The organism is Streptomyces sp. NPDC001204 (genome assembly GCF_053598035.1).
Map to the genome: position 1 here is coordinate 1 of NZ_JBSFJL010000006.1, position 111,663 is coordinate 111,663.

108 protein-coding genes, 1 tRNA gene, 1 other RNA gene, 2 pseudogenes and 1 riboswitch (1 of these 113 only partly in view) are annotated in these 111,663 nt (G+C 72.2%); of the genes and pseudogenes, 47 read left to right on the forward strand and 65 right to left on the reverse strand.

The genetic code is table 11. The annotated features are described in order from the left end of the window. Positions 1–134: 134 nt before the first annotated feature. The 5 genes from fabF to fasR all read right to left on the reverse strand — a co-directional run bounded on the left by fabF (position 135) and on the right by fasR (position 5,107). Positions 135–1,406, reverse strand: coding sequence for a beta-ketoacyl-ACP synthase II (gene fabF / locus ACWC91_RS10340; RefSeq protein ID WP_450644561.1), 1,272 nt, complete (start codon positions 1,404–1,406; stop codon positions 135–137). 86 nt (positions 1,407–1,492) lie between these two features. Next, positions 1,493–1,741, reverse strand: coding sequence for an acyl carrier protein (locus ACWC91_RS10345; protein WP_003989952.1), 249 nt, complete (start codon positions 1,739–1,741; stop codon positions 1,493–1,495). 100 nt (positions 1,742–1,841) lie between these two features. Next, the gene (locus ACWC91_RS10350; protein ID WP_225075013.1) at positions 1,842–2,873 is read right to left on the reverse strand and encodes a ketoacyl-ACP synthase III; all 1,032 of its coding nucleotides are present in this window, start codon (positions 2,871–2,873) and stop codon (positions 1,842–1,844) included. A 21-nt stretch (positions 2,874–2,894) separates the two neighbouring features. Further along, the gene (locus tag ACWC91_RS10355; RefSeq protein WP_450644563.1) at positions 2,895–3,812 is read right to left on the reverse strand and encodes an ACP S-malonyltransferase; all 918 of its coding nucleotides are present in this window, start codon (positions 3,810–3,812) and stop codon (positions 2,895–2,897) included. An 89-nt stretch (positions 3,813–3,901) separates the two neighbouring features. Next, positions 3,902–5,107, reverse strand: coding sequence for a fatty acid biosynthesis transcriptional regulator FasR (fasR, locus tag ACWC91_RS10360; protein WP_281155785.1), 1,206 nt, complete (start codon positions 5,105–5,107; stop codon positions 3,902–3,904). Between the two features lie 95 nt (positions 5,108–5,202). Here fasR and ACWC91_RS10365 point away from each other — a divergent pair, with 95 nt between their 5' ends. Beyond that, a complete protein-coding gene (locus ACWC91_RS10365; RefSeq protein WP_225075011.1) occupies positions 5,203–5,865 on the forward strand; it encodes a pirin family protein in 663 nt (220 codons plus the stop codon). A gap of 30 nt (positions 5,866–5,895) precedes the next feature. Here ACWC91_RS10365 and ACWC91_RS10370 read toward each other — a convergent pair whose 3' ends face one another. The 3 genes from ACWC91_RS10370 to ACWC91_RS10380 are packed head-to-tail and all read right to left on the reverse strand — an operon-like array spanning position 5,896 to position 7,781. After that, the gene (locus tag ACWC91_RS10370) at positions 5,896–6,453 is read right to left on the reverse strand and encodes a GNAT family N-acetyltransferase (protein ID WP_225075010.1); all 558 of its coding nucleotides are present in this window, start codon (positions 6,451–6,453) and stop codon (positions 5,896–5,898) included. Between the two features lie 14 nt (positions 6,454–6,467). After that, positions 6,468–7,292, reverse strand: coding sequence for a serine hydrolase domain-containing protein (locus tag ACWC91_RS10375; RefSeq protein WP_225075009.1), 825 nt, complete (start codon positions 7,290–7,292; stop codon positions 6,468–6,470). Between the two features lie 18 nt (positions 7,293–7,310). Further along, positions 7,311–7,781, reverse strand: coding sequence for a GNAT family N-acetyltransferase (locus tag ACWC91_RS10380; protein WP_225075008.1), 471 nt, complete (start codon positions 7,779–7,781; stop codon positions 7,311–7,313). Positions 7,782–7,886: 105 nt separating this feature from the next. On the opposite strand from ACWC91_RS10380, the gene ACWC91_RS10385 reads away from it, so the two are divergent. Together ACWC91_RS10385 and ACWC91_RS10390 are read left to right on the forward strand one after the other, a co-directional pair. Then, positions 7,887–8,360: a MerR family transcriptional regulator gene (locus ACWC91_RS10385; protein WP_225075007.1), complete on the forward strand. Its 474-nt coding sequence runs from the start codon at positions 7,887–7,889 to the stop codon at positions 8,358–8,360. A 118-nt stretch (positions 8,361–8,478) separates the two neighbouring features. Then, positions 8,479–9,501 carry an aldo/keto reductase gene (locus ACWC91_RS10390; protein WP_450725871.1) on the forward strand — a complete coding sequence of 341 codons (1,023 nt, stop codon included), beginning with the start codon at positions 8,479–8,481 and terminating at the stop codon, positions 9,499–9,501. A 76-nt stretch (positions 9,502–9,577) separates the two neighbouring features. On the opposite strand, the gene ACWC91_RS10395 is transcribed toward ACWC91_RS10390, so the two are convergent. The 3 genes from ACWC91_RS10395 to ACWC91_RS10405 all read right to left on the reverse strand — a co-directional run bounded on the left by ACWC91_RS10395 (position 9,578) and on the right by ACWC91_RS10405 (position 12,559). Further along, positions 9,578–10,432: a DUF4429 domain-containing protein gene (locus ACWC91_RS10395; protein ID WP_225075005.1), complete on the reverse strand. Its 855-nt coding sequence runs from the start codon at positions 10,430–10,432 to the stop codon at positions 9,578–9,580. Between the two features lie 67 nt (positions 10,433–10,499). Further along, positions 10,500–11,717, reverse strand: a complete 1,218-nt coding sequence (locus ACWC91_RS10400) for an alpha/beta hydrolase (RefSeq protein ID WP_450644515.1) — start codon at positions 11,715–11,717, stop codon at positions 10,500–10,502. 149 nt (positions 11,718–11,866) lie between these two features. Then, a complete protein-coding gene (locus ACWC91_RS10405) occupies positions 11,867–12,559 on the reverse strand; it encodes a TetR family transcriptional regulator (RefSeq protein WP_225075003.1) in 693 nt (230 codons plus the stop codon). 142 nt (positions 12,560–12,701) lie between these two features. Here ACWC91_RS10405 and ACWC91_RS10410 point away from each other — a divergent pair, with 142 nt between their 5' ends. Continuing rightward, positions 12,702–14,321, forward strand: coding sequence for an MFS transporter (locus ACWC91_RS10410; RefSeq protein ID WP_225075002.1), 1,620 nt, complete (start codon positions 12,702–12,704; stop codon positions 14,319–14,321). Positions 14,322–14,554: 233 nt separating this feature from the next. After that, on the forward strand, positions 14,555–14,863 hold the full coding sequence (locus tag ACWC91_RS10415) for a small hydrophobic protein (RefSeq protein WP_225075302.1): 309 nt from the start codon (positions 14,555–14,557) through the stop codon (positions 14,861–14,863). 73 nt (positions 14,864–14,936) lie between these two features. On the opposite strand, the gene aceE is transcribed toward ACWC91_RS10415, so the two are convergent. Next, positions 14,937–17,684 (reverse strand): pyruvate dehydrogenase (acetyl-transferring), homodimeric type, encoded by a 2,748-nt coding sequence (aceE, locus tag ACWC91_RS10420; RefSeq protein WP_225075001.1) that lies wholly within the window; start codon positions 17,682–17,684, stop codon positions 14,937–14,939. Between the two features lie 414 nt (positions 17,685–18,098). Between aceE and ACWC91_RS10425 the strand changes: the two genes are divergently transcribed. From ACWC91_RS10425 to ACWC91_RS10450, 6 genes are all read left to right on the forward strand, one after another. Further along, positions 18,099–18,536: a DUF3052 domain-containing protein gene (locus ACWC91_RS10425; RefSeq protein WP_225075000.1), complete on the forward strand. Its 438-nt coding sequence runs from the start codon at positions 18,099–18,101 to the stop codon at positions 18,534–18,536. A gap of 118 nt (positions 18,537–18,654) precedes the next feature. Continuing rightward, the gene (locus tag ACWC91_RS10430) at positions 18,655–19,113 is read left to right on the forward strand and encodes a peroxiredoxin (protein WP_450644512.1); all 459 of its coding nucleotides are present in this window, start codon (positions 18,655–18,657) and stop codon (positions 19,111–19,113) included. Positions 19,114–19,248: 135 nt separating this feature from the next. Continuing rightward, positions 19,249–19,824 (forward strand): TerD family protein, encoded by a 576-nt coding sequence (locus ACWC91_RS10435; protein WP_100567001.1) that lies wholly within the window; start codon positions 19,249–19,251, stop codon positions 19,822–19,824. Positions 19,825–19,939: 115 nt separating this feature from the next. Next, entirely contained in the window at positions 19,940–20,518 is a 579-nt protein-coding gene (locus tag ACWC91_RS10440; RefSeq protein ID WP_141361260.1) for a TerD family protein, read from the forward strand. A gap of 51 nt (positions 20,519–20,569) precedes the next feature. Next, positions 20,570–21,718: a DUF475 domain-containing protein gene (locus ACWC91_RS10445; protein ID WP_225074998.1), complete on the forward strand. Its 1,149-nt coding sequence runs from the start codon at positions 20,570–20,572 to the stop codon at positions 21,716–21,718. Between the two features lie 123 nt (positions 21,719–21,841). Then, positions 21,842–22,579, forward strand: coding sequence for a TerD family protein (locus ACWC91_RS10450; RefSeq protein ID WP_225074997.1), 738 nt, complete (start codon positions 21,842–21,844; stop codon positions 22,577–22,579). A gap of 30 nt (positions 22,580–22,609) precedes the next feature. On the opposite strand, the gene ACWC91_RS10455 is transcribed toward ACWC91_RS10450, so the two are convergent. Next, the gene (locus ACWC91_RS10455) at positions 22,610–23,392 is read right to left on the reverse strand and encodes a TerD family protein (RefSeq protein WP_281155778.1); all 783 of its coding nucleotides are present in this window, start codon (positions 23,390–23,392) and stop codon (positions 22,610–22,612) included. A 171-nt stretch (positions 23,393–23,563) separates the two neighbouring features. On the opposite strand from ACWC91_RS10455, the gene ACWC91_RS10460 reads away from it, so the two are divergent. From ACWC91_RS10460 to ACWC91_RS10470, 3 genes are read left to right on the forward strand one after another with little or no spacing between them, the layout of a single operon-like run. After that, positions 23,564–24,742: an HpcH/HpaI aldolase/citrate lyase family protein gene (locus ACWC91_RS10460; protein ID WP_281155777.1), complete on the forward strand. Its 1,179-nt coding sequence runs from the start codon at positions 23,564–23,566 to the stop codon at positions 24,740–24,742. A gap of 37 nt (positions 24,743–24,779) precedes the next feature. Next, positions 24,780–27,356, forward strand: coding sequence for a phosphoribosyltransferase (locus ACWC91_RS10465; RefSeq protein WP_376500488.1), 2,577 nt, complete (start codon positions 24,780–24,782; stop codon positions 27,354–27,356). Then, positions 27,356–28,168 (forward strand): HAD family hydrolase, encoded by an 813-nt coding sequence (locus ACWC91_RS10470; protein ID WP_376500490.1) that lies wholly within the window; start codon positions 27,356–27,358, stop codon positions 28,166–28,168. The genes ACWC91_RS10465 and ACWC91_RS10470 overlap by 1 nt, the downstream gene beginning before the upstream one ends. Positions 28,169–28,198: 30 nt before the next feature. On the opposite strand, the gene ACWC91_RS10475 is transcribed toward ACWC91_RS10470, so the two are convergent. Beyond that, positions 28,199–28,420, reverse strand: a complete 222-nt coding sequence (locus ACWC91_RS10475) for an FmdB family zinc ribbon protein (RefSeq protein WP_100567009.1) — start codon at positions 28,418–28,420, stop codon at positions 28,199–28,201. A 385-nt stretch (positions 28,421–28,805) separates the two neighbouring features. Between ACWC91_RS10475 and ACWC91_RS10480 the strand changes: the two genes are divergently transcribed. The 3 genes from ACWC91_RS10480 (at position 28,806) to ACWC91_RS10490 (ending at position 33,769) form a co-directional block, all read left to right on the forward strand. Continuing rightward, positions 28,806–30,977 carry a transglycosylase domain-containing protein gene (locus ACWC91_RS10480; RefSeq protein WP_450640686.1) on the forward strand — a complete coding sequence of 724 codons (2,172 nt, stop codon included), beginning with the start codon at positions 28,806–28,808 and terminating at the stop codon, positions 30,975–30,977. A 47-nt stretch (positions 30,978–31,024) separates the two neighbouring features. Then, positions 31,025–32,341, forward strand: coding sequence for a polysaccharide deacetylase family protein (locus ACWC91_RS10485; protein WP_376500492.1), 1,317 nt, complete (start codon positions 31,025–31,027; stop codon positions 32,339–32,341). Between the two features lie 186 nt (positions 32,342–32,527). Then, positions 32,528–33,769, forward strand: a complete 1,242-nt coding sequence (locus ACWC91_RS10490) for an amidase domain-containing protein (protein ID WP_450640681.1) — start codon at positions 32,528–32,530, stop codon at positions 33,767–33,769. Between the two features lie 31 nt (positions 33,770–33,800). Here the strand turns inward: ACWC91_RS10490 and ACWC91_RS10495 are convergent, their stop codons facing one another. The 4 genes from ACWC91_RS10495 to ACWC91_RS10510 all read right to left on the reverse strand — a co-directional run bounded on the left by ACWC91_RS10495 (position 33,801) and on the right by ACWC91_RS10510 (position 36,802). After that, positions 33,801–35,219 (reverse strand): coiled-coil domain-containing protein, encoded by a 1,419-nt coding sequence (locus ACWC91_RS10495; RefSeq protein ID WP_225074989.1) that lies wholly within the window; start codon positions 35,217–35,219, stop codon positions 33,801–33,803. A gap of 74 nt (positions 35,220–35,293) precedes the next feature. Beyond that, complete coding sequence (locus ACWC91_RS10500; protein WP_225074988.1) at positions 35,294–36,064, reverse strand: DUF4097 family beta strand repeat-containing protein; 771 nt, start codon at positions 36,062–36,064, stop codon at positions 35,294–35,296. A gap of 206 nt (positions 36,065–36,270) precedes the next feature. Beyond that, positions 36,271–36,342, reverse strand: a tRNA-Val gene (locus ACWC91_RS10505). 97 nt (positions 36,343–36,439) lie between these two features. Then, a complete protein-coding gene (locus tag ACWC91_RS10510) occupies positions 36,440–36,802 on the reverse strand; it encodes a hypothetical protein (RefSeq protein ID WP_450640679.1) in 363 nt (120 codons plus the stop codon). 308 nt (positions 36,803–37,110) lie between these two features. On the opposite strand from ACWC91_RS10510, the gene ACWC91_RS10515 reads away from it, so the two are divergent. Then, a complete protein-coding gene (locus tag ACWC91_RS10515) occupies positions 37,111–37,341 on the forward strand; it encodes a DUF2277 domain-containing protein (protein WP_450640678.1) in 231 nt (76 codons plus the stop codon). A 117-nt stretch (positions 37,342–37,458) separates the two neighbouring features. Here the strand turns inward: ACWC91_RS10515 and ACWC91_RS10520 are convergent, their stop codons facing one another. Next, positions 37,459–38,040, reverse strand: coding sequence for a DedA family protein (locus ACWC91_RS10520; RefSeq protein ID WP_263637592.1), 582 nt, complete (start codon positions 38,038–38,040; stop codon positions 37,459–37,461). Positions 38,041–38,326: 286 nt separating this feature from the next. Continuing rightward, complete coding sequence (locus tag ACWC91_RS10525) at positions 38,327–38,980, reverse strand: HNH endonuclease family protein (RefSeq protein WP_225074984.1); 654 nt, start codon at positions 38,978–38,980, stop codon at positions 38,327–38,329. Positions 38,981–39,412: 432 nt separating this feature from the next. Here ACWC91_RS10525 and ACWC91_RS10530 point away from each other — a divergent pair, with 432 nt between their 5' ends. Together ACWC91_RS10530 and ACWC91_RS10535 are read left to right on the forward strand one after the other, a co-directional pair. After that, positions 39,413–39,991: a TMEM165/GDT1 family protein gene (locus ACWC91_RS10530; RefSeq protein ID WP_225074983.1), complete on the forward strand. Its 579-nt coding sequence runs from the start codon at positions 39,413–39,415 to the stop codon at positions 39,989–39,991. A gap of 573 nt (positions 39,992–40,564) precedes the next feature. Continuing rightward, the gene (locus ACWC91_RS10535) at positions 40,565–41,224 is read left to right on the forward strand and encodes an HAD-IA family hydrolase (protein ID WP_225074982.1); all 660 of its coding nucleotides are present in this window, start codon (positions 40,565–40,567) and stop codon (positions 41,222–41,224) included. 91 nt (positions 41,225–41,315) lie between these two features. On the opposite strand, the gene ACWC91_RS10540 is transcribed toward ACWC91_RS10535, so the two are convergent. The 4 genes from ACWC91_RS10540 to ACWC91_RS10555 form a co-directional block, all read right to left on the reverse strand. After that, positions 41,316–41,897 carry a TlpA family protein disulfide reductase gene (locus ACWC91_RS10540; RefSeq protein ID WP_281154886.1) on the reverse strand — a complete coding sequence of 194 codons (582 nt, stop codon included), beginning with the start codon at positions 41,895–41,897 and terminating at the stop codon, positions 41,316–41,318. Further along, positions 41,894–42,400: a hypothetical protein gene (locus ACWC91_RS10545; RefSeq protein WP_450640676.1), complete on the reverse strand. Its 507-nt coding sequence runs from the start codon at positions 42,398–42,400 to the stop codon at positions 41,894–41,896. The genes ACWC91_RS10540 and ACWC91_RS10545 overlap by 4 nt, the downstream gene beginning before the upstream one ends. 125 nt (positions 42,401–42,525) lie before the next feature. After that, entirely contained in the window at positions 42,526–43,752 is a 1,227-nt protein-coding gene (locus ACWC91_RS10550) for a hypothetical protein (protein ID WP_450640675.1), read from the reverse strand. 17 nt (positions 43,753–43,769) lie between these two features. Further along, on the reverse strand, positions 43,770–44,282 hold the full coding sequence (locus ACWC91_RS10555) for an RICIN domain-containing protein (RefSeq protein ID WP_225074978.1): 513 nt from the start codon (positions 44,280–44,282) through the stop codon (positions 43,770–43,772). 200 nt (positions 44,283–44,482) lie between these two features. On the opposite strand from ACWC91_RS10555, the gene ACWC91_RS10560 reads away from it, so the two are divergent. After that, complete coding sequence (locus tag ACWC91_RS10560; protein WP_450640673.1) at positions 44,483–44,971, forward strand: DUF3515 family protein; 489 nt, start codon at positions 44,483–44,485, stop codon at positions 44,969–44,971. A gap of 84 nt (positions 44,972–45,055) precedes the next feature. Here the strand turns inward: ACWC91_RS10560 and ACWC91_RS10565 are convergent, their stop codons facing one another. Together ACWC91_RS10565 and ACWC91_RS10570 are read right to left on the reverse strand one after the other, a co-directional pair. Continuing rightward, positions 45,056–45,409 (reverse strand): helix-turn-helix domain-containing protein, encoded by a 354-nt coding sequence (locus tag ACWC91_RS10565; RefSeq protein ID WP_225074976.1) that lies wholly within the window; start codon positions 45,407–45,409, stop codon positions 45,056–45,058. 334 nt (positions 45,410–45,743) lie between these two features. Continuing rightward, the gene (locus tag ACWC91_RS10570) at positions 45,744–46,769 is read right to left on the reverse strand and encodes a peptidoglycan-binding protein (protein WP_450640671.1); all 1,026 of its coding nucleotides are present in this window, start codon (positions 46,767–46,769) and stop codon (positions 45,744–45,746) included. A gap of 1,089 nt (positions 46,770–47,858) precedes the next feature. Between ACWC91_RS10570 and ACWC91_RS10575 the strand changes: the two genes are divergently transcribed. Next, a complete protein-coding gene (locus ACWC91_RS10575) occupies positions 47,859–49,838 on the forward strand; it encodes an MDR family MFS transporter (RefSeq protein WP_263637589.1) in 1,980 nt (659 codons plus the stop codon). 171 nt (positions 49,839–50,009) lie between these two features. Here ACWC91_RS10575 and ACWC91_RS10580 read toward each other — a convergent pair whose 3' ends face one another. Beyond that, on the reverse strand, positions 50,010–50,510 hold the full coding sequence (locus ACWC91_RS10580; RefSeq protein WP_450640669.1) for a GNAT family N-acetyltransferase: 501 nt from the start codon (positions 50,508–50,510) through the stop codon (positions 50,010–50,012). 97 nt (positions 50,511–50,607) lie between these two features. Continuing rightward, positions 50,608–51,012, reverse strand: coding sequence for a DnaJ family domain-containing protein (locus tag ACWC91_RS10585; RefSeq protein ID WP_450640668.1), 405 nt, complete (start codon positions 51,010–51,012; stop codon positions 50,608–50,610). A 100-nt stretch (positions 51,013–51,112) separates the two neighbouring features. Between ACWC91_RS10585 and ACWC91_RS10590 the strand changes: the two genes are divergently transcribed. After that, on the forward strand, positions 51,113–51,505 hold the full coding sequence (locus ACWC91_RS10590) for an FHA domain-containing protein (RefSeq protein ID WP_388472334.1): 393 nt from the start codon (positions 51,113–51,115) through the stop codon (positions 51,503–51,505). A gap of 56 nt (positions 51,506–51,561) precedes the next feature. Here ACWC91_RS10590 and ACWC91_RS10595 read toward each other — a convergent pair whose 3' ends face one another. Beyond that, entirely contained in the window at positions 51,562–52,233 is a 672-nt protein-coding gene (locus ACWC91_RS10595; RefSeq protein WP_225074970.1) for an O-methyltransferase, read from the reverse strand. 277 nt (positions 52,234–52,510) lie between these two features. Next, positions 52,511–53,875: an MFS transporter gene (locus ACWC91_RS10600; RefSeq protein ID WP_225074969.1), complete on the reverse strand. Its 1,365-nt coding sequence runs from the start codon at positions 53,873–53,875 to the stop codon at positions 52,511–52,513. 413 nt (positions 53,876–54,288) lie between these two features. Between ACWC91_RS10600 and ACWC91_RS10605 the strand changes: the two genes are divergently transcribed. After that, the gene (locus tag ACWC91_RS10605; protein WP_450640666.1) at positions 54,289–56,328 is read left to right on the forward strand and encodes a bifunctional glycosyltransferase 87/phosphatase PAP2 family protein; all 2,040 of its coding nucleotides are present in this window, start codon (positions 54,289–54,291) and stop codon (positions 56,326–56,328) included. 144 nt (positions 56,329–56,472) lie between these two features. Then, positions 56,473–57,033: a cysteine hydrolase family protein gene (locus ACWC91_RS10610; protein ID WP_225074967.1), complete on the forward strand. Its 561-nt coding sequence runs from the start codon at positions 56,473–56,475 to the stop codon at positions 57,031–57,033. Between the two features lie 391 nt (positions 57,034–57,424). On the opposite strand, the pseudogene ACWC91_RS10615 reads toward ACWC91_RS10610, so the two are convergent. Further along, positions 57,425–57,789: pseudogene (locus ACWC91_RS10615) on the reverse strand (ATP-binding protein). A gap of 143 nt (positions 57,790–57,932) precedes the next feature. Between ACWC91_RS10615 and ACWC91_RS10620 the strand changes: the two are divergent. After that, positions 57,933–58,760, forward strand: coding sequence for a helix-turn-helix domain-containing protein (locus ACWC91_RS10620; RefSeq protein WP_450640665.1), 828 nt, complete (start codon positions 57,933–57,935; stop codon positions 58,758–58,760). Continuing rightward, positions 58,741–58,926 carry a DUF397 domain-containing protein gene (locus tag ACWC91_RS10625; RefSeq protein WP_225074964.1) on the forward strand — a complete coding sequence of 62 codons (186 nt, stop codon included), beginning with the start codon at positions 58,741–58,743 and terminating at the stop codon, positions 58,924–58,926. The genes ACWC91_RS10620 and ACWC91_RS10625 overlap by 20 nt, the downstream gene beginning before the upstream one ends. A 3-nt stretch (positions 58,927–58,929) precedes the next feature. Here the strand turns inward: ACWC91_RS10625 and ACWC91_RS10630 are convergent, their stop codons facing one another. From ACWC91_RS10630 to ACWC91_RS10665, 8 genes are all read right to left on the reverse strand, one after another. Further along, positions 58,930–59,463, reverse strand: a complete 534-nt coding sequence (locus ACWC91_RS10630; RefSeq protein WP_225074963.1) for a PH domain-containing protein — start codon at positions 59,461–59,463, stop codon at positions 58,930–58,932. Between the two features lie 61 nt (positions 59,464–59,524). Further along, complete coding sequence (locus tag ACWC91_RS10635) at positions 59,525–60,208, reverse strand: YoaK family protein (RefSeq protein WP_450640664.1); 684 nt, start codon at positions 60,206–60,208, stop codon at positions 59,525–59,527. A gap of 147 nt (positions 60,209–60,355) precedes the next feature. Next, the gene (locus tag ACWC91_RS10640; protein WP_225074961.1) at positions 60,356–61,252 is read right to left on the reverse strand and encodes an ECF transporter S component; all 897 of its coding nucleotides are present in this window, start codon (positions 61,250–61,252) and stop codon (positions 60,356–60,358) included. Continuing rightward, positions 61,249–62,943, reverse strand: coding sequence for an ABC transporter ATP-binding protein (locus tag ACWC91_RS10645; protein ID WP_281154890.1), 1,695 nt, complete (start codon positions 62,941–62,943; stop codon positions 61,249–61,251). Before ACWC91_RS10645 ends, ACWC91_RS10640 begins: the two co-directional genes overlap by 4 nt. Continuing rightward, a complete protein-coding gene (locus ACWC91_RS10650) occupies positions 62,940–64,076 on the reverse strand; it encodes a CbiQ family ECF transporter T component (protein ID WP_376500519.1) in 1,137 nt (378 codons plus the stop codon). The genes ACWC91_RS10645 and ACWC91_RS10650 overlap by 4 nt, the downstream gene beginning before the upstream one ends. Further along, a complete protein-coding gene (locus ACWC91_RS10655) occupies positions 64,069–64,713 on the reverse strand; it encodes an SCO2322 family protein (protein WP_450640663.1) in 645 nt (214 codons plus the stop codon). The genes ACWC91_RS10650 and ACWC91_RS10655 overlap by 8 nt, the downstream gene beginning before the upstream one ends. Beyond that, positions 64,710–65,948 carry a prenyltransferase/squalene oxidase repeat-containing protein gene (locus ACWC91_RS10660; protein WP_450640662.1) on the reverse strand — a complete coding sequence of 413 codons (1,239 nt, stop codon included), beginning with the start codon at positions 65,946–65,948 and terminating at the stop codon, positions 64,710–64,712. Before ACWC91_RS10660 ends, ACWC91_RS10655 begins: the two co-directional genes overlap by 4 nt. Positions 65,949–66,078: 130 nt before the next feature. Then, positions 66,079–66,152, reverse strand: a riboswitch (cobalamin riboswitch). A gap of 334 nt (positions 66,153–66,486) precedes the next feature. Next, positions 66,487–67,110 carry a TetR family transcriptional regulator gene (locus tag ACWC91_RS10665; protein ID WP_450640660.1) on the reverse strand — a complete coding sequence of 208 codons (624 nt, stop codon included), beginning with the start codon at positions 67,108–67,110 and terminating at the stop codon, positions 66,487–66,489. A gap of 217 nt (positions 67,111–67,327) precedes the next feature. On the opposite strand from ACWC91_RS10665, the gene ACWC91_RS10670 reads away from it, so the two are divergent. The 3 genes from ACWC91_RS10670 to ACWC91_RS10680 are packed head-to-tail and all read left to right on the forward strand — an operon-like array spanning position 67,328 to position 70,571. After that, entirely contained in the window at positions 67,328–68,764 is a 1,437-nt protein-coding gene (locus ACWC91_RS10670; RefSeq protein WP_450640659.1) for a glycosyltransferase family 4 protein, read from the forward strand. After that, the gene (locus tag ACWC91_RS10675) at positions 68,758–69,501 is read left to right on the forward strand and encodes a class I SAM-dependent methyltransferase (protein ID WP_225074954.1); all 744 of its coding nucleotides are present in this window, start codon (positions 68,758–68,760) and stop codon (positions 69,499–69,501) included. Before ACWC91_RS10670 ends, ACWC91_RS10675 begins: the two co-directional genes overlap by 7 nt. Further along, a complete protein-coding gene (locus ACWC91_RS10680; protein ID WP_141361329.1) occupies positions 69,498–70,571 on the forward strand; it encodes a prenyltransferase in 1,074 nt (357 codons plus the stop codon). Before ACWC91_RS10675 ends, ACWC91_RS10680 begins: the two co-directional genes overlap by 4 nt. A 47-nt stretch (positions 70,572–70,618) precedes the next feature. On the opposite strand, the gene ACWC91_RS10685 is transcribed toward ACWC91_RS10680, so the two are convergent. Beyond that, positions 70,619–70,912: a hypothetical protein gene (locus ACWC91_RS10685; RefSeq protein WP_225074952.1), complete on the reverse strand. Its 294-nt coding sequence runs from the start codon at positions 70,910–70,912 to the stop codon at positions 70,619–70,621. Between the two features lie 151 nt (positions 70,913–71,063). Between ACWC91_RS10685 and ACWC91_RS10690 the strand changes: the two genes are divergently transcribed. Then, entirely contained in the window at positions 71,064–71,639 is a 576-nt protein-coding gene (locus ACWC91_RS10690; RefSeq protein ID WP_225074951.1) for a hypothetical protein, read from the forward strand. Positions 71,640–71,754: 115 nt separating this feature from the next. On the opposite strand, the gene ACWC91_RS10695 is transcribed toward ACWC91_RS10690, so the two are convergent. From ACWC91_RS10695 to ACWC91_RS10710, 4 genes are all read right to left on the reverse strand, one after another. After that, entirely contained in the window at positions 71,755–72,519 is a 765-nt protein-coding gene (locus tag ACWC91_RS10695) for a DUF5336 domain-containing protein (RefSeq protein ID WP_225074950.1), read from the reverse strand. Between the two features lie 154 nt (positions 72,520–72,673). Next, positions 72,674–73,654 (reverse strand): N-acetylmuramoyl-L-alanine amidase, encoded by a 981-nt coding sequence (locus tag ACWC91_RS10700; protein ID WP_225074949.1) that lies wholly within the window; start codon positions 73,652–73,654, stop codon positions 72,674–72,676. Positions 73,655–73,664: 10 nt separating this feature from the next. Further along, the gene (locus tag ACWC91_RS10705; protein ID WP_225074948.1) at positions 73,665–74,327 is read right to left on the reverse strand and encodes a class I SAM-dependent methyltransferase; all 663 of its coding nucleotides are present in this window, start codon (positions 74,325–74,327) and stop codon (positions 73,665–73,667) included. A 146-nt stretch (positions 74,328–74,473) separates the two neighbouring features. Next, a complete protein-coding gene (locus tag ACWC91_RS10710; protein WP_225074947.1) occupies positions 74,474–76,210 on the reverse strand; it encodes an MFS transporter in 1,737 nt (578 codons plus the stop codon). 439 nt (positions 76,211–76,649) lie between these two features. Here ACWC91_RS10710 and ACWC91_RS10715 point away from each other — a divergent pair, with 439 nt between their 5' ends. Beyond that, positions 76,650–77,384 carry a class I SAM-dependent methyltransferase gene (locus ACWC91_RS10715; protein ID WP_281154896.1) on the forward strand — a complete coding sequence of 245 codons (735 nt, stop codon included), beginning with the start codon at positions 76,650–76,652 and terminating at the stop codon, positions 77,382–77,384. A 30-nt stretch (positions 77,385–77,414) separates the two neighbouring features. Here the strand turns inward: ACWC91_RS10715 and ACWC91_RS10720 are convergent, their stop codons facing one another. From ACWC91_RS10720 to ACWC91_RS10735, 4 genes are read right to left on the reverse strand one after another with little or no spacing between them, the layout of a single operon-like run. Further along, the gene (locus ACWC91_RS10720) at positions 77,415–78,047 is read right to left on the reverse strand and encodes a response regulator transcription factor (protein ID WP_225075300.1); all 633 of its coding nucleotides are present in this window, start codon (positions 78,045–78,047) and stop codon (positions 77,415–77,417) included. Between the two features lie 58 nt (positions 78,048–78,105). Beyond that, on the reverse strand, positions 78,106–79,299 hold the full coding sequence (locus ACWC91_RS10725) for a sensor histidine kinase (RefSeq protein WP_374113902.1): 1,194 nt from the start codon (positions 79,297–79,299) through the stop codon (positions 78,106–78,108). Between the two features lie 45 nt (positions 79,300–79,344). Beyond that, positions 79,345–80,064, reverse strand: a complete 720-nt coding sequence (locus ACWC91_RS10730) for an ABC transporter permease (RefSeq protein WP_225075298.1) — start codon at positions 80,062–80,064, stop codon at positions 79,345–79,347. A gap of 8 nt (positions 80,065–80,072) precedes the next feature. Continuing rightward, positions 80,073–81,011 (reverse strand): ABC transporter ATP-binding protein, encoded by a 939-nt coding sequence (locus tag ACWC91_RS10735; protein ID WP_450640655.1) that lies wholly within the window; start codon positions 81,009–81,011, stop codon positions 80,073–80,075. 184 nt (positions 81,012–81,195) lie between these two features. Between ACWC91_RS10735 and ACWC91_RS10740 the strand changes: the two genes are divergently transcribed. Next, a complete protein-coding gene (locus tag ACWC91_RS10740) occupies positions 81,196–82,053 on the forward strand; it encodes a MaoC/PaaZ C-terminal domain-containing protein (RefSeq protein WP_376500530.1) in 858 nt (285 codons plus the stop codon). A gap of 1,101 nt (positions 82,054–83,154) precedes the next feature. Here the strand turns inward: ACWC91_RS10740 and ACWC91_RS10745 are convergent. Beyond that, a pseudogene (locus ACWC91_RS10745) lies at positions 83,155–84,244 on the reverse strand (hypothetical protein); the annotation flags it as partial. Between the two features lie 198 nt (positions 84,245–84,442). Here ACWC91_RS10745 and ACWC91_RS10750 point away from each other — a divergent pair. Genes ACWC91_RS10750 through ACWC91_RS10760 form a run of 3 tightly spaced genes read left to right on the forward strand, consistent with a single transcriptional unit; the run spans position 84,443 to position 87,421 of the window. Continuing rightward, positions 84,443–85,330, forward strand: a complete 888-nt coding sequence (locus ACWC91_RS10750) for a Nif3-like dinuclear metal center hexameric protein (protein WP_450640654.1) — start codon at positions 84,443–84,445, stop codon at positions 85,328–85,330. Positions 85,331–85,343: 13 nt separating this feature from the next. Beyond that, positions 85,344–86,087: a zinc ribbon domain-containing protein gene (locus tag ACWC91_RS10755; RefSeq protein ID WP_308043008.1), complete on the forward strand. Its 744-nt coding sequence runs from the start codon at positions 85,344–85,346 to the stop codon at positions 86,085–86,087. Between the two features lie 59 nt (positions 86,088–86,146). Further along, on the forward strand, positions 86,147–87,421 hold the full coding sequence (locus tag ACWC91_RS10760) for a bifunctional RNase H/acid phosphatase (protein WP_450640652.1): 1,275 nt from the start codon (positions 86,147–86,149) through the stop codon (positions 87,419–87,421). Positions 87,422–87,667: 246 nt separating this feature from the next. Here ACWC91_RS10760 and yaaA read toward each other — a convergent pair whose 3' ends face one another. After that, complete coding sequence (gene yaaA / locus ACWC91_RS10765) at positions 87,668–88,468, reverse strand: peroxide stress protein YaaA (RefSeq protein WP_450640650.1); 801 nt, start codon at positions 88,466–88,468, stop codon at positions 87,668–87,670. A 77-nt stretch (positions 88,469–88,545) separates the two neighbouring features. Here yaaA and ACWC91_RS10770 point away from each other — a divergent pair, with 77 nt between their 5' ends. Continuing rightward, on the forward strand, positions 88,546–90,027 hold the full coding sequence (locus ACWC91_RS10770; RefSeq protein ID WP_281154904.1) for an RNB domain-containing ribonuclease: 1,482 nt from the start codon (positions 88,546–88,548) through the stop codon (positions 90,025–90,027). Here ACWC91_RS10770 and ACWC91_RS10775 read toward each other — a convergent pair. Next, entirely contained in the window at positions 90,014–90,256 is a 243-nt protein-coding gene (locus ACWC91_RS10775; RefSeq protein WP_225075325.1) for a hypothetical protein, read from the reverse strand. The two genes, ACWC91_RS10770 and ACWC91_RS10775, sit on opposite strands and share 14 nt — an antisense overlap. 174 nt (positions 90,257–90,430) lie before the next feature. Between ACWC91_RS10775 and ACWC91_RS10780 the strand changes: the two genes are divergently transcribed. From ACWC91_RS10780 to ACWC91_RS10810, 7 genes are all read left to right on the forward strand, one after another. Beyond that, positions 90,431–91,003 carry a Uma2 family endonuclease gene (locus tag ACWC91_RS10780; protein ID WP_450640684.1) on the forward strand — a complete coding sequence of 191 codons (573 nt, stop codon included), beginning with the start codon at positions 90,431–90,433 and terminating at the stop codon, positions 91,001–91,003. 54 nt (positions 91,004–91,057) lie between these two features. After that, an RNA gene (gene rnpB / locus ACWC91_RS10785) (RNase P RNA component class A) lies at positions 91,058–91,461 on the forward strand. 514 nt (positions 91,462–91,975) lie between these two features. After that, on the forward strand, positions 91,976–93,766 hold the full coding sequence (locus ACWC91_RS10790) for a sensor histidine kinase (protein WP_225074452.1): 1,791 nt from the start codon (positions 91,976–91,978) through the stop codon (positions 93,764–93,766). A gap of 116 nt (positions 93,767–93,882) precedes the next feature. After that, positions 93,883–94,302 carry a roadblock/LC7 domain-containing protein gene (locus ACWC91_RS10795; protein WP_225074451.1) on the forward strand — a complete coding sequence of 140 codons (420 nt, stop codon included), beginning with the start codon at positions 93,883–93,885 and terminating at the stop codon, positions 94,300–94,302. After that, positions 94,299–94,655 carry a DUF742 domain-containing protein gene (locus tag ACWC91_RS10800; RefSeq protein ID WP_141361373.1) on the forward strand — a complete coding sequence of 119 codons (357 nt, stop codon included), beginning with the start codon at positions 94,299–94,301 and terminating at the stop codon, positions 94,653–94,655. Before ACWC91_RS10795 ends, ACWC91_RS10800 begins: the two co-directional genes overlap by 4 nt. After that, positions 94,636–95,253, forward strand: a complete 618-nt coding sequence (locus ACWC91_RS10805) for a GTP-binding protein (protein WP_450640647.1) — start codon at positions 94,636–94,638, stop codon at positions 95,251–95,253. The genes ACWC91_RS10800 and ACWC91_RS10805 overlap by 20 nt, the downstream gene beginning before the upstream one ends. Further along, the gene (locus ACWC91_RS10810; protein WP_450640645.1) at positions 95,250–96,509 is read left to right on the forward strand and encodes a cytochrome P450; all 1,260 of its coding nucleotides are present in this window, start codon (positions 95,250–95,252) and stop codon (positions 96,507–96,509) included. Before ACWC91_RS10805 ends, ACWC91_RS10810 begins: the two co-directional genes overlap by 4 nt. A 161-nt stretch (positions 96,510–96,670) precedes the next feature. Here ACWC91_RS10810 and ACWC91_RS10815 read toward each other — a convergent pair whose 3' ends face one another. From ACWC91_RS10815 to ACWC91_RS10860, 10 genes are all read right to left on the reverse strand, one after another. Continuing rightward, positions 96,671–97,897, reverse strand: coding sequence for a cytochrome P450 (locus ACWC91_RS10815; RefSeq protein WP_376500536.1), 1,227 nt, complete (start codon positions 97,895–97,897; stop codon positions 96,671–96,673). Positions 97,898–98,050: 153 nt separating this feature from the next. Continuing rightward, positions 98,051–98,683 carry a M15 family metallopeptidase gene (locus tag ACWC91_RS10820; RefSeq protein ID WP_225074446.1) on the reverse strand — a complete coding sequence of 211 codons (633 nt, stop codon included), beginning with the start codon at positions 98,681–98,683 and terminating at the stop codon, positions 98,051–98,053. A 70-nt stretch (positions 98,684–98,753) separates the two neighbouring features. Beyond that, on the reverse strand, positions 98,754–99,644 hold the full coding sequence (locus tag ACWC91_RS10825) for an urease accessory protein UreD (RefSeq protein WP_450642991.1): 891 nt from the start codon (positions 99,642–99,644) through the stop codon (positions 98,754–98,756). After that, entirely contained in the window at positions 99,620–100,318 is a 699-nt protein-coding gene (ureG, locus tag ACWC91_RS10830) for an urease accessory protein UreG (RefSeq protein ID WP_374113883.1), read from the reverse strand. Before ureG ends, ACWC91_RS10825 begins: the two co-directional genes overlap by 25 nt. Beyond that, a complete protein-coding gene (locus ACWC91_RS10835) occupies positions 100,308–101,051 on the reverse strand; it encodes an urease accessory protein UreF (protein WP_450642993.1) in 744 nt (247 codons plus the stop codon). Before ACWC91_RS10835 ends, ureG begins: the two co-directional genes overlap by 11 nt. Positions 101,052–101,073: 22 nt before the next feature. Further along, positions 101,074–102,783: an urease subunit alpha gene (locus tag ACWC91_RS10840; RefSeq protein WP_281156224.1), complete on the reverse strand. Its 1,710-nt coding sequence runs from the start codon at positions 102,781–102,783 to the stop codon at positions 101,074–101,076. After that, complete coding sequence (locus tag ACWC91_RS10845; protein ID WP_376546156.1) at positions 102,776–103,087, reverse strand: urease subunit beta; 312 nt, start codon at positions 103,085–103,087, stop codon at positions 102,776–102,778. The genes ACWC91_RS10840 and ACWC91_RS10845 overlap by 8 nt, the downstream gene beginning before the upstream one ends. A gap of 176 nt (positions 103,088–103,263) precedes the next feature. Then, entirely contained in the window at positions 103,264–103,566 is a 303-nt protein-coding gene (locus ACWC91_RS10850) for an urease subunit gamma (protein WP_225074442.1), read from the reverse strand. A gap of 95 nt (positions 103,567–103,661) precedes the next feature. Beyond that, complete coding sequence (locus ACWC91_RS10855) at positions 103,662–104,153, reverse strand: hypothetical protein (RefSeq protein ID WP_450642996.1); 492 nt, start codon at positions 104,151–104,153, stop codon at positions 103,662–103,664. Between the two features lie 180 nt (positions 104,154–104,333). Beyond that, complete coding sequence (locus tag ACWC91_RS10860) at positions 104,334–106,043, reverse strand: N-acetylmuramoyl-L-alanine amidase (protein WP_450642997.1); 1,710 nt, start codon at positions 106,041–106,043, stop codon at positions 104,334–104,336. A gap of 553 nt (positions 106,044–106,596) precedes the next feature. Here ACWC91_RS10860 and ACWC91_RS10865 point away from each other — a divergent pair. Beyond that, positions 106,597–107,259 carry a ScbR family autoregulator-binding transcription factor gene (locus ACWC91_RS10865; protein WP_450642999.1) on the forward strand — a complete coding sequence of 221 codons (663 nt, stop codon included), beginning with the start codon at positions 106,597–106,599 and terminating at the stop codon, positions 107,257–107,259. A 112-nt stretch (positions 107,260–107,371) separates the two neighbouring features. Here the strand turns inward: ACWC91_RS10865 and ACWC91_RS10870 are convergent, their stop codons facing one another. Both ACWC91_RS10870 and ACWC91_RS10875 read right to left on the reverse strand, forming a co-directional pair. Further along, on the reverse strand, positions 107,372–107,740 hold the full coding sequence (locus tag ACWC91_RS10870) for a MazG-like family protein (protein ID WP_450643001.1): 369 nt from the start codon (positions 107,738–107,740) through the stop codon (positions 107,372–107,374). A 110-nt stretch (positions 107,741–107,850) separates the two neighbouring features. Further along, positions 107,851–108,417, reverse strand: coding sequence for a DoxX family protein (locus ACWC91_RS10875; RefSeq protein ID WP_376500553.1), 567 nt, complete (start codon positions 108,415–108,417; stop codon positions 107,851–107,853). A gap of 142 nt (positions 108,418–108,559) precedes the next feature. Here ACWC91_RS10875 and ACWC91_RS10880 point away from each other — a divergent pair, with 142 nt between their 5' ends. Both ACWC91_RS10880 and ACWC91_RS10885 read left to right on the forward strand, forming a co-directional pair. Continuing rightward, positions 108,560–108,886: a nuclear transport factor 2 family protein gene (locus tag ACWC91_RS10880; protein WP_225074437.1), complete on the forward strand. Its 327-nt coding sequence runs from the start codon at positions 108,560–108,562 to the stop codon at positions 108,884–108,886. Between the two features lie 203 nt (positions 108,887–109,089). Beyond that, positions 109,090–110,316 (forward strand): D-alanyl-D-alanine carboxypeptidase family protein, encoded by a 1,227-nt coding sequence (locus ACWC91_RS10885; RefSeq protein ID WP_225074436.1) that lies wholly within the window; start codon positions 109,090–109,092, stop codon positions 110,314–110,316. A gap of 342 nt (positions 110,317–110,658) precedes the next feature. Here ACWC91_RS10885 and ACWC91_RS10890 read toward each other — a convergent pair whose 3' ends face one another. Together ACWC91_RS10890 and ACWC91_RS10895 are read right to left on the reverse strand one after the other, a co-directional pair. Then, positions 110,659–111,417: an SDR family oxidoreductase gene (locus tag ACWC91_RS10890; RefSeq protein ID WP_450643004.1), complete on the reverse strand. Its 759-nt coding sequence runs from the start codon at positions 111,415–111,417 to the stop codon at positions 110,659–110,661. Between the two features lie 79 nt (positions 111,418–111,496). After that, on the reverse strand, positions 111,497–111,663 hold the 3' end of the coding sequence (locus ACWC91_RS10895; RefSeq protein WP_450643005.1) for a Gfo/Idh/MocA family protein. 892 nt of this gene lie beyond the right edge of the window; 167 of the gene's 1,059 nt are visible here — the last part of the coding sequence; its start codon lies off the right edge, out of view; its stop codon occupies positions 111,497–111,499.

Consider the following 111,663-nt stretch of genomic DNA (forward strand, 5'->3'; position numbering starts at 1 on the left):
CGCCCCGGGGGCGGGGCGCCCCGGGGTTTTATTCGGTTTCGGTTACCCCCCCCCACGTCAACCCGCCGGGGGGGGCCCCCCGGGGCCCCCCCCCCGCGGGGTGGGGGCCCCTCGGGTTCCGCAAGCGGGGGTTATCAGACCGTCCGGAACGCCAGCACCACGTTGTGCCCGCCGAAGCCGAACGAGTCGTTCAGCGCGGCGATACGGCCATCGGCGGGCAGCTTGCGCGCCTCTCCGCGGACCACGTCCGCGTTCGCCTCGGCCTCGGGGTCGATGTTCTCGACGTTGATGGTCGGCGGAGCCACCCGGTGGTACAGCGCCAGCACGGTCGCCACCGACTCCACACCGCCCGCGCCACCGAGCAGGTGACCGATCATCGACTTGGTCGCGGAGACCGCGATGTGGTCGGCGTGGTCGCCGAAGACCTTGCGCAGCGCCTTCAGCTCGGCGATGTCACCCGCCGGCGTCGAGGTGGCGTGCGCGTTCACGTGCACGATCTCCGCCGGGTCCAGGTCGGTGCTGTCGAGCAGGTGCTGCAGGGCGTGCGAGATGCCCCGGCCCTCCGGCTCCGGCTGGACGATGTCGTGGGAGTCCGCGGAGATGCCCTGGCCGACCGCCTCCGCGTAGACGCGGGCACCGCGCTTGGCGGCGTGCTCGGCGGACTCCAGGACGAGCACACCCGCGCCCTCGCCGAGGACGAAGCCGTCCCGGTCGACGTCGTAGGGGCGCGAGGCGCCCTCGGGGTCCTCGTTGTTCTTCGACATCGCCATCATGTTGCCGAACGCGGCGATGGGCAGCGGGTGGATCGCCGCCTCCGTACCGCCGGCGACGACCACGTCGGCACGACCGGTGCGGATCATCTCGATGGCGTAGCCGATGGCCTCGGCACCCGAGGCGCACGCCGAGACCGGCGTGTGCACGCCCGCGCGGGCGCCCACGAGCAGGCCCACGTTGGCCGAGGGGCCGTTCGGCATCAGCATGGGGACGGTGTGCGGGGAGACGCGGCGGACGCCCTTCTCCTTCAGCACGTCGTACTGGTCCAGCAGGGTGGTCACGCCGCCGATGCCGGAGGCTACGACCGTGCCGAGCCGGTCCGGGTCGACGGAGCCGTCCTCACCGGCCTTGCCGGTGAAACCGGCGTCCTTCCAGGCCTCCTGGGCCGCGATCAGCGCGAACTGCGCCGAGCGGTCCAGACGGCGGGCCTGCGGCCGCGGGATGACCTCGGTCGGCTCCACGGCCACCGGAGCGGCGATGCGGACGGCCTGGTCGGCCGCCCACTCCTGGGTCAGGGGCTTCACGCCGGACTTGCCGGCGACCAGGCCCTCCCAGGTAGAGGCTACGTCGCCACCCAGCGGTGTGGTTGCGCCGATACCGGTGACGACCACGGTGCGATTGGTCGAGCTCACGGGAATTCTTTCTCCAACGGAACGAGGATTCGTACGGCGCCACCGCCGGGTGGCGGGGCAGTCAGCCCAAGGCTGTGATCGGTCGATCAGCCCTGGTGCTTGAGGATGTAGTCGGTCGCGTCGCCGACCGTCTTGAGGTTCTTGACGTCCTCGTCGGGGATCTTGACGTCGAAGCGCTCTTCGGCGGCGACGACGACCTCGACCATGGACAGCGAGTCGACGTCCAGGTCGTCGGTGAAGGACTTGTCCAGCTGGACGTCCTCGACCGGGATCCCGGCGATCTCGTTCACGATCTCCGCGAGACCGGCGACGATCTCTTCCTGAGTGGCGGCCATGTCGGCGCTCCTTCGTAGTTTTCCAGAGGGTGTGGCGCCCACCGCGTCAGCGGCAGGGTTGTGCGGTCCCGCACCGGAAGCATGATCCGGCACGGAGTGCCTAGGGGAGGGTAACGACCGTCGCGGCGTACACGAGACCCGCCCCGAAGCCGATGACGAGCGCGGTGTCGCCGCTCTTCGCCTCGCCGGTCGCCAGGAGCCGCTCCATCGCGAGCGGGATCGAGGCGGCCGAGGTGTTGCCGGTGGTGCGGATGTCACGGGCGACCGTGACGTGCTCCGGCAGCTTGAGCGTCTTCACCATCGAGTCGATGATCCGCACGTTGGCCTGGTGCGGGATGAAGACGTCCAGTTCGTCCGGGGTGATCCCGGCCGCGTCCAGCGCCTGCTGGGCGACCTTCGCCATCTCGAACACGGCCCAGCGGAACACCGCCTGGCCTTCCTGCGTGATCGCGGGGAACTTGACGTTGCCCTCGCTGTCGACGGGGAGTTCGGACACGTCGCCGATCCGGAAGCGGTCCCACGGCACGGTCTGCTTGATGGTCTCGGCCTTGTCGCCCTCCGAGCCCCACACGGTCGGGCCGATCGCGGGCTCCTGCGAGGGGCCGACCACGACCGCGCCGGCTCCGTCGCCGAAGAGGAAGGCCGTGGCCCGGTCCTCCAGGTCGGTCAGGTCGGAGAGCCGCTCCACCCCGATGACCAGCACGTACTCCGCCGAACCCTCGACGACCAGGCCCTTGGCCAGGGTGAGGCCGTAGCCGAAGCCGGCGCAGCCCGCCGAGATGTCGAAGGCGGCCGCCTTGTCCGTGCCGAGCTTGTCCGCGATCTCGGTGGCGACGGCCGGGGTCTGGCTGAAGTGCGAGACCGTCGAGACGACCACCGCGCCGATCTGCGCGGCGTCGATCCCGGCGTCCGCGATCGCCTTGCCGGAGGCCTCGATCGACATCGCCGCGACGGTCTCCTCGGGCGACGCCCAGTGCCGGGTCTCGATGCCCGAGCGCGAGCGGATCCACTCGTCGGACGAGTCGATCCGCTCAAGGATCACCTCGTTGGGCACCACGCGTGTGGGCCGGTAGCCACCCACACCGAGGATGCGCGCATACGGGGCACCCTTGCTGGGCTTGATCTTCGACATGCTCGTCGGCTCCTTAAGGCGTCAGGCGCTCGCGTGCTCGGCGATGAGCTCGCGGGCCGCGTCGAGGTCGTCGGGGGTCTTCAGCGCCAGCGTCTTCACGCCGGGCAGCGCGCGCTTGGCCAGGCCGGTCAGGGTGCCGCCGGGGCACACCTCGATCAGGGCGGTGGCGCCGAGCTCCTTGAAGGTCTCCATGCACAGGTCCCAGCGGACCGGGTTGGCGACCTGCCCGACCAGCCGCTCGACGACCTCGTCGCCGCTGTGCACGGCCCGGCCGTCCTTGTTGGAGACGTAGGTGACCTTCGGGTCGGCGGGCGAGAGCGACTTGGCGGCCTCCGCCAGCTTCTCGACCGCGGGGGCCATGTGGTGCGTGTGGAAGGCGCCGGCCACCTTCAGCGGGACGACCTTGCGCACGCCCTCGGGCATGTCCTCGTTCAGCGCGGCGAGCTGCTCCATGGTGCCGGCGGCCACGATCTGGCCCGCGCCGTTGACGTTCGCCGGGGTCAGGCCCAGCTTGGCCAGGTGCGCGGCGGACACGTCCGGGTCGCCGCCCAGCAGCGCGGACATGCCCGTCTCGGTGATCGCGGCGGCCTCGGCCATGGCCTGGCCCCGGCGGCGGACCAGGGTCAGCGCGGCGGTGTCCTCCAGGACGCCCGCGAAGGCGGCGGCGGTGATCTCGCCGACGCTGTGGCCGGCGACCACGTCCGCGCCGGTGTCACCCAGTGCCGCGGCCGACAGGAGCCCGGCGGCGACCAGCAGCGGCTGGGCCACCGCGGTGTCGCGGATCGCGTCCGCGTCGGTCTGCGTGCCGTAGTGCACGAGGTCCAGGCCGATGACGTCGGACCAGGCGGCCACACGGTCGGCGGCGCCGGGCAGTTCGAGCCAGGGAGTCAGGAAGCCGGGCGTCTGGGCGCCTTGGCCGGGAGCGACGAGTACGAGCACTCTCACACTCTCTCTTGGGGACGGCCACGGCCGCCCGTGGGGACAGGGACGAAGAACGGCAAGGGGTTTTGTGGGCCCCCGACAAAAGCCTAGGCCTGGGGATCTCCGTCGGCCAGACGCCCCAGGATCAGTGCGATCCGCAGGGTGAACGCGGATCGTACATCGGAGGGTGACCAACCGGTGACGTCAGTCACACGTCGGAGCCGGTAGCGCACGGTGTTCGGGTGAACGAAGAGCATCCTGGCCGCGCCTTCCAGGCTGCTCGCCTGCTCCAGATAGACGCTGAGAGTTTCGAGCAGCGCGGAGCCGGCCTCCTCCAGCGGTCTGTAGATCTCCTCTACCAACTGCTCCCGCGCGCCCGGGTCACCGGCGATGGCGCGCTCCGGCAGCAGATCGTCCGCCAGCACCGGCCGCGGGGCGTCCTGCCAGGCGGAACACGCCTTGAGCCCGGCCGCGGCGGCCTGCGCGGACCGGGTCGCGGCCAGCAGATCCGGCACCACCGGGCCGGCGACGACCGGCCCTGCGGCGAAGGGCCCGATCAGCGATTTGGCCACCGCCAGCGGGTTGTCGCTCCCGCCCGCGACGACGACCAGCCGGTCCCCGAGCACCCCGGTGAGCACCTGGAGCTTGGCGTGCCGGGCGGCCCGCCGGATGGCCTCCACGGTCAGCTCGGAGTCCCCGTCGGGCGCGGTCCCGAGCACCACGCACACGTGTTCGGGGGAGTTCCAGCCCAGGGCGGCGGCCCGCGACACGGCCCCCTCGTCGGCCTCCCCGCTGAGCACCGCGTTGACGACCAGGGACTCCAGCCGGGCGTCCCAGGCACCGCGTGCCTCGGCGGCCTGCGCGTAGACCTGGGCGGTGGCGAAGGCGATCTCGCGGGCGTAGACGAGCAGCGCCTCCCGGAGCACGGCCTCGTCGCCCGGCGCCGCCACCTCGTCGATGGCCGACTCCATGACCTCGATCGTGGTGCGCACCATCTCCACGGTCTGCCGCAGCGTGATCGCCCGTGTCAGCTCGCGCGGCGCGGTCCCGAACACATCGGTGGAGATCGCCTGGGGCGCGTCCGGGTGCCGGAACCACTCGGTGAAGGCGGCGATGCCCGCCTGGGCGACCAGCCCGATCCACGAACGGTTCTCCGGGGGCATCGCCCGGTACCACGGCAGCGTCTCGTCCATCCGCGCGATCGCCTGCGCGGCCAGCGACCCGGAGGACTTCTCCAGTCTTTTCAGGGTCGCGGAATGCGGATGGACGGAGTGGGCCGCGGCTTCGGCCTGGCGGGATTCGGGTTCGGGCACGGGGACAAGACTGCCTCATCCGGACGTGCGTGCGTGTCGCCGGGTCGGGGCTGGGCTGCTCCGGCCCGTCACGGCCGGGCATTACGGTGGTCCGCGTGACGACGGAAGTACGGCGCGCGGCAGAGCGCTACGAGGGCGGCGAGCCGGCCGCCGGCATCACGTCCCGGCACGCCTTCTCCTTCGGCCCGCACTACGATCCGGACAACCTCCGCTTCGGCGCGATGATCGCCTGCAACGAGGAACACCTGGCCCCCGGCGCCGGTTTCGACGAGCACCGGCACAGCCACACCGAGATCGTCACCTGGGTCGTCGAGGGCGAGCTGACCCACCGCGACTCCACGGGCCACGAGACGGTGGTCCGCCCCGGCGACGTACAGCGGCTGAGCTCGGCGGGCGGTGTCCACCACGTGGAACGCAACGCGGGCCCCACCCCCCTGACCTTCGTCCAGACCTGGCTGGCCCCGTTGGAACCCGGCGGCACCCCCTGCTACGAACTCGTCCACGGCATCGCCGACTCCACCCCCTACGCCGTCCCGGAGGCCGGCGCCATGCTCCACGTACGCCGCCTCGCCCCGACCGAACGAACGGCGATCCCGGACGCGGCATACGTGTACGTCCACGTCGTACGCGGCGAAGTACGCCTGGGCGCCGCCCAGCTCGGCCCGGGAGACGCGGCCCGCATCACGTCCGCCAGGGACATGGAGACGCTGGCACTGACGAACGCGGAACTGCTGATGTGGGAGATGGCGGCCCACTGACGCCGTGAACGGCCTCGACGCCCGGCCCCGTCACCTCGCCGGCCCCCGGTCGACGGGCTCGTCGTTCCACTGCGGAAGCGTGACTCGGCCGGTCAGCCAGTCGCGGCGCAGGATCGCGTAGCCGACCGTGTCGTGGAGCGTTCCGTCCTGGGACGGCCAGGCGTCCCGGTAGTGCGCTTCCTTGGCGTAGCCGCAGCGCAGGAAGACGCGGCGCATCGGGTGGTTGTCCTGGCGTGTGGTTCCCTCGATGCGGTGCACGTGCGGGAACTCCTCGAACAGGTACCGCGTCAGCCAGGTCACGGCTTCACGGCCGATGCCGCGACCCCGGTGCCCGGCCCGCAGGCGAAGGTCGAACAGGGGCGTGTCGTCGGAGAGGTCCATGAGCCGGACCACGCCGACGGGTTCCGCACCGGTCAGGATCCAGAAGCTCCTGTTCTCCCCGCTCTCGAAGCGTCCCTCGGCGATCCACCGGCGCGCCGTGTCGCCGTCCACCTCGCCGACGCTGTGGAACGGCCAGCTCTCGCCCGTCAGGAAGCGGACCAGGGGCTCGGTGTCCGAGGGGAGCAGACGCCGGAAAGTGATGTCCATCGGTCGGCCTGTGCTCAGGCGGCGCGCAGTTCGGCCAGCACCGCGTCCGTGAACGGCGGCCAGGCCTCGATGGCCCAGGGGCCGAAGGCGCGGTCGGTCAGGGCTATGCAGGAGGCGCCGGCGGCCGGGTCGATCCACAGGAACGTGCCGGACTGGCCGAAGTGGCCGAAAGTGCGGGGGGACGAGGAAGTGCCCGTCCAGTGAGGGGACTTGGAGTCGCGGATCTCGAAGCCCAGGCCCCAGTCGTTGGGGTTCTGGTGGCCGTAGCCCGGCAGGACGCCCTTGGTGCCGGGGTACTGCACCGTCATCGCCTCCGCGACCGTGCGCGGGTCCAGCAGGCGCGGGGCCTGGATCTCGGCGGCGAAGCGGAGCAGGTCCTCGACCGTGGACACCCCGTCCTTCGCCGGGGAGCCCTCCAGGGTCGTCCGCGTCATGCCCAGCGGGGCCAGGACCGCCTGGCGCAGGTACTCGCCGAACGGAATGTCCGTGGCCTTGGCCACATGGTCGCCGAGCTGCTCGAAGCCGGCGTTGGAGTAGAGCCGCCGCTCGCCGGGCCGGGAGGTCACCCGGTGTTCGTCGAAGGCCAGGCCCGAGGTGTGGGCGAGCAGATGGCGGACGGTCGCGCCGGGCGGACCGGCCGGCTCGTCCAGCTCGATGGCGCCCTCCTCGTAGGCGACGAGCACCGCGTACGCCGCCAGCGGCTTGGTGACCGAGGCCAGCGGGAAGGGCCGCGCGGCCGGGCCGTGCGTGCCCAGGACCGTGCCGTCCGCGCGGACCACGCCCGCCGCCGCGGTGGGGACCGGCCAGTTCTCGATCGACGCCAGGGAGTTCAACGACATGACGTCGAGCCTAAGCGCTCACAGCCACAGCTCCAGCAACGGGTCGGGCTTGGGCCGGAAGCCGAGGGAGGTGTACAGCGGTGCCCCCTCCGTGGACGTGGTGAGCTGCACCCGGCCGGCACCGCGTTCGCGGAACCAGTCCAGCAGGGTCTCCATGCACGCGCGCGCGTAACCGCGACGGCGGGCGTCCGGATCCGTCGCGACGCTGAAGACGTAGCCGACCGCGCCTCCCGGATGGCCCGCCCGGCCGATCCGGTAGTCGATCGTGCCCGCCACCAGCGCGGCCAGCGCCCCCGGTCGTTCCGGATGGTCCACGACATACGCCGCGAAGTCCCCGGCCGGGTCTGCCAGCTTCGCGCGCAGGGTGGGCAGTGACTCCGCGTGCCAGTCGGTGGAAGGATCGGTGCCGTGGACCGAGTCGATCATCACCTGGCGCAGTCGCAGCACTTCCGCGGCGTCCTCGGGCTCAGCACGTCGTACGAGACTCATGTCCGGCACGCTAGTCACCGGGCCCGCCCCGCGTCGCGCGCATTTCTCGCCGCCCTGCCGGGTTCCGCTTGCTTGGAGTGCACTCCAAGGCCATAGCGTGGGGCCATGACGGTGACGCAGACCACGGCCGTGACCATCGAGGAGACCGAGGAAGCCCCCACCGGCGCCGACCTCTGCTCCGTCCCACCCCGGCGGCACCCGCGCCCCGACGGGCAGGACGGCTACACGATCAGCGAGGTCGTCGCCTTCACCGGGCTGACGGCCCACACCCTGCGCTGGTACGAGCGGATCGGCCTGATGCCCCACGTCGACCGCTCGCACACGGGCCAGCGCCGGTACACCAACCGCGACCTCGACTGGCTCGACCTGGTCGGCAAGCTCCGGCTGACCGGGATGCCGGTCGCCGACATGGTCCGGTACGCGGAGCTGGTGCGCGCGGGCGAGGGCACCTACGGCGACCGGCACGCGCTGCTGGAGGCGACCCGCCGGGACGTCCTGGCCCGGATCGCCGAACTGCGGGACACGCTCGCGGTACTGGACCGCAAGATCAGTTTCTACGCGGACGCCGGACGCCACTGAACCACGGCGCCACTGAACCGTGGCGCCACTGAACCGCGGCGCCACTGAACCGCGGACGCCGCTCAGAAGCCAGACGCCACCGAAGAAGCGAACGTCCCTGAGAAGCGGAGACAACGCGATGACCGAAAGCAGGATCCCGACCGTACGGCTGGGCGAGGACGGACCGGAGGTCGGCGTACAGGGCCTCGGATGCATGGGCATGAGCTTCGCCTACGGCCCCGCGGACGCGGGGGAGTCCCGCGCCACCCTGGAGCGGGCCCTGGAACTGGGAGTGACCCTCTACGACACGGCGGACGCCTACGGGCAGGGCGAGAACGAGCGGTTCCTCGCCCCGTTCCTCAAGGCGCACCGGGACGAGGTCGTGATCGCCACCAAGTTCGCCCTCTCGATCCCGCCGGACGAGCCGACCAAGCGGATCATCCGCAATGACCCGCCCTACATACGGCAGGCCGTCGAGGCGAGCCTGGAGCGCCTGGACGTCGACGTGATCGACCTCTACTACATGCACCGCCGTGACGTGAACGTCCCGATCGAGGAGAGCGTCGGGACCATGGCCGACCTGGTGCGCGAGGGCAAGGTGAAGCACCTGGGCCTGAGCGAGGTCACGGCCGACGAGCTGCGGGCCGCGCGGGACGTGCACCCGATCGCCGCCGTCCAGTCGGAGTGGTCGCTGTTCAGCCGTGACATCGAGACGCACGTGGTGCCCGCGGCGCGCGACCTCGGCGTGGCGCTGGTGCCGTACTCGCCGCTCGGGCGGGGCTTTCTGACCGGCGGGTTCGTCGACGCCGCGAAGGAGCTGACCGGCGACGACTTCCGCCGCACCATGCCCCGCTTCCAGGGGGAGAACGCGGTGGCCAACGCCGCCCTGCTGGAGCCGATCCGCATGGTCGCGAAGGCCCACGGAGCCTCGCTCGCGCAGATCGCCCTGGCCTGGGTGCAGCAGCGGTCGTCCGTGCACGGTCTCCCGGTCGTCCAGATCCCCGGCACCCGCAGGCCGAGCCGGGTGGAGGAGAACGTGGCGGCGACGCGGATCGTGCTGACCGAGGAGGAGCTGGCACTGCTGGAGCCGATCGCCGCGAAGGTGTCGGGCACGCGGTACGCCGACATGTCGTTCACGTCGGGGGGCCGGGAACAGCGGTGACCGCCCGCCGCCGGGTGCGGCCGGACGGAAGCCCGCCCGTGCCGCGCCGGCGGCACGGGCGCCCCCGGCCGGGCCGCTACAGCTCGGCCAGGAGCTCCGCCTTCTTCAGCGAGAACTCCTCGTCGGTCACCAGCCCCGCCTGATGCAGCTCCCCGAGGTGGCGGATCCGCTCCGCGATGTCCGCGGGGTCGCGGCGCGGGGCCGGCACCGGCACCGGCGTCGCCGGGCCCGCCGCCCGCACCGCGGCCAGTACGGCCGCGGCGAACGGCAGTGACTCGTGCACGGGCCCGTACCCGAGCCCGAACACCACCGCGGCCGGATCCTGATCCGGCTGCCGCGACTGCGCGGCGGCGCCCGGATCGCGCGGCAGCAGCCGCAGATGCCCCTCGAACGCCTCGGGCGAGCGCCACTCCACCCCGCCCATGTCGGCGACGGGGAAGCTCTGGTCGCCGGCCTTCCACTTGGCCGAGGAGGCTCCCGTCCACGACCACCGGAACCGCACCGCCGTACCGTCGAAGGACGCCTTCCCGTCGTAGGCCTTGAACTGCTGAGGGGCCCGCGGTGCCGCCACCAGGTGGCGGTCGGCCGGCCCGTTCGCGGAAAGGCGGGCGCGCAGTTCCTCGGCGTAGTACTCGGCCAGCGTCTCCCGTTCGGCGGGCAGCACCAGCCGATACGGGTCGCACCCCTCCTTGAGTTGCCCGTCGGCCGCCTCCATCAGCGGATCGGCGCCCGGTCTGGGCGCGGCACTCAGGACCACGGTGCCGCGTCGGCCCGCGGTGAGCGTCACACCCGCGAGTGCCGCCAGCGGGATCCGGCGGGCACCGAGGGCCTGGAAGAGCTTGGGTGTTCGAATCCCCCGTTCGTAACGGATGAGCACGGAATCGGACTCGAACTCCCAGGCAGCGTGAAATCCGGCCAGTACGTCACCCATGCGGCTCATCGTAGGGGGCGAAAAGCTCCTTCGTCCCTCCCCGGGCAGACCGCAGTTCCTGCTGTCTCTACGCGCGTCCGGCCGGTGTCGCGCCGGACAAATCCGCCCGGCATCCGTCATCGTCATGTGCGCACCGCACCGACCCGTACGAGCCGACCCCGATCTCGGCGAAGTTCGCCAGGCTGTCGGTGCCCGGCTCGAAGTAGCCGGCGTGGCCCTTGGCACCCCGTGCCGACAGCACCCGTGCCCCGAAGTCCGCGGAGACCGGGTCGGCGCCGTGACCGAGGCCGCCGAGTTCGAGGTAGGGCACGTCCTGGATCCAGTCGGTGGCGTCCCGCATCGCCCACACCCGGGCGGAGGTGTGCAGTTGGGAGGCGCTCCGCACCCGCATTCCGGGGCTTGCGGCCACCGCTATGTCGGACACCCGCCGCGGCAGCTCCCGCGCGGCGACGCCGCACACCACCGACCCGTAGCTGTGGCAGAACAGCGAGACGGACGAGTCGCCGGGCAGTCCCCGCAGCAGCTTGTTCAGCCGCACCGCGCCCTCCTCGGCGCGCATCGCCGTGGCCGCGTCCACGCCGAGCCCGCTGGGCGCGGTGTAGTCGGCCCAGGCGATCACGGCCGTACGGGTCGAGGGGTCCGCCCCGCGCTCGGCCGCGTACAGCGACTTCGCCATGCCGTACGGCGCCGAGTACGGGCGGTAGGTCTTCCGGAAGGTGAACAGGTCGGTGTCGACGCCGGGGACGACGACGGAGACCCGCTCGGCTCTCCCCAGGTCGCCGAAGACCTCGGCGACCCGTCCCGTCCCGTCGGGATCGAAGGCCAGGATCTGCCGGTCCTTCGCCATCAGCGAGGTGTAGCGCTGCATGCGGCGGCCCGCGTCCTGCTGCCCGACCGGTGAGAGCCGGCTGTCGTGCATACGGGCCAGCTCGACCTTGCGTGCCTGGTGGAGCGCGATCCGGTTGGCCTGGTAGCGCAGCCGGACCGGGGCGCCGTCCATGTTGCCGACCGCGAGCGGGTAGCGACGGGCGAGCCGGCCGCGGTCCTGCGCGCCGAGCGAGGCGAAGAAGCGCCGCAGCAGGGTGGGGGAGGCGTCCGCGTCCGGCAGCCGGTGCCCGTGCAGGCGGCCGTGGTCCCATGCGGTCAGCGACGCCTGGAGGGCGGTGGTTCCGCGATGGCCGCGCACCGCGGTCCAGCCGGTGGTGGCCAGCATCACGAAGACCACGGCCAGCGCGAGCAGTGCGCGCCAGACGTTGAGTTGTGGGGAGGTGTCGAAGGAAGTCACTGGGAGGACACACTAGGAGAACGAGACGGTCTCGCGTTAACCGAGTGACAGGTATCACGTTTCGAGCGGTGTGACGGTGACCTCAGCCGGTGAGCGTGTTCAAGATCGGTCCTGCGTACGGCAGTTCAAGATCGGTGGAATGTCCGGGCTCAAGGCCGCGGGCTCGTACGCCAGTTCCCGGTGAGCGCGGGGCCCACCTGGTCGAGGTACGCGGCGGTGAGTTCCCGCATGGCCTCCTGACCGGCGTCCTCGCGTGTGCTCCACTGGCGGCTCGTCACCCGCATCACCGCGCCGAACACGGCCACCGCCAGCCGCGGCCGCGGATCGGCGTCCACGTCGAGGCCCTCGCGCTCGGCGAGCAGCCGCGCGATCTGCTCCTCGGTCTCCGCCGAACGGCGCAGATGCTCGGCGAACAGGGCCGGCGTCGACTCAATCACCCGGAACATGCGCAGGTACAGCTCCACGGGCACGACGCTCCCCACGGCGTCGCTGATCGTGTCCCAGCCCTCCAGCAGGCCCCGGCGCAGCACCTCCAGCGGAGCCTCTCCGGGCGGGCGGTCGCGCAGCGAGTCGACGAAGTGCGCCTCCACGATCTCCTGGACGGCGAAGGCGGCTTCCTCCTTGTTGGGGAAGTAGCGGAAGAAGGTCCGCTGGGAGACGTCGACGGCCTCGGCGATCTCGTCGACCGTCGTCCGTTCGTACCCCTGGGTGGTGAACAGTTCCAGCGCCGCCCGCAGCAGTGCGTCGCGGGTGCGCCGCTTCTTGCGTTCCCGCAGCCCCGGCCGTGCCGCCGTCCGCGACACCGTCCGTGGCGCCGTCCCGGCGGTCCCCGCCGTCTCCATGGACCTCTCCGGACTTCTCTTCCGCACCGCTTCCCCGAACGCGAACAGTTTCCCCTGATCAGACTATAGGGGAGTGGCATGTCAGTTACCGACTTGTGAATTGGTTTGTCGTTTGTCAGTGACTGTCATTAGCCTCGAACGCATGACTAGTCAGACCACCATCGACACGACGGGGCCGGGGGACAAAGCCCCAGCGGGCCCATCGGACCCCACGCCGGCCCAGGGGCTGCGAGGGCACCCGTGGGTCACCCTGATCACCGTCGCCGTAGGGGTCATGATGGTGGCCCTCGACGGCACCATCGTGGCCATCGCCAACCCTGTCATCGGCAAGGAACTGCACGCGACCCTCGCCGACGTGCAGTGGATCACCAACGCCTACTTCCTCGCCCTCGCGGTCTCCCTGATCACCGCGGGCAAGCTCGGTGACCGCTTCGGGCACCGGCAGACCTTCCTCATCGGCGTGACCGGCTTCGCCGCCGCCTCGGGCGCCATCGGCCTGTCGAACAGCATCGCCATGGTCATCACCTTCCGGGTCTTCCAGGGCCTGTTCGGGGCGCTGCTGATGCCGGCCGCGCTCGGCCTGCTGCGGGCCACCTTCCCGGCCGAGAAGCTGAACATGGCCATCGGCATCTGGGGCATGGTCATCGGTGCCTCCACCGCCGGCGGCCCGATCCTCGGCGGTGTGCTCGTCGAGCACGTCAACTGGCAGTCGGTGTTCTTCATCAACGTGCCCGTCGGCGCCCTCGCCCTGATCCTGGGCCTGCTGATCCTGCTCGACCACCGTGCCGAGAACGCGCCGCGCTCCTTCGACATCCCGGGCATCGTGCTGCTCTCCGGCGCGATGTTCTGCCTGGTGTGGGCCCTGATCAAGGCTCCGGCCTGGGGCTGGGGCGACGGCACGACATGGACGTACATCGCCGCGTCCGTGCTCGGCTTCGCCGCCTTCGCCTTCTGGGAGACGAAGGTGAAGGAGCCGCTGATCCCGCTGGCGCTGTTCCGCTCGGTCCCGCTGTCCGCCGGCGTGGTGCTCATGGTGCTGATGGCCATCGCGTTCATGGGCGGCCTGTTCTTCGTCACCTTCTACCTCCAGAACGTGCACGGGATGAGCCCGATCGAGGCGGGTACGCACCTCCTCCCGCTCACCGGCATGATGATCGTCGGCTCCCCGCTCGCGGGCTTCATGATCACCAAGGTGGGCCCGCGCGTCCCGCTGGCGGGCGGCATGGCCGCCACCGCGCTCGCCATGTACGGCATGTCGACGCTCGAGACGGGCACCGGCAGCCTCGCCATGTCGCTCTGGTTCGCCCTGCTCGGCCTCGGTCTCGCCCCCGTCATGGTCGGTGCCACCGAGGTCATCGTCGGCAACGCGCCCCTGGAGCTGTCCGGTGTGGCCGGCGGGCTCCAGCAGTCCGCCATGCAGATCGGCGGCAGCCTCGGTACGGCCGTGCTGGGCGCCGTGATGGCCTCCAAGGTCAACAACGACCTGGCCGGCAACTGGAAGGACGCGGGGCTCCCGCCGCTCACCCCCGCCCAGCTGGACCAGGCCTCCGAGGCGGTCCAGTTCGGCGCGGCGCCGGTGCCGCAGGGCACGCCCGAGATGATCGCCACGAAGATCACCACCGTCGCGCACGACACCTTCATCTCCGGCATGAGCCTCGCCTCCCTCGTCGCCGCCGCGATCGCGGCCGTGGCCGTCCTCGTGGCGCTGCTCACCAAGCGCGGGGAGAACGCGGAGGCGGGCGCGGGCGTCGGCCACATCTGAGGACCCCATCGAGCGGCGGAGTTCGCCCGTCAGGGTGACTCCGCCGAAGTTCCCTCGACTCCGGCCCGCACCGCAGGTGACAGTGGGTCAAGTCCTCCGCAGAGGAGGGGAGAAGCGGCCGCGGCGCGCTGCCGGAGGGGGCGGCGCGCGGGCGGCTTCGGCGGCCGGAACCGGGGTACCCGCACATACGAATCCCAATGGAACTCCAACTCGACGGGTGTCAGAAGGAGTTGATGATGGCGGGCTTCGGACGCGGAACGCGCGGGTACCCCCGTTCGCGCAGCCGGACGTGGCAGCGGAACTGGCCGGACCGCGCGACACTCGGGATCATCGGGACCATCTGCGCGATCGCCGGCTTCTTCGCGCTGGGCATCGTCCTCGGCCCGGCCGCGGTCGCCTGCGGCCGGCTCGCGATGGGCCGCACCTGGACGGGCGGCCGCTCGCTCCCGGCCCTGGTCGCCGTGGTCCTGGGCGCCATCGACACACTCCTGGCCGTCGTCTGGCTTGCCGGCGCGGCAACCCCGGGCAACGGCCTGTTCTGACACCGGAGAAGGGAGGGCGGCGGACCGATGGCCCGCCGCCCTCCCCTTTCCGGCTCCAGGCGTCTCTCCGGCTCTAGGCGTCGCCGCCCGCCGTGCCCGGGTCGGCCGCCGACACCTCCAGGATCCGGTAGCGGTCGAGGGCCTGCTTCAGCACCGACCGGTCGACCTTGCCCTCGCGGGCCAGCTCCGTCAGCACCGCCAGCACGATCGACTGGGCGTCGATGTGGAAGAACCGCCGGGCCGCCCCACGGGTGTCGGCGAAGCCGAAGCCGTCGGCGCCCAGGGACTGGTACGTCCCTGGCACCCACCGCGCGATCTGGTCCGGCACCGAGCGCATCCAGTCGGAGACGGCCACGAACGGCCCCTCGGCCGCGCTCAGCCTCCGCGTCAACCACGGCACCCGCTGCTCCTCCTCCGGGTGCAGCAGGTTGTACTCCTCGCACGCCACGGCCTCGCGCCGCAGCTCGTTCCAGGAGGTCGCGGACCAGACGCCGGCCCTGACGTTCCACTCCTCGGCGAGGATCCGCTGGGCCTCGAGGGCCCACGGGACCGCCACGCCCGACGCCATGATCTGCGCCGGGATGTCGCCCGCCGTGCCCTCGCCGAGCCGGTGCAGGCCCTTGAGGATGCCCTCGACGTCCACGTCCGCAGGCTCGGCCGGCTGCTGGATCGGCTCGTTGTAGACGGTGAGGTAGTAGAAGACGTCCTCGCCGTGCGGATGCCGCTCGTCACCGCCGTACATGCGGCGCAGGCCGTCCTGCACGATGTGCGCGATCTCGTACCCGTACGCCGGGTCGTAGGCCACGCACGCCGGGTTGGTGGAGGCCAGCAGCTGGGAGTGGCCGTCGGCGTGCTGGAGACCCTCACCGGTCAGGGTCGTGCGGCCGGCGGTCGCGCCCAGGACGAAACCGCGCGCCAGCTGGTCGGCCATCTGCCAGAACTGGTCGCCGGTGCGCTGGAAACCGAACATCGAGTAGAAGACGTACACCGGGATCAGCGGCTCGCCGTGGGTGGCGTAGGCCGAGCCCGCCGCGATCAGGGAGGCCGTGCAGCCCGCCTCGGAGATGCCGTCGTGCAGCATCTGCCCGGTCGGCGACTCCTTGTAGGCGAGCAGCAGATCGCGGTCGACGGACTCGTACTGCTGGCCGAGCGGGTTGTAGATCTTCGCACTCGGGAAGAAGGAGTCCATGCCGAACGTGCGGTACTCGTCCGGTGCGATCAGCACGAACCGCCTGCCGATCTCCTTGTCCCGCATGAGGTCTTTCAGCAGCCGCACGAAGGCCATCGTGGTCGCGATGGACTGCTGGCCCGAACCCTTCTTCACGGATGCGTACGTCCGGTCGCCCGGCAGTTCGAGCGGCTTGGAGCGCACGATCCGGGTCGGCACGTAGCCGCCGCAGCCCTTGCGGCGGTCGTGCATGTACTGGATCTCCTCGGTGTCCCGGCCCGGGTGGTAGTACGGCGGCGGGCCGGACTCCAGCTCCCGGTCGGAGATCGGCAGGTGCAGCCGGTCGCGGAAGTGCTTGAGGTCGTCGACCGTCAGCTTCTTCATCTGGTGGGTGGCGTTGCGGCCCTCGAAGTTCGGGCCGAGGGTCCAGCCCTTGACCGTCTTGGCCAGGATGACCGTCGGCTGGCCCTTGTGCTCCAGCGCCGCCTTGTACGCCGCGTAGATCTTGCGGTGGTCGTGGCCGCCGCGGCCCAGGTGCAGGATCTGCTGGTCGGTCATGTTCTCGACCATCTTGCGCAGCCGGTGGTCGTCGCCGAAGAAGTGCTCGCGGATGTACGCGCCGGACTCGGTGGCGTAGGTCTGGAACTGGCCGTCCGGCGTGGTGTTCATCCTGTTGACCAGCACGCCGTCGCGGTCCTGCGCCAGCAGCGGGTCCCAGGTGCGGTCCCAGATCAGCTTGATCACGTTCCAGCCGGCGCCCCGGAAGACCGACTCCAGTTCCTGGATGATCTTGCCGTTGCCGCGCACCGGGCCGTCCAGGCGCTGGAGGTTGCAGTTGACCACGAAGGTCAGGTTGTCCAGGCCCTCACGGGCGGCGATGGACAGCTGGCCGAGCGACTCCGGCTCGTCCATCTCGCCGTCGCCGAGGAAGGCCCACACGTGCGAGTCGGAGGTGTCCGCGATCCCGCGCGCGTGCATGTACCGGTTCATCCGGGCCTGGAAGATCGCGCCGATCGGGCCGAGGCCCATGGAGACCGTCGGGAACTCCCAGAAGTCCGGCATCGAGCGCGGGTGCGGATAGCTGGACAGGCCGTACGGCGCCTTGGACTTCTCCTGGCGGAAGCCGTCAAGGTGCTGTTCGGTGAGCCGGTCCAGCAGGTACGCGCGCGCGTAGATGCCCGGTGAGGCGTGCCCCTGGAAGAAGACCTGGTCGCCGCCCCGGCCGTCGTCCTTGCCGCGGAAGAAGTGGTTGAAGCCGACGTCGTAGAGGGAGGCGGAGGAGGCGAAGGTGGCGATGTGGCCGCCGACGCCGATGCCCGGCCGCTGGGCGCGGGAGACCATCACCGCGGCGTTCCAGCGCGTGGCGTTGAGGATCTTGCGCTCGATCTCCTCGTTGCCGGGGAAGAACGGCTCGCTCTTGGTGGGGATGGTGTTGACGTAGTCCGTGCTGCGCATCTCGGGCACGGCCACGCGCTTCTCGCGGGCGCGCTCGATCAGCCGGAGCATGAGGTAGCGGGCCCGCTCCCGGCCCCGCTCGTCGACCGCGGCGTCGAGCGAGTCGAGCCACTCCTGGGTCTCCTCGGGATCGAAGTCAGGAACCTGACTCGGGAGGCCGCCAATGATGATCGGGTTTCGATCGGATCCGGAAGCCACGCTGTTCCTTACCTGTCAGAGGGCTGACATGTCTGGGGCGTATCTGGGTTCGTTCTGTTGGTTTCCTGGGTTCCTGTAGATTTGTCTGCCTGTGCCTGCACCGTTCCCCATCGTGTACCTCGCGCAAGCCGCACGTCATCTCTACCGCGAGGTAACCCTGGGGTTCCATCGGACGTCCCCTGCCCGGACGCGTGCTCCCGAACACGCGAACCGGACAGAACGGTGTGGTGTGTGTCACCGCTGATCGCGATACCGTGTCAGGAGTTGCGGCGACACAGCCGGGATCGTCACCGTTTCGGCGGTCTGAACCGCCGGGTACTTGCGCGATCCGGCCCGCCCGTGTGGACTACGGCCAATGCTTCGCGCACGCGCGTGGCTGAAGACCTAAATCGCAACATCATCAGGAGGCAACCCGTGAGCGCGACCGCGGACCACGCGGAGGAGCGGACTAACCCGGCCGCCAGGCTGGGATTCCAGCCCGGGCAGGTGGTCCAGGAGATCGGCTACGACGACGACGTCGACCAGGACCTCCGCGAGGCCATCGAGGAAGCGAGCGGCAGCGAGCTCGTGGACGAGGACTACGACGACGTGGCCGACGCCGTGGTGCTGTGGTTCCGCGACGACGACGGCGACCTGACGGATGCGCTGGTGGACGCCACCACGTACATCGAAGAGGGTGGCGCGATCCTGCTCCTCACACCGAAGACGGGCCGTTCGGGCTACGTGGAGCCGAGCGACATCTCGGAAGCCGCGACCACGGCGGGTCTGTCGGCGAGCAAGAGCGTCAGCGTCGGCAAGGACTGGAGCGGCAGCCGCCTCGCGACGCCCAAGGCAGCCAAGTCCAAGAAGTAGCTCCACCTCGTCCCAGGACCCCGGACGGGCCGACTCGCGTCGGCCCGTCCGTCGGCTTGCGGTGATCACTGCGTAGGGTGGTATCACCCGAACAGTCCCACCGAAGGGAAGCAGGACGATGGCGATCCAGGTCGGCGACAAGGCACCCGACTTCGAGCTCAAGGACAACCACGGCCGGACCGTGAAGCTGTCCGACTTCCGCGGCGAGAAGAACGTGGTGCTGCTCTTCTACCCGTTCGCCTTCACCGGTGTGTGCACCGGCGAGCTGTGCGCACTGCGCGACAACCTGCCGAAGTTCGTCAACGACGACACCCAGCTGCTCGCCGTCTCCAACGACTCCGTCCACACCCTGCGCGTCTTCGGCGAGCAGGAGGGCCTGGAGTACCCGCTGCTGAGCGATTTCTGGCCGCACGGCAACACTTCGCGCGCCTACGGCGTCTTCGACGAGGGCAAGGGCTGCGCGGTGCGCGGCACCTTCATCATCGACAAGGAGGGCGTCGTGCGCTGGACCGTCGTCAACGGCCTGCCGGACGCGCGCGACCTCAACGACTACGTGAAGGCGCTCGACACCCTGTGACCCGGTGTCCCCGACACCTGTGATTCTTCGGCTCCAGGGCCTGCGTGGCGCGGGAACCCGTCACTAGGATCGAGTCGTTGATCCCATATCCGATGCACGACGGGGCTCCAGCCCCCGGACACCAATGGAGGACTCGTGGGAGTCAGCCTCAGCAAGGGCGGCAACGTATCGCTGACGAAGGAGGCCCCGGGCCTGACCGCGGTCCTCGTCGGCCTGGGCTGGGACGCCCGCACCACGACCGGCAGCGACTTCGACCTCGACGCCAGCGCGCTGCTGCTGAACAACTCCGGCAAGGTGGTCAGCGACCAGCACTTCGTCTTCTTCAACAACCTCAAGAGCCCGGACGGCTCGGTCGAGCACACCGGTGACAACCTCACCGGCGAGGGCGAGGGCGACGACGAGACGATCAAGGTCAACCTGGCCGGCGTCCCGGCCGACGTCGACAAGATCGTCTTCCCGGTCTCGATCTACGACGCCGAGAACCGCCAGCAGTCCTTCGGGCAGGTGCGCAACGCCTACATCCGCGTGGTGAACCAGGCCGGCGGCCAGGAGATCGCGCGGTACGACCTCAGCGAGGACGCCTCCACCGAGACGGCCATGGTCTTCGGCGAGCTGTACCGCCACGGCGCGGAGTGGAAGTTCCGCGCCATCGGCCAGGGCTACGCGTCGGGCCTGCGCGGTATCGCGCAGGACTTCGGCGTGAACGTCTGAGTCCAGGTCTGCACGGCTTCGCACCAATCCCGACCCGTCCGGCGCCGCGCGTTTCAGCGCGGCGCCGGACGCGCAGGACAACCACACAGGCACCACCTCGGGGAGGACCAGCATCATGGGCGTCACGCTCGCCAAGGGAGGCAATGTCTCCCTCTCCAAAGCCGCACCGAACCTGACCAACGTCATGGTCGGACTCGGCTGGGAGGAGCGCTCCACCACCGGAGCCCCCTTCGACCTCGACGCCAGCGCGTTGCTGTGCAGCGGCGCCAACCGGGTGCTGGGCGACGACTGGTTCGTGTTCTACAACCAGCTCACGAGCCCGGACGGCTCGGTGGAGCACACCGGCGACAACCTCACCGGTGAGGGCGAGGGCGACGACGAGACGATCCTGGTGGACCTCACCAGGGTGCCGGCGCAGTGCGAGAAGATCGTCTTCCCGGTCTCCATCCACATGGCCGACGAGCGCGGCCAGACTTTCGGCCAGGTCTCCAACGCCTTCATCCGCGTGGTGAACCAGGCGGACGGCGCGGAGCTCGCCCGCTACGACCTGAGCGAGGACGCCAGCACCGAAACCGCGATGATCTTCGGCGAACTCTACCGCTACCACGGCGAATGGAAGTTCCGCGCCGTGGGCCAGGGGTACGCGTCGGGACTGCGCGGGATCGCTCTAGACTTCGGGGTCAACGTTTCGTAAAGGCATGTGCGGCGCGGGGGAGACCCGTACCGGATACGGATTGGGTAGCCAGTGCTTCTGAAAACATTCGGCTGGTCGTTCGCGGTCACCGCGCTCGGCCTGGCCGCGGCGGTCTTGTACGGGGGGTGGACCGCCTTCGGGATCGTGGCGATCCTGTCCATCCTCGAGATCTCGCTGTCCTTCGACAACGCGGTCGTCAACGCCGGAATCCTGAAGAAGATGAACGCCTTCTGGCAGAAGATCTTCCTCACGGTCGGCGTGCTCATCGCGGTCTTCGGCATGCGGCTGGTCTTCCCCGTCGTGATCGTCGCCATCACCGCCAAGATGGGCCCCGTCGAGGCGGTCGACCTCGCGCTCAACAACAAGGACCGCTACCAGCAGCTGGTCACGGACGCCCACCCGGCGATCGCCGCGTTCGGTGGCATGTTCCTGCTGATGATCTTCCTGGACTTCATCTTCGAGGACCGGGACATCAAGTGGCTGCACTGGATCGAGCGGCCGCTCGCCAAGCTCGGCAAGATCGACATGCTGTCGGTCTGCATCGCCCTGGTCGTGCTGCTCATCACCTCCTTCACCTTCGCCGCCAACGCCCACCAGCACGGCGGCGCGCACATCGACAAGGCGCAGACGGTGCTGATCGCCGGCATCGCCGGTCTGATCACGTACATGGTCGTCGGCGGACTGTCCGGCTACTTCGAGGACAAGCTCGAGGAAGAGGAGGAACGCGAGCACGAGGAGGAGGAAGAGGCCGCGCGCACCGGCAGGAAGCGCTCGGCGGTCGCCCTGGCCGGCAAGGCCGCGTTCTTCATGTTCCTCTACCTCGAGGTGCTCGACGCGTCCTTCTCCTTCGACGGCGTGATCGGCGCCTTCGCCATCACCAACGACATCGTCCTGATGGCCCTCGGCCTCGGCATCGGCGCCATGTACGTCCGTTCGCTCACGGTCTACCTGGTGCGCCAGGGCACCCTCGACGACTACGTCTACCTGGAGCACGGCGCGCACTACGCGATCGGCGCGCTGGCCGTGATCCTCATGGTCACCATCCAGTACGAGATCAACGAGGTGATCACCGGCCTGGTCGGCGTGGTCCTCATCGCCTGGTCCTTCTGGTCCTCGGTGCGCCGCAACCGCGCCCTGGCGGCGGCCGAGACGAGCGCCGCGGGGGCGGACGCGCAGAGCGAGGTCTCCTCAGGGGTGTGACAGCCCTCCGGGTGAGGGAACGCTCTTGTGCGGGGCGGCCGACGAGGACCGGGTCGAACCGGTCCTCCGGGGCCGCCCCGTCGCATGGGTCCGGTGTGCGGTGAACTGGGGGCGGAAAGGGACATGGGCTTCTTCGACGGTCTGCTGGGAGGACGCGCGGCCGACTTCGACTCGGGCAGCGCCTCGTCCAACGCGATCGAGCTGACCAAGCGGCACCACCAGGTGTCGCTGACCAAGCAGGGCGCGGCCACCGGGCATCTGCGCGTCAACCTGACCTGGCGGATGCGCACCTCGGACTTCGACGGTCCGGCCCGGCAGAGCCTGCTGCGGCACCCGTTCAAGGCGCTCAAGCCGCCGGAGGTGCAAGGGCACAGCCAGAGCATGGTCAACGTCGACCTCGACCTCGGCTGCATGTACGAGCTGTCCGACGGCACCAAGGGCGTCGTACAGCCCCTCGGCGGCTTCCTCGGCGACGTGAACGCACCGCCGTACGTCAAGCTCAGCGGCGACGACCGGTTCGGCTCCGCGTCCGGCGAGACCATGTACATCAACCTCGACCACCGGGACGCGATCAAACGGCTGCTGGTCTTCGTCTACATCTACGACCAGACACCCGCCTTCGACCGCACCCACGCGATCGTCACGATGTATCCGAGCAACGGCCCCCGCATCGAGATCGGCCTCGACGAACGTCACCCGCAGGCACGCTCGTGCGCGGTGGTCCTGATCGAGAACGTCAAGGGCGAACTGGTCGTCCGCCGCGAGGTCAAGTTCGTCTACGGCTTCCAGTCGGAACTGGACCGCCTGTACGGCTGGGGCCTCCAGTGGGGGCGGGGCTACAAGTCCAAGGCGGACCGGTAGCGCGAGCCGGGCGTCCCCCGGCCGTACCGCCTACCGCCCGATGAACTGCGGCCCCTGCGGCGGCAGCCGGAACTCCGGGTCGGGCACGGCCGCCACCGGCGGGGGATACCCGTACCCGGACGGGGCCGTGGCCGCCACCGGCTGCTGCGGGTAGCCGTACACCGGCTGCGGATACCCGTACGCCGGCTGAGCCGACGAGGGCACCTGCACGGGCTGCTCCGGCGGCAGCGGCTGCGCGGCCGGAGCGGCGCCCGCGCCCTGCGCCTCCTCCGACTCGTCCACCGAGATGCCGAAGTCCGTGGCGAGGCCCTTCAGACCGTTCGAGTAGCCCTCGCCGAGCGCGCGGAACTTCCAGCCGTCGCCCCGCCGGTACAGCTCCCCGCAGATCAGCGCGGTCTCCTGGCCGGTCTCCGGTTTGATGTCGAAGTAGGCCAGCGGCTCCTCGTCGGCGGCCGTCGCGTCGTACAGCAGGATGCGCAGCCCCTGCACGACGTCGAAGGCGACGCCGTCCGCCGAGGCGACCAGCAGGATCCGGAGCACATCCGGGTCGAGCCCGGCGAGATCCGTCTGGACCGTGTCCGTCAGGCCGTCGGCGACCCGCTTCTTGCCCAGCCGCCAGACCTTCCCGGACGGATGCCGCGGCTGGTTGTAGAAGACGAAGTCCTCGTCGGAGCGCACACGGCCGCCGGGACCCAGGACCAGCGCGGAGGCGTCGACGTCCGGGATGCCCTGCCCGGGCGTCCAGCGCACCACGGCCCGTACCGTGGTGACGTCCAGCGGGACGTTCGACCCTTTCAGCATCGCGTGCGTCATGCGGTCATCCTGCCTTCTCCGTCCTGGTCACGACAACGCGGGGCATGGACACGGCCGGGTTACCTGAAATTCATGCCCCACGGGAACCTCGGACATGGATTCGTACGTACTATTACCGGCCACCTTTTGACAGTCTTCGCAGGCCGCTCGATGCGCCACGGGGGGAGCTTCATGCGTCATTTCGGGCACCTCGCCACCGAGGTGCGGCAGCGCCTGTTCCATCAGGAGCCGTGCGAGTTCACCGCCGACTCCCCGGCGCGGACGCTCTCCGCGGCCCTGGGCGCCACGCTCTACAGCCCGGCCACCCGACCGCGGCTCGCCGACGACATCGTCAAGCAGGCGGGGCGTGGTGTGGTCTCGATGGTGCTGTGCCTGGAGGACTCGATCGACGACGCCGAGGTGGAACACGGCGAGGAGAACCTGGTCCGGCAGTTCGCCGAACTGGCCGCGCTCGAGCGGGCGTCCGGCTCCGTGGAGCTCCCGCTGCTGTTCATCCGGGTCCGCGTCCCCGAGCAGATCCCCGACCTCGTGCGGCGCCTCGGGCCCGCGGTGCGGCTGCTGTCCGGGTTCGTGCTGCCGAAGTTCACCGCGGAGAGGGGCATTCCGTTCCTGGAGGCGGTGCACGCCGCCGAGGCGGAGAGCGGACGGCGGCTGTTCGCCATGCCGGTCCTCGAATCGCCCGAGCTGCTCTACCGGGAGTCGCGGGTGGAGACCCTGGAGGGGATCTTCCGCGCGGTCGACAAGTACCGCGACCGGGTGCTCGCGCTGCGCCTCGGCGTGACGGACTTCTGCTCCTCGTACGGGCTGCGCAGGGCCCCCGACATGACCGCCTACGACCTCCAGGTCGTCGCCTCCGTGATCGCCGACGTGGTGAACATGCTGGGGCGGGCCGACGGCACCGGGTTCACGGTGACCGGGCCGGTGTGGGAGTACTTCCGGGTGCAGGAGCGCATGTTCAAGCCACAGTTGCGGCAGAGCCCCTTCATGGAGGTGCAGGCCGTCGAGCTTCGCGAGAAGCTGATCGAGCACGCGATGGACGGGCTGCTGCGGGAGATCTCCCTGGACCAGGCCAACGGGCTGCTCGGCAAGACCTGCATCCACCCCTCGCACGTCCTGCCCGTGCACGCGTTGTCGGTGGTCAGCCACGAGGAGTTCAGCGACGCGGCGGACATCCTGCGGCCCGAGCGCGGCGGCGGGGGCGTCCTGAGGTCGGCGTACACGAACAAGATGAACGAGGTGAAGCCGCACCGCGCCTGGGCCGAGCGGACCCTGCTGCGCGCCGAGGTCTTCGGCGTCGCGCGGGAGGACGTCGGCTTCGTGGAACTGCTGGCCGCCGCGGTCTCCGACTGACCGCACCGCATCACCGCCGAGGGCACACAAGGAAGGCATGAACAAGCCAGTGAACGACGGGCTCTGGTCCGGCACCTGGGTCGCCGAGCGACTCGGGGTCGAACTCGTGGGCGACGACCGGCTGACGGGCCTGCTGGGTCTCGCGCTGCGCCGCAACCCCAAGCGGGCGCACCTGCTCGTGTCCAACGTGCTCGGCAAGCACGTGCCGCAGTCGCCCTCGGTCGTGTACGGCCACGGATTCGCCCTGGGCCGCCGGGTCCGCGACCTGCTGGGCGCCGAGCAGTGCGGCCGGGCGGTCGTCCTGGGCTACGCGGAGACCGCGACGGGCCTCGGCCACGCGGTCGCGGACGGCCTCGGCACCGCGCCGTACCTGCACTCCACGCGCCGCCCGGTCCCCGGCGTCGCCCCGGCCGGCGGCTTCGAGGAGTCCCACTCGCACGCCACCTCCCACCTCCTGCTGCCCGAGAGCCCCGCGCTGCTGGCCTCCGACGGCCCGCTGGTCCTGGTGGACGACGAGTTCTCCACCGGCAACACGGTCCTGAACACCATCCGCGACCTGCACGCCCGCCATCCGCGCAAGCGGTACGTCGTCGTCGCGCTGGTCGACATGCGGGCCCCGTCCGACGCGGACCGGCTGCGGCAGTTCGCCGACCGGATCGACGCCCAGGTGTCCCTGGTGACCACCGCCTCCGGCACGGTCCGCCTTCCCGCGGACGTCCTGGAGAGGGGCCGGGACCTCGTCGCACACCACGAAGCAGCCCAACAGGCAGGGTTCCGCTCGGAACAGGTACCACTCCCGGCCGGTGCTTCGGCGGGGGCGGAGGGCACTGCCGTGTGTGAGGCGTCCGTCGTTCCGGGGCAGCGGGGGGCCGGGCGTGTCCGGCGGGTCGAGCTGCGCTGGCCCCGGGGGGTGCCGGACGGCGGGCGGCACGGGTTCACGCCGGTGCACCGGGACCGGCTGGAGTGGGCGCTGCCCGCCATGGCCGCCCGGATCGCCGAGGCGTTGCCCCGGGACGCGCGGCAGGTGCTGGTGCTCGGCTGCGAGGAGCTGATGTACGCGCCGCTGCGGCTGGCGCGGGAGGTGGAGCAGGTCGTGGAGGCCGAGGTGCGGTACTCCACCACCACCCGCTCGCCCGTGCTGGCCGTGGACGACCCCGGTTACGCGATCCGCACCCGGCTGGTCTTCCCGGCGCACGACGACCCGGCCGACGGCCCCGGCGAGCGCTACGCCTACAACGTCGCCGGCGGTGGCTTCGACGCCGTGGTCGCCGTCGTCGACTCCGCCGCCGACACCCCCGAACTGCACGCGCCCACCGGCCTGCTGGCCCGGCTCGCCGCGCACACCCCGCATGTCCTGCTCGCGGTCGTGCCCTCGTACCTCCCCGTGCCCCCGCACGCCCCCGAAAGGTCCCCGATGCTGCCCGAGCCCCTCCGCGGCCCCGCCTTCTCCTCGTACGCGCCCGACGAGGTCGGCTGGCTGCTCCAGGACCTCTCGGACGCGACGCTGGAGGCGCCGACGGAGGAGCGCGAGGAGGCGATCCAGAGCGGCGGCGCCCACTACGCCGAGTCGCTGCCGGTGGAGTACCAGCCCAGCGAGCAGTACCAGGAGCTGTTCCACACGGCCCTGACGGCCTCCGCCGCGCGGATCGCCCGGGCCGTGGGCGTGGTCACCGAGACGATCCTCGCCGAACTCCCCCTGCGCCGGAGGAACCCGGCCGGGACGGAGGAGACCCCGGGCGCCGGTCCCGTGCTCGTCTCGCTGGCCCGCGCCGGGACACCCGTCGGCGTACTGATGCGGCGCTGGGCCCGGTTCCGGCACGGCCGGGACCTGCCGCACTACGCCGTGTCGATCGTGCGCGGCCGCGGCATCGACACCAACGCGCTGCGCTGGCTGGCCGCCCACCACGACCCCCGCGACGTCGTCTTCGTCGACGGCTGGACCGGCAAGGGCGCCATCACCCGCGAACTGACGCAGGCGATCAGGGAGTTCGAGGAGCACGAAGGGATCAACGGGTTCGACCCGGAGATCGCGGTGCTGGCCGACCCCGGTTCGTGCGTGCGGACGTACGGCACCCGGGAGGACTTCCTCATACCCTCCGCCTGCCTCAACTCCACCGTGTCCGGCCTGATCTCGCGGACCGTGCTGCGCGCGGACCTGGTCGGCCCGCACGACTTCCACGGCGCGAAGTTCTACCGCGAACTGGCCGGCGCCGACGTGTCGAACGTCTTCCTCGGCGCCGTCTCCCAGTGCTTCCCCGAGGTCGCCGACAGCGTCGACACCGCCGCCAAGGAACTGCTGTCCACCGACCGCACCCCCACCTGGGAGGGCTGGGCGGCGGTCGAGCGCATCAGCGAGGAGTACGGCATCCACGACGTGAACCTGGTCAAGCCCGGCGTCGGCGAGACCACCCGTGTGCTGCTGCGCCGGGTGCCGTGGAAGATCCTGGCGCGGGCCGGAGCCGGCGCCGACCTGGACCACGTACGGCTGCTGGCCGCGCAGCGCGGGGTCCCGGTCGAGGAGGTGGACGAACTGCCTTACAGCTGCGTGGGGTTGATCCACCCCCGGTACACGCGCGGGGCGACCGGCGCCGACGGCAGGACGGTGACCCGCTGATGCCGGTCCTGGTGGCGAGCGATCTCGACCGTACGCTCATCTACTCCTCCGCCGCCCTGGCGCTGACCATGCCGGACGCGCGGGCACCCAGGCTGCTGTGCGTGGAGGTGCACGAGAGCAGGCCGCTGTCGTACCTGACCGAGACGGCGGCCCAGCTGCTCACCGATCTCGCCGACACGGCGGTGTTCGTGCCCGCCACGACCCGCACCCGCAAGCAGTACCTGCGCATCAACCTGCCGGGCCCGGCACCGACGTACGCCATCTGCGCCAACGGCGGCCATCTGCTGGTGGACGGCGTGTCGGACGGCGACTGGCACCGGCGGGTCCTCGCGCGGCTGGCCGACGAGTGCGCGTCACTCGCGGAGGTCCAGGAGCACCTGCTGCGCACCGCCGACCCGGCCTGGGTGCGCAAGCACCGCGTCGCCGAGGATCTGTTCGCCTACCTCGTGGTGGAGCGCGAGCTGCTGCCCGAGGAGTGGGTGAAGGAGCTGGCCGCGTGGGCGGCCGGCCGGGGCTGGACGGTCTCGTTGCAGGGCCGCAAGCTCTACGCCGTCCCCAAGCCGCTGACCAAGAGCGCCGCCGTCCGCGAGGTGGCCCGCCGCACCGGCGCCGACCTGGTCCTCGGCGCCGGCGACTCGCTGCTGGACGCCGACCTGCTGCACGCCGTGGACCGCGGCTGGCGGCCCGGACACGGCGAACTGGCCGACACCGGCTGGACGGCACCCGGCGTCACCGCCCTGCCCGAGCGCGGGGTGCTCGCCGGCGAGCGGATCGTGCGGGAGTTCCTCAGGGTGGCCCGAGCGCCCCGGTAGGAGCGTCAGCCGCGGCAGTCGGCAGGAGCGTCAGCCGCAGCAGCCTCCGCCGCAGCACCCGCCGCCGCCCGAGCCGGACCGCGGCGCGGGTGCCGGGGCGGCCGCCGAGCCGCCCACCGCGACCGTGGACAGCAGCTTGACCGTGTCGTCGTGCCCGGCGGGGCAGCTCGCCGGGGCGGACGACTCCGCCATGGGACGACTCAGTTCGAAGGTGTCGCCGCAGCTCCGGCAGCGGTACTCGTAGCGAGGCATGTGCCCAGATTAACGGGCGTGACCGGACGCACAGCCCTTGGTGTTTCTTATGTCTTGGTTTCTGTCCAGTTCTTGTGCGGAGAAATTGAAAAGACGGCTGATAATTTTGTAGCGCCGCGAGGGCCGCGTGGCGGCTGCGAACAAGGGGGAGGGCAGCCGCAGTTGCGGTGACTGTGTCGACCCGCGCGAGCAATTCGAAAGTGCGGAGGAGGACGCAGTAGTGACGGAGGCAGGGCGGGGGGACGGCCTTCCGGAGGAGGACCGCCGGACCGGAGGGAGCCGCGCCGAGGCCGGAGCACCGGGCCGGTCGCAGACCGACCGGTCGGTGCGTGCGGAGGAAACGATCCAGCTCAAGGTCGACGCGCTGCGCCGAGCGGACGAGACCATGCAGCTGAAGGTCGACGCCCTCCGTGGCCGGCAGACGGGCGCGCAGCCGCACGAGACGATGCAGTTACGCGTCTTACGGACGCAGCCCGAACCGCCCGAACCGCCCGACCTCTCCGACCCGTCCGACGGTCCGTCCCGGCGGCGCGCCGACCGCCGCAAGCCGCGCACCGGCCCCACGCTCCCCCCGGCCCTGACCCGGCGCCTCGCCCCCCTCGTCGCGGTGGCCGCGCCGTACGCACGGAAACTGAAACCGGTCTACCCGCGCCCCGGCCGCACCGGCTGGCGGCGCTGGCTCCCCTCCTGGAAGCAGTGGCTCGGCGCCACCCTCTCGGCCCTGGGCCTGAGCACCCTCCTCCTGACCATCGCCTACGCCGCGACCGACATTCCGCGGAACCTGAACGCCTACGCCACCCAGCAGGACAACGTCTACTTCTGGTCCGACGGCACCCCCATGGCCCGTACCGGCTGGGTGCAGCGCCAGGCGATGCCGCTGAAGGACATACCCGAGGACGTCCGCTGGGCGGTCCTCGCGGCCGAGAACGAGAGCTTCTACAGCGACCCCGGCATCTCCTTCACGGGCATCGGCCGAGCCCTGTGGCGCACCGTCGGCAAGGGCGACACCCAGGGCGGCTCCACCATCACCCAGCAGTACGTCAAGAACGTCTACCTCTCCCAGGACCAGTCCGTCAGCCGCAAGTTCACCGAGGCGATGATCGCGCTCAAGCTGGACAACCGGATGAGCAAGGACAAGATCCTCGAGGGCTACCTCAACACCAGCTGGTTCGGCCGCGGCACCTACGGCATCCAGCGCGCCGCCCAGGCCTACTACGGCAAGGACGTCGGCGACCTCGACGCCAGTGAGGCCGCCTTCCTCGCCTCCCTGCTCAAGGGTGCCGGGCTCTACGACCCCACCCTGAGCCCGGCCAACCACAGCCGGGCCGTGGAGCGCTGGACCTGGACCCTCGACCGCATGGTCAAGATCGGAAAGCTGTCGCAGGCCGAACGCGCCAAGTTCCGCACGTTCCCCGAGCCGCTCAAGCGCAACCCGCTCTACGACACCGGTCAGCAGAGCGACTACCTGGTCGAACTGGCCTCGCAGTACGCCAGGAAGACCGCGCACATCACCGACCAGCAGTTCGACCTGGGCGGCTACCAGATCTACACCACCTTCGACCGCAAGCGGGAGAGCACCCTGACCGACGAGGTCACCAAGGCCCGCAAGAAGGCGCGGAAGACCACCCCCGGCCCGGCCGGGACCGTGCACTACGGCGCCGCCTCCGTGGCCGCCGACGGCCGCATCCTCGCCGTCTACGGCGGCCCCGACCACCGGACCCAGGGCTACAACGAGTCCAACGCCTCGACCGTCCCGGCCGGTTCGGCCTTCCTGCCGTTCGTCTACGCGGCCGGACTCGAGCACGGCGTCACCAAGCGGCGTGACGTCCCCAGGGAGCAGGTCACCCCCCAGACCCTCTACGACGGCGACGACGACGTGCCCGTCACCACCCCCGAGGGCCCCTACTGGGACCGCAGCGGAAAGAAGGTGTCCGCCCACAACGACGACAAGAAGTCCTGGGGGCGGATCAGCCTGCACCAGGCGCTCGCGAACTCCGTGAACACGCCCTTCATGCAACTCGGCATGGACACCGGGCTGGACCGGGTCAAGCAGACCGCCCAGGCCGCCGGACTGCTGCCCTCCAGCATGGGCCCGCAGGTGCCCGCGCTGTCCCTGGGCAGCTCCACCCCGAGCGCGATCCGGATGGCCAGCGGCTACGCCACCTTCGCCGCCAAGGGCACGCACACCGAGCCGTACTCGGTGCGGCGCATCACCCGCAACGGCTCCTCCGTCCGGCTGGACGCCCCGGCCGCACGGCGCGCGTTCGGCCGGGGCGTGGCCGCGGCGGTCACCGAGGCGCTCGGCGACTCCTTCCGCACCGCCCACCCGGGCGCGGCGTCCGGCACGGCCCCGGTCGCGGGCAAGGCCGGCACCACCGAGGACGACACCGCCGCCTGGTACGCGGGCACGGCCGGGTCGGTGTCCACGGCGGTCGTCGTCTACCGCATGGACCTGGCCAGGAGCCTCGAACCGCTGCCGCTGGAAGGAGTCGCCGGCACCCCGGCCGACAGCGTCCCCTACGGGATCTGGGCCGGTGCCATGAACCCACTCGGCTGAACCCGGCGGCCCGGCCGCACCCACCCCCCTCGCAGATTGAGCCCCCCATGAAGTCAACCGGCCGTCGGCGCAAGGCCCGTGCGCCCCGCCGTGCCACCCGCCCCGAGTTCCTGACCCTGGCCGCCCTGCTGGTCGTCGCCTCCGTGGTGGCGGGGTTCCTGACGCTGACCCGTGCCGACTCGACCACGCCGACCGCGTCCGCCGGATCGAAGGGAGCGGACGCCAAGGCCGGCTCCAAGTCCGGCCCCAAGGACGCCGGTTCCCCGTCCGGGGCGGCCGAGGAGCCCGAGTGGGACGGCAAGGTCCGGGTGCTCGGCGACGGCTCCACCTCCTACACCGGCCCGCAGAAGGCCGAGTGGAAGCCGAAGCCGCTCAAACCCGGCGAGAAACCGCCGCAGTTCGTGGTCTTCTCCTGGGACGGCGCCCTGGAGGGCGACGACCGCCTGTTCTCGCACTACCGCGAGCTGGCCAAGGAGTACGACGCCCACATGACCTTCTTCCTCACGGGCATCTACCTGCTGCCCAAGGCCAAGAAGGACCTCTACCACCCGCCGCAGCACCCGGCGGGCGCCGCCGCCATCGACTACGCCACCGTGGACCACATCCGCACCACCCTGGAACAGCTCGGCGAGGCGTACGAGGACGGCAACGAGATCGGTACCCACTTCAACGGCCACTTCTGCGGCGCCAAGGGCGGCGGTGACTGGAGCGTCAAGGAGTGGAAGAGCGAGATCGACCAGTTCTACTCCTTCGCGGAGAAGTGGAAGACCAACAGCGGCCTCACCGACGTCCCGCCGCTGCCCTTCGACTTCAGGAAGGAGATCACCGGCGGACGCGCGCCCTGCCTGGAGGGGCAGCCCAACCTGCTGAAGGCCATCAAGGACTACGGCTGGCGCTACGACGCCAGTTCGCCCGGCGACTTCCAGATCTGGCCGTCGAAGAAGGAGGGCGTCTGGGACTTCCCGCTCCAGATGCTCCCCTACGAGGACGGCAAGTACCAGGGCCTGTCGATGGACTTCAACTTCCTCTACAACCAGTCCAACGGTGAGACCCAGGGCGATCCGGCCAACTTCCCGCAGTGGGAGCAGCAGACCGTCGACTCCTACATGGCCGGATTCAACCGGGTCTACTACGGCAGCCGGGCGCCCCTGTTCGTCGGCAACCACTTCGAGGACTGGAACGGCGGCATCTACATGAAGGCCATCGACCAGGTCGTCAAGAACATCTGCACCAAGAAGGACGTCAAGTGCGTCTCGTTCCGGGAGCTCGCCGACTGGCTGGACGTCCAGAAGCCGGAGACGCTGCAACGGCTGCGCGCCCTGGACCCGGCCCAGTCCCCCGACTGGTCGTCGGTCGTCAACTGACATGCAGGACTGGGGAGTTCCACTTGTGCCCCCCGCTCCACAGCAACTCCACACCGCATGCGAAGATGCCGTCGCCCGGTAGGTCTACCGGCGTAGAGGGGAACACCATTGAAATCAAGGAAATTAAGCCGTAAACGGCGTCGCGCCACCATAGTCTCGGCGGCGGCCGCCTCGGTCGTCGCCGGCGTGGCGCTGGTGCCCAACTGGAGCGCGGGCGCGGCGGTCACCGACGACCCGACGGTGGACGCGGCCACCAGGGCCACCTTCCAGAAGCTGGCCGACGCGGTCTTCACCGACCGCACCCAGGCCCTGGTGGACGACGCCCCGGGGAGCAAGGGACGCCACCACCGGCTGACGTCCGGCTTCTCCGGCAAGGTCCGCCTGTCCGGCACGCAGTCGCGCGAGGAGACCTCCGCCCTGGACCAACTGCGCGGCCGCAAGACGCGGCTCGCGAAGCTGGGTGAGAAGTACAGCGCCGCCAAGACCAGCGTGTCGCTGGACGCCACCCAGGTGAAGGGCCGCGACGCCAAGGTCGCCGTCACCGAGACCACGACCCTGACGTACCGGAAGATCCGCGGCAACGAGCCGAAGACCACCGGCTTCCAGGCCCACCACGAGCTGACGTTCAGGGCCGACCAGCAGGGCAACTGGCAGCTGACGCGCATCCGCGACACGGACGACGGCGTCGCCGTCAACCAGATCGCCGCACCGCCCGTGGTCACGCCGCCCACCGCGAAGCCGTCGACCACGGCACCGACCGCGAAGGCCTCGACCAAGGCGCCCACCCCGGCTCCGACCACCCAGGCTCCGACCACCGCGGCTCCGACCACCGCGGCCCCGGCTGCCTCCAGCACGGCCCCCGGCGTCGCCGCCGACGGCAACCCGCCGTCGGCCCCTCGCGCGGCCATCACCACGAACCCGCCCGCCGCGCCGAAGAACCTCTCCGGCGGCGCCTACGACTACAAGGCCATGGCGGCGTACGCGACGAAGTACTGGAACAACTACAACCCCGCCTACCCCGACTTCAACTGGGCGGGAGCCGGCGGCGACTGCACCAACTTCGTCAGCCAGTCCCTCAAGGCGGGCGGCTGGAAGCACGAACCCGGCTACACGTACGACTTCCACAAGTGGTTCGGGAACTCCGAGATCCAGTCGGACTCGTTCGTCGGCGTCAACGAGTTCTCCTGGTTCGCCCTGTCCTCCAAGCGGGTCACCAGCCTCGCCAACGTCTACCAGATGGACGTCGGCGACGTGCTCCAGGTGGACTTCAACCGGGACGGGTCCAAGGACCACTCCATGATCGTCACGTCCCGCACCGCGCAGGGCGTGCCGTACCTGTCGTACCACTCCACCAACACCTACAACAGGTCGGTGGCGAGCATCATCGCCTCCTACCCGGACGCGTACTACTACGCCTACCGGACCTGAGCGGTGCCTTCCGGGAGCGGGGAGCGGGCCGTCAGTGGCCGGCTCCCCGCTCCTCGCGGATCCGGGACACCACCGCGGCCACCGTCTGCCGGACCGCCTCGGTCTCCGTCAGGAAGTGCCAGTAGTCGGGATGGCGGCCCTCCAGCGTGGCCACCGCCCGCTCCAGCCGGCCCACCGAGTCGTCCAGCGGGCGAGCGTGCCGCGGATCCGGCGTCGTACGGCCCGACATGGCCAACCGCTGCGCGTCCCGGATCGCGAACCGGGTCCGCTCGACCTCCGCCTGCGGGTCCTTCTGCACCGAATTCAGCCGCCGCAGCCGGTCCCCGGCGGCCGACACCGCCTCGTCGGTGGTGTTCAGCAGCGCCCGTACCGTCGACAGCAGCGCCGTCGCGTCCGGCCAGCGCTGGGCGTCCCGCGCGGACTGCGCCTCCCGCAGCTTCGCCTCCGCCTCCCGCACACTCCCGGCGGCCTGCTCCGGCACCTGTTGCAGGTCCTGCCAGCAGGCGACCGTGAACCGCCGCCGCAGCTCGCTGAGCACCGGCTCCACCTGCCCGGCGCGCGTACTCAGCGCCTGCGCCCGGGTGCGCAGCGACACCAGCCGGTGATCGATCTCGGCGGCCTGCTCCGGCAGCCGCACCGCGTCCGCCCGGATCGCCTCCGCCTCCCGCGCCACCCGCTCGGCGCGCTCCAGCGTCGGCTGCACGCCGTGCTGTCCCGCGCCCTGGTTGAGCCTGGTCAGCTCGGGGGAGAGGGCGGCGAGCCGGGCGGCCAGGTCGTCCGCCCTGAGCCCGGAGCCGCGGACGTCGTCGAGCGCGCCGGCGGCGGCGCTCAGGGCCTGCCGGGCGCGCTCCACGGAGGGCGCCACACGCGCCAGTTGGGTCTCCGCCTTGCCGAGCAGTGGACCGAGGCCACTGCCGAAACGGTCCAGCTCCCTTTTGACGCCCAGCAGTTCGTCCTTGGCGGCGGTCAGGTCGACGCGCGCCCGGGAGGCCACGGAGGCCTCCAGGTCGTCACGGTCCAGGTCCTGGGCGTCGACGGCCTGGATGTAACGCTGACTGACCTCGTCGATGCGCCGCCCCAGAGCCTCGAAGTCGGCGACCGCGCGGCGGGCGTCCGGGGAGTCGTCGACGGCCGTGATCGTCTCGATCGAGATCCGCAGGTCGCGCTGGGCGCTGTCCAGCTCGTAGAAGGCGGCCGCGGCGGCGTCCTTGGCGGCCTGCGCCTCGGCCCGCTGGGTCTCGGCCCGCCCGCCGAACCAGCGCCGGGTGCCGCCGCCCGCGAAGGCGGCCGGCAGCGCGAGCAGGGCGAGCACCGGCAGGCCCATCAGTACGAGGACATCACGGACGTCACGGGCGGCCGAGGTGCGGGCCGGGCTCGGACAGGCGCTCCGAGGCCGGGGCCGTGCATACGGCGAGTGCGGCTGTGCGGGGGTCGCCGGTGTCGCCGTCACATCCCTCTCCCGTGCTGTGGTCCGCCATGCGTGTGGTCATTCTCCCATTCGCGGCGGACGAACACACGGGCCGGTCAGTCAGCCGTACGAACTGTGATCCTTCCGTCGCCGGCGGTCGCGGACACCACGTGGGAGCTGGCGTCGTTCCGGGGCACGGAGACGTCCACCGAGCCGTCGCCGGTCTTCGTCGTCACCCGGTACACGGCGTGCGGCAGCACCACGCTGATGGAGCCGTCCCCGGAACTCGTCTCCACCCGGTCCGGCACGGCGGCCAGTTCGAGGCGGACCGAGCCGTCGCCGGTGGTGGCCCGCACCCGGCGGGAGGAGACCTCCGCCCGTACGGTCCCGTCGCCGGAGCGCAGCTCCAGGGGCCCGGTGGAGTCGGTGACGTGCACGGACCCGTCGCCGGTACGGATGCTCAGCGCGTCCTTGAACCCGCGCGCCCGCACGCTGCCGTCGCGGTCCTCGACCTTCACGGCGATCCCGCGCGGGACCTCGATCCGGTGCTTGGCCGAGCAGTCGGCGACCAACCCCGAGCACTTCATCCGCAGCACCAGCCGGTCGTCCCGCATGGACCAGGTCACCCTCGGATCGTCCCCGACCAGCACGGACCCACGGAACCAGCGGGTGACCTCCACGGTCCCCGGCTCCGCCGAACCGGCGGCGACGATCTCCAGCGCCGAGTCGTCCGAGTCCACGGTCAGGGTGTCTCCGCGCAGGGCGAAGGAGTGCCGCTCGGGGCTGGTGTCGTCCTCGGCGGAGCCCCCGCAGGCCGTGGCCGTGGCGACCAGGACCACGACGGCACCGGCGACGGCGGCGACACGAGCGGGCACGGAACGGGACATGACGATCTCCCCCTGACGACGGACGACGAGCCCCCACGGCTCTGTGAAGACCGTAGAAAGAACCTCCGCCACGGAGAATCCGGCGGGCTACCGGACGGGGGGTGGGGTAAACCCCCGCAGCACCGGGTCCGTTGACACGACGAAGGCCCAGGTCTCCGGGTGTCACCCGTGGACCTGGGCCCTGGTCGTACTGCTCTGCAAACCGGTGGGCGCGGACGGTTTCGAACCGCCGACATCCTGCTTGTAAGGCAGGCGCTCTACCCCTGAGCTACGCACCCGGACGAGTGGACAGCCTACCTTGCCGGGGGAGCCGTCCCGCAAACCCGTTGTTCGGCCCCCCGGCGGCCCATGTCACTTCCAGGAGCATGGCGTGGTTCAGGCGGTCGAGGGCGGGGTCTCGTCCTCGTCGGCCGGGGGTTCGGGGGTGTGTTTCAGGTGGCTGCGGGCGGTGACGCCGGCCGGGCCGGGCAGTTCCGACCAGTAGCGGTGGGTGCTGACGAACACCGCGAGTTCGTGCTCGCGGCGGCGGAGCTTTTCGACCGCGGCCTGCTCGTCCGGTGTCCAGCCCGGTGAGGCCGGCCGCTCCACCTTGCGCCAGCCGCCGTCGTCGCTGAACCCGTCCAGCGGCTCGACCGACCAGGGCAGCCGCTTGAGCAGGGCCGACAGCTCGGCCCGTACCTGGTGCAGCTCCTCCTGACCGGCGAGGAGGTCACTCGGGAAGTCATAGCGCGTAGCCACGCCGCAATGCTACGCCTGTTCGAATTTGGCTCGCGACCGCAATGCCAGGGGTTCATGTGTTCGAGTTCGCTCCGGGTGGCGGGAGCGGCTTTCGAGCAGGGGCTCTCAAGTAGCAACGCGGATGTCGCGGCCGGGGCACGGTCCGTACCGTCCCGGCCGTGGAGAACACCGTGAACACCCGCGCGCGGACCGCAGGCGCTGCTGGGCGTGCCGCTCCGGGTGATGCCGGCCCTCGGTCGGGTCGCCGCGCGAGGACGGTGCGGCGGGGTGCTTGCGCGGTGGGCGCGGGGCGTGCTGACACTGGGGGCATGTGCCGGAGCATCAAGACACTGCGCCCGCCCGTGTTGCCCGTGGAGGCGACCGAGGAGGAGATCCGGGCGGCCGCGTTGCAGTACGTGCGGAAGGTCTCGGGGTTTCGGGCGCCTGCCGCGCACAACCAGGAGGTCTTCGACCGGGCGGTCGACGTGATCGCGCAGGCCACGCAGGAGCTGCTGGCGGGGCTGGAAGTGCGGGGGCAGGCGGCGTCCAGGGCCGGGTGACGGCCCGGAGGGGGCCGGGTGACGGCGGGATACGGGTGACGGCCGGGCGGGGTCGGGTGGCGGCCCGGTGGCGAGTGACGGTGAGCGCCGGGTGCGGCATCCGTCGTCGGACTCGTCCTACGACGCCTCCGCCGGCTTCGGCGGGCGCCGCATCAGGTACGCCGCTCCCGCGCCCGCCGCGAAGAGCGCCGCCACCGACACGCAGGTCGCCAGCCAGGCGGCGCCCAGCCAGCGGGTGCCGAAGTAGCCGAGGGCCACGCTGTAGGTGGCCCAGGACAGGCCCGCCAGCGCGGACCAGGGCAGGAACTCCCGGATCCGGCGGTGCGCCGCGCCGGCGCTGAAGGAGACCACCGAGCGGCCGGCCGGGGCGAAGCGGGCGAGGACCACCAGCGCGCCGCCACCGCCGCGGGACAGGGCCGCGCCGAGCCGTTCCTGCGCCCTGCTCAGCCGCCGGGAGCGGGAGATCGCGCGGTCCAGGCGCTCGCCGCCGCGCCGGGCCAGACGGTAGGCGACGAGGTCACCCAGTACGGACGCCGTCGCCGCGCACAGGGTCAGGGCCAGGATGTCGGGCACGTTCTGCGGGACGTGACCGGTCGCCGCGCCGGTGCCCGCGGCCGCCGCCGTGGCGGCCGTCACTATCAGCACGCCGCTGGGCAGGACCGGCAGGAACACATCCAGCAGTACGGACGCGGCCACCATGACGTAGATCCATGGAGTGCCGGTGAGTGCCCCCACCCTCGCCACGCTCTCCAGCACCGAGAACTCCCCCCGTCACCCCCGTGAACCGCGAACCGTGCCGCGTGTCGCGCGGGAGCGGCAGGAGCGGCCTTGAACAGCCATACAGCGTACGCCGGAAGTGTGACAGAAGTTTCACTGGGGGTTGACGTGATTACCGAGGCCCCGGCGTCCGTCCGGCGACGCGCCGTCGCCCCGTACGGCACGGCTGCGGTACGGGGCGACGGAGTCGGGCGGGGAGGGCCGGGGGTCAGCAGCCGGCGAGGTAGTTCTGGAGCGCGCTCTTCTCGGCCGTGTCGACGGAGAGGTCGTAGTAGTACTTCACCTGCACCCAGGCGCGGACGTAGGTGCAGTGGTACGACGTCTGGGTCGGCATCCACTGCGCCGGGTCCTTGTCGCCCTTCGAGCGGTTGGAGCTGGCCGACACCGCGATCAGCTGGGGGCGGGTCAGGTCGTTGGCGAACGCCTGGCGCTGGGCGGTGGTCCACTTGCTCGCGCCGGAGTCCCAGGCCTCGGAGAGCGGAACGACGTGATCGATGTCGAGGCTGGAGGAGACGGTGAAGGTGGCGCCGTCGTACGCCGACTTCCAGCTGCCGCTGACGGCCGCGCAGTTGGCGTCGGTGACGACGTTCGAGCCGTCCCGCTGGAGGACCGTCTCGCGGGTGTCGCACTTGCCGCTGATGGTGATCCAGTGCGGGAAGAGGGCGCGGTCGTAGCCGGTGTGGTTCGGCGTCGCGACGGTGAGCGAGGCGAGGTAGGTGCGCGCGGTGGCCGCGCTGACGGGGGTGGGGAGGGCCGCGGAGGCGGTCGGGCCGTTCAACAGGCCTATGGAGGCTATGAGTCCGGTGATCGCCGCGACTATGCTGAGTCGTTGACGCGCGTAGAGCTTGAACCTGCGGGACATGCGAACTCCCTTGGGGGTGAGGGGCGTTGGGTGCGAGCAGGGGGGCTAGGGAATGCTCGCCGCGCAGTGTTGCGGGCGGGTGAGCGTGCGGTGAGAAGTTAGTGACGTGTGCATGACACAGCAAGGGGTGTGACTGGACTTGCTGTTCGCTGTGATGTGGATCTCGGTGCCGGCCGGGTCGCGCGGGCGGTCGCGTACGATGGGGGCGCGGAAGGGGAGTAGCTCTTCGCCGGACCGTCGACATACTGCTCAGCTCGGCTGAGCCGGCGCCCGGAGGCGGACCTCGTGAGCGAGGTCGGCCAGCGAGACCTTCGGTAAGCAGTGCACGCCCGTGCCGTACGGCAGGGGTGAATCGTGTGCTGCCCTGCCGAGGCGTCTTGTCGCACCAGTCGCAGCACTCTCGGCGGGGTGGCCCCGACCGATTGAGGAACAGTGATCACCTTCAGCGTCCTGGCGCTCGTCTTCGGCGTCGTCTTCCTCGCGGAGCTGCCGGACAAGACGGCACTCGCGGGGCTCGTCCTCGGTACGCGTTACCGGGCCTCGTACGTCTTCGCCGGCGTCGCCGCCGCGTTTCTGCTGCACGTGGTGCTGGCCGTGGCGGCCGGCAGCGTGCTGACTCTTCTGCCGCAGCGGATCGTGCACGCGGTGACGGGCGTGCTGTTCCTCGGTGGCGCGGCCATGCTGCTGCTGAAGAAGGACGACGGCGAGGAGGAGGTCCGGCGGCCCGAGGACCAGTCCTTCTGGAAGGTCGCGGGGACGGGGTTCATGCTCATCCTGGTCGCGGAGTTCGGTGACCTCACGCAGATCATGACGGCGAACCTCGCCGCTCGTTACGACGATCCGCTGTCGGTGGGGCTGGGGGCGGTGCTGGCGCTGTGGGCGGTGGCGGGGCTGGGCATCGTGGGCGGCAAGGCGTTGATGCGGCGGGTGCCGCTGGCGTTGATCACGAAGATCGCGGCGTTGTTGATGGCGGGGCTGGGGGTGTGGAGTCTGTGGGAGGCGGTGGCGTGACGGGGGTTTCGGTCACGTGCCGGGTTTTCCCGCGGTGGGGTGAGGGCGGCCTGTCCTGGGGATCCGCCCCGGAGTTCGGTGGGGGTGTTGCTTGCTGCGGCCGCGCTTCGCGCACCCGCCCGCCCGTCTCGGTGGGGTGAGGGGTCCCCGCCACCATGGGTCCCCGCCCCAGACCCCGGCGGGGGCTCTGCCCCCTGCACCCCCCGGTTTCCCACCCGCTCGCCCGTCTCGGTGGGACGGGAGGGTGCCGGCCTGGGGGTCCGTCCCGGGTCCCGGCGGGGGGCTCTGCCCCCTGCATCCCTGGTTTCTCGCCCGCTCGCCCGTCTCGGTGGGATGGGAGGGTGCCGGCCTGGGGGTCCGTCCCGGGTCCCGGCGGGGCTCTGCCCCCGCACCCCGCTTTGCTCGGCCGATTCGTCCCCGGCTCCGGGGGTGCGGTGGCCAGATGCCCGGATGTTTTGTACCGTGGGGAAACAAAGTGGCTCCCGTCCGCTTTCCCTGACCGGTGGACGGGGCCGCCTTGTTTCTTCGGGGGTGTGCTCCCACGCCCCCCTTCGCTGTGTCTTGGAGTTGCCGATGACGGCCACCGCCGTGTTCACCGCCCGCGCCCTCCTGCTGGACATGGACGGCACCCTCGTCAATTCCGACGCCGTCGTCGAGCGGATCTGGCGCCGTTGGGCCGACAGCCACGGGCTGGACGGTGACGAGGTGATGAAGGTCGTCCACGGTCGTCAGGGGCACGCCTCGATGGCCCTGCTGCTGCCGGACCGGCCCGTGGAGCGGAACCTCGCCGAGAACGCGCGCATGCTCGCCGAGGAGACTTCGGACATGGACGGCGTGATCCCGATCCCGGGGGCGGCGGAGTTCCTCGCGGGGCTGCGCGAGGTGCCGCACGCCCTCGTGACCTCGGCCGACGTGGCCCTGTCCACGGCCCGGATGGCCGCCGCCGGCCTGCCCCTGCCCGACGTGCGCGTCACCGCCGAGTCCGTCGGGGCCAGCAAGCCCGACCCCGAGGGCTTCCTCAAGGGCGCCGCCGAACTGGGTGTCGCGCCCGCCGACTGCGTCGTCTTCGAGGACTCCGGGGCGGGCATCGCGGCGGGCCGCGCCGCGGGCATGCGCGTGATCGGTGTCGGTCCGCGTGCCGGGTTCCACCGGCCGGACGCGGTCGTTCGGGACCTGACCCAGGTACGGGTCGAGGCCGTGGGCGACGGGAGCGTCCGGCTGCACGTGGCCTAGCTGGTGCCGCGGCACCGGGGTCTTTCGTTCGGGATCACCCCGGCATGGTCCGAACGAGGGGCCCCAGGCGTGCTGTTCCGGCCGCGTGCCCTCAGGAGGGGCGCCCCGCGGCGGCCAGCAGCGGGTCGATGACCTTCGCGATCTGCGGCTCCGTCAGCGGTCCCATGCGAGTCGCCGCCACCTTTCCCGCCGGGTCGATGACGACCGTGAACGGGAGCGTCTGCGTGTTCACCAGGCCGTGTGGCAGCCTCCGGGCCTGCTTGCCCGCCGGATCGTGCAGGGACGGGTAGCCCGGACGGAACTCCTTCTGGAAGGCGAGTCCGTCGGCTCGGCTGCCGTCGTTGTCGAGCCCCAGCACCTGGACGCCGCGGCCGCCCCACTTCTCCTGGATCCTCTTCAACTCGGGCGCCTCCGCCCGGCAGGGACCGCACCAGGAGGCCCAGGCGTTGACCAGCACGACCTTGCCCCGGTAGTCGGACAGGCGGATCTCGTCGCCCTCCAGCGAGGTGCCGGAGAAGTCGGGAGCGGCGGGGCGCTCGCCCTCCTTCAGAGTCCTGGTGAGTCGCTCCCCTGGTGTGGTGTCGCCGATCGGGTCCGGGGTCGAGCAGCCGGCGAGGATCGCACAGGCGGCGACCACCGCCACGGCCGCGTACGGGCGTCGGGTCGTCGTCATCGCCCGGTCGTGTCCCGCTGGTCGTCCCCGTGGCCCGTGTGGTCCTTGTGGCCGCTGTGTGTCCCGTTCCGTCCGGCCCGGCTGAGAACGACCTCCAGGTGCCCCGTCCGCCACACGCACAGCAGCCACGCCGCGGGGAGTTGCAGCGTGAACAGCGCGTAGACCGCCATCATGGACGCGGTGTCCGCCGGGGCGTCGTCGCCACCGGCCCACGCCGACAGCCCCGAGCAGGCCAGCAGCATCACCAGGTAGACGAATCCGTCGACGAGGACCACGCGCCAGCGCGGCAGCGCGGCCAGCAGCCCTCTGGCCAGCGTCAGGGACGCGGTGGCAGCCACGACGAAGACCGCGTTCCACGGGTCCTTCACCCAGAGGGAGACCCACCCCCCGAGGCCGCTGCCGGAAGCGGCCGTCCACGCCAGGTCCACGGCCGCCCCGGTCAGCCAGGACAGGACTACGACGGTGAGCGCGTAGGACACGGCGCTGCGCCAGGTGACAGTCACGTCATTCCCCCTTTGGTCACGGGCCGCCCGCGCGGCGGCGGCCCGCTTCACCGATCATTGTCCTCCCCGTGCCCCGACGACCGTGACCGGGGCCGGGGCGCGGGCCCCGGGGCCGGAGGCGGGGGTCAGTAGCCGCCGTTGTTGCCGATCGTGCCGAGCTCGCACATCGGCTGGGACAGGCACAGCAGACTGCTCATCCTCGACTGGTGCACGACCTTCGTGGAGTGCTTGTCGCCGCTGGTGTACCCGTACAGGTACATCTCGTGGTCCGGGGCCTTGCGGTACTTGCCGGACACGTAGAAGTCGCCGTTGCGAGCCAGCCGCGTGTCGTAGAACGCGCCGATGCCCGCCCGCTTCGGCCCGGACGTCGGGCAGAACGGGTCCGTGGCCTCGATCTGCGCGTGCACGGCACGGGTCTTGCCGTCGTAGCGCGTCTTCGTCCGGAAGTCGATGCCCTTCGTGGACGCCTTCCGCTTGTCCACCAGTTTGCCCGTCTTGGCGTTGTACACCTTCGTCCAGCCGGTCTCCGGGAAGAGTTCGTACGGCGACTTCTTCCAGTACACGATCCCGCGCAGGCCGGCCCGGAACGACGGGCCGGTCACCTTGCTGGAGAAGCCGCGGTTGTCGCCGGCGTACTTGTAGCCCTTGGTGTACTTGCAGCCCGACACCGAGCCCAGCTTGCTGGGGACGGTCGCCCACTGCTGCCGGATGAAGGACCGCCACACCACCGTCGTCTTGACGTAGCTCTTCGCCTTGGCCTCGATCTGCTGCGCCGTCCTGGCGAGCGTCGCGGTGTCGTCGGACCGCGGCACCGTCGCCGTCAGGCCCCAGGTGTGCCCGAGTCCACCGGCCTCACCGGTGATCCTGTAGTCGACCTGGCTGCCCGCCGCCACTCCCGTGTCGCGCAGGCTGTGACCAGGCGTGTCGGCGATCCTCACGCCATTGCGGTACACCGTGTACCCAGCCGCGCCCAGGTCGGGCCAGGACAGGTCGACGAACCGTGACGAGGCCGCCCACGCCGCCCGCTCCGCCTTCACCGGAGAGGAGGCGAGCGTGATGTCGGCGATCACCTTCTGGCCGCCGGCCGCGAGGATCTGCGTGTCGGCCGCCTTGCCGATGTACGTCCCGACCGGCGCCACCCGGGCCGCCGACGCGGCCATGCCCGGCTTCGCCCCGCCGAACCGGCCGCTGTCCGCGTCGAGTACGAACACGGCGGCCTTGCCCGTGGACGACGCCGCCGTGGACGCCCCGGACGCCTCCCGCGCGGAGGCGGACGTCAGTGACGACGCCAGCAGTACGGCGGGAATCGCCGTCATCGCCAGCACGCGCGGCACGGAGCGCTTCCCCTGCATGAAAACCCCGCTCCCGATCAAGACAGGCCCCACTCCTGCCGGCCTCGCTCCTTGCTCGACGGGCTGGAGTGCCACGCCTCCGGATACGGCTTCGAGCCCGACTTGGTGGAGTTGGAGGCGATCGCCTTGTTCTTCGACCGGCTGATGATGCGCGAACCGGACAGCACCCACTGGTGGTTCTTCGACGAGGGCTTGCAGGTGTACTGGACGATGCGGCTCTTGGAGTCCACCGTCAGGCACTTGCCGGACTTGTCGTTCTTGATGGTGAACACCGACTGGTTGCTGTACAGGCGCTTCAGCGTCCACCGCTGCGTCTTGTCGGTCTTGGCGCACTTGGCCACGATCAGCCGTGCGTTGTTCTTCGTGCTGCCGCCCATCGACAGGCACGTGTTGGGCGCCCACACCCGTTCGAGCCGGGTGTGCGCGTACGGGTCCTTCGCCTGCGGTGCGGCCTGGGCCGGAGCCGACATCGCGGCCACCGTCCCGGTCACCACCGCGGCCAGCGCGAACGAACTGACTGCCTTGCGCATCGCTTCCCCCTGAACAGTCGATCTGCTTGCGCGACCGAACTTAGGCACGAACAACCGTCGCCACCACGTCTGTTGGGGAGGTGTACAAAGAGGCAATGCCCGAAAGGACATGAACCCGGGCCGCGTCAACCGCGTCCGTACCGATGCCCTAACGTTGCGCCCGACCCAGCCGCCCCCGCCCCGGGAAGACGACCCCGAGCATGCCCTCCACCCGCCGATCGCTGCCCGCACTGATCGCGGGAGTGTGCGTCGTCGCCGCCGGCGCCGCCCTCACCGTCTACGCCTTCGCCGACACCGGTGCCGACGCCGGGTTACGCCCCGCGAAGGCCTCCGGCGCCCCGCACTGCCACCGCATCGCCGGCGCCGCCCCCGCGTCCCTCGGCGGCCTTCCCCGCCGCGACAGCGACCTTTCCGGCATCGCCGTCTGGGGGGACCGCGACATCGTGCTGCGCTGCGGAGTCACTCCTCCCGGGCCGACCGGCGACCCGTGTTTCGCGGTCGACGGCGTGGACTGGGTCATCGACCTGGCCCAGTCCACCAGCGGCAGGAAAGTCGTCGTCACCTACGGCCGTACGCCCGCCACCCAGGTGGTCTTCGACGGCGCGGCGAAGACCGACGCCGCCTTGGTGAACCTCTCCAGGCTCGTCGCCCCCATCCGGCCGACGTCCCACTGCCTCGCGGCGGAGTGACCGGCTCCGTGCCCGCCCTGTGGCGGACGGGCACCGAGCCTCCTCTGCGCGGCCGTGCAGTTGTGCAGTTGTGCCGCTATGCGGCTATGCGGCGGAGGACTGACGTCTCTGCCCCGGAACCGGAACCCTCGCCAGGTGCCGCGTGCACGTCGGATCCGGGCACAGCGCGTCGTGGGCCAGAGCGGCGACGATCGCGGCCTGCGTCCGCGTCTGCTGACCGGTCTTGTCCACGATGTTCGCGATGTGCGCCTTCACCGTGCGCTCCGCGATCCCCAGCTCCCGGGCCAACTCCCGGTTGCCCAAGCCCGTCCCGAGCAGCAGAAGCACTTCCCGCTCCCGCCCGGTCAGGCTCTCCAGCCTCCACACCCCGCACCCCGGATTGTGTCCCGTGCGCCGGTACGAACAGGCTGGATTCACCACATCGGACCGTTTGGTCATGTCGGCCCTTCCTGTCCCGGCTTCTCCCAGCAGACCCCCGTGGCCTGGTTGCGGCCGGGACCGATCCCAACCTACCCATCGGTCACCCCGTGAGCACGCCATTACGGATGCCCCAACTCTCCATTGTCCAACGGGCGTTGCTCCGAGAAGGGGCCCTTGTGGCGGTGCCTGAACAGCGGCATTGACGGGCGGAGTGTCCAGTGTCACCGGGGCAGGGGTGCCGCAGATCACACGCCGTCACCTCGGCAGGCGGGTGTGACGTGTCAGCCCGACAGCGGCCCGACCCAGCCGGATCGCCGGGTCAGGAACCACAGTCCGTCGAGGCACCCCAGGCTCAGGGGGCCGCCGTCTCCGACTCCAGGCGCGCCCTCGTCGCCGGTCCGTAGACCCCGAGTTCGTCGGCGGTGATACCGCGGGACCACTGGTACGCGCGCACGGACTTCTCCAGCCGGCGGCCGAAGACGCCGTCCGCCTTCCCCGGGAAGAGGAACAACTGGCCGAGCCGTGACTGGAGTTCCGTCACCTCCGGGCCCTGGTCGCCGCGGCGCAGTACCGGGGCGGGGGCCGCCGGGGCGCTGGCGCGCATCGTCGTCGCGGTCTGCGTCGGCCCGTCCGGCTCCGGCCCCGTGCCGGGAACGTTCCCCTCCTGCGATCCGGACGGCGACGGCTCCGCCGTCCCCGACTCCGAGGCCGACGCGGACGGCGAGGCGTCCGCGCCGGGCGACGGCGACTCGCTCACCGTCGTCGGCGCCGACGACGCGTACGACGGCGCGGCGGCCGTCGGCGCGGATGCCGTGGGTGTCTCCACCCATGCGTCCGGCACGCTCTCCCGCACCTGACGGGAGGCATGGTCCCGCTCCGGCGACTCGTAGGAGAACAGCCCGCTCGCGAACCCGGCCCCCGCCACGATCGTGGCCACGACCGCGCAGGCGGCGAGTACGACGGTGGGGCGGCGGTTCCGCCGGCCGCCGCGGTGGCTGCCCGCCCGGCCCATGGGGCCCTCGGTGCCGGCGGTCGGTTCCGAGACCGTCGCCGGGTCCGCCTCCGTCGCCGGGTCGAACAGGCTCACGTCGGCCGCGCTCGGTTCGCCCGGTGGCGGTGCGAACAGGCCGGGTGGGGTGGTGCGGGTCGGCGGCTGCGCGGGGATGGCCCGCAGAGCCATCGTGGCCTCGGCGGGGGCGCCCTCTTCTGTCGTCGAAGGCTGGGCGGGGGTGCCCTGTTGCGCCGTCGAAGGCTGGGCGGGGGTGCCCTGCTGTGTCGGTGAGGACTCGGTGGGGATGCCCTGCTGCCCTGTCGGCGCATCAGCGGGGGCGGCCCGCCGGGCCGACGCGGCCTCCGCGGGGAGGGCCCGCAGCGCCATCGTGGCCTCCGCGGGGGAGGGGGGCCGTGGCTCCTCTCCGGTGGCTCCGGTGGCTCCAGGGGCGGCCCCAGCGGCTCCGATGACTCCGGAAGTCCCGGCGGCTTGGGCGGCCCTGGCATCTCCGACGGATCCGGCGCCCCCGGTGGTCCCGGCGTCTCCAGTGACTCCGGCGGTTCCGGTGACTCTGCCGGCCTCGGCGGGTCCCGTGGCCACAGCGGCTCCGGCGGCACCGATCGCCCCGGAAGCCTCGGCGGCTCCGGTGGCTCCAGAGCTCTGAGCGTCTCCGACGGCTCCAGCGACCGCGGTGGCTCCTGGGACCCCAACGACCGCAGCGGCACCCGTCGCCCCAGCGACCCCGCCGGCCCCTGCGGCCCCGCCGGCCCCTGCAGCCCCGCCGGCCCCAGCCAGGGTGCCCGGCATGGCGGTGCCCCCTGCCGGGGTGCTCCCTGCCGGGGTGTTCCCTGCCGGGACGCTCCCCGTCGGAACGCCCCCAGTCAGCACGCCGCTCTCCGTCGGCGTCTCCCCGATGTCCACGTACGGCCGAATCCGCAGCGGATTGAAGTCCTCCGCTGCCGCGGCTTCGGCCGTTCGGGCGTCGCGGAGAGCGTCGGACGCCCGGCTTCCGCAGGCGCAGGACGGGGTGTTGTCCGTGCCCCGGGGCACCCCGCATTCGGGGCAGGCATGCCCCTTCCGCTCTTCCACGCGTCGGTCCCCTCCCGTGCGAACTCCAAGGATTATGCAGATCGTCCACACACCTTCTCCCCGAAGGGCCCCCGGAATGGCGGCTTCCGGCAGGACTCAACAGGCCATAACGGGACACTCCGATGACGATGGAAGATGTCACGAGAGCGTCGGGAGGACTCCATGGCCGGCGATGGGCACGGCAGGACCGGCATGACGGGGACGACGGGCGACGTCGCCGACGGCGACCGGCCGTCGTCGGCCGTGCCCGCGTCGCCGCAGTCGCCACAGCCCCCGCAGTCGCCGCGGCCCCCACAAGCCCCCCAGCCCCCGCCCGGCGACCCCGCGGCCCCGCCCGAGCAGGTGTCGGGCAACGTCCTCGTCTCCATCGGCGCGCTGCTCCTCGGCATGCTGCTGGCCGCGCTCGACCAGACCATCGTGTCCACCGCGCTGCCCACCATCGTCAGCGACCTCGGCGGCCTGGAGCATCTGTCCTGGGTGGTCACGGCGTATCTGCTGGCGTCGACCGCGGCGACTCCGCTGTGGGGCAAGCTCGGTGACCAGTACGGGCGCAAGAAGCTCTTCCAGACCGCGATCGTGATCTTCCTGATCGGTTCCGCGCTGTGCGGCATGGCGCGGAACATGCCCGAGCTGATCGGGTTCCGGGCGTTGCAGGGCTTGGGTGGCGGCGGGCTGATCGTGCTGTCGATGGCGATCGTCGGCGATGTCGTCGCACCCCGCGAACGCGGCCGCTACCAGGGCCTGTTCGGTGCGGTGTTCGGCACGACCAGTGTGCTCGGGCCGCTGCTCGGCGGGCTGTTCACCCAGCACCTGAGCTGGCGCTGGGTGTTCTACGTCAACCTGCCCGTCGGCATGGTCGCCCTCGCCGTGATCGCGGCGGCCCTGCGCATCCCGCACCGGTCGCAGCGGCACGTCATCGACTACCTCGGCACCTTCCTCATCGCCTCGGTCGCCACCTGCCTGGTGCTGGTCGCCTCGCTCGGCGGCACCACCTGGGGCTGGGGTTCGCCGCAGATCATCGGCCTGGCGGTGGTGGGCGTCGTGCTCGTCCTCGCGTTCCTGGCCGTGGAGGAGAGGGCGGCCGAGCCGGTGCTGCCGCTCAAGCTGTTCCGCATCCGCACGTTCTCCCTCTCCGGGGTCATCAGCTTCATCGTCGGCTTCGCCATGTTCGGCGCGATGACCTACCTGCCGACGTTCCTCCAGGTCGTGCGGGGCATCTCGCCGACGCTGTCCGGTGTGCACATGCTCCCGATGGTGGTGGGCATGCTGTCGGCCTCCACCGGTTCCGGGCAGATCGTCAGCCGCACCGGCCGCTGGAAGGTGTTCCCCGTCGTGGGCACCGCCGTCACCGCGATCGGCCTGCTCCTGCTGCACCAGCTCGACGAGCACAGCTCGACGGCCGTGATGAGCGCCTGCTTCTTCGTCTTCGGCGTGGGCCTCGGTCTGGTCATGCAGGTGCTCGTCCTCATCGTGCAGAACGCCGTCAGCTACGAGGACCTCGGCGTCGCCACCTCCGGCGCCACCTTCTTCCGTTCCATCGGCGCCTCCTTCGGCGTGGCCATCTTCGGCACGGTCTTCGCCAGTCGGCTCGGCGAGAAACTGACCACCGCCTTCACCGGCGTGCCGCTGCCGCCGGGGGTGTCGGCGAACGCCCTGGAGTCCGACCCGCGCGGCATCGCCGCCCTGCCGGCCACACTGCGCCCGGCGGCCCTGCACGCGTACGCGTCCGCGATCACCGACGTCTTCCTCTACGCCGCCCCGGTCGCCCTCCTCGGCTTCGTGCTGGCCTGGTTCCTGAAGGAGGACCGGCTGCGCGGCTCGGTCACGGCCCCCGACGTCACGGAGACATACGCGACCAACCCGGTCGAGCGGTCCTCGTACGACGAGGTGTGCCGGGCGCTGTCCGTGCTGGGCACCCGCGAGGGGCGGCGCGAGGTCTACCGGGAGATCACCGTGCGGGCGGGCTACGACCTCGACCCCGCGGCGAGCTGGCTGCTGCTGCGGATGAAGAAGTACGGCTGGGTGGAGCCCGCCCTGCTGGCCGAGCGCACCACCATCCCGCTCGGCGTGATCATCGGGGCCACCCGCCAGGTCGAGGAGCGGCATCTGGGCGAGCGTCGCGGCGTGGACCTCGTCCTGACCGACGGCGGCCTGGAGGCCGCCGAGCGTCTGGCCCACGCCCGGGAGGAGTCGCTCGCCGGGCTGCTCGGCGACTGGTGGGGGCCGGAACGGCCCACCGACCTGGTGCAGCTGGTGAAGGAGCTGACGGGGGAGTTGTGCGGGTCGGACCGGGAGCGGCCGGACAGGGAACGGCCGGACCGGGAGTGGCCGCACGACGGCCGGACGCCGGCTCCCCGCCCGATGTGAGCCGGCGGCCGGTGACCGCCGACCCCGGCCGGGGCCGGCAGCCACCGGCCCGGGCGCACGGTCATTGGCCCAAGCCGAACACATGAACCGCACCCGACGTTTGGGCCGGACCCGGTATAGGTCCGTTGTCCACGAGGGTTGGGGGCGGCTTCTGCCTTCGGGGACGGAGGGTCAGCGCAGCGGTTTGCCGAACCAGTGTTCGGCGTACGGGTCGTCGTTGTGTCGTCCGTTCTCCGTGTAGCCGAGCCGGGCGTACAGGGCGCGGGCCTCCACGAGGTCGCCGCGGGTGTCCAGGATCATCCGCCGGGCGCCGAGCGCGCGGGCGGCGTCCTCGGCCGCGGCGACCAGGAGGGCGGCGCCGCCCCTGCCCCGCATCTCCTCGTGCAGGAACACCCGGGTGAGTTCGGCCCGCTCCGCGTCCAGCAGCCGTACGCCCGCGGTGCCGGCCGGGGTGCCGTCGTACCGGGCGAGGAGCAACTGTCCGGTGGGTGGGGCGAGTTCGGTGCCCGTGCCGACGGCGATCTCCCGCTCCAGTTCGTCGGGGTCGGTGCGGCGCCCCTCGTGCAGCAGGTACCAGCGGTCGCTGACCTCCGTGTAGTACGCGCGCCACAGTGCCGCGGCCGCGGGGGAGTTGACGGGCTCTGGGGCGATGGTCCAGGTCACGACCGACATTGTGGGGACGCGGAGGGCGGCGGGCGCAACCCGTTAAAGCGCCTGCCGGACGCCCCGCGGGCCCACGGGGCCGGGAGGCCTGCTCGGACGCCAGGACCTACCCGGCCGCCTCGCGCCGCCTCCGCCACTCCTGGACGACCTCCTCGACGTCGTACCGCTTCAGGCCGAGCGGTGGGCCCGGCGGCGGCTTCAGCATCATGTCGAGGATCTTGGTGTTGATGTCCGCGATGACGGCGCGGACGATCCGTTCCGAGGGGGCCGCCAGGGCCGCCGCGAGCGCGTCCTCGGCCTGTTTGCGCAGTGCGAGCGACGGCGGCAGGAAGGACAGGCCCTCGCGGGCCATCTTCCGCTTGACCCACCACAGCTCGTCGTACGTCATGTCGTCCGGCAGCGGCTTTCCCGCGCCCGGCAGGCGGTCGAACTCTCCGCGTCCCTGCGCGTCGCGGATCTGCTTGTCGACCCAGGAGCCGAACGCGACACCAGGTGGCTTTCGCTCGGTCATGGGTCCATTGTGCCGGACACCGCAGGCCCGGGCGTTTTATCATGCGGCGGCGGCCAGGCAATCCGGCCACCGCGCGAAGGACGTCTCAGGGGGAATCCACGTGCTCGAACTGACCATGGCCTCCGTCTCCGGGACGGACGCGGGCGCCACGGCCGGGATGCTCATGGCCGACGCTCCCAGCGAGCCGGGTGCCGCGCTGCGGGTGGGCCGGGACCCGTCCGTGTGCCGCCTGGTGACGCCCGACGACTGGCTGTTCGTCTCCCGGGTCCACCTGGACTTCCAGTGCGCGGCCGACGGTACCTGGCAGGTCACCTGGCTGCGCGGCTCCCAGCCGGAGCCGTCGTCCGAGGTCCGGCTGACCACGGGTGAGTACGTTCAGCCGCTCGCCTACGGCGGGACCGTCGCGCTGCCCCGCGGCGGATCCGGCGAGATCGTGGTGCAGGACCGTACGAGTCCGCGCAGCGTCAACGTCGGGTTCTTCCACGAGGTATGAGCACCGCGCGGGGGCCGGGCAGGCGGCCGGTCACTGCGGCCGGTCGTTTCGGCCGCTCACTCCAGCACCCGCGCCAGCGCGAAGCCGTCGTGGCCCTTGGTGCCGACCGTCTGGATCGCCGTGCCGTCCAGCCTGGGGTGTTCGGCGATGAGTTCGAGGGCGGCCCGGGTGCCGAGCACGCTCGGGTCGGTGCTGGTGGGGTCGGTGACATGGCCGCCGCGCACGACGTTGTCCAGGACGATCAGGCTGCCGGTGCGGGTCAGGCGCAGCGCCCACTCCACGTAGTGGTGGTTGTTGGCCTTGTCGGCGTCGATGAAGACCAGGTCGAAGGGCGGCGGGTTCTCGTCGGCGAGCTGGGGCAGCGACTCCAGGGCCGGACCCACCCGCACCTCGGCGACCCGGTCCAGGCCGGCGCGCGCGATGTTGCGGCGGGCCACGTCGGCGTGGCGCGGGTCGTACTCAAGGGAGATCAGCCGTCCGTCGGCGGGCAGCGCGCGGGCCAGCCAGATGGTGCTGTAGCCGCCGAGCGTGCCGATCTCCAGGATGGCGCGGGAGCCTTGGACCTGGGCGAGGAGGTGCAGCAGCTTGCCCTGGTTCGCGGTGACGTTGATGCGCGGCAGCCCCTCCGCGTCGCTGTCGCGCAGCGCGGCCTGAAGGGGTTCGTCCTCCGGGGAGAGCAGAGTGGAGAAGTAGGCGTCCACGTCATCCCACAGCTGCGAGTCGCTCATGCACCAAGCCTTTCGTATGTCTAGTTAGATTCTCTAACTAGCCGGGCTAACGAATATAGCCGGGTGCGGTGGTGCTGTCAGGCAATGTCAGTCGTTCGGGGGCGGCCCGTGGGTCCGTGCTGCCCGAGGGGCGTGACGGCGGCGGATTTCGGGTCGCGACGGCAGCCGCCGGGCCGCGACAGTGGCCGTCTTTTGGCCGCGACGGCACCGCCGCCCCCGGCAGGAGCCGGGGACGGCGGTGGGAAGTCGGGTGGGCCGGGCGGCCGGAACGGGGGGCTCAAGCCTCCACCGAAGGCGCCGAGCCCGGCAGCGGTCGGCCCGCGGACTCCGCCATGAACCAGACCGCCGCGCCGCCGATCAGCGAGGCCGCCATCATGTAGTAGGCGGGCATCATCAGGTTGCCGGTCGCGCCGATCAGGGCGGTGACCACCAGCGGGGTCGTCCCGCCGAACAGCGAGACGGAGATGTTGAAGCCGATCGACAGCGAGCCGTAGCGGACCCGGGTCGGGAACAGCGCGGGCAGCGCGGACGGCATCGCGGCCGTGAAGCAGACCAGGAGCAGGCCCAGGGCGGCCATGCCCAGGCCCACCGCCGCCAGGCTGCCCTGGCGGATCAGCAGCAGCGCCGGGATCGACAGGAACAGGAAGCCCGCGCAGCCGGCGGCGATCACCGGACGGCGTCCGACACGGTCGGTCAGCGCGCCCGCGAACGGCTGGACGATCATCATCAGGGCCATCACGCCGAGGACGACGACCAGGCCGTGCGTCTCGTCGTACTTGAGCACGCTGGTCAGGTAGCTCGGCATGTACGACAGCAGCATGTAGTCGGTGACGTTGAAGACCAGGACCAGGCCCACGCACAGCAGCAGCGCCTTCCACTGGCCGGCGATCATCTCGCGCAGCGGCACCTTCGGGCGGTTCGACTCGCAGGCGGCGGCCTCGGCGGCGAACGCCGGGGTCTCCTCCAGGCGCATCCGCAGGTAGAGGCCGATGATGCCCATGGGGCCCGCGATCAGGAACGGGATCCGCCAGCCCCAGGAGGTCATCTGGTCCGAGGACAGCAGGGCCGTCATCAGGGTGACCAGGCCCGCGCCGCCGATGTAACCGGCCAGGGTGCCGAACTCCAGCCAGCTGCCGAGGAAGCCGCGCCGCTTGTCCGGGGCGAACTCGGCGATGAAGGTGGACGCCCCCGCGTACTCGCCGCCGGTGGAGAAGCCCTGCACCAGCCGGGCCGCGAGCAGCAGCAGCGGCGCTCCGACGCCGATCGTCGCGTAGGACGGGATGAGGCCGATCGCGAAGGTGCCCACGGCCATCATGATCATGGTGAAGGCCAGTACCTTCTGGCGGCCGATACGGTCGCCCAGGGGGCCGAAGACCATGCCGCCGAGCGGGCGGACCAGGAAGGCCGCGGCGAAGGCGCCGAACGTGGAGAGCAGCTGCGCCGTCGGGTTGCCGGAGGGGAAGAAGACCTTGCCCAGCGTCACCGCGATGTAGCTGTAGACACCGAAGTCGAACCACTCCATGGCGTTGCCCAGCGCGGCGGCCTTCACGGCGCGCCGGACGAGCGCCGGGTCGGTGACGGTGGTGTGGCGGCTCTTGGTGAGGGAGACGGCCCGGGGCGCGGTGACGGTGACAGCTGACAAGGCTTCGCTCGCCTGCCTTTCGACGGGGACAGGGACCCGGCCCGTGCGGCGGCGCTGACGCGGGGGCCGAAAGCGGCCCACCTCGGCAGGCCGAAAATCGACCATACGGTTGCCGATGTCCGTTACGCACCGTACGCATGTCGATGCATACTGCACCTAAACGTTCTCTGTACAGGCACTTAGTCCCTGCACGGACCGTGATTCGCGGCTCCACACTGTGATCCTTCTCGCGCCCCGGCCGGGGAACCGAACCGTCCGCGCACTATCGTCATCCTGACAAAAGGCGAGCGGACGACAGGTGAATCGGGGGTAGCCGCGTCCTTCTCCGGGGGAGGTGCGAGCCTCCCGGGAATGGCGAATGGGTTCCCGGCGCGGGAGCGCGCGGGACATACCGGGCGGGAGGCCGAGGGGGCGTGGCGAATGCGGAGCGCGGTGGGGGACCGACGGCGGCGTTCGGAACGGCGGCGGACCCGGCCACGGCGCGCCTGCACGCGACCCGCCTGGGCCTGTGGCTGATCGCCGGGATCCTCGCGATACGGCAGGTGGCCGTCGTCCTCAGCACCCCGCGCGGCAGCCGGCTCACCGACCTGGAGACCTGGGTCGGACCCGACGGCGTGCTGCACGTCAAGGGGTCGCTGTACGAGTCGACGCAGTTCACCGGCACGCCGTTCGGCGGCCTTGTGCTCAAGCCGCTGACCAGGGCCGCCGAGCAGGCGCTCGGCTGGGGATGGACCTTCGGCACGCTGCTGCTGGTGGTCGCCCTGGGCCTGATCGTCGCCCGCGCCCTGCCCGATCCGGTCGGCCGCCGCACCTCACTGCTGGCCGCGCCCGTCGCGATCAGCCTGCTCATGCTGTCGCTGCCGGTGCGCAACGCGCTCTGGCTCGGCCAGACCAGCATCATCCCGGTCCTGCTCGTGCTGCTCGGCTGCTTCGTCGTGCGCGGACAGCGGGCCGGCGGCGCGCTGATCGGCCTCGCGGCCGCGCTGCAGCCCACGGTGCTCCTCTTCGCCCCCCTGCTGTGGTTCACCCGGCGCCGGCAGGCCGCCGTCTCCACCGCCGTCACGTTCGCCGCCTGCACCGCGCTCGCCTGGGCCGCGATGCCGCGCGACTCCCACACCTACTGGGTGCACCACATGGCGGGCGTGGGCCTCGGCGGCCGCGCCGACGCACTCGCCAACCAGTCCCTGCACGGCGCCCTGCTGCGGCTCGGCCTGACGGGCCCGCTGGAGACAGGCCTGTTCCTGCTGCTGGGCGCGGCGGTCGCGGTGCTCGGCCTGCGCCGGGCCGCGCGCTACGCCCGCGACGGCCAGCTCCTGCTCGCCGTCGCGATCACCGGCTGCGCCGCGATAGCGGTGTCGCCCACCACCTGGCAGCACCAGCTGCTGTGGGTGCTCCTCGCGGTCGTCGGCCGGGTCGGCCGCCGCGCCTCCGACCGCTACGTCTGGCCGGTCGCCGTCATCCTCGTCATGACCCTGCCGGCGACGATGATGCTGCCGCACATCGCGGCCCTGAACCCGCTGCGGGACAACATCGTCCTGCTGGCCGCCCTCGCCGCCGCGACGGCCGTGCCGTTCCTGTCCCGCACCTCGGAGCACTACGCCTCACCCGTCCCGACGGAGTACGCGCCCCCGGTCCCGGCCCGCTTCCGACGGGTCCCCCCGCTCCCCTTCCTGCGCCGGGTGCTCACCCGCCCGAACCTGTTCCTCGAACTGCTCCTCATACGCGTGACCTACGCCGCCTACCAGCAGGTCCGTCTCGCGGCGACGGGCGGCAGCATCTCCGGCGGCCGGGCCACTGCCGAGCAGCACGGTCACGAGGTCCTCTCCCTCGAGCGCTTCCTGCACATCGACATCGAGCACGCCGTCAACCACGCCGTGGTGAAGATCGGCTGGCTGCGGAACTTCTTCGACTTCTACTACGAGTCCTTCCACTTCGTGGTCCCGCTGACCGTCCTCGGCGTCCTGTGCTGGCGCCGTCCGGTGGACTACCGCTGGGCCCGCACGGCCCTCGGCTTCGCCACCGTCCTGGCCCTGGTCGGCTTCTGGCTGTACCCCCTGGCCCCGCCCCGCCTGATGCCGGCCCTCGGCATCATCGACACTGTCCACGGCGTCCAGGACTTCTCCCGGCCGGACTACGGCACCCTGACGTCCCTGACCAACCAGTACGCCGCGATGCCGTCCCTGCACTTCGGCTGGTCGCTGTGGTGCGGCGTGGTCATCGCGGTCGTCGCCCCCAGGTGGTGGATGAAGGCCCTGGGCCTCCTCCACCCCCTCTTCACGGTCTCGGCCATCGTCGCCACCGGCAACCACTGGGTGCTGGACGCGGTGGGCGGCGCGATCGTCGTCGGCGCGGGCTTCGGGCTCACGTACCTGCTGTCCGGTCCGCGGGCCCTGGAGCCGACGGCGGTCGCCGTCGAGCCGGCGCTCGCGGAGAAGGAGCGGGCGCTGAGCTGACGCCGCGAGGACGGCCTCACGCCTGGCGTGCCGGCACCGGTCCTGCGGGGGCTCGTGTCCTGGACCCGGCTGCCGGCCGACTTCATTGTCGGTGGCCGGGCCTAGAGTGAGCGCGGACAGCACCGGTATGCGCAAGGGGGAACGATGACCACACTCCAGGACCGGCCCAACACCGCGCTTCTCGTCGTCGACGTGCAGAACGACGTCGTCCACAAGGCCCACGAGCGCGACACGATCGTCGCGAACATCGCCGTCCTGGTCGAGCGGGCCAGGCGGGAGGCGGTCCCCGTCGTGTGGGTCCAGCACGCCGACGAGGAGCTGCTGAGGGACAGCGACGGCTGGCGGATCGTCCCCGAGCTGACGCCGCGTGAGGGCGAACCGCTCGTCCACAAGAACTACGGCGACTCCTTCGAGGACACCACCCTCGAGGTCGTGCTGTCGGGTCTCGGGGCCGGCCGGCTCGTCGTGGCCGGGGCGTCGACCGACGCGTGCGTCCGCTCGACACTGCACGGCGCGTTCGTCCGGGGGTACGACACGATCCTGGTCGGCGACGCCCACACCACGACGGACACGACGGCCTGGGGCGCCCCGCCGCCGGACCAGGTCATCGCCCACACCAACCTGTACTGGAACTACCAGGCGGCACCGGGGCGCACGGCCGGGACCGTCGAGACCAAGGACGTCGACTTCGTCGGCGCCGGCTGATCCTGGGGTCGGTGAGGCCACTCCCGGCCCGGCGTCACCACCGTCGGCACACCGCCGCCATCGCCGTAGGAGCCGGGCGCCCCGGCGGCGGCGAAGCCGCCACCACCACGTGGCCGGTCATGCCGCGGTGAAGACGGGGCCGAGTCCGAGGTGGCTCACCAACGTCGATGGGCCTCCCCCGGACGTGCGCCGTCCGCTGTCGTGGTTCCTCGGGCCACCTGGGCGGGCGGGGTGGGGCCAGTCCCACCACGGACGCGGGGCCACGGCGTCCGCCGCACCCACCGGGCACACGTCGTTCAGAGGACAGCTCGTCTCCGTCGCCGGCGGCGGTGTGCGCGCTGGTGGCCTGCCGAGCCCTGCCCGGACGGGGCCGGTGAACTCCAGAGGTACGTCACCGTCCGGCGCACTCGAACCACACCGTCTTGCCGGTCGCCCCGCGCGGTTCCACGCCCCACTTGTCGGTCACGGCGTCGACCAGCAGCAGTCCCCGCCCGCCCTCCGCCTCCGGGGACAAGTCCAGTGGGACGGCGGGAAGTTGCGGCGACCTGTCCGTCACCTCCACACGGACCCCTTCCGTCTGCCGCAGCACCAGCACGGTGCACCGCCGGTCCGGAACGTGCCGTACGACGTTGGCGACCAGCTCGGTCACGGCCGGCTCCACGCTGTCGGTGAGCCCGGCAGGTCCCAATCACCCAGGCAGGAGCGGACGATACGGCGGATGTGCCGAGCGGAGTGCTCACCGAGGGTGAGGTACATGCGGTACTGGTCGGGGCGTGGGCTCGCGAGTACGGAGGGGAAGTAGTCGTTCACGGTACGAGACTGACCTGGCGTCACTACGCTGGGCCACCAACTGAACACAACGGGTCCGCCCGTGGGGCGTCACGTGAAAGGTGCCGTGCGTGACCAACATCAATGTCCTCGACCCGGGGGCCTCACCGCTCGACTACTACGGCTTCGAGTTGCGCCGGCTCCGGGAAGCCGCCGGCCTGACGCAACGGCAGTTGGGCGACATCATCAACTACACCGGCTCACTGGTTGGACAGATCGAGACAGCGCGGAAGCTGCCGACGCCGGAGTTCAGCGAGCGGGTGGACGCGGCGCTGGGAACGGACGGGTTCTTGTCCCGTCTCGTCACACTGGTGATGCGAAGTCAACTGCCGAGCTGGTTCCAGCAGGTGGCGGAGTTGCAGGCGCAGGCCACCGAGATCTGCTCGTTCGAGACGCACCTGCTCCACGGTCTTCTGCAGACCGACGCTTACGCGCGTGCGGTGCTCGGTGCGCTGGATCAGACCGGCCTCGGCGACCGCACTGCCGTCCGGCTGGCTCGTCAGCGGATCTTCGAGAAGGCCGAGCCGCCGGTCTTCTGGCTGGTTCTCTCCGAGGCCGCCTTGCATCTGGAGATCGGCGGTCCGAAGACCATGCGGGGCCAACTGGCCCGCCTGCTCTCGTTCGAGAACAACCCTCGGATCAATGTCCAAGTGCTGCCGTACTCCGTCGGGGCTCATGCGGGGCTGCAAGGCTCGTTTGACCTCTACCGCTTTCAGAGCGACCCGACCATCGTCTACACCGAGGGCTACGGCAGCGGGCATCCAAGCGCCAACCCGGACACGGTCAAGGACTGCTCGCTCCGTTACGATCACCTTCGAGCTGCCGCGCTTTCCATCCGGGACTCGGCGGAGCTGATTCGGCGCGTGATGGAGGATCGCTATGGAGATCGACTGGCGTAAGTCCAGCTACAGCGGCGACCAGGGGGGCAACTGCCTCGAAATCGCCGAGATACCGGACGCCACCGTGGCCGTACGGGACTCCAAGACCCCCGCCGGCCCGGTGCTCACCCTCGCGCCCGCCGCCTTCACCGAGTTCGTGTCGTGGGCGGCTGCTGACGCCGGCTGATCGTCAGCCGGCGGCCGGCGGCACCTGTCCGCCCCACTGGTGGCTGCGCTGCTCGTTCTCCACCGCCTCGTAGATCAGGCCCTGGAGGCCCTCCGGGTCCGAGACGTGCTTCAGTTCGAGCATTCCGTGCTCCGAGGCCGACTGGACGGTCAGCGTCCCCTCGTGCAGGATGCGCTCCCACAGCGTGGCGCGGAACTCGACGTCGTTGACGCGGGTCAGCGGGATGCTGTGCCCCGTCTTCGTCAGGAAGCCGGTGCGCACGGAGACCCGCTTCGTCGTGACGATGTAGACGGTGCTGCGCCAGATCAGCAGCGGCCGCAGCCAGAACCAGACGGAGATGACCACCGCCACGCCCAGCACCACGTACCGGGCGACGGTGCCCCAGTCCTTTCCGGACGGAATCACCCACGCCAGCGCGCCCGCCACGGCCCAGACGAGGACGAGCACGACGAACTCGCCCACCATCTGCGTCCAGTGCTGGCGGGTCGCATGTATCAGTTCCTCGTCATCGGCCAGATGACGGTGCACGTTCACCATGGGCGGCATCCTGGCACATCAAGTGCCGTATGAGCACGGCCCCTCCCGCCCGGGGGAGGCGTCATTCGCGTCCGGACGCCATCATGGCCAGGACGCCCGACAGCACCGCCGCGATCAGCAGGGGGATACCCAGGCCCTGATGGATCACCAGCCAGGCACCGAGGACGGCGCCTGCCAGCATCGCGATCACGGAGGCCGTGCGGCGCGGGGAGCGGCGGCCGGTGCCGCCGCCGGCCCTGGAGTCGGCGGCGAGGCCCGTCAGGGTCCTGGTCAGGACGGTGGTCGTCAGGTCGGGCACGTTCAGCTTGATGACCGTCGCGTTGCGCAGGCCCATCGCGAAGGCGGTCAGGGCGATGACGGAGTACACCATGGCCTCCGTGTCCGGCGCGGCGAAGGCCACCGCCGCGGACGCCGCGACCAGTACGGCCTCGGCGGCGAAGGTCACCCTGGCCCAGGTGCGGCGCGAGTCGGTGCCGTAGCGCAGCGAGACCCGGCCGCCGACCGTCGCGCCCAGCAGGAAGCACGCCAGGGAGGTGGCGGTGTGCGGCACGGAGAAGCCCGGTGCCCCGGCGGCGGCGAAGCCGAGCACGACCACGTTGCCGGTCATGTTGGCGGTGAAGACGTGCCCGAGCCCGAGGTAGCTGACCGCGTCGATCAGCCCGCTGACCACGGTCAGTCCCAAGAGCACCGCCACCAGGCGCAGTCCGCGTGCCTCGGGGTCCTTCGGTGGCGGGTCCGTCGTCATGGGGCCAGGAAAGCACCAACCGCCGGTCCGCGGCAGACGGACACGGCGAAGGCGGCGGCCCAGGGGATCGGGTGCCGCCGCCTCCACGACTGCCGTGAGGCGGCTCGGGCCGGGGTCACCGGTGTGTGAGGACGGCTCACCGACCGGTCACGGCGACGGCGCGTCGAAGGCGACCGGCGCTTCGAAGGCGGCCCGGCGGGTGGCCCGGCGCAGCGCCCGGAGGACGGCGGGGCCGAGGGTGAGGGTCAGCACGACGGTGACGGCGGCCCGGCCCAGGTCCCAGCCGAGCGAGGTGGCCAGGCAGTACGCCACGAACCGGGCCAGGTTGGCGGGGACGCCCGCGTGCGGGTCGAAGGCGATGGAGGAGGCGAGGGTGCCCATGAAGGGCCAGCCCGCGAGGTTCATGGCGGTGCCGTAGGCGAAGGCGGCCAGGAACCCGTAGAGCGCGAGCAGCAGCAGTTCCGCGCGGCCGCGCAGCCGGTCGGGGCCCGGCAGCAGACCCGCGCCCATGGTGAACCAGCCCATGGCCAGCATCTGGAACGGCATCCACGGCCCCACCCCGCCGGTGAGCAGCGCGGAGGCGAACATCGTCACCGAGCCCAGGACGAACCCGAAGCCCGGCCCGAGCACCCGCCCGCTCAGCACCATCAGGAAGAACATGGGCTCGATACCGGCCGTGCCGGCCCCGATGGGGCGCAGCGCGGCCCCGGTCGCGGCCAGCACACCGAGCATGGCGACGGCCTTCGGGCCGAGGCCGGACTCGGAGATCGTCGCGGTGACGACGGCGACGAGCAGGACGAGCAGGCCCGCGAACAGCCAGGGCGCGTCCTGCGCGTGCGCGCTGAGCGACGAGGCGGGCGGGGCGAGGAACGGCCAGCCGAACGCCGCCACGCCGACCGCGCTGACCAGGGCGAGCGCGGCGAGGGACCGGGGGCCGAGGCGGACGGCCCGCACCCGAGCGCCGGCACGGCGCGCCTTCGCGTCGGCAGGACGGATCTTCGGGCCCGGAGAACGGGTCTCCGCGTCGGTGGATCGGGCCGTCATGCCAGTGCCTCGCGGACCTGGGTGGCGGTGAGCCACCGCTGCGGGGCCAGGATCTTGGTGACCTGCGGGGCGAAGGAGGGGGAGGACACCACCACTTCGTCCGTCGGACCGTCGGCGATCACCTCGCCCTCGGCGAGCAGCACGACCCGGTGGGCGAGTTCGGCGGCCAGCTCGACGTCGTGCGTGGCGAGCACGATGGCGTGTCCCTCGGCGGCGAGCGCGCGCAGCAGGGCGACCAGGCGGGTCTTCGCGCCGTAGTCGAGACCGCGGGTCGGCTCGTCGAGCAGCAGCAGGGGCGGGCGGGCGGCGAGCACCACGGCGAGCGCGAGCGCGAGGCGCTGGCCCTCCGACAGGTCGCGGGGGTGGGTGTCGTCGCCGACGCCGGGCAGCAGCTCGCGGACCAGGTCACGGCAGGTGCCGGGCGCGGCCTGCGCGTCCTGGTCGGCGGCCGCGCACTCGGCGGCGACCGTGTCGGCGTACAGCAGGTCGCGCGGCTCCTGCGGGACGAGCCCGACCCGGCGCACCAGTTCGCGGGGCGTCGTGCGGTGCGGGACCGCGCCGCCCACCCGGACCCGCCCGGCGGACGGCTGGACCAGCCCGACGAGCGAGCCGAGCAGCGTGGACTTCCCGGCGCCGTTGCGGCCCATGAGGGCGACGGTCTCGCCGGGGGCGACGGACAGGTCGACGTTCCGCAGGGCCTGGACGCCGGCGCGCCGGACACCGAGGGAGTGGACCTCGGCCACGGGCGCGCCCGCCGGGACGGGCTCGGGGGCGGGGCCGCGGCGCAGCCGCCATCGGGAGGCCGGACGGGGCGCCGGACGGGGCGCGGGGACCGGGAGCGTCGTGGCCGGTGTCCCGGAGCGCACGGGCTCCCGTCCGTCCAGCCGTTGCCGCAGACCGGCGGCCCGGCGGCGGGCGTCCCGTACGGTCAGGGGCAGCGGGGACCAGCCCGCCAGCCGGCCCAGGTCCACCACCGGCGGGTACACCGGGGAGACGGTCATGACGTCCGCCGGGGGCCCCAGCAGCGGGGCGGCGCCCGGGGCGGGCAGCAGGACGACCTGGTCGGCGTATTGGACGACCCGTTCCAGGCGGTGTTCGGCCATGAGGACCGTCGTGCCGAGGTCGTGCACGAGCCGCTGGAGGACGGCGAGGACCTCCTCGGCGGCGGCCGGGTCGAGCGCCGAGGTCGGCTCGTCCAGGACGAGGACCTCGGGGTGCGGGGTGAGGACCGAGCCGATCGCGACCCGCTGCTGCTGGCCGCCGGACAGGGTGGCGATGGGGCGGTCGCGCAGGTCGGCCAGGCCCAGCAGGTCCAGGGTCTCCTCCACGCGCCGCCGCATCACGTCCGGGGCCAGGCCCAGCGACTCCATGCCGTAGGCGAGTTCGTCCTCCACGGTGTCCGTGACGAAGTGCGACAGCGGATCCTGGCCTACGGTGCCGACGACGTCGGCGAGTTCACGCGGCTTGTGGGTGCGGGTGTCCCGGCCGGCCACGGTGACCCGGCCGCGCAGGGTGCCGCCGGTGAAGTGCGGCACCAGTCCGCTGACCGCGCCGAGCACGGTGGACTTGCCGACGCCGGACGGCCCGACGAGGAGGACGAGTTCACCCTCGGGCACCTCGAAGTCGACGCCGCGGACGGTGGGTTCCACCGCTCCGTCGTAGGTGACGGAGACATCCTCGAAGCGGATCACGACGGCTCCTTGGGGGCGGGACTGGCGGGTGCGGCGAACGCGGGGGCCAGACCGAGGAGTACGGCGGCGGCGGGCCACAGGGGAAGAGTGGGCGGGACGAGCGGGACCACGCCCGGGTGCAGGGCCTGGGGATCGCGGGCGGCGGCGAGCACCAGCAGGGCCGCGACCAGCATGCCCGAGCCGGCGACCAGACAGGAGCGGAGGTTCCAGGAGTCCGGGCGGTAGCGGGTGCGCGGGGAGCGGCGCCCGCCGAGCCACAGTCCGGCCAGGGCGGCGGCGACCCCGGCGAGCAGCACCGGCAGGCCGTAGGTGCCGCCCTCGGCGGTGAGCAGTCCGTACGTCCCGGCGCAGACGCCCAGCAGACCGCCGAGCGTGAGCAGGGCGGTGGTCCGGCGGACCGCGGGCGCGACCTCGGCGGTACGGCCGTAGCCGCGGGCGTCCATCGCGGCGGCGAGGGCGACGGAACGCTCCAACGCGCCCTCCAGGACCGGCAGTCCGACCTGCACCAGGCCGCGGACACCCCGGTCGGGTCGGCCCCGCAGCCGACGGGCGGCCCGCAGGCGACGCCCGTCGGCGACCAGGTGCGGGGCGAAGGTGAGCGCGACGACGACGGCGACCCCGGTCTCGTACAGGGCGCCGGGCAGGGACTTCAGCAGCCGCGCGGGCGCGGCGAGGGCGTTCGCGGCGCCGACGCAGACCAGCAGCGTGGCCAGCTTGAGCCCGTCGTACAGGGCGAAGACGACCGCCTCGGCCGTGACCCGGCCGCCCAGGCGGATGCCCTGCGCCCAGTGCGGCAGGGGGACTTCGGGCAGGGAGACGATCACGTGCGAGCCGGGAATGGGCGAGCCGAGCACGACGGCGAAGACGAGGCGGATGACGAGGACGGCGAGGGCGAGCCGGACGAAGGCGGTGTAGGACCGGGCGGACGGCGTGTTGGGGCGGCAGCTCACCACGACGTAGCCGGAGACCGCCAGCAGCAGGCCGAGCAGCAGGGGATTGGTGGTGCGGGTGGCCGCGGTGCCCAGGGCCAGTGCCCACAGCCACCAGGCGCCCGCGTGGACGCCGGCGGAGCCGCGGGCGGGTGCGCCGCCGGAGCGGCCCGCCCGCCCGCGGTCCCGCACGGCGTCACGCATCCCTGCGCCGCCGCGCCTGCCAGACCGCCGCCGCGCCCAGTACGACCACCGCGGCACCACCGGCGAGGAGACCCACCGAGGGGCCCTCCTCGCGCGGCTCGTCCGCGGCCGGCCGCTCGTTCCCGCCCGCCGTCACCTGCTCGCCGCAGCCCTTCCGCGGATAGCCGGAGATGGCGCACAGCAGGGCGTTGGCGTCGTACCGCAGCGGTTTCGCGACGGCGGCCAGGGCCTCGGCCGTGGTCGCGTCGGACGGCACCCGGGCGCACGCCGTGCGCGGAGCCGGCGGGGTCTCGCCGGCCGGGGCGTCCGCCTGGACGCCGAAGTCGAGGACGAGCGCCACCCGCTTGCTGCCCTTCTCGGCGGGCGTCTTGGCGCAGATGGCCTCGAAGTCGGCCGTCCCGCGCGGCTTGCTCGCGTCCTGGGAGTCCTCGCTCACCGCGAAGCGGAGGCCCTGGACGTCGCCGTCCGAGGGACGCGCGGTCGACGGGCCCTCGGTGGCGTACGTCCACTTCCCGCCGTCGCGGTCCCAGAAGGACCAGTACCGGTAGCCGGTGGCCCCCGCCTGACCGGCGCCGGCCACCAGCAGGAGCGTGGCGGCGAGCAGCGGTGCGCACAGCGCCCGGAGCCGGCGGGTCACGACTGGTCCTGCTTCTTCCGGCCGCTCAGCAGGAACCCGATGCCGACGCCCGCGACGAGGAAGACGCCGACGGTCCACCAGACGCCGAAGGGGGAGTCGCTCTTCGCGGAGTCCTCGCTCTTCGCGGAGTCCTCGGTGTCCTTCCCGGCGGCGGCCTGGGGAGCCGGTCCGGTCGCGTTGAGCCGCTCGACCAGGTCGACACCGCCGAAGTCACGCGGGTCGGCGCCGGCCGCGCGGGCCGCGAAGACGAGCTGGGCGTAGGCGGCGGGACCGCTCTGCTTCGCCCACGCCTCGGAGTTCTTCTCCAGCCACTTCAGCGGCTTCTGCGCCTGCGCGGGCCCGCTCTGCGCGGCCAGGGCGACGACCGTGTCGGCGGTGTTGCCGAAGTCGGGCTGGTCGGTGGCACCGGGGAGGGAGGAGGTGAGGTGACCGTCCTTGGCGACGGCCTGCGCGAGGTACGAGGCGCCGTTGGCCGCGGCCCGGTCGGGGCCGGGCTTGCCCGCACCGTCGCAACGGGCCTCGGCGCCCTTGGCGTTGCCCTTGGGGGCCATGCCCTGCCCGAGCGCGGCGACGACGGCGGCCGCCGTGGCGTCCGCGTTGGCGGCGAGCTCGCCCTTCTTGTCCGGCTGGTAGGCGAAGGCGCCGGCCCCGTCGCCGGAGCACGGCAGGGCGAAGGTCAGCAGGGCGTCGTAGGGGGACTTGCCGTCCTTGACCACACTCTCCGGCTTCTGCCCGACGGCGGCGAGCGCGCCGATCACGACCGAGGTCGAGTTGGTGTCGCTGGGCCCGCCGGGCGTGTACCCCCAGCCGCCGTCCTTGTTCTGCACGGACTTCAGCCAGGACACCGCCTTGCCGGTGACCGTGTCGTGGCCGCCGAGCGCGGCGAGGGCCTGTACGGCGGCGGCGGTGCTGTTGGTGTCGACCATCAGCTTGGCGTCGCAGGCCTTGCCCGGCTCGGCGCGGAAGGGTGCGAAGGAGCCGTCGGCGCACTGCTGTCCGGTCAGCCAGTCCACGGCCTTGGCGGCGGGCCGCACATCCACGGTGTGCTGCGCGAGCAGTGCCAGGGACTGGCGCCAGACGCCGTCGTACTGGGGGTCGGTCGTGCCGTAGAGCCCTGCCGGAAGTGCCGGCGACGACGGGGACGGGCCGGCGGACGTGTCTGCGACGGCGGGGGCCGCGCTGCCGATCACGGCGACGGCGGCGGCCAGGGCCGCGGCGCTGCGGCGGAAGTTCATGATCGGCGGGTGCCTCTCCCTGCGGGGAGCCGGGCAGCACGGGACACCCCGGCGGCTCGGCTCCGTATACCTCGACGGTGCGATGCGCCGGCGGGCTGCCGACACGCATGAGCCGGTCACGTCCCGTCCTGGGCATTCCGGCTCGCCGCCCTCGCGGGACGGCTCACGGCTGCGGGTCAGCGCCGGATTTCCACCGGCTTCCCCCCGAACGGGTGTGATGACGACCCGGTCACTCTACCGGCCTACCGGAAGGGCCCAGAGGGGTGGCTCATGCCGGTCTCGCCCGGCGCGGGAGAAACCGAAAAAATCTTCGGATTGGGGGGTTCCATCCGATGTGGGTGGATTTATCCTGTAAGTGGCCTACGAGGCGAGTGAGGGAGTTCGACCGGAGTAGCCGACTTTGGCGAGACGCTACGGCATCCGCTGGGGCCGACGTCGACGGTCGGGCTGAGAGGCCGGAAGGTAGCAGTCGGACCCGAAGGCGACCCCCATTACCTGATCCGGGTAATACCGGCGAAGGGAACCCGTCTCGTAGGTCCTATTCGTGCGCCACGGCGGGCATGGTCAGGTCGATCAGACGGCACGCCGTCCCTATGTCGGCCTTCGCCTGGGCGAGCGAGGCGCGGCCCGAGAGCCAGGTGATCAGGGCCGAGAGCCAGGTGTGCTCGATCACGCGGATCGCGGAGAGCTGCTCGGCGGTGGGCTCCTCCAGGCCCATGGCGTCCAGGATGATCGCGGTGGTCTGGCGGGAGACCTGGTCGACCTCCGGGCTCACGCTGCGGTCCGCGAAGGTCAGCGCGCGGACCATCGCGTCCGCGAGATGGGGGTCGCGCTGGAGGGCGCCGAAGGCGCGCATCAGGGTCTCCGCCACCCGCTCGGCGGCGCTCTCGCCGGCCGGCGGGTTCTTGCGCAGCGTGCCGTGCAGGCGCTCCAGCTGGTCCTGCATCGTGGCGACGAGCAGGTGCACCTTGGAAGGGAAGTACCGGTAGAGCGTGCCCAGCGCCACCTGCGAGGACTCCGCGACCTCCCGCATCTGCACGGCGTCGAAGCCGCCCCGGGCGGCCAGTTGCGCGCTCGCGCGCAGGATGCGGCGGCGGCGGGCCTCCTGCCGCTCGGTGAGGGGCGGTGAGGCCGGCCGGGAGGTACTGGCTCGCGCAGGCATGGATCCCGTTCCGTGACAGTCGGTGAGACAGGGGCCGGCAGGGGGCCGGACCGCGGGCGGTGGCGCGGGCCGTGGTGCGAATCACCCGATCCGCTGCTCACAGCGTGGCTACCTGCCGGTAGATTCGAAGCCTCCTGAACGATCAAGTCTGAAACTTGTTCTAGATTAGCGTCCCGACGTAATCTCGCGGGACAGTGCAGTCAGAAGGGGGGCCGGAGTGACCGCTGAGCCCAGTCAGGCGGGGTCCCCGGCGGACCTGGCGGCGGACGGCGAGCGACCGCTCGGCATAGCGCTCCTCACCTACAAGGGGAACCCGTTCTGCGGCGGCCAGGGCGTCTACGTCCGCCACCTCTCGCGCGAACTGGCTCGCCTCGGTCACCGGGTCGAGGTGATCGCCGCCCAGCCCTACCCCGTCCTGGACACCCCCGACACCCTCGGTGGGATCGCCGGCGACGGCCGGCTGCGCCTGACCGAGCTGCCGAGCCTGGACCTCTACCGGCAGCCGGATCCCTTCCGCACCCCGAAGCGTGACGAGTACCGCGACTGGATCGACGCGCTGGAGGTCGCCACCATGTGGGCCGGCGGCTTCCCCGAGCCGCTGACCTTCTCGCTGCGCGCCCGCCGCCATCTGCGCGCCCGGCGCGGGGAGTTCGACATCGTCCACGACAACCAGACCCTGGGGTACGGGCTGCTGGGGGACGTCGGCGCGCCGCTGGTCACCACCATCCACCACCCCATCACCGTGGACCGGAAGCTGGAGCTGGACGCCGCCGAGGGATGGCAGCGACGCTGGTCCGTACGGCGCTGGTACGCCTTCACCCGCATGCAGAAGCGCGTCGCGCGCAGGCTGCCCTCCGTGCTCACCGTCTCCGGCACCTCCCGCCAGGAGATCGTCGACCACCTCGGCGTGCGCGAGGACCGCGTCCACGTCGTGCACATCGGCGCCGACACCGACCTGTTCTCACCCGACCCGGCCGTGCGGCAGGTGCCCGGCCGGATCGTGACCACCTCCAGCGCGGACGTGCCGCTCAAGGGGCTGGTGTTCCTCGTCGAGGCGCTGGCGAAGGTGCGTGCCGAGCACCCCGCCGCGCACCTCGTCGTCGTCGGCAAGCGGCCCGAGCAGGGCCCGGTCGCGCAGGCGGTCGAACGCTACGGCCTCGAAGGCGCCGTCGAGTTCGTCAAGGGGATCTCGGACGCCGAACTGGTCGGCCTGGTCCGCTCGGCCGAGGTCGCCTGCGTGCCCTCGCTGTACGAGGGCTTCTCCCTGCCGGCGGCCGAGGCCATGGCCACGGGCACTCCGCTGGTCGCCACGACCGGGGGCGCCGTTCCCGAGGTCGCCGGACGCGACGGCGAGACGTGCCTGGCCGTGCCGCCGGGCGACGCCGGGGCGCTGGCCACGGCGCTCAGCCGGCTGCTGGGAGACCCGGAGCTGCGCCTCCGGCTGGGCCGGGCCGGGCGCGAGCGGGTCCTGCGGCACTTCACCTGGGCCCGCGCCGCCGAGGGGACCGTGGCCCGGTACCGCGAGGCCCTCGACCGCTCCCGTGCGGGCATCCCCGTCGGCCGCGGCGCGGGCACCCCGGGCGCCGGCCCCGCGCGGACCGGCACCACCACGACCGACGCCGACCTCAACCGAGAAAGCAGGGCCACGTGCTGACCGTCGACTTCTCCCGGTTCCCGCTCGCCCCGGGCGACCGCGTGCTGGACCTCGGATGCGGTGCCGGCCGGCACGCGTTCGAGTGCTACCGGCGCGGGGCCCGGGTCGTGGCGCTGGACCGCAACGGCGAGGAGATCCGCGAGGTCGCCAAGTGGTTCGCGGCGATGAAGGAGGCCGGGGAGGCGCCGCGAGGGGCGACCGCGACCGCCATGGAGGGCGACGCGCTGGCGCTGCCCTTCCCCGACGACTCCTTCGACGTCGTCATCATCTCCGAGGTGATGGAGCACATCCCCGACGACAAGGGCGTCCTCGCCGAGATGGTCCGGGTGCTCCGGCCGGGCGGGCGGATCGCGGTCACCGTGCCGCGCTACGGTCCCGAGAAGGTCTGCTGGGCCCTGTCCGACGCCTACCACGAGGTGGAGGGCGGCCACATCCGCATCTACAAGGCCGACGAACTCCTCGCCAGAATGCGCGAGGCGGGCCTGAAGCCCTACGGCACCCATCACGCGCACGCGCTGCACTCGCCGTACTGGTGGCTGAAGTGCGCGTTCGGCGTCGACAACGACCAGGTGCTGCCGGTGCGGGCGTACCACAAGCTGCTGGTCTGGGACATCATGAAGAAGCCGCTGGCCACCCGGGTGGCCGAGCAGGCGCTGAACCCGCTGATCGGCAAGAGCTTCGTGGCGTACGCGACCAAGCCGCGGCTGCCCGCCACGGCCGGGGGCGCCGAGGCGTGACGACTCCCCGGACAGAACACCTCGTCCTGCCCGGGGTCCTCACCGCCGGGCAGGCCGCCGCGACCGTACGCGGCATACTCGCCGTCCAGCGGGAGGACGGGGCGATCCCGTGGTTCCGCGGGCACCACCTCGACCCGTGGGACCACGTCGAGGCGGCGATGGCGCTGGACGCGGCCGGCGAGCACGAGGCCGCCGAGCGCGCCTACGCGTGGCTGGCCCGCCACCAGCTCCAGGACGGCTCCTGGTACGCGGCCTACGCCGACGGGGCGCACGACGACGTCACCGACCGCCGCCGGGAGACCAACTTCGTCGCCTACACGGCCGTAGGGGTCTGGCACCACTACCTCTCGACGGGCGACGACGCCTTCCTCGACCGCATGTGGCCCGTCGTGTACGCGGCGATCGAGTTCGTGCTGCGGCTCCAGCAGCCCGGCGGGCAGATCGGCTGGAAGCGGGAGGACGACGGCACGGACACCGCGGACGCGCTGCTGACCGGGTGCTCCTCGGTCCACCACGCCCTGTGCTGTGCGCTGGCCATCGCGGAGCAGCGTGAAGAGCCGCAACCGGACTGGGAGTTGGCGGTCGGCACGCTCCGGCACGCGATCCGCGCGCACCCGGAGCGGTTCCTGGACAAGGACCGCTACTCCATGGACTGGTACTACCCGGTGCTGGGCGGCGCGCTGACCGGCGCGGAGGCGAAGGCGCGCATAACGGAGGGCTGGGACCGCTTCGTGGTGCCCGGACTCGGGGTGCGCTGCGTCGTCCCCAACCCGTGGGTGACGGGCGGGGAGTCGGCCGAACTCGCCCTGACCCTGTGGGCGGTGGGCGAATCCGACCACGCCCTGGCCGTGCTCCAGTCCATCCAGCACCTGCGCGACCCGGACACCGGCCTGTACTGGACGGGCTACGTCTTCGAGGACGACGCCGTGTGGCCCCGCGAACTGACCACGTGGACCGCCGGATCCCTCCTCCTCGCGGTGGCCGCGCTCGGCGGCCACGAGGCCACCTGCACGGTCTTCGCGGCGGGCGACCGCCTGCCGCGGGGCCTCGACACGGACTGCTGCGGCTGACGCCGTTCGTCAGCCGGCCCGGCCCGGTCCGGTGCGGTCCGCCGCCGTCAGTGCCGGTGCATCCGGTTGGCGACGGCGTGGCCGACGAAGAGGTACACCACGGCGGCCAGACCGTAGCCGGCGATCACGCGGGCCCAGGGCCTGTCGAAGGTGAAGAGATCCCGGGACCAGCCGGCCAGCCAGTCGGCAGCGCCGTGGACGAACCGGACCAGTTCGTTGGCCCGGTTGGCGTCCAGCAGGTACATCAGGATCCACAGTCCGAGGATGAGGGCCATGACGTCCGCGACCACCGCGACGACCGTACCGGCGGAGTTGGGACCCGTGCGATATCGAGGGGACATGCCCTTGCGTCTGCCCCGGAATCCCGCCGGAAACCCGGTCCGCGCACGGGGAGTGACCCGGAGGGTACCTCCAGTGCACTGTTTCGGCGCGGCCACCCGGGATCACACGGACCTTCTCAACACCCGCGGCAACATGTACCGGGAGGACACCGTGCCCGTACCGATACGGCGCCTCGCCCTGGCGCTGACGCTCTGCTGCGCCCTGCTCGCCGGTTCCACCGGGTGGGCCGTGGGCGCCCAGAGCACTCCGCAACACAGTCCGACGGTCGCCGTGGCGGCGGCCACGCCAAAGCCCACCACGCCCGCGGAGAGGCAGCACTTCGCCAAGACCCGGTTCGTGGCGAACGCGGCGCTCGCGGCCGGGGCCACCTACGAGTGGATCGTGAAACCGTACAAGCAGGGCAAGTTCAAGAAGGGCGCTCCCCACCGCAGGGGCACCTTCATCAAGGCGGCCCTCGCGGGCGCCTTCACGTACAACAGGCTCAAGGCCGCCGTGCGCAACGCAAAGGGCGACCCGCTGCTGTCGAAGGCACTCGCCCCCCTCAACAAGGCCATCAACGACCTGAAGGCCCTGCCCTCCAAGCTGCGCCACGGCGACACCTCGGCGGTCGGTGACTACAACAACGTCATCAACAAGGTGAAGGGCGCCGGGAGCAGTGCGGGCGCGCCGGTCCACAACAAGGTGCCGACCCACTCGCAGCTCATCCACGGTTCCCACGGTTCCTAGGAGCCGTTCCGGGCCGTTCACCGACGGTCTGCCGGGTCCAGGCCCCGCGTACGGCACGGCAACGGCCCCCCGCCCGCGAGGGCGAGGGGCCGCAGGGCCGGTCCGGCGGACCGGATCAGCCGCGCTGGATGTTGGACGCGTCCTGGAGGACACCGCGGCGGCCGTCCTGCATTTCGGTCAGCAGGCCCTGACCGCGCTGCTCCACGGCCAGGTACCACACGCCCGGCGCCAGCTCGGCGATCGGCGCGGGGGAGCCGTCCTCCGCGAACAGCGGACGCGGCGCCGGCACGGCGAACCAGAACGGCGAGAAGCCGGCCGCGGGCTGCTGCCCCTGCGCGGCCTGCTGCGGCTGGCCACCGCCGAACGACGGCTGGTTCTGCTGCGGCTGCCCGCCGAACGGCTGCTGAGCGCCCGGGTAGCCGTACCCGCCCTGCGGCTGCGCGCCGTAGGGCTGCGGCGCGGCCGGCCGGGGCGCGGGCATCAGGGCGGCCTGGAGAGCCGGGACCAGCGGGGTGGCGACGGCACCGGCGGCCAGGACCAGGGCGGCGATGAAGCCCAGGATCAGGCCGGCGCCCGCCCCGACCTGGGGGGCGTCCACCAGGTTCCAGAACATGATCCACGCCACCAGTACCGTGAACGCCGCTCCCACCGCGCCCAGGTCCAGGCCCGCCACCTTGCGGGGCTGCGGCAGACACCGGTTGACGACGATCAGCGCGGCGCCGATCACTCCGCCCATGTAGACGCCCAGGCCCAGACCGAGCGCGTCCCAGGCGTTGCTGGTCAGGTAGCTCGAGTAGGTGTGGAGGAACGACGCGATGAACAGCAACACCGCTGCTCCGATCACCACGCCGTCGCCCCGAGTGAGGGAGCGGATATTCACGTCAGGTCCTTCTGGTTCGTCGTCTCGTCGGTGGAGGCGTCGCTGTCACCATCTCGCCGTCAGGCCGCGGTGCGAAGCGCGGGGGTGGCGCCTCATCGTACGGATGACACTATCGTCCGTACGGCCACGATGTCCGCCGGGACGAGTGCCCTGATCACGACTCGCGCAGGAAACTCACGATTCCCTCAGAGATCCCCTCTGCCGCCTTCTGCCGCCAGCCGCCGTCGGTGAGCGATGCCGCGTCCTTGCTATCGCGCATGTTGCCGCACTCGATGAACACCTTGGGAACCGTTGACAGATTGAGACCGCCGAGGTCCTTCCGCGTGACGAGACCGGTGCCGCCGCCGATGTAGTTGGACGGCGACTCGCCCGTGACCCGCACGAAGTTGCCCGCGATGCGCTCGCCCAGATCGCGGGAGGCGGAGACGATCGGGCGGGTGTCGGCGGAGCCGGCGTGCACGGCCCCCGGCAGGATGACGTGGAAGCCGCGGTCACCGGACGCCGCGCCGTCGGCGTGGATCGACACGGAGGCGTCCGCGTGGGCCTCGTTGCCGATCCGGGCGCGCTCGTCGACGCACGGGCCCCAGGCCGGAGAGTCGCCGTCGTGGGTCAGCTTCACCGTCGCGCCCTGCGCTTCGAGCAGCGCGCGCAGCCGGTGGGCCACGTCCAGCGTGAACCGGGCCTCGGTGTAACCGGCGTTGGTGGACGTGCCGGTGGTGTCGCACTCCTTGCGGTTGGTGCCGATGTCCACCGTGCGGTTGATCTCCGCCGTGTGCCGGAAGTTGCCCTGGTTGTGGCCCGGGTCGATGACGACGACCTTGCCCTTGAGAGGGCCGGGGGCGGCGGGCGTCCGCGAGGCGGACTGGCCGGCCCCCTCGTCGTCCTGTCCGGGATACGAGGGCAGGAGCGGCCCCTCGGACCCCGAGGGGGAGCCGGACGCGGAGGGGGAGCCGGTCGCCGACGGCGGTGCCGCCGTGTCCGAGCCGCCGCCCGGCTCGCCCACCGCCTCGTACACCAGCCAGCCCAGCAGCGCGCCGGGCACCAGTGCCGCGAGGGAGACGGTCAGCAGCCCCCGGCGGAGGCGGCCGGGGCGCTCGGGCTGCGGGACATCGAAGTCGGGGCCTTGGTACGACACGCCTGCGACTCTAACGGCGGGCGCGGGCGGCTGCTTCCGATCGCCGCAGGACGCGCAGCGATCCGGCCGCCGACACCTCGGTGAACCCGCCCGATTCCAGGGCCCGGAGGTAGACGCGGTACGGGGCCTGTCCGGTGAACTCGTCCACCGGGTCCGGGAACACGTCGTGGATGACCAGCAGCCCGCCCTCGGCCAGGTGCGGCGCCCACCCCTCGTAGTCGGCGGTCGCGTGCTCGTCGGTGTGGCCGCCGTCCACGAAGACCAGGCCGAGCGGGGTGTTCCACAGGGCGGCGATCTGCGGCGAGCGGCCGACGAGCGCCACCACGTGGTCCTCGAGACCCGCCCGGTGCAGGGTCCTGCGGAAGGCGGGGAGCGTGTCCATCAGCCCGATCTCCGGGTCGACCGTCTCCGGGTCGTGGTACTCCCAGCCGGGCTGCTGCTCCTCGCTGCCGCGGTGGTGGTCCACGGTGAGCGCGGTGACCCCGGCCCGGCGGGCCGCGTCGGCGAGCAGGACCGTCGAGCGCCCGCAGTACGTGCCGACCTCCAGCAGCGGCAGCCCGAGCCGCCCGGCCGCCACGGCCGCCGCGTACAGCGCGAGCCCCTCGTCGGTGGGCATGAACCCCTTCGCGGCCTCGAACGCGGCGAGGATCGCGGGCTCAGGTGCCGCGGGCATGTGGGGGGTCCTTCCGATCGGTCGTCTCTGTCGGTCGTCGTCGGTCGTCTCGATCGTGCGTCCGTTCAGGGCGCCATGCTGCCGCACCCCCGGCCGCGCGGGCGACCGGGGGTGCGGTGGCGCTTGTCTCAGGCGTACGTCTCGTTTCAGGCGGTGACCGACTCGCCCGGCAGGGACAGGTCCAGGTCGACCGCGTGGTCCTCGCCGGGGTGGGTCGCCGCGCTGGCGTGAGGGCCGTGCCCGGCGGCGCGGGCGGCCAGGACGTACGGGCCCCGGGCCGGGACCGCGAGGGCGTAGCTGCCGTCCTCTGCGGAGAGCGTGGCGCCCGCCTGGCGGCCGCGGCGGTCGATCAGCGTGACCTTGGCACGGGCGACCGGGGCGCCGCCGGCGTCCAGGACCCGGCCGCGGAAACCGCGCAGGACCGCCTCGGCCCGTGCCAGGTTGGCGTCCTCCTCGCTGCTCGCGCGCAGCCGCGGGCCCGAGAGGTTCGGCCGGGGCAGGCACAGGGCCAGCGCCAGGCCCACGACGACGGCGGCCGTGGCGATCAGGAAGGAGACGCGGAAGCCGTGCATGGTGGGGATCGCGAGGCCGCCGGTGTGGTGCGCGGTGTTGGCCAGCACCATGCCGATCACGGCACTGGACACCGACGTGCCGATGGAGCGCATCAGGGTGTTGAGGCCGTTGGCCGCGCCCGTCTCGGAGGCCGGGACCGCGCCGACGATCAGCGCGGGCAGCGAGGAGTACGCCAGTCCGATGCCGGCGCCCAGGACCACCGAGACGACGACGGTCTGCCAGGCCGCGTTCATCAGGCCGAGGCCGGCGGCGTATCCGACCGCGATGATCAGCAGGCCGATGATCAGGGTGGTCTTCGGGCCGTAGCGGGCGGACAGGCGGGCGTAGACCGGCGCGGTGAACATCATGGTCAGGCCCAGCGGGGCCACGCACAGACCGGCGACGACCATCGACTGACCGAGCCCGTAGCCGGTGGCGGCGGGCAACTGGAGCAGCTGGGGCAGGACGAGGGAGACGACGTAGAAGCTGACGCCGACCATGATCGAGGCGAGGTTGGTGAGCAGCACCTCGCGGCGGGCGGTGGTGCGCAGGTCGACCAGCGGGGCCGCGACGCGCAGCTCCATCAGGCCCCACAGGAGCAGGACGACGACGGCCGCGGCGAACAGGCCGAGCGTGGTGGGCGACGACCAGCCCCAGTCGCTGCCCTTGGTGACGGGCAGCAGAAGCAGGACCAGGCCGCCGGACAGGCCCAGCGCGCCCGGCAGGTCGAAGGAGCCCTCGGCGCGCGTCGGGGACTCCGGTACGACGAGGAGGGTGAGGCCGATGGAGAGGACGCCGAGGCCGGCGGCGCCGTAGAAGAGGCTGTGCCAGTCGGTGTGCTGGGCGACCATGGCCGCGGCGGGCAGGGCGAGACCGCCGCCGACGCCGATCGAGGAACTCATCAGCGCCATGGCGGAGCCGAGCCTCTCGCGCGGCAGCATGTCCCGCATCAGGCCGATGCCGAGCGGGATCGCGCCCATCGCGAAGCCCTGGAGCGTGCGGCCCGTGATCATGGGCAGCAGGGCGGAGGTGAACGCGCTGACCAGCGCGCCGACCACCATCACTGCGAGGCTGGCGATCAGCATGCGGCGCTTGCCGTACAGGTCGCCGAGGCGGCCCATGATCGGCGTGGCCACCGCGCCGGACAGGAGGGTGGAGGTCAGGACCCAGGTGGCGTTGCTGGGCGAGGTGTCCAGCAGCTGCGGCAGGTCCTTGATGACCGGGACGAGCAGGGTCTGCATCACCGCGACGACGATCCCCGCGAAGGCGAGCACCGGGACGACGGCCCCGCTCGCTCTCCGTTCGGGCCGTCCGGTCGTCGTGAGCGTCATCGAGTGGGGCCTCCGGGCCGTGAGGGTGGAACGTGCGGTCGTCCGTGCGGAACGGGCGCTGGATGAACCCCGTAGACCGAGGCAACTATTCCGATGCTTTGGCGTACTAACGATTTCTTGACCGTTCCGTGGGGATCTGAACGCCCGTCAGGCAGCCTGCGGCTCTGGGGGAGTGGAGGAGAAAAACCAGGGCCGGCCCGGCCGTGGAAGCCCTTCTCAGGGGCCTGGGGGCAGGCGCGGGCGGAGTTTCGCACCGGGCCGGGGGTGAGGCCCTTCCGGCGCCCGCCGCGACCCCGCAGCCGCCGGGACAGCGCCCCTGCCCGGTCCCGCACATAGTCGCTGACCTGGGCTTTCGTGGTGTCCGGCCCTAGGCTTGGCCCACTTGGCCCACTTGGCCCACTTGGCCCACTTGGGCACGTCGAATACGGGAGGGGGCCGTATGGAGCGGGACATTCGCACGGTCGACGATGTGCTGGTGCTGCTGGACGGGCTGTTCGCGCCGGACGCCGACCGGTGGACCGGTGGTGCGGCCGGGTGGTGGGACGGGTTCTACGCGGACCGGACCCGGCCGGTGCCGTTCTTCGCGGACAAGCCGGACGAGAACCTCGTCGAGTGGCTGGAGCGGGGGCTGATCGGCGGGCGCCGGGCACTGGACCTCGGCTGCGGGCCGGGGCGCAACGCCCTGTACCTCGCCGAGCGCGGCTTCGAGGTGGACGCGGTCGACCTGTCGCCGCAGGCCGTCGCCTGGGCCCGGGAGCGGGCCCGGGAGACGGGGGCCGAGGTGCGGTTCCTGTGCCAGGACGCCTTCGGTTCCGCCGGCTCGCCCCTCACCGGCCCGTACGACCTGGTGTACGACTCCGGCTGCTTCCACCATCTGCCGCCGCACCGCCGGATCAGCCACCTGGCCCTGCTCGACCGGGTCCTGGCCCCCGGCGGTCACCTGGCCCTGACCTGTTTCGCGGCCGGAGCCATGGGCTGCGAGCTGTCCGACGCGGAGCTGTACCGCACCTCCCGGCTGCACGGCGGGCTCGCCTACACGCCCGAGTCGCTGCGGCGGATCTTCGCGGACCTGACGGAGGTGGAGCTGCGCCGGATGCGGGACGAGCCGGAGGGGGCGCCGTACTTCGGGGCGGCGTTCCTGTGGGCGGGGCTGTTCCGGCGGGAGCCGGTGTAGCGAACGCCCAGGGCGCGTCCGGGCGGGGGGTCACAGCCAGCCCTGGCGGCGGGCCTCCCGTACGGCCTCCATGCGGTTGCGGGTGCCGGTCTTGCCGATCGCGGCGGACAGGTAGTTGCGGACGGTGGACTCCGACAGGTGCAGCTTCGCGGCGACGTCGGCGACCGTCGCCCCGTCGGCGGAGGCCCTCAGCACATCGCACTCGCGGGCGGTGAGCGGGCTGGGGCCCGCGCTGAGGGCGGCCGCGGCGAGCACCGGGTCGACCACCGTCTCCCCGGCGAGCACCCGGCGGATCGCGGCCGCCAGTTCCTCCACCGGCCCGTCCTTGACCAGGAAGCCCCCGGCCCCGGCCTCCATGGCCCGGCGCAGATAGCCGGGCCGTCCGAAGGTCGTCAGGATCAGCACCCGGCAGCCGGGAGCCTGCTCGCGCAGCTCGGCGGCGGCGTCCAGACCGCTCATTCCGGGCAGTTCGATGTCCAGCAGCGCCACGTCGGGGCGGTGGGCCAGCGCGGCGTCCACGATGGCGTCGCCCGCCGAGACCTGGGCGACGACCTCCATGTCGTCCTCCATGCCGAGCAGCAGGGCGAGCGCGCCCCGCATCATCTGCTGGTCCTCCGCGAGAAGGAGGCGGATGATCTTGGCGGGCCGGCGGTCCCCAGGCATCTCGTTCACGGACCAAGGGTATTGACTCGGCGCCTCACGGGCTGGGCGCGCGGTCCGGTCACCTCGACGACGAGCCGAGCCGGACGCCGTCCTCCACCGGCTCCCCGCTGTCCACGGGCACCTCGGCGGTCACCGTGAAGCCGCCGCGGGGCGACGGGCCGGCCCGCAGCGAACCGCCCGCCGCCGCGAGACGTTCGGTCAGCCCCTTCAGACCGGTGCCGCCCACCCCGGCCGGGTCCGCGTCCCCGGCCGGCCCGGCGGACGCGGCGTACCCGTTGTCGGTGACGGTCAGCCGGGCCCGCCCGGCCGTGCCTCTGACGCTGATCTCGCAGCGGCTCGCGCCGCTGTGCCGTACGGCGTTGGTGACCGCCTCGCGCACCACCCAGCCCAGCAGGGCCTCGGCCTCCGGCGTCAGCGGAGGGCCCGACCGGCGCACCACGGGCTCGATGCCGGCGGCGGTCAGCGCCGAGCGGGCCCGGTCCAGTTCCGCGCCGAGGCCGCCGTCGCGGTAGCCGGTGACCGCCTCGCGGATCTCGGTGAGCGCCTGCCGCCCGACGGACTCGATGTCGGTGATCTGCGTCAGCGCCGCCCCCATGTCGCGGGGCGCCAGCCGCCGGGCCGCCTCCGACTTCACCACGATCACCGACAGCGTGTGGCCGAGCAGGTCGTGCAGGTCCCGGGAGAAGCGCAGCCGCTCCTCCTCCACCGCGCGGCGGGCCAGCTCCTCACGGGCGGCGCGCAGTTCCCGCACGGCGTCGGACAGGCTGAGGATCACCGCCGTCACCACCGTCGACAGGAACGTGCCGTAACCGATGTTGATCCCGTTCCAGCCCTCGCGCAGCCCGGCGACGACCCCCGCGAACAGGCCAAGACCCACACCGATCCGGCCGAGCAGCGGCCCGCGCAGGGCCGCGCCCGTCGCCAGGCCGAACAGCGGCAGGAACAGCAGCCAGGTGCCGCCGTACCCGATGGCCAGACCGCACGTCACCAGGAACAGCAGCAGCAGCGCGAGGCGGGTGGAGCGGGCCGTGCGCGCTCGTTCGTCGAAGGCGCGGAGCACCACGTAGATGTAGAGGGAGTTGAAGGCCAGCAGGCCCAGGCCGCCGATCCACGGGTTGGCGGTCTTGCCCTGGAAGAGGTGCGAGAAGGCGCCCATCCCCATCAGCAGCCAGGGCAGCAGGGAGAAGCCGGTGGGCGGCGGCCCCGGGTACTCGGACTCCTGCCGGCCCCCGCGCCCCATCGCGTGTTCCATGCGGCAGGAGATCCTGCGTGACCAGTTCATGTTCGCGCTCCCCTATCAGACCTTGCCGGCATGACGGCGGTAGGACAGCACAGCGTACGAACCGAACAGCGACAGCCAGCCCGCCAGTACGAGGATGGCACCCGCCGCCGGGGCGTGGCCCTGCGTGACCGACACTCCGAGTTCGGCGATCCCGCGCGTGGGCGTGTACCTGGACAGGGCGCGCAGCCAGTGCGGGAACAGCTCGACGGGGAACCACAGGCCGCCGAGCACCGCGAGCCCCAGATTGCACACCATGTTGACCACGCCCGTGGTCTGCGCGGTCAGCCCGTAGCCGTTGCCCAGGCCGAGCAGCGTGAACGGGATCGAGCCGAGCCACAGCAGCAGCGCCGTCGAAGCCCACTGCCACGCCGAAAGCCGTACGCCGTTGAGCAGGCCGCCCGCCAGCAGCACCGCGCAGATGGCGGGCAGCACGGTCACCGAGGCGGTCAGCGCCCGCCCGGCGACGACCTGGCGCGGGGTCATCGGGGTCAGCCTCAGCTGCCGCAGCCAGCCGACCGTGCGGTCCTCGGCGACCCCGCCGCCGGTGTTGAGGGCCGAGCCGACCGCGCCGTAGGCGGCCATGCCGACCATGGAGGCGGTCCGCCAGCCCTGGTCGGCGCCGTCGCCGAGGTTGGTGAACAGCAGGTACATCATCACCGGCATCGCGATCCCGCCGATCACGAAGCCCGTGTCACGCAGGGTGCGGCGCACCTCCAGCCGCAGGTAGTCGAATATGTCGCGCATCACGCCGCCTCCCATTCGCGCTCCGTGGCCGCACGCGCGCCCGTGAGGGCCAGGAACGCGTCGTCCAGTGAGGCCGGTGCGACCTCCAGTCCGCGCACGGCCCCCATTCCGACCAGGGCGATCACGGTCGCGTCCGGGTCGTCCGTGCGCAGTCGCGCCCGGTCCCCGCGCACCGCCAGCGACCGCACGCCGGGCAGGAGTTCCAGGCCCTCGGTGCCCCGGCCGGCCAGGTCGAAGGCGACCAGGCCGCCGCCCGCCGCCCGCCGCAGTTCCTCGCCGGTGCCGTCGGCGACCAGCCGGCCGTGGTCCAGGACGAGGATCCGGTCGGCGTGGGCGTCGGCCTCCTCCAGGTAGTGCGTGGAGAACAGCACCGTGCGACCGCCGCGCGCGTAGGCCCCCATCGCGTCCCAGAAGGCGTGGCGCGCCTCCACGTCCAGGGCCGCCGTCGGCTCGTCCAGCACCAGCAGCGCGGGGTTGCCCGCCACCGCGACCGCGAACCGCACTCGCTGGGACTGGCCGCCGGAGAGCCGGTCCACCCGCCGTCCGGCCAGGTGGGCGATCCCGGCCAGCTCCAGGGCGCGGGCGACGGACAGCGGCGCGGGGTAGCGGCCGGCCACGAACGTCACCAGCTCGCGGACGGTGACCCGGGGCACCGCCCGCGCCTCCTGGAGCATGGCGCCGACCAGACCGGCGCGCACCGCCCGCTCGGGTGGCCCGCCGAACAGCTCGACCGTGCCCGCGTCGGGCGGGTGCAGGCCGAGCAGCAGCGAGATCGCCGTCGACTTGCCGGCGCCGTTGAGGCCGAGCAGGGCCACCGTCTCGCCCCGCTCGATGGTCAGGTCGACGCCGTCGACGGCGCGCACGGCGCCGAAGGCCTTGACCGCCCGTGTGAAGGACACGGCACGTCCCGTCTGTGTCATGTCTGCGACCTGTGTCATGTCTACGACGGTACGAACTCCCTTGCCGCGCCGGGCAGATGCGCTTGTACGGACTCCGGCAGGACAAATGTCACGGCCGGCGGACCCGCTTCGTGTCCCGCCTGGCGGGGCGTCAGGCTTCTTCACAGCCGAAGAGCGCTGGGCTATACAGGGGAGTGCCAGGAGACTCTGATTCCGGAGACCCATGCCCATCGACGCAGCCCAGGCCCTCGCGGCCGAACCCCGTACCGTTGAGATCTCCTGGACCCCCAGGGACGTCCTGCTCTACCACCTCGGTATCGGCGCGGGCCTGCCGGCCACCGACCCCGGCGAACTGCGCTACACCCTGGAGACGCGTCTGCACGTCCTGCCGAGCTTCGCCACCGTCGCCGGCGGCGGTTCGCCCGGCGTGATCAGAGGCCTGTCCATGCCCGGCGTCGACGTCGACCTCGCCCGCGTCCTGCACGGCGGCCAGTCGCTGACCGTGCACCGCCCCCTCCCCGTGGCGGGCACCGCCACCGCCACCAGCCGCATCGCCGCCGTCCACGACAAGGGCACGGCGGCCGTCCTGCTCATGCGCACCGAGGTCGCCGACGGCGACGGCCCGCTGTGGACCGACGACGCGGAGATCTTCGTCCGGGGCGAGGGCGGCTGGGGCGGCGACCGAGGTCCCTCCACCCGCCCCGCCACGCCGGCCGGCGAGCCGGACCGCACCGTCGAGCGGACGGTCCGCGAGGACCAGGCCCTGCTCTACCGTCTGAGCGGCGACCGCAACCCGCTGCACGCCGACCCGGAGTTCGCCGAGCGTGCCGGCTTCGAGCGGCCCATCCTGCACGGGCTGTGCACCTACGGCATGACCCTCAAGGCGGTCGTCGACACGCTGTTCGGCGGGGACGTGAGCCGCGTAAGGTCCTGCACCACGCGTTTCGCCGGGGTGGTGTACCCGGGCGAGACCCTGCGCATCCGCATGTGGCGGCGGGAGGGCAGGGTCCGAGTGACGGTGGGCGCCGCCGAACGGGAGGACGCGCCGGTGCTGACCGGCACGATCGTCGACCACGGCTGACACGAAACGGCCCCGCCCGTCAACTGACGGGCGGGGCCGTGGCGTTCGACGTGCCGTCAGGCCGCCGATTCGTTCTGCTCCGCAGGCCTGCGGTGGCGGCCGCTGGGTGCGGCCTCACCGTCGCCGGCCGAAACCGGACCCCGGTGCTTTCCGTGACCCGCGGACTCTTCGACGTCGGCGGCGGACGGCTGGGTCGTGCTGGCGTCGCTCATCGGAAGAAATTCACCCCGTCAACAATGATCTTTCGTACAGCCGGGCGAGTCTAACCGGCACACCTCGGGTCGAATCCAGCCGGGCACGCCAACCGGCACTACTTCGTTACAAGCCGTCCCAGCGGCGCCTGTTGAAGCGGAACGGGGCGGGGGGCGGGGCGGGGGCCGTGGGAGGTCGGAGGGCCGGGTTCCGGTGCGAGGGCGGGTGCGGGGGCGGAGTGCGGGCCGGGTACGGATTCGTCTTCCGGTCCGGGGCCGAGGCCGGGGTGGGATCCGGGGACGGGGTCAGTTCCGGGGATGGGGGATCCGGCGTGCGGTGGGGCTTCGTGAGCGGGGTGGGGCCCGGGTCCGGGGCCGATGCGGAATCCGGTTCCGAGTGTGGCGTGGGTTCGGGCTCCGGGTGCGAGGTGCTGCTGCGGGCCGGCTTCGCGCGGGGCGGGGGGCCCGCTCCCGGGCCCGACGGGCGGACCGGCCTCGGGCGTGGCGTAAGAGGCGGCTTCGGGACCGGTGTGCGGGCCGGCTTCGGGACTGGCCTTGGGTGTGGCGTGGGGGCCGGCTTCGGGTGCGGGGTGCGGTCCGATTCCGGGTGTGGCGTAGGGCCTGGGTTCGGTTTGCGGTCCGGGAACGGCGGGTGGTCCGGGTTCGGTTCGTGGTCCGGAGTCCGTCTTCACCCCGCTCGGCGGGTCCACGGCGACGGCGCCTGCCCCGGAGCGTGCCGTGTGCTCTGCCGGCGGTGCGGCGTCGGCGTGCAGGCCGCCCTTGCCGAGTGGCCCGGAGCCGGCGGGTGGGGCGGATCCGGCGGGCGGTCCGGAGTCGGCGGACGGGGCGGATTCGGCTCGCGGTCCGGGCTCGGTTCCGGGCCGTGGTCCGGGTACCGTCGCCCGGTCCGGCGTGTCGGGCGGGGCGGCGACCGGGACGCGTGTCCCCGCCGCCAGTCCCGGTCCCGGCGCCGACTGCCTCGTCGGAGCCGTCCACCGCGCCACACCGCACGGCACCGCGCTCGTGGCGTAGGGCAGACGAAGTACGCCGTCGCCGGTCCACAGTCCGGACCCGGCCAGCCACCCCTCGGGCGCCGGGAGATGACGGACCTGCCGATCGGCGGGCCGCCACACGGCCACCCAGCTGCCGACCTCGCCGTCGCAGCGCAGCGCCACCCCGCACTGCTCGGGGGTGAGCACCTGCCCCGGCTGGATCGCGAACGGCGTCACCACGCAGTCCGGCAACCGGAGGCTCTCCGGGAAACGCACCGGCTGCGTGCTGCCCAGCACGCCCCAGCCCAGCCGTTGCAGGCCGGGGGAGGGGGCGTCCGAGCGGATCAGCAGCAGTCCGCTGTCGGGGTCGGCGAGCAGCAGCCGGTCGTCGCTGCCGGCCGTGATCTGGAGCAGCGGCGACGTCTCGCCGCCGCGCTCCAGGTCCACCACGACCGCCTTGGTGCGCCCACCGGTCTCCCGGTCCAGGGCCAGCATCCGCCCGGCGCGGTCCAGCCAGACCCCGCCCGAGCAGCGGCCCGGCACCTCGGCCAGGTGCTCGGGCCCGAAGGTGCCGCCCACCACCAGCCACACCGCCGAGGACCGCTGGCCCACGGCGAGCGCGTAGGCTCGCTCGCCGCCGGGCGCCGGGGGCAGCAGCCGCAGCCCGGTGCCCTCCGGACACTCGATCGCGCCGAGCGGCAGCTCGCCCGTGCCCGGTCCGGTCGGATAGAGCAGCGAGAAGGTGTGCCGGCCGTCCACCAGCCGCCGGATCAGCACCCGGCCGTCGCCCATCGGCAGCACCTCCGTACCGGGCTCCTCGGGCTGGTTGCCGGGCAGCGGCACCGCGTACGGCTCGGGGCCGTCCAGCGTCCAGCGCTCCGGGTACCAGGAGTCGCCGCTGCGTGTGAGCCGGGCGGCGTAGGCACCGTCCGTCGTGATCGTGCAGCCCGCCCGCGGGGTAGCGTCGTCCTCGCCGGCCGCCGAAGTCTCGACAATGCAGGCTGTCATCGTTCGGTCACCTCCTGCCAGGACGGTAGTTTTCCTACACACACCGGACGGACCGGCGGGCGGCTGCTTCACACATACGGGTGGCCGAAAAACGATTCGCCTGTGGAAACCGAGACCGATGTGCTGGACGGCCTTGGTGCGGACGTGGGGCGACGGCACCGGTTCAGCCGCGGCGAACACCCAGGTAGCCTTGCACCCGTGCCCCGTCTGTCTGAAGTCATCGCCGCGCTGGAGAACCTGTGGGCCGCCGAGCGGGCCGAGTCCTGGGACGCGGTCGGCACCGTCGTGGGCGACCCCGAGCAGGAGGTCGGCCGGGTCCTGTTCGCCGTCGACCCGGTCCAGGAGATCGCCGACGAGGCGGTGAAGCTGGGCGCGGACCTGCTGGTCACCCACCACCCGCTCTACCTGCGCGGTACGACGACCGTGGCGGCCTCCACCTTCAAGGGCCGCGTGGTGCACACCCTGATCAAGAACGACATCGCCCTGCATGTGGCCCACACCAACGCGGACACCGCCGACCCGGGAGTCTCCGACGCGCTGGCCGGGGCACTGGACCTCAGGGTCGTACGCCCGCTGGTGCCGGACGCCACCGACCCGGAGGGACGCCGGGGTCTGGGCCGGGTCTGCGAGCTGGACCACCCGCTGACCCTGCGTGAACTCGCGGCCCGCGCCGCCGAACGGCTGCCCGCCACCGCGCAGGGCATCCGCGTGGCCGGCGACCCGGAGGCGCTCGTCCGCACGGTCGCCGTCAGCGGCGGCTCCGGCGACAGCCTCTTCGACGACGTACGGGCGGCCGGCGTCGACGCCTTCCTCACCGCGGACCTGCGCCACCACCCGGCCTCCGAGTTCATCGCGGACCGCGCCCACAGTCCCCTCGGGCTGCTCGACGCGGCGCACTGGGCCACCGAGTGGCCCTGGTGCGAGCTGGCCGCCGCCCAGCTCGACGAGATCTCCGACCGGTACGGATGGGGCCTGCGCGTCCACGTCTCCAAGACGGTCACCGACCCCTGGACCGCCCACGCGGCGTCCGCCACCCTTCCGAAGAGCGCTTCGCGCGCCCCTTCCCCTACTTCCTCTACTAGCTAACGGGAGCCCCCAACTGAACGCCGCGCCCGCCGACCAGATCCGACTCCTCGACGTCCAGGCCCTCGACGTCCGCCTCCAGCAACTGGCCCACAAGCGGAAGTCGCTGCCCGAGCACGCCGAGATCGAGTCGCTGAACCGGGACCTCACGCAGCTGCGCGACCTGCTGGTCGCCGCGCAGACCGAGGAGAGCGACTGCGCCCGCGAGCAGACCAAGGCCGAGCAGGACGTGGACCAGGTGCGCAAGCGCGCCGTCCGTGACCAGCAGCGCCTCGACTCCGGCGCGATCACCTCGCCCAAGGACCTGTCGAACCTCCAGCACGAGATCGTGTCTCTCGCCAAGCGGCAGGGCGACCTGGAGGACGTCGTCCTGGAGGTCATGGAGCGCCGCGAGTCCGCGCAGGAGCGGGTCACCGAGCTGACCGGGCGCGTCGCCTCCGTCCAGGCGAAGGCCGACGACGCGACCGCGCGCCGTCACGCGGCCTTCGAGGAGATCGACGGCGAGGTGGCGTCCGTGACGAAGGAGCGTGAGGTCGTCGCCGGCGCCGTACCCGCGGACCTGCTGAAGCTCTACGACAAGCTGCGCGAGCAGCAGGGCGGCATCGGCGCGGCCAAGCTGTACCAGCGCACCTGCCAGGGCTGCCGGCAGGAGCTCGCCATCACCGAGCTGAGCGAGATCCGCGCCGCCGCCCCCGACACGGTCGTACGCTGCGAGAACTGCCGCCGCATCCTGGTGCGCACCGCCGAGTCCGGTCTGTAGACCGGTCTCCGGTCGGGTCGGTGGTCGCGTCTGCAGACGGTCGGTAAGGAGCGAGCGGCGTGCGGGAGTTCATCGTCGAGGCCGACGGCGGGTCGCGGGGCAATCCGGGGCCCGCGGGCTACGGCGCGGTGGTGCTCGACGCGGCGACGGGGGAGACCCTGGCGGAACACGCGGAGTACCTGGGCGTGGCCACGAACAACGTGGCCGAGTACCGGGGCCTGCTGGCCGGCCTGCGCGCCGCGCACGCCCTGGACCCGTCGGCGGCCGTGCACGTCCGCATGGACTCCAAGCTCGTCGTCGAGCAGATGTCGGGCCGCTGGAAGGTCAAGCACCCCGACCTGAAGCCGCTCGCGACGGCGGCGGCCCGGGAGTTCCCGGCCGGCCGGGTCACCTACGAGTGGATCCCCCGCGAGCGCAACAAGCACGCCGACCGCCTGGCCAACGACGCGATGGACGCGGGCGCCCGCGGCGAGCAGTGGTCCGGTCCGTCCCTGGACGCGCTGGGCGGCCCGAGCGGTGGCCCGGTCCCCGGCACCGGTACGGACGCCTCGTCGATCTCCGGGGGTCCCGCTTCCGCCGGCACCGGCGCGGGCGCCGACGTCCGGGCTGCGCGTGCCGCCGCCGCTGGTGGCGGGGCGGCTTCCGGTGCCGGTGGAGGCCCGGGGCCCGCCGGGGCGGTCGCCACACCCGGCTGGGCGCCCGCCGATCTCGGTGCGCCCGCCACCTTCGTGCTGCTGCGGCACGGGGAGACGCCGCTGACGCCGCAGAAGCGTTTCTCGGGCAGTGGCGGCACCGATCCGTCGCTGTCCGGCGTGGGCCGCGAACAGGCCGAGAAGGTCGCGGCGGCGCTCGCCCGGCGCGGCACCGTCCAGGCCGTCGTGTCCTCGCCGCTCGCCCGCACCCGCGAGACCGCCGGTGTCGTCGCCGCCCGCCTCGGTCTCGACGTGACCGTGGAGGAAGGGCTGCGCGAGACCGACTTCGGTGCCTGGGAGGGGCTCACGTTCGGCGAGGTGCGCGAGCGCTACCCGGACGACCTGAACGCCTGGCTGGCCTCCCCGGACGCCGAACCCACCGGCGGCGGCGAGAGTTTCGCGGCCACCGCGGTCCGGATCGCCGCCACCCGGGACAAGCTGGTCGCCGCTCACGCCGGCCGCACGGTGCTGCTCGTCACGCACGTGACGCCGATCAAGACGTTCGTCCAACTGGCCCTCGGCGCACCGCCGGAGTCCCTGTTCCGCATGGAGCTCTCGGCGGCGTCCCTCTCGGCGGTGGCGTACTACGCGGACGGCAACGCGAGCGTCCGCCTGTTCAACGACACGTCCCACCTGCGCTGACCGCCACGGCCGCATGGGCCCGGCCACTCGACCCCGGCCCCGCCCCCGGAGGCCGGCGGCGACCCCGTGGACGACTCCGGCACCATGCCGCGCCCACGACCGCGTCCGGCACCGCATAGGCGATCGTCCGGGGCGCGTTCGCGTCGAGCGCGGCCTCACGTCCGCGGTGTCGCCCCGATCGCGCGGGCGGCCCTCCGGCCACCGGCGCCTGTGCCCCGGCGGTACGGCGCCGGTTGGATCCCCGTGTCAGTGGATCTCCGTCACCACCACGTCCAGTGCCCACGGCCGCCCCGCCCTGCCCGGCGGCACCGCCTCCACCACGTACCCGAGGTCCCGCAGCGCCTCCACCAGTCCGGCCGGGTCCTTCGGGGCGGCCCCCTCGGTCAGCAGGGCGCGCACGATCCGGCCCTTCGTGGCCTTGTTGAAGTGGCTGACCACGGACCGCTTCTCCAGCCCGTCCACGATCTGGGAGTGCAGCACCCGCACGGTCGCCGTCCGGCCCGCGACCTCGCCCTTCGGCTTCCACGCCGCCGCGTACGCCGAGGACCGCAGGTCCAGCACCAGACCGTCACCGGCCGCCTCGGGCAGCACCGAGGCCATCGGCGTACGCCAGAACGCGCCCAGCGCGCCCGGCCCGGGCAGCTTCACACCCATCGAGCAGCGGTAGGAGGGGATCCGGTCGGTCACCCGCACCGCACCCCACAGCCCGGAGAAGACCAGCAGCGAACGTGCGGCGCGCCGCTTGGCCGACGGGTCGAGGGAGGCCAGGTCCAGGGCGTCGTAGAGCACACCGGTGTAGATCTCCCCGGCGGGCCGCGTCCCCGCCGTGCGCAGCCCGGCGTTCTTGGCGACCTCGCCGCGCAGGCCCTCGCTCAGCCCGAGCACCTCGCGTGCCTTCTCCTCGTCCCCGGTGCACAACTCCACCAGCTCCGTCAGCACCGTCTCGCGGGCGGTGGCCAGCCCCGGCAGCGACAGCGACTCGGGCCTCAGCGGGGCGCCGCGGCCGGCGGCGGCCTTGCCTTCGGACGGGGGCAGCAGCACAAGCACGGGGGTTGCTCCTTCGGGTAGCGCTCCGCGACAGCGTACGGCGTGCCGCCCGTGCGCCTCCGCCCTACGCTCGCTGTATGCCCCGCCGCCCGCTCCGCGTCACCGGCGCCCCCGAAGGACCCCTGAGGGCCGCCCTCGCCGCACTGCGCACCACGCTCGGCGTGCCCGGAGGCTTCCCGCCCGCGGTGCTCGCCGAGGCGGAACGGGCCGCACGGGACCCCGCCCTCCCCCTGCACGACGCCACCGACATCCCGTTCTTCACCCTCGACCCGCCCGGCTCCGCCGACCCCGACGGGACCGGCCTCGACCGGGCGACGCACCTGTCCCGCCGGGGCGGCGGCTACCGCGTCCGCTGTGCCGTCGCCGACGTGGCCGCCTTCGTCGTACCGTCGGGCGCCGTGGACGCCGAGACGCACCGGCGGGCAAGCACCCTGTACCTCCCCGACGGCCCGGTCCCGCTGCACCCGGCCGTCCTGGGCCTGGGAGCCGCGAGCCTGCTGCCCGGGCAGACCCGGCCCGCCGTGCTGTGGACGGTCGACCTGGACGCGGAGGGCCGCACGCGGGCCGTCGACGTCCGCCGCGCCCTGGTCCGCAGCCGGGCACAGCTGGACCGCACCGGGGTGCAGAAGGAGATCGACGCCGGGACCGCCGACGAACCGGTCGCGCTGCTCCAGGACGTGGGGCGGCTGCGGGAGCGGCTGGAGGCCGAGCGCGGAGGCATCTCGCTCGTGGTGCCCGAGCTGGAGGTCGTGGAGCATCCGGCGGACGTGCCCGGGGGGCGCGCGTACGAGCAGGCGTACCACGCCCCGCTCCCGGCCGACCGGTGGAACGCCCAGCTCTCCCTGCTCACCGGCATGGCCGCCGCCGAACTGATGCTGGCCCACGGCACCGGCGTGCTGCGCACCCTGCCGGCCGCCCCCGACGGCGCGGTCGGCCGGCTGCGGCGCAGCGCGCAGGCCCTGCGCGTCGACTGGCCGCACCACGTGTCGTACGCCGCCCTGCTGCGCACCCTCGACGCGGACCGGCCGCGGCACGCGGCCTTCCTGCGGGAGTGCGCGACCCTGCTGAGCGGCGCCGGCTACACCGTCTTCCGGGACGGCGGGCTCCCGGCGATCACCACGCACGCCGCCGTCGCGGCGCCCTACGCGCACTGCACGGCACCCCTGAGCCGTCTCGCCGACCGGTACGCCACCGAGATCTGCCTGGCCGCCGCGGCCGGCCGGGACGTGCCCGAGTGGGTGCTCGCCGCGCTGGACGCGCTGCCGGAACGGATGGCCGAGGGCGCCCGGCGCGCGGCCGCCGTGGAGCGGGAGTGCCTGGACGTGGTGGAGGCCGCGCTGCTGAAGGACCGCGTCGGCGAACTCTTCGACGGCTGTGTGATCGACGTCGACGAGCACCGCCCCACCGCCGGCACCGTCCACGTGGAGTCCCCGGCCGTCGTCGCCCGCGTCGAGGACGGCACCGCACCGCTGCCCCTGGGCGAACGGCTCCGGCTCCGGCTCACCCGGGCCGACCCGTCCGCCCCACCGCCGGCAAGGGTGAGCTTCACCCCCGCGTGAGCGCCCGCACGAGCACACCGTCCTCGGCGTGGAACCGCACGAGCCGTACCCGCCTGCGCCTGCCGAGGAGGAAGACGTGCTCGACCGGCGCGGTCAGTTCGATGGTGACGGAGGTCTGCGGAACCGACGGGGTGCGGACCGTCTGCGCATACGGCACGCCGTGCACGCGGATCTGCGCATCCCGCTGGACCGGATCGCGTCCGTGCGCCACGAGACGCGCGCGACGCACGAGCGGGCCGAGGGCGAGCGGACGTCCCTCCCAGAGGATCCGCGGGGCCTGCCGGATCGCCTCGGCCTGGATGGTGTTCCTGTGCCACGATCGAGGGAAGGTTCCCGATCTCTTGAAAAGGTGATCTTGGAATGTCCCAGTCTGGTGAGCGACCGAAGGAGGGGCGTGACATGACTGCCGTGGCTTGAGCCCACCACGCCGGCTGAGGGCCTGCTGGAGATCTTCCTGTCCCTCGACACCCCGGAGGGTTTCCGGGCCGAACTGATCGAGGGGGAGATCGTCGTGACGCCGCCGCCGGACGGGGAGCACGAGAAGTACATCAGCCGGATCGTGAGGCAAGTGATCAAGCGGTCCAGGATCGACATGGACTTCTCGGGGAAAAAGGGGCTGAAACTGACGAAGGGCGGCGGGTGCCCGAAGAACCACGCGGTCCCGGACGTCACGTTCGCTGCCCTGAACCTTGATCTCTTCGGGGGCGCCGACTGCTGGATGCCCTGCGACGGCCTTGCCATGGTGCTGGAGGTGACGTCCACCAAGCCGGAGGCCGACCGCGAGGCCAAGCGCCGCTGCTACGCGCGCGAGGGCATCGCCCTCTACCTGCTCGTCGATCGCGAAGCCTCCATGGTCACGCTGTTCAGCGAGCCGGAGAAGGACGACTATCTACGGCTGCTCAAGCGTTCATTCGGCGATCCTCTGTCTCTCCCCGAGCCCTTCGCCTTCGACCTGGACACCGCGGACTTCCTCTGACCAGGCCGGAAGCGGCGCGGTCCGTGCGACCGGTACCATGGTGCGTACGGCAGACGAGCCGGGCGGACGGCCGCGTGGAGCCCCTGGGGCTTCCCGAGGAACGTCCGGGCTCCACAGGGCAGGGTGGTGGCTAACGGCCACCCGGGGTGACCCGCGGGACAGTGCCACAGAAAGCAGACCGCCGGGGATCTCGGTCCTCGGTAAGGGTGAAACGGTGGTGTAAGAGACCACCAGTGCCCAGGGTGACCTGGGCAGCTAGGTAAACCCCACTCGGAGCAAGGTCAAAAGGGGCCGCTGTAAAAGGCGCGCTCTGCGCGGACGTTCGAGGGCTGCCCGCCCGAGTCCGCGGGTGGACCGCACGAGGCCGGCGGCAACGCCGGCCCTAGATGGATGGCCGTCGCCCCGGGCTCCGCGAGGAACCCGGGGAACAGAACCCGGCGTACAGCCCGACTCGTCTGCCGCTCCACCTCCCCCGGGGCGTGCCGTTCTGCCGCCGGCCGGGGTTCCTCTCGGTCGCCGTTCCCTCAGCTGTCGCTGTCCCTGTCGTCGCAGTCTTCGCCGTCACCGTCGGGTGTCCCAACAGTCTTGGATGTTGGGTGTGTTCGGCTTCGGCTTCCGTGTGGTTGGCTGGAAAGCGGCTGCTGGTGTGCGGAGTTGACGTCTTCGGGACGTTCATATTCGCAATTTTGACACTTCGTCAACACATTTGGCAGCCTGTGCTTGTGCGTCAGTCCGGTTGAGGTGGTGCCAACTCCCTTATCATGACCGGTCGTTCAGCCGGTCGGTTCGCGACGAACTTGCGTCGTTGGCGGACTGCGCAGCTAGTCAGATCTTCTCGCGCAGAAGGATGGCTAGCATGACCAGTACCCGGTCGGAAGATCGTCATCCTCTTGGCGACCCCCTTTCCGGCCTGCGGCCGCCGAGTGTCGGCTGCCCCGTTTCTTCTGATCTCATGGACCGAGGGACCGCGGAATGTCAGTGCCTGCACCGCCCAGTCAGCACCGGTCGGCGAAGGCGCCGCACACCTCGTCGACCGCGCCCCTGGCCGTGCTGGTGGTGAGCGCCGCGGCCGGCGGTGCGGCCGTCGCCCTGGCGCCGTCCGGCGCCCGCACCTGGGCGCTGACCGTGGCGGCGGTCGCCTGGGTGTGTGTCGCCGCAGTCGTCCTCGTCAGCCACCGGCTCGTCCGCCGGGCCCGGCGCACGGCCGCCGTGCAGGCCGCCGAGACCGGCCGTCTCAAGGCGCAGTCGGCGCAGCTGTCGGCTGAGACCGCGCACCTGGTCAACGTGACGCTGCCCACCGTGGCCAAGCGGCTGCGGGACGGCACGAGCGCGGCCGACGCGGTGGGCGACGCGACGCCACCGTCCGACCCGCAGCTGGGACGGATCGTGCACACCTTCGCCGACGCCGTCGAGGAGGGCGTACAGCACGCGGCCGCCCTGGACGGCGAGCGCCGGCAGGCCCGGCACGAGCTGAACGAGGCGGCAGCCGCGCTGGAACGGCTGGCGCGGGAGACGCTGCCCTCCGCGGTCGCCCGGCTGCGCGAGGGCCAGTCCGCCGACACGGTGCTCGCCGAACTCGACCTGCCGCGGCTGCTCATGGTCCGCACCCCGACCGAGTCGTTCATCCGCGAACTCGCCCACAGCGAGCGGCGCGCCGCCGCGGCACAGGCCGCCTCCGCCAAGGCGCTCAGCCGCGTCCAGGCCAAGTCCGTCAGCATGCTCGCCGACCTGCGGGAGATGCAGGAACGGCACGGCGAGGAGGTCTTCGGCGACCTGCTGAAGCTGGACCACAGCACCTCCCAGCTCGGCCTGATGACCGACCGGCTGGCGCTGCTCATGGGCGGCCGGTCCAGCCGCGCCTGGAACAAGCCGATCGTGATGGAGAGCATTCTGCGCGGCGCCGTCGGCCGTATCGCCGCCTACCAGCGGGTACGCCTGCACTGCTCCACCACCGCCGCGATCTCCGGCTTCGCCGCCGAGGGCGTCATGCATCTGCTCGCCGAGCTGATGGACAACGCCGCGAACTTCTCCCCGCCCATCGACGAAGTGCACGTCTACGTCGAGGACCGCAGCGCCGGCATGGTCGTCACCATCGAGGACAGCGGCCTGAAGATGGCCGACGCGGCGATGCGCCGCGCCGAGGAGGCGGTGTCCGGTCACATGACCGACCTCGCCTCGCTCCAGGGCACCCGGCTCGGCCTCGCCGTGGTCGGACGGCTCGCGGGGAAGTACGGCATCAGCGTCAACTACCGCCCCTCGTCGCGCGGCGGCACCGGCGTCGTCGTCCTGCTGCCACCGCAACTGCTCGCCCAGCAGCGCGAGTCGGTGTCGCGTGAGGCCACCGGCCGCCCCGCCGCGGGCACCGCGCCCACGCCCGGCCCCGTTCCGGCCGTGGCGCCCGCCCCGGCCCCGGCAACCGAGGCCACCTCGCGCCCCGACGTCCCGGAGCGGTCCGCCGCCCGGCCGGAGCCGCCCGAACAGGGGCAGCCCCGAAGCGCCACCGGCTCCACGCTGAACGGCCTGCCCGTCCGCGCCCCCGGCCGCACCATGGCCGAGGCGGAACGGGAGCGCGAGCAGCGCCGGTCGGCGTCCGACGCGGCATCCGGGGCGGCGTCCGGGACAGAGGACGGAGTCGGCCCGGAGCAGCGTCCGGCACGCGACGCCGGTTCACGGTTCGGCGCCTTCCACCGCGGGCGCCGGTCCGCGGGCGGCACCGCCGGACCGGATGCCCGGCCCGGGTCCGCGCCGCCGGCCGCCCCGTAGCCGCCCCTTCCCGTACGGCGCCCGGGGCGTCGGCGCCCACTTCCCGCTCGAATTCCTGAGATTGGAGGAACGGGCCGGTGACCGGTCAACCGGGCACCACCGTCCCATCACCCATCATGCAGACCACCGACAACAGCCTGACCTGGCTCCTCAAGAGCCTCCTGGAGCGCACCCCCGGCACCCGGCACGCTCTCGCCCTGTCCCGCGACGGCCTCAAGCTCTGCTGGACCGAACACCTGGCACTCGACCAGGCCGACCAACTCGCGGCCATCTGCTCCGGCATCCAGGCCCTCGCCCAAGGCGCGTCCATGGAGTTCGGCGACGGCACCGGCGGCGTCCGGCAGTCCATGACCGAGTTCCACGGCGGCCTGCTGTTCATAGTGGAGGCCGGCGAGGGGGCGCATCTGGCCGTCCTCGCCGAGGAGGACGCCGACCCCGGCGTGGTGGGCCACCAGATGTCGGAGCTGGTGGAGCAGATCGGCGAACACCTGCGCGCCGAGCCCCGAGAGCCCGTTCCGGGGAGTGCCGCGTCGTGATGCGCAAGCCCGTGGACACCGGTGACCCCGACCGGCTCTACACGGTCACGGCCGGCCGGAGCCGCGCCGACGAGTCCTTCGACCTGGTCACCCTCATCGTCAGTGAGTGCCGGCCCACCGCGGGAATGCAGTCGGAGCACGCCCGGATCCTGGAGCTGTGCCAACACCCCACGGCCGTCGTCGAGATCGCCGCGGAGCTGAAGCTGCCGATCACGGTGGTGCGGATCCTGCTCGGCGACCTGCTCGACACGGGCCGCATCACCGCCCGCCACCCGCGTGCGGCGCGGTCCGTCGCCTCCCTCCCCGATTCCGCCCTTCTCAAGGAGGTGCTCCATGGGCTCCGCAACCTCTGAGCTGCCCTCCCACCGCACGCCACTGGACGACGCGGCGGAGACCGGCCTGAAGATCGTCATCGTGGGCGGTTTCGGTGTCGGCAAGACGACCCTGGTCCGCTCGGTGAGCGAGATCCGGCCGCTGAACACCGAGGAGGTGATGACGCAGGCCGGCGTGGGCGTCGACGAGACCAGCGCGGTCGCGACGAAGACGACCACGACGGTGGCGTTCGACTTCGGGCGGATCAGCCTCAACGAGCGCATGGTGCTGTACCTGTTCGGTGCGCCGGGCCAGGAGCGCTTCTGGTTCCTGTGGGACAGGCTGTTCTCCGGGACGCTGGGCGCCGTGGTGCTCGTGGACACGCGCCGGATGAACGACTCCTGGTACGCGATCGACCGGCTGGAGCACCACAAGACGCCGTTCGTGGTGGCCGTCAACCGGTTCGACGACGACACCAGCCGGTACTCCCTGGAGGAGATCCGCCAGGCGCTCGCGCTGCCCGAGCACGTGCCGATGCTCGACTGCGACGCGCGGGTCCGGCAGTCCGGCAAGGACGTGCTGGTCACCCTCGTGGACCACCTGTACGAACTGGCCATGGCCCAGGAGGCGACAACGTGACCGACCCCTCTTCCGCGCAACCGGCTCCGCCGGGCTGCCCCGCCCACCACGCCGACGCGGTGCGCCTGGCGGGCCTCGAGTACCAGCAGACGCCGGCGCAGCTGTACCGCGCGCTGCGCCGCGAGCACGGTGCGGTCGCGCCGGTGCTGCTCGACGGGGACATCCCGGCCTGGCTGGTGCTCGGCTACTCCGAGGTCACCTACGTGACCAGCCACGACGAGCTGTTCGCCCGGGACTCCCGGCGCTGGAACCAGTGGGAGAACATCCCGGCGGACTGGCCGCTGATGCCGTACGTCGGATACCAGCCGTCGGTGCTGTTCACCGAGGGCGACGAGCACCGGCGGCGGGCCGGGGTGATCACGGAGGCGCTGGAGGGCGTCGACCAGTTCGAGCTGGCCCGCAACTGCCAGTTGATCGCCGACCGGCTCATCGCCGATTTCGCGGGCAGCGGCCAGGCGGAGCTGATGACCGGTTACGCGCATGCCCTGCCGATGCGGGCCGTGGTGCAGATGTGCGGGATGCCGACCTCGGGTGAGGACACCCGGCAGCTCGTCGAGGACCTGCGGATCTCGCTGGACGCCGCGGAGGGCGACGACCCGGTGGCGGCGTACGGGCGCGTGGGCGAGCGGCTGCGGCAGCTGGTGAAGGACAAGCGGGTCAGCCCCGGTCCGGACGTCACCTCGCGCATGCTGCTGCATCCGGCGGGGCTGACGGACGAGGAGATCGTCCAGGACCTGATCTCGGTGATCGCCGCGGCGCAGCAGCCGACGGCGAACTGGATCTGCAACACGCTGCGGCTGCTGCTGACGGACGAGCGGTTCGCCGTGAACGTGTCGGGCGGCCGGCTCAGCGTGGGCGAGGCGCTCAACGAGGCGCTGTGGCTGGACACGCCGACGCAGAACTTCATCGGGCGCTGGGCCGTTCGGGACACCCAGCTGGGCGGGCGGCAGATCCGGGCGGGCGACTGCCTGGTGCTGGGGCTGGCCGCGGCCAACACCGATCCGCAGATCTGGCCCGATTCCCACGTGGGCGCGGAGAACGCCGCGCACCTGTCGTTCAGCAACGGCGAGCACCGCTGCCCCTATCCGGCACCGCTGCTGGCGGACGTGATGGCGCGGACGGCGGTCGAGACGCTGCTGGAGCGGCTGCCCGACCTGGTGCTGTCGGTGGAACCCGAGGAGCTGTCCTGGCGCCCGTCGATCTGGATGCGGGGGCTGACGGCGCTGCCGGTGCAGTTCACGCCGGTGGTGCAGTAGGCGGGCGCCTGCGGTGGTGCAGCAGGGCGGGCGCCCGGTGGTGCCGTGGGGCGGGCGCCCGGCAGCGCGGTGGACGGGCGCCCGGTGACGCGGCGGCGCGGGCGGGCACATGGGCCCCTGGACAGGGGCCCATCACCTCGGCGGTGGTGCCGGTCGGGCGGTCAGGCGGTCACGGGCGTGAACCGCACCGGCAGGCGCTGCGGGCCACGGGTGAAGACGCCCTCCTCCACCGGGTCGAAGCCGTCGGCCAGGCGCATGTCGGGCATGGCGTCCAGCAGCTGGCTGACGCCGATCTCGACCTCGGCCTTGGCGAGCAGCGCCCCCACGCAGAAGTGCCGGCCGAGCGCGAAGGCGAGGTGGTCGGCGGCGGCGGAGAACGCGGTCGTGGTGGTGAGGTCGTCGCGGAAGATGTCGAAACGGTCGGGGTCGCGGTAGCGGCTCTCGTCGCGGTTGGCGGCGCCTATCAGGCAGGTGACGGTGACGCCCGCGGGTATGGTCCCGCCGCTGAGCTTCACCTCGGTCGCGGACTGCCGCATGATCATGTGGACGGGCGGGGTGTAGCGCAGGGTCTCGGCGAAGGCCCGCGGGATCAGGTCGCGGTCCGCGCGGACCGCGGCGAGCTGGTCGGGGTGGAGCAGCAGGTTCGCGAAGATGCTGGCGATCGCCTTGTCGGTGGTCTCGCCGCCGGCGGCGAGCAGCAGGCTGCAGAACGCCTTGATGTCCTCGTCGCTCATCCGCACGCCGTCGACCTCGGCGGCGCACAGCGTGGACAGCAGGTCGTCGCCCAGGTTCTCACGGCGCTCGCGGATGATCGGCAGCATGTACTCGGCGAACTCGACACGGGTCCGCTCGCCCGCGGCGGCCACCTCGGGGTCGCCCGAGAGGTTGCCGAGGAAGGCGATGACGGACGTGTACCAGCGGTGGAAGCGCGCGTGGTCGGCCTTGTCGAGGCCCAGCATGTCGGCGATCACGTTGACCGGGAAGCGGGTGGCGTAGTCGTTGACCAGGTCGGCGGAGCCGGAGTTCCGGAAGGCGTCGATCAGTTCGCGCGAGTTGCGCTCGATGACGGGCAGGAACTTCTCCTGGAGGTCGGCGCCGCGGAAGGCGGGGGCCACGAGGGCGCGGCGCACGGCGTGCTCACGACCGCTGAGCTGGAGGATCGTCTTGCCGTGCACGGGCTCGATCTGCCAGTCGTAGTTGTCGGTGGTGAACTCGCCGCTCTTGTCCTTGAAGACGCGCTCGACGTCCTCGTAGCGCGAGATGATGTAGCTCTGCGTGGCCTCGTGCCAGATGAGGGGCGCGGTGTCGCGCATCAGACGGTACGCCGGGTAGGGGTCAGCGGCGAACTCGGGCGAGAGGATGTCGGGCACCTGCTGCGCGGTGGACATGGGGCTCCCTCAAGGTCAGTGACTGGCTTACGCCACAAGGTAATTGATCAACCATCAACCAAGACAGCCCCCACCGCCTCACCGGCCGCCCCACGAACACCCGTTGGCCGAAAACCATGCCGTGAACCTGGCCAAAGCGACCGGGTCGAGGCGTTACGGCAGCTCGACCGGGCCGTACGGGGCGACGGACCGCCGGGTCCGCAACGCCCAGTACCGGTCTCCGTACGACCAGTGCCACCATTCGGTCGGGTAGTTGACCAGCCCGGCCGCGGACAGCGCGGCTCCGAGGACGGCCCGGTTCGTCCTGGCCGGGACCCCGATGTCAGGGGCGTCGGTGTAGCAGGCGCCATTGGACTCCTCCGGACTGGCGTTCATCCGTGTGCCCAGGTCCAGTTCGCGACCCAGGTGGTCGACGAGCGTCACATCGACGGCGGCTCCGGCGGAGTGCGGCGCGATCTCGGGAGGCGAGACGTAACGGCTGGCCGCCTCGCGTATCCGCGCGGCCGTCCAGTCCGGATGCGCGCGCGACAGCTCGTCCGAGTACTCCTCGAAGTAGCGCCTCTGCAGGGCCGGCGGCCGGTATCCCTCCACGAACAGCAGGCGTACCCCGGTGGGCAGCGACGACTGCGCGTGCAGCAGCCGGGTGAGAACCCCGCGCCGTACGTGGGCACAGGCTCCGGCCGCGTCGAGCCTGCGGGCGTCGACCTCGATCGCGTGGGCACGGACATCGGCGAGTTCCTCGCCGCACTCCCGGACGGGGATCGCCGCCACCTTCCGGTCGGACATCAGCACGATGCTCACTCGTCTCTCCGATCCCGGGTACGGGGCAGGGGCCGATCGTGGAGTGAAAAGCTTCTCAATTGCCCGACGTCACACGGCCTTTGGGCATGCGTGTTTCGGCCGGTTCGGGAAGCCCGCTGTCGCGCTGTGTGTCGCAGTCGGCCGGCGGGCCGGTCATGCCCCGGTCGAGGTGCCGGCGCAGGGTGAGGGCGTCGTCCGCCAGGACGGTGAGCAGGGTGGCGGTGGGGGTGAGGCGCATGACGGCCGTGTCGGCGCCGGTGGAGGTGGGGTCGGCCGGGCGGGTGTCGGGCGGGCTGTCGGGGGTGATCACGAGCAGGGTGCCCAGGGCTCGGTGGCCGCCGGTCACGGCTGGGCCGTGCCAGCCCGGGACGTCGGGGCCGACGGCGAATTCCTGGTCGTGGAGGGGACGGCCGGCGAGGGTCACCCGTAGGCGCTGGTGGACCGCGCCCGGGGACTCGCCGTGGCGGCCCAGGAGCAGTTCCTCGCGGGCGAGCAGGCGAGCGCCCGGCTCCAGGTCGATGCGCGTCGTGGCGTGGTGGTCGCAGCGGCCGGCGGCGATGACCGGTTCGGGCAGCCAGACCAGGGTGCCGGCCGGCGCGACCCGCAGGTGGGTCTCGGTGCGTGAGGGACGGCCGTGCGGCCCCGGCAGCACCAGGGTCGCCGCCACGCTGCGTACGACGAGCGCCGCGCCCGCCGCGACCTCGACGTCCAGCCGCAGGTGGTCGCCGCCGATCGGGCCCGCGGCCGCGGCGGCCAGCGCCACGTGGGCGGCGCCGTGCGGGTTCCACCGGCCCGTCGGCTCGACGGCGGCGGTGGGGCGCAGGACCAGTGGCGCGTCGGAGCGGAGCCGGCTGATCCGGGTCCTGACCTGGCCGGACCGGTCCCGGTCCGCCGTCACCTCGAGGCGGGCGTGGGCGCGCATCACCGGGCGGGAACGCCGAGGCACTGCCGCACCCACGCGGCGACGTCGGCCGCGGTGGGGTCCCGGACCAGGGAGGTGAACAGCACGGGCAGGTCACCGCGCTTGGCGCGGGCGTCGCGGTCCATGACGGCGAGGTCCGCGCCGACCTGCGGCGCCAGATCCGTCTTGTTGATGACCAGCAGGTCGGCCGAGGTGACACCCGGGCCGCCCTTGCGGGGCACCTTGTCCCCGCCGGCGACGTCGATGACGAAGATCTGGTGGTGGACCAGTCCGCGGCTGAACGTGGCGGTGAGGTTGTCCCCGCCGCTCTCCAGGAGGACGAGGTCGAGCGGCGGAAGGGTCGCCTCCAGCTCCTCCACGGCTTCGAGGTTGGCGGAGATGTCGTCCCGGATCGCCGTGTGCGGGCACGCCCCGGTCTCGACGGCCCGGACCCGTTCGGCGGCCAGTACGCCGTTGCGCAGCAGGAAGTCGGCGTCCTCGGTGGTGTAGATGTCGTTGGTGACCACCGCCAGGGAGAGTTCCGGGGCCAGTGTGCGGCACAGCGCCGCGACCAGTGCGGTCTTGCCGGAGCCGACCGGGCCGCCGATGCCGATGCGCAGTGCCCGGCCGGGGCGGCGGGGCAGGGCTCCCGTCCCGCGCCCGCCGGTGTGCGGGTGATCGTGGGAGTGGGCGGGTCGTGGTGTGGGGTCAGGACGCAAAGAGACGCACCTCCCAGGCGGCGTGGTGTTCGGCACGGATGTCGAGGAGAGGTCCCGCGCGGGACGGCAGCGCATCGGGTGCCGTGTGCGCGTGGCGCGCCGCCTCGGCGGCGACGGCGGCGATCCGTGGTCCCAGCCGGGCGACCGTGGCGTGGACCGCGAACGGGTCGAGCCCGAGCAGCCGCACGGCGGCCGTCGCCGGGGTGAGTACCGCGTCGTGGGCGGCGGCCAGCGCGGCGGCGTCCGGACCCAGGCCCGCCGCCGCGGCCACCGCGCCCAGGGCCACCGGCTGATGGAGGCCGTGCCGGGGCGCGGCGCTCAGTTCGTCCAGGCGGGGGTGGGGCCAGATCGCACGGCCCGCTCGCAGCAGTTGGCGTCCCAGGCGGCGGGAGGCGGTCCGCAGCGCCGGTGACGGGGTCCTCGCGGCGAACTCGCGGTCCAGCGTCTCCAGCGCCTCCACCACCTCGGTGGCCCGGCGGCCCGTACCGCCGAAGACGGCACACGCCGCAGCCGTGAACGCGGCGGTCACCACGCCGGTCGTCGTCAGACGTCCCCGCAGGAACTCCTCCAGCGCGGGCAGGTCGTCCACGCCGTCCAGGGCCGCCGCCGCCTCCAGACCGCCGGAATGGGCGTGCCCGCCGGAGGGGAAGCGGCCGTCGGCGAGCAGCAGCAGCGCCGGCGGCGTCGCCTGCGGCTGCCGGTCCTGGGATTCCTGGGATTCCTGGACGTTCATCGGAGGGGGTGGTGGCGGGGGGTCAGAAGAGGAAGTAGCGCTGGGCCATCGGCACTTCGGCCGCGGGCTCGTGCTCGATCAGCTCGCCGTCGACCCGCACGCTGTACGTGTCGGCGTCGACCTCGATGCGTGGCGTGGCGGTGTTCTCCGGAAGGTCCCGTTTGCCGCGGCCGCGTACGTTCTCCACGGCCACGAGCCGCCGGCGCAGCCCCAGGCGGTCGGCGAGCCCGTCCTCGACGGCCGCCGGCGCGACGAAGGCGACGCCGCTCGCGGCGGCCGCCGGGGTGCCCACGTTGTAGCCCAGCCGGTTCAGCACCGGTTGGGGAGTGGGGATCGACGCGTTCGGGTCGCCGAGGGCGGCGCTGGCGGCCATGCCGGCCTTGAACACGACCGTGGGCCGGACCCCGAACAGGGCCGGCTGCCACAGCACCAGGTCAGCCAGCTTGCCGGGCTCGACGGAACCGATCTCGCGTTCGAGGCCGTGGGCCACCGCCGGGCAGATCGTGTACTTGGCGACGTAGCGGCGGGCCCGCTGGTTGTCGGCCCGGCCGTCGCCGGGCAGTGAGCCGCGCAGCTCCTTCATCCGGTGGGCGGTCTGCCACGTCCGCGTTACGACCTCCGCGACCCGGCCCATCGCCTGCGCGTCCGACGACATGATCGAGAGCGCTCCGAGGTCGTGCAGCACGTCCTCCGCGGCGATGGTCGTGGGACGTACCCGGCTCTCGGCGAACGCGAGGTCGTTGGGCACCTGCGGGTTGAGGTGGTGGGCCACCATCACCATGTCCAGCGCCTCGGCCACCGTGTTGACGGTGAACGGGCGGGTGGGGTTGGTCGAGGCGGGCAGTACGTTCGGCTCGCCGGCGATCCGGATGATGTCCGGCGCGTGGCCGCCGCCCGCGCCCTCGGTGTGGTACGCGTGGAACGTCCGGCCGCCCGCGGCGGCGAGCAGATCCTCCACGAAACCCGCCTCGTTGAGGGTGTCGCTGTGGATTGCGACCTGCACCCCGGCCTGGTCGGCCACGGTCAGCGCGGTGTCGACCGCGGCCGGGGTGGCGCCCCAGTCCTCGTGCACCTTGAACCCGCCCGCACCGCCGCGCAGTTGCTCCCAAAGGGCCTCGGGGGACACGGTGTTGCCGCGGGCCAGGAACAGCACGTTCAGCGGCCAGGGCTCGCAGGCCTCCAGCATCCGCCGCAGCCACCAGGCGCCCGGCGTGGCCAGGGTCGCCTTCGACCCCTCGGTCGGCCCCGTGCCGCCGCCGACGAACGTGGTGGTGCCCGCCGCGAGGGCTTCCTCGAACATGTCCGGGCCGACGAAGTGCACATGGGTGTCGATCGTGCCCGCCGTCAGGATCAGCCCGTTGCCGGCCGCGATCTCCGTGGAGGGGCCGATGACGAGGCCGGGGTGGACCCCGTCCATGGTGTCGGGGTTGCCCGCCTTGCCCAGCGCCACGATCCGGCCGTCCCGGACGCCGACGTCGGCCTTGACCACTCCCCAGTGGTCCAGGACCACCGCGCCGGTGATGACCAGGTCCGGTGTTCCCTCGCCGCGGGTGGCCCGCGACTGGCCCATGGACTCCCGTACGGATTTGCCGCCGCCGAAGACGGCCTCGTCACCGCCGCCGCAGAGGTCCCGTTCGACCTCGATGAACAAGTTGGTGTCGGCCAGGCGGACACGGTCCCCGGTGGTCGGGCCGAACGAGGCGCCGTACTCCCGCCGGCTGATCTCAGCCATCGAGTTCACCTCCGCACAGACCCCGCAGTCCGGCCACGATCCGCCGGCCTCCGATCGGGACCAGCTCCACCTCCTCGATCGCGCCGGGTTCGAAACGCACCGAGCCGCCCGAGAGCACATTGAGCCGGCGCCCCCACGCGGCCTCGCGGTCGAACTCCAGCGCGGCGTTGACCTCCGCGAAATGGAAGTGCGAACCGACCTGGACGGGGCGGTCGCCGGTGTTCTCCACCCGCAGCCGGGTGACCTCCTTGCCGGCGTTGATCACGACCGGGTCGTCGCCGTAGAGCACTTCGCCCGGGATCAGGGGCTCGTCGGCCTCCGGCTGTTCCCCTGTGTAGTGCCGCCGGGCCGCCTGCCGTGACCCGGTTCCGCCCCGTCGGGGCGGACTCGGGCTGCCGACGCCGCTGGAGGGGTGGATCACCGAGCCGTGCTGGTCCTGCCTGCCGGGGTCGTCGCTGGGATGCTCACCGCTCTTCATCATCATGGGATCGGCCCCGTCACCGTGATCAGCTTCGTGCCGTCGGGGAAGGTCGCCTCGACCTGCACCTGTCCCAGCATCTCCGGCACCCCCTCCATCACGTCGTCGCGACCGAGCACCGCCCGTCCGGAGTCCATGAGTTCGGTGACCGTACGGCCGTCGCGCGCACCCTCCAGCAGGAACGACGTGATCACCGCGGTGGCCTCCGGCAGATTCAGCTTCAGGCCCCGCTCCCTGCGCTCCTGGGCCAGCTTCGCCGCCGTGTAGATCATCAGGCGCTCACGCTCGTGCAACGTCAGAAGCATCGGCCGTCTCCACGGGGTGAGGGGAAGAACCACGCTCTTGCAGTTAATCCCAAACGTGCTCCCGTCGCAGAGCGAGAACTCGCCCAGGGTGACGATCAGCGGGCCCCTCCGACGCGTCGGACGTCCTCCGCGCGCACACCACCGGCCTGGGCGTCCGCCACGGTCGCCCGACGCGGCCGGCCGTGCAGGGTCAGATAGAAGATCTGGAGGGAATCCCGCGCTCCGCCCGTCTCGAAGCGGTTGAGGACCTTGCCCAGCGGGTTCCACAGACGCCCGTCCTGCATGCGGACGCCGACCGGCTGGCCGAAGTAGGCCCGCAGGTCGGCGTCGAAGTCCACCCAGGTCGCGCCGGCGTGGCGGACCAACACCTCGCCCACGTACGCCCCGAGGCCGAGCAGTGGCCCGCGCTCGCGCTCGCGCGAAGCACCGCCCTTGCGCATGCCGTCGATCAGGAAGTCGACGATCCGCAGGCTCGCCACGGAGTAGTCCAGAGGCAGCCGGCTGCGCCCCGTGAGACGGGCGACCAGGGTTGCCGCGTGCAGGTGCATCCCCTCCGCGTCCGGGTTGCTCTCGTCGGCCTCGGCCATGGAATCCCACCCCTTCGCTTGCTGTGGGGGCCTTGACGGGCTCCCCCGTTAGCAAGCGGATTCCATCGCCGGAACGTCACGCGACGCCGGTACGGCGACCGGTGCCGCCGCCCCGGCCGATGGGGGGCGGGGCGGCCGATGGAGGGCGGGGCGGCGGCGTGGCCGGGTGGGCCGGGCGGGTCAGCGCGCGGCGTAGCGGGACTGCCCGGCGGCGGTGCGGATGCCCGGCAGCGCGGAGTAGAGGGTCTTGCCGGGACAGAGGGTGGCGTAGCCGTCCCGGTGGCCGGAGACGGTGTTCAGCACGGCCTTCTGACCCGTCTTGTACACGCCGGTGTCGCCGGCCGCGGTGAGGGTCACCTCGGCCTGCGGGTCGACGCCGTCCAGACCGAGCTTCCAGGCGGCGAGGTCGGCGATGGCCTGCTTGGCGGCGGCGGTCGGGGTGCCGCCGTTCTCGTAGTCGCCCAGCAGGGAGATGCCCGCGGAGTCGCCGTTGAAGCCGTAGGTGTGGGCGCCGCGCACCCGTTCGCCGACGCCGCCGGCGCGACCCTCGAAGACGGTGCCGCACTTGTCGACGAAGAAGTTGTAGCCGAGGTCGTTCCAGCCTTCGGTGCGCACGTGGTAGACGAGGATCGCGCGCATGACGGCGGGTGAGTCGGCGCAGCTGTAGTCGTTGGTGCCCGCGGTGTGGTGGACGAAGACGGCCTTCACCTTGTCCAGATACTCGGGCGGGTCCTCGACCAGGGACTCGTCGGCGCCCCAGGTGGCACGGTCGACGATCGCGGGGGTGGCGGGTCCGGTGGGCGCGGTCGGCGCCGTCGTCTCGGGTGCCGGGGGAGCGGGCGGCTGGGAGGCTTCGCCCGTGGGCGGCGCGGCCGATTCGGCCGGCTCCGGCCGGGTGCTGTCGCCGGGGGCCGGGGAGTCGTCGGAGTCCGCGGGGCCGGTGGGCTCCGGGCCGGCGGTCGGCGGTGTGTCCGAGCCGGTGTCCGAAGTGGGCGCGGGCGCCCCGGTGGTGGGGTCGGCGGGGCCGGTCGGCTCCGGTGTCTTCCCGCCCTCGTCGGTGGGGGCCTCGGCGGTGGGGGAGGGGGCCGTGTCCGAGGAACCGTCGCCGGCTCCGCTGGTGGGCGTGGCGGACGAGGCGGCGTCCGGTGGGGTGTCGCCGGGCGCGGAGGAGGGGTCGGGGGAGGACGGCTGTTGCGCGGGGGCTGCGGTCTCGCCCGCGGAGTCCCCTGGCTTCGTGCCACCGTTGCCGTTGCCGTTGCCGTTGCCGGTGTTGCCCTGGCCTTGGCCGTTGCCCTTGTTCTGGCCGTTCCCCTGACCCTGGCCGTTCCCCTTGTTCTGGCCGTTCGCATTGCCCTTGCCCTGCGGGGTCGTGCCGGGGTCGATCAGGTCGAGGCGCAGTCCGTCGGGGACGGTGGTCTGCTTTCCGTCGGCCGTGACGCGTGCCTCGACCGCGTCGGACGGGCCCACCCACAGCGGTTCGGAGGCGCCGCGGGTGCCCGGGGCGCGGCCTTCGTCGGTCTCGGGTCCGACCGTGTCGAAGCCGAGGTCCCGCCAGTCGGTCCACTCGCCGTCGGCGGCGGCGCGGGTACGTATCTGGGCGGTGCCGTCGAAGGTCCTGACGCGGTCCTTCCAGGAGACACCGATCAGGGAGAACGCCTTGGTGTCGGTGCGGGGAAGGGCGCGCTTCGAGCTGTCGGAGCCGATGAGCGCGATGGTGTCCGCGCTGGCCGGGCGGGGTTCCGCGTTGTCCGTGCCCGGGGAGTGATCGAGGGTCAGGACCACGGCGGCCGTGGCCAGACCCGCGCCGCCGATCACGGTGGCACCGACGGCCAGCCAGACCCGGCGTCTGCCGGCACGTGCGCGGCGGGAACGGGAGCTTGAGGAGCTCATGGTCTTCCCTCGGTGTTGTCGAGTGCGTGCGCTTCGCGATCAGGCAGCGCGCGGGGAATGCCGGTCGGCGGATTCGAATGCGACGCGGCTCGATGACGTGCCGTCGTCATTTCCGTCCTCTCGCACATGCTATTTCGCTGTTGCGTAAGCCGGCGTTTATACCCGGCACCGGGAACGGCTGTCCAGCGAACGGAAGTAACGGACATTCGGCACTCCTGCTTCGTTCGGAGTGTCAGTAAGCTGACCAAGTGTCGGTAATGTCCAGTCGCTTGACATGGCACCCGTGGGATGACTAGAAATCGGGCGCGGCCGCCCGTGGCGTTGGCCGCCGGAATCACGGAGCGGAAATGCGCCGCAGGGTACGAGGTGATCTGGAAAAGGGGGATCCAATTCCCGGAACGCGGAATTCGTGGTTCCGGAGAATCCGGCGACGAACCGCCGACCCACCTCACTTCGTGCGGAGCGGGATCCGGAGGACTTCACCGGGCTCGACAAGGGCCAACCTGCGCTAAAGTACGTCAAATTCGGGCTGTTTCACCCCTGGGAGACTCCCGTGGCTCAGCAGGAGCGTGCCATCCGGACCCGCCGCGCGGTGCTCGACGCGGCCGCCACGGTCTTCGCCGAACGGGGTTACGCCGCGGCCACCGTCGCCGAGATCCTCAGCCGGGCCAAGGTGACCAAGGGCGCCATGTACTTCCACTTCGACTCGAAGGCCTCCCTCGCCCGGGGCGTGCTCGCGGCGCAGACCGGCATGGAGCACCATGTGCCCCGCGGACTCAAGCTCCAGGAATGGGTGGACGCGGGGATGACGCTTGCCGCCCGCCTCCCCGGGGAACCCCTGCTCCTCGCCGGTGTGCGGCTCTCCGTCGATCTCCAGGGCCGTGACGTCTTCGGCAGCGTCTGGCCCGCCTGGACGCAACGCACCGCGGACTTCATCGAGGAGGCCAAGCGCCGCGGCGAAGTGCTGCCGCACGTCGTGCCGGAGACGACCGCGCACCTCTTCCTCGGGGCCTGGATCGGCGTCCAGTTCGTCTCCCAGGCGGTCGCCGGATGGGCCGATCTGGAGCGGCGGACGGCCGATCTCTTCGAGCATGTGCTGCCGGCCCTCGCCACCCCGGCGGTACTGGCCCGGCTCGACACGGCTCCCGACCGGGGAAGCCGTGTCATCGCGGAGGCGGAGGCGGTGTCGGTGACCGCCGGGGCCGCCGACGGCTGAACGGCGGGGCATTCGCCGCTCGGCCAGACGGAATCGGGCAGTCGGAACCGGCCGGTCGGAACCGGCCGATCGGAACCGGCCAGTTGGAACCGGCCGGTCGGAACCGTTCCGGTCAGGCCTCCCCGCCCGGCCCCAGTGACCGCTGCTTGACCCGCTCCAGATGCCGGGTGAAGACCTCCCGGGTCCGAGGGGTCAGGGTGCGCAGGGCCACCAGAGCGGTGATCACCACGTCGCACAGTTCCGCCTCGACGTCGTCCCAGGTGTGGGTGGTGCCCTTGCGCGGGTTCCGGCCGGTCGCGCCGATCACCGCCTGGGCGACCTCGCCGACCTCCTCCGACAGCTTCAGGACCCGGGGCAGTACCGCCGCCTCCCGGCCCTCGTCGAGGGGACGGTGCCCGTCCAGCCAGGCCCACAGGTCGTCGACGGTGGACCAGATGTCCTCGGGCGGTGCCGGCGCGGCGCCGGGGTGCTGATCGCTCATGCAGCGCAGCCTGCCACGACCGCCGGCTCCTGCTCCGGGCCTTGCGGCGGCCCGCCATGGCCGTCGGACCTGTTCCCGCCCGCGCCGCGGCCCGCCACGACCGCCGTGTCCTATTCCTCGAAAAGCACCTCCTGTTCCTCGAAAAGCGCCTCCTGCTCCCCCTCCATCTCCCTGCGGAGCCGCCGCACCCGCGCGCCCAGGACCACGGACGTCGCCGCGGCCACCGTCGCGAACGCCGCCGGGACCATCCAGCCGCGGTTGACGGTGTGTCCGAGGGCGTGGTCCACGGAGAGCCGGCCGGAGCCCGTGATCGCCAGGCCCGCGGAGGTCAGGCCCAGCGAGGCGGCGTACTCGTAGCCGCCGCTCTGGGCGAAGAAGCCGCTGGGCGCGTGCACCGCCGCCGCCCCCGCCATCGCGCCGGCCGCGGCCGCGCCCGCCGCCGGGGTCGCCAGGCCCATGGCCAGCAGCAGACCGCCGCCGGCCTCCGACAGCCCGGCCGCCATCGCGCTCGCCTTCCCCGGCCGGTATCCCACGGACTCCATGAACCGCCCGGTCCCCTCGATCCCGCCCCCGCCGAACCAACCCAGCAGCTTCTGCGCGCCGTGCGCGGCCAGCACACCGCCGGTACCCAGCCGGAGCAGCAGCAGGCCCAGATCGCGTCGGTCGTAACAGGTCACGGTGACTCCCCAGGCAGACGGCGGAAGAACAGCGGCATCGGACTTCTTCCGGGTGTCCACCGTCGCACCGACCACCCCCGCCGGGCCCGTCCCGCGCGCCGTTCGGGTGGCGGGGTCCGGGGACCGGTGTGACGCTGCCGACATGACGATTCAGACCGCCAGACTGAGCGACCCGGCCGTCCGTGCCTTCGTCACCGCCGTCAACGCCCATGACCGCGAGGGCTTCATGCAACTCCTCGCGCCCGGCGCGACCATGGCGGACGACGGGACCGACCGAGACCTCGCCGAGTGGATCGAGGAGGAGATCTTCTCCACGCACGGCCACATGGAGGTCGACAACGAGTCCGCCGGCGGCCGCGCCCTCCTCGCCCGCTATCGCAACGACACCTGGGGCGAGATGCGCACCCGGTGGGCGTTCACCATCACCGACGACGGCCGGATCTCGCGGTTCGAGACCGGGCAGGCGTAGAGCGCCAGGAACTTCCTCCCTCACAGGGAGGGGAGCAGTCAAAAGGACGCTGGGACGCGGCGGCGGGGGGCGGCGAGCCGACGTGCGGCCGTCGGTGAGCGCAATCCGACAGGGCATTCGGTGACCTGTCCTTTGATCATCTTTTGATCAGGCTTTGAGGACATGTCGCGCACGGGGTCGGGCTCGCTTTGTACGGTCCCCGGGTGCGTGATTCCTCTCGGTCCCCCCACCTGTCCCGGCGTTCCCTGCTCACCCTGGCCACGGCCGCCCCGCTGACCGCCATGACCGCCACCGGCCCGGCCGCGGCCGCCACCCCGGCCCGCGCCGCGACCCCCGCCCGCGCCGCCACCGTGATCGGCGGTGAACGGCTGGCCCTTCCGGGGGTGCAGGTGAGCGGCGCCACCGGCCTGCCCGGCCGCCTCACCGCCCGTGCCTGGCTCCTCGCCGACTGGGAGACGGGCCACGTGCTCGCCGCCCACCGCGCGCACCAGCCCCTCGCGCCCGCCTCCACGCTGAAGATGCTGTTCGCGGACACGGTGCTGAGGAAGTTCCACCGCGCCGAGCGGCACACCGTCACCGACGCCGAGCTGGCCGACATCCCCACGGGTTCCAGCCTCGTCGGGATTCAGGCCGGGACCACCTACACGGTGGAGCAGTTGTGGCAGGGCGTGTTCCTGCGCTCGGGCAACGACGCCGTGCACGTGCTCGCCCACATGAACGGCGGGGTGGCGAAGACGGTCGCCGAGATGCAGGCCAGGGCGGAGGACCTCCAGGCCCTGGACACCCACGTGGTCAGCCCCGACGGCTTCGACCACCCCGGTCAGCTGTCCTCGGCGTACGACCTGACGCTGATCGCCCGGCACGGGCTGCGCAACGCCGACTTCCGCGGCTACTGCGGCACGCGCGACGCCGACTTCCCGGCCGGCCGGAACAAGAGCTTCCAGATTCAGAACACCGACCGCCTGCTGACCGGCGCGTGGGGCCTGAGGGCGTACAAGGGCCTGATCGGGGTGAAGAACGGCTATACCAGCGACGCCGGAAACACCTTCACCGGCGCGGCCGTACGCGGTGGCCGGACCCTGCTGGCCACGGTGCTGAACCCCGCGAACGGCAGCAACGCCGTCTACGAGGAGACCGCCGCCCTGCTCGACTGGGGCTTCGGACAGGGGCGTTCCGCACAACCCGTCGGCACGCTGGTCGAGCCGTTGAGCGAGGGCGGGGCGAAGGCGGACGCGGGCGTGGGTGCCCCGCCCGGGAAGCAGGCCGCACCGGCCGCCGCCGGGCCGCCGGGCGCGGCGGCCGACCGCCCCTCGGCCTGGCGGCTGCTGGAAGGCGCGGGCGGGACGGTCGCGCTGCTGACCGGCGGTATGTGGGCGCTGCGCCGGCGCCGGGCCGCGGCCGCCGGCTCCGGAGGCCGCCACCGGCGCTGAGCCGCAGCCGTCCGTGCCGCAGTTGTCCATGCCGCAGTCGTCCGTGCCGCAGTCGTCCGAGCGGCAGCCGTTCCACGCACCGGTGCGCACCCCGCGGTCCCCCCGCGGGGTCCACCCCCGACCGGTGCCGTGGAACGGCTGCCGCCTCCCCCCTGAGATGTGGCTCTGGGCCCGGCCGGCGGAAGCGGGCTGCTCCAACTGTGAAGCTCTGATGGAGGAGATGTCGAGCATAGGTGGACTACCGGTCCGATGGTGCGGAGTTGGGATTCCGTTTGTGCAGATTGCCCGTCGGTGGCCCGTTCCGCCGTCCGTCCCGGGCCGTTCGGCTCCGTTCCGGGCCGCTCAGCCCCGCCCCACGTACGGCATCGTCGTCGCCAGCACCGTCGCGAACTGCACGTTCGCCTCCAACGGCAGCTCGGCCATGTTCCGCACGGTGCGCGCCACGTCGGCGACGTCCATCACCGGTTCCGGGACCACCTCCCCGTTGGCCTGGAGGGCGCCCGACTCCATCCGGGCCGTCATGTCGGTGGCCGCGTTGCCGATGTCGATCTGCCCGACCGCGATCCGGTACGGCCGCCCGTCCAGGGAGAGCGCCTTGGTCAGGCCGGTCAGGGCGTGCTTGGTGGCGGTGTAGGGCGCCGAGTGGGGCCGGGGCGTGTGCGCCGAGATCGAGCCGTTGTTGATGATCCGGCCGCCCTGCGGCTCCTGCTCCTTCATCTGCCGGTAGGCCGCCTGCGCGCACAGGAAGGCCCCGTTGAGGTTGGTGTCCACCACGTGCCGCCACGCCTCGTAGGACAGGTCCTCCACCGGCACGCCGCCCGGCCCGAACGTGCCCGCGTTGTTGAACAGCAGGTCGACGCGCCCGAACCGCTCGACGGCGGCGGCGAACAGCGCGGCCACGTCCCCGGGCCGGGCGACGTCGGTGCGTACGGCGAGGGAGGCGGCCCCCGGGGCGAGCGCCGCCGTCTCCTCCAGCGTCTCGGGGCGCCGCCCCGCCAGGGCCACGGACCAGCCCGCGCGCAGCAGTTCCACGGCGACGGCCCGCCCGATGCCCGAGCCGGCGCCGGTCACCACGGCGATCTTCGAATGCCTGTCGGTCATGGCACCGGAGCGTACGAGGACGGTCCGCCACGCGGAATCCACTGTCCGCCATACGGATGCCCGCCCCATGCCGCGGGGCTCAGACGAGCGCGGGCTCCCGGTCCTGACCGGCCTCCGGTCCGCCCGCCTCCCCCGGATACCGCACGCCGATCCGCTCCCGCACCGCGTCGAACGTCCGCATCACCGCCAGGGTGCCCTCCAGCGGTACGAGCGGAGACTCCGTCTCGCCGGTGCGCAGGGCCCGCA

What these genes read in the sequence shown, in the direction of transcription:
- ACWC91_RS10430 (WP_450644512.1), top strand. Translation starts at nt 18,655, where the DNA reads ATGGCGATCCAGGTCGGCGACAAGGCACCCGACTTCGAGCTCAAGGAC.
- ACWC91_RS10725 (WP_374113902.1), bottom strand. Translation starts at nt 79,299, where the DNA reads ATGGAACACGCGATGGGGCGCGGGGGCCGGCAGGAGTCCGAGTACCCG.
- ACWC91_RS10705 (WP_225074948.1), bottom strand. Translation starts at nt 74,327, where the DNA reads ATGCCCGCGGCACCTGAGCCCGCGATCCTCGCCGCGTTCGAGGCCGCG.
- ACWC91_RS10815 (WP_376500536.1), bottom strand. Translation starts at nt 97,897, where the DNA reads ATGTCCACCGCGCAGCAGGTGCCCGACATCCTCTCGCCCGAGTTCGCC.
- ACWC91_RS10565 (WP_225074976.1), bottom strand. Translation starts at nt 45,409, where the DNA reads ATGACCAAACGGTCCGATGTGGTGAATCCAGCCTGTTCGTACCGGCGC.
- ACWC91_RS10560 (WP_450640673.1), top strand. Translation starts at nt 44,483, where the DNA reads ATGCCCTCCACCCGCCGATCGCTGCCCGCACTGATCGCGGGAGTGTGC.
- ACWC91_RS10790 (WP_225074452.1), top strand. Translation starts at nt 91,976, where the DNA reads ATGTCAGTGCCTGCACCGCCCAGTCAGCACCGGTCGGCGAAGGCGCCG.
- ACWC91_RS10665 (WP_450640660.1), bottom strand. Translation starts at nt 67,110, where the DNA reads ATGCCTGCGCGAGCCAGTACCTCCCGGCCGGCCTCACCGCCCCTCACC.
- ACWC91_RS10470 (WP_376500490.1), top strand. Translation starts at nt 27,356, where the DNA reads ATGCCGGTCCTGGTGGCGAGCGATCTCGACCGTACGCTCATCTACTCC.
- ACWC91_RS10685 (WP_225074952.1), bottom strand. Translation starts at nt 70,912, where the DNA reads ATGTCCCCTCGATATCGCACGGGTCCCAACTCCGCCGGTACGGTCGTC.
- ACWC91_RS10710 (WP_225074947.1), bottom strand. Translation starts at nt 76,210, where the DNA reads ATGACGCTCACGACGACCGGACGGCCCGAACGGAGAGCGAGCGGGGCC.
- ACWC91_RS10840 (WP_281156224.1), bottom strand. Translation starts at nt 102,783, where the DNA reads ATGGCTGAGATCAGCCGGCGGGAGTACGGCGCCTCGTTCGGCCCGACC.
- ACWC91_RS10870 (WP_450643001.1), bottom strand. Translation starts at nt 107,740, where the DNA reads ATGAGCGATCAGCACCCCGGCGCCGCGCCGGCACCGCCCGAGGACATC.
- ACWC91_RS10820 (WP_225074446.1), bottom strand. Translation starts at nt 98,683, where the DNA reads ATGTCCGACCGGAAGGTGGCGGCGATCCCCGTCCGGGAGTGCGGCGAG.
- ACWC91_RS10540 (WP_281154886.1), bottom strand. Translation starts at nt 41,897, where the DNA reads ATGACGACGACCCGACGCCCGTACGCGGCCGTGGCGGTGGTCGCCGCC.
- ACWC91_RS10805 (WP_450640647.1), top strand. Translation starts at nt 94,636, where the DNA reads ATGGGCTCCGCAACCTCTGAGCTGCCCTCCCACCGCACGCCACTGGAC.
- ACWC91_RS10450 (WP_225074997.1), top strand. Translation starts at nt 21,842, where the DNA reads ATGGGCTTCTTCGACGGTCTGCTGGGAGGACGCGCGGCCGACTTCGAC.
- ACWC91_RS10860 (WP_450642997.1), bottom strand. Translation starts at nt 106,043, where the DNA reads ATGAGCTCCTCAAGCTCCCGTTCCCGCCGCGCACGTGCCGGCAGACGC.
- ACWC91_RS10475 (WP_100567009.1), bottom strand. Translation starts at nt 28,420, where the DNA reads ATGCCTCGCTACGAGTACCGCTGCCGGAGCTGCGGCGACACCTTCGAA.
- ACWC91_RS10380 (WP_225075008.1), bottom strand. Translation starts at nt 7,781, where the DNA reads ATGAGTCTCGTACGACGTGCTGAGCCCGAGGACGCCGCGGAAGTGCTG.
- ACWC91_RS10385 (WP_225075007.1), top strand. Translation starts at nt 7,887, where the DNA reads ATGACGGTGACGCAGACCACGGCCGTGACCATCGAGGAGACCGAGGAA.
- ACWC91_RS10390 (WP_450725871.1), top strand. Translation starts at nt 8,479, where the DNA reads ATGACCGAAAGCAGGATCCCGACCGTACGGCTGGGCGAGGACGGACCG.
- ACWC91_RS10550 (WP_450640675.1), bottom strand. Translation starts at nt 43,752, where the DNA reads ATGCAGGGGAAGCGCTCCGTGCCGCGCGTGCTGGCGATGACGGCGATT.
- ACWC91_RS10635 (WP_450640664.1), bottom strand. Translation starts at nt 60,208, where the DNA reads ATGACGACGGACCCGCCACCGAAGGACCCCGAGGCACGCGGACTGCGC.
- ACWC91_RS10570 (WP_450640671.1), bottom strand. Translation starts at nt 46,769, where the DNA reads ATGGCGCTGCGGGCCCTCCCCGCGGAGGCCGCGTCGGCCCGGCGGGCC.
- ACWC91_RS10770 (WP_281154904.1), top strand. Translation starts at nt 88,546, where the DNA reads ATGCCCCGCCGCCCGCTCCGCGTCACCGGCGCCCCCGAAGGACCCCTG.
- ACWC91_RS10850 (WP_225074442.1), bottom strand. Translation starts at nt 103,566, where the DNA reads ATGCTTCTGACGTTGCACGAGCGTGAGCGCCTGATGATCTACACGGCG.
- ACWC91_RS10595 (WP_225074970.1), bottom strand. Translation starts at nt 52,233, where the DNA reads ATGAGCGACTCGCAGCTGTGGGATGACGTGGACGCCTACTTCTCCACT.
- ACWC91_RS10440 (WP_141361260.1), top strand. Translation starts at nt 19,940, where the DNA reads ATGGGCGTCACGCTCGCCAAGGGAGGCAATGTCTCCCTCTCCAAAGCC.
- ACWC91_RS10585 (WP_450640668.1), bottom strand. Translation starts at nt 51,012, where the DNA reads ATGACCGAGCGAAAGCCACCTGGTGTCGCGTTCGGCTCCTGGGTCGAC.
- ACWC91_RS10500 (WP_225074988.1), bottom strand. Translation starts at nt 36,064, where the DNA reads ATGTCCCGTTCCGTGCCCGCTCGTGTCGCCGCCGTCGCCGGTGCCGTC.
- ACWC91_RS10455 (WP_281155778.1), bottom strand. Translation starts at nt 23,392, where the DNA reads ATGACGCACGCGATGCTGAAAGGGTCGAACGTCCCGCTGGACGTCACC.
- ACWC91_RS10405 (WP_225075003.1), bottom strand. Translation starts at nt 12,559, where the DNA reads ATGGAGACGGCGGGGACCGCCGGGACGGCGCCACGGACGGTGTCGCGG.
- ACWC91_RS10660 (WP_450640662.1), bottom strand. Translation starts at nt 65,948, where the DNA reads ATGAACTTCCGCCGCAGCGCCGCGGCCCTGGCCGCCGCCGTCGCCGTG.
- ACWC91_RS10625 (WP_225074964.1), top strand. Translation starts at nt 58,741, where the DNA reads ATGGAGATCGACTGGCGTAAGTCCAGCTACAGCGGCGACCAGGGGGGC.
- ACWC91_RS10350 (WP_225075013.1), bottom strand. Translation starts at nt 2,873, where the DNA reads ATGTCGAAGATCAAGCCCAGCAAGGGTGCCCCGTATGCGCGCATCCTC.
- ACWC91_RS10735 (WP_450640655.1), bottom strand. Translation starts at nt 81,011, where the DNA reads ATGACACAGGTCGCAGACATGACACAGACGGGACGTGCCGTGTCCTTC.
- ACWC91_RS10630 (WP_225074963.1), bottom strand. Translation starts at nt 59,463, where the DNA reads ATGGTGAACGTGCACCGTCATCTGGCCGATGACGAGGAACTGATACAT.
- ACWC91_RS10480 (WP_450640686.1), top strand. Translation starts at nt 28,806, where the DNA reads ATGCAGCTGAAGGTCGACGCCCTCCGTGGCCGGCAGACGGGCGCGCAG.
- ACWC91_RS10515 (WP_450640678.1), top strand. Translation starts at nt 37,111, where the DNA reads ATGTGCCGGAGCATCAAGACACTGCGCCCGCCCGTGTTGCCCGTGGAG.
- ACWC91_RS10610 (WP_225074967.1), top strand. Translation starts at nt 56,473, where the DNA reads ATGACCACACTCCAGGACCGGCCCAACACCGCGCTTCTCGTCGTCGAC.
- ACWC91_RS10525 (WP_225074984.1), bottom strand. Translation starts at nt 38,980, where the DNA reads ATGTCCCGCAGGTTCAAGCTCTACGCGCGTCAACGACTCAGCATAGTC.
- ACWC91_RS10410 (WP_225075002.1), top strand. Translation starts at nt 12,702, where the DNA reads ATGACTAGTCAGACCACCATCGACACGACGGGGCCGGGGGACAAAGCC.
- ACWC91_RS10520 (WP_263637592.1), bottom strand. Translation starts at nt 38,040, where the DNA reads ATGGTGGCCGCGTCCGTACTGCTGGATGTGTTCCTGCCGGTCCTGCCC.
- ACWC91_RS10370 (WP_225075010.1), bottom strand. Translation starts at nt 6,453, where the DNA reads ATGGACATCACTTTCCGGCGTCTGCTCCCCTCGGACACCGAGCCCCTG.
- ACWC91_RS10345 (WP_003989952.1), bottom strand. Translation starts at nt 1,741, where the DNA reads ATGGCCGCCACTCAGGAAGAGATCGTCGCCGGTCTCGCGGAGATCGTG.
- ACWC91_RS10555 (WP_225074978.1), bottom strand. Translation starts at nt 44,282, where the DNA reads ATGCGCAAGGCAGTCAGTTCGTTCGCGCTGGCCGCGGTGGTGACCGGG.
- ACWC91_RS10890 (WP_450643004.1), bottom strand. Translation starts at nt 111,417, where the DNA reads ATGACCGACAGGCATTCGAAGATCGCCGTGGTGACCGGCGCCGGCTCG.
- ACWC91_RS10880 (WP_225074437.1), top strand. Translation starts at nt 108,560, where the DNA reads ATGACGATTCAGACCGCCAGACTGAGCGACCCGGCCGTCCGTGCCTTC.
- ACWC91_RS10720 (WP_225075300.1), bottom strand. Translation starts at nt 78,047, where the DNA reads ATGCCTGGGGACCGCCGGCCCGCCAAGATCATCCGCCTCCTTCTCGCG.
- ACWC91_RS10740 (WP_376500530.1), top strand. Translation starts at nt 81,196, where the DNA reads ATGCCCATCGACGCAGCCCAGGCCCTCGCGGCCGAACCCCGTACCGTT.
- ACWC91_RS10485 (WP_376500492.1), top strand. Translation starts at nt 31,025, where the DNA reads ATGAAGTCAACCGGCCGTCGGCGCAAGGCCCGTGCGCCCCGCCGTGCC.
- ACWC91_RS10535 (WP_225074982.1), top strand. Translation starts at nt 40,565, where the DNA reads ATGACGGCCACCGCCGTGTTCACCGCCCGCGCCCTCCTGCTGGACATG.
- ACWC91_RS10395 (WP_225075005.1), bottom strand. Translation starts at nt 10,432, where the DNA reads ATGGGTGACGTACTGGCCGGATTTCACGCTGCCTGGGAGTTCGAGTCC.
- ACWC91_RS10715 (WP_281154896.1), top strand. Translation starts at nt 76,650, where the DNA reads ATGGAGCGGGACATTCGCACGGTCGACGATGTGCTGGTGCTGCTGGAC.
- ACWC91_RS10375 (WP_225075009.1), bottom strand. Translation starts at nt 7,292, where the DNA reads ATGTCGTTGAACTCCCTGGCGTCGATCGAGAACTGGCCGGTCCCCACC.
- ACWC91_RS10460 (WP_281155777.1), top strand. Translation starts at nt 23,564, where the DNA reads ATGCGTCATTTCGGGCACCTCGCCACCGAGGTGCGGCAGCGCCTGTTC.
- ACWC91_RS10855 (WP_450642996.1), bottom strand. Translation starts at nt 104,153, where the DNA reads ATGGCCGAGGCCGACGAGAGCAACCCGGACGCGGAGGGGATGCACCTG.
- ACWC91_RS10835 (WP_450642993.1), bottom strand. Translation starts at nt 101,051, where the DNA reads ATGAACGTCCAGGAATCCCAGGAATCCCAGGACCGGCAGCCGCAGGCG.
- ACWC91_RS10795 (WP_225074451.1), top strand. Translation starts at nt 93,883, where the DNA reads ATGCAGACCACCGACAACAGCCTGACCTGGCTCCTCAAGAGCCTCCTG.
- ACWC91_RS10575 (WP_263637589.1), top strand. Translation starts at nt 47,859, where the DNA reads ATGCTGCTGGCCGCGCTCGACCAGACCATCGTGTCCACCGCGCTGCCC.
- ACWC91_RS10640 (WP_225074961.1), bottom strand. Translation starts at nt 61,252, where the DNA reads ATGACGGCCCGATCCACCGACGCGGAGACCCGTTCTCCGGGCCCGAAG.
- ACWC91_RS10465 (WP_376500488.1), top strand. Translation starts at nt 24,780, where the DNA reads ATGAACAAGCCAGTGAACGACGGGCTCTGGTCCGGCACCTGGGTCGCC.
- ACWC91_RS10650 (WP_376500519.1), bottom strand. Translation starts at nt 64,076, where the DNA reads ATGCGTGACGCCGTGCGGGACCGCGGGCGGGCGGGCCGCTCCGGCGGC.
- ACWC91_RS10415 (WP_225075302.1), top strand. Translation starts at nt 14,555, where the DNA reads ATGATGGCGGGCTTCGGACGCGGAACGCGCGGGTACCCCCGTTCGCGC.
- ACWC91_RS10580 (WP_450640669.1), bottom strand. Translation starts at nt 50,510, where the DNA reads ATGTCGGTCGTGACCTGGACCATCGCCCCAGAGCCCGTCAACTCCCCC.